This is a genomic window from Micromonospora sp. NPDC049274 (assembly GCF_040678875.1).
Lineage (GTDB): Bacteria > Actinomycetota > Actinomycetes > Mycobacteriales > Micromonosporaceae > Micromonospora.
In genome coordinates this window covers 1-113,930 of record NZ_JBFAQS010000020.1, presented here as the reverse complement: position 1 = coordinate 113,930, position 113,930 = coordinate 1, and the positions used below count along the sequence as shown (strand labels likewise).

Genomic DNA, 113,930 nt, shown 5'->3' with positions numbered 1-113,930 from the left:
ACCGCGTCCCGGAAGCGCTCGTGCTCCACCAGCAGCGGCTCGCGCTTCGGGATCGCGTAGCGGACCATGTCGCCCTCGGCGACGCCGCGGAACGCCCGCAGCGCCTCCCACTCGGTGTCGATGGCGGCGTTGGCGTAGAAGGTCAGGTCGGCGGTGAGGGTGTCTGCCACGAAGCAGCCCCGGTCACCGGTGATGACCGTCGACCGTTCCTTGAGCGGGCTCAGCCAGTTGACCAGGTGGTTGACCATCGTGCCGTCGGCGAGCTGACCGACCACGGCGACCATGTCCTCGTGCAGCCGGCCGCTGCGCGAGACCGTCCGGGCCGACACCGAGGTGTATTCCTGACCGGTGACCCAGCTGGTCAGATCGATGTCGTGGGTCGCGAGGTCCATGACCACGCCGACGTCGGCGATCCGGTGCGGGAACGGGCCCTGGCGGCGGGTGACGACCTGGAAGACCTCACCGAGCTCGCCGGCCTCCAGGCGGGTGCGCAGGTTCTGCAGGGCCGGGTTGTACCGCTCGATGTGGCCGACGCCAGCCACCAGGCCGGCGGACTCGAACGCCTCGACGAGACGGGTCGCGGCCTGCACCGACTGGGCGAGCGGCTTCTCGATCAGCGCGGATACGCCGTTGGCGGCCAGTTCCACACCGATCTGCTCGTGCAGCGCCGTCGGGCAGGCCACAACGGCGTAGTCGATGCCGAGCGCGAGCAGGTCGCTCAGCTCGGGCACCACCGGTGCGCGCAGGGTGCCTGTGGTGTCACCGGCCGGGTCGACGATGCCGACCAGCTCGACGCCGTCCAGGCCGGAGAGGACCCGGGCGTGGTTGCGCCCCATCGCGCCCAGGCCGATCAGGCCGGCGCGCAGCTTACGTCCCTGGGTGGCGCTCATCGGGCACCCCCGGCGAGGTTGGCGGCCTCGGCGATCCGGTCCAGATCGGCAGGCGACAGCGACGGGTGGATCGGCAGCGAGATGACCTCGGCGGCGGCCCGCTCGGTCTCCGGCAGCTCCCACGGACCGGGCTGGCCGTCCTCGTTGAGGTACGGCTTGAGCCGGTGGATCGGGGTCGGGTAGTAGACGGCGTTGCCGATGCCCAGCTCGGTGAGGCGCCGCTGGGCGGCGTCGCGGTTACCGCTCTGCACCCGCACGGTGTACTGGTGGTAGACGTGACGCGCGTTGTCGGCCACCGGCGGGGTGACCATCCCGGTGATCTTCGAGTCGAGGAACTTGGCGTTCGCCCGCCGCTGCTCGGTCCACTCGGGGAGCTGACGCAGCTGCACCCGGCCGATCGCCGCGGCCACGTCGGTCATCCGCATGTTGGCGCCGACGATCTCGTTGGCGTACCGCTGCTCCATGCCCTGGTTGCGCAGCAGCCGCAGGGTCCGGGCCAGCTCGGGGTCGGCGGTGGTGACCATGCCACCCTCGAGCGAGTGCATGTTCTTGGTCGGGTAGAAGCTGAAGCATCCGGCGGTGCCGATGGCGCCGACCGGCCGCCCGTTCACCGCGGCGTCGTGGGCCTGGGCGGCGTCCTCGACGACGGCGAGGGAGTGCTGCTCGGCGATGGCCATGATCCGGTCCATCGCGGCCGGGTGCCCGTAGAGGTGCACCGGCATGATGGCCACGGTGCGCGGCGTGATCGCCGCGGCGACCGCCTCCGGGTCGATGCAGAAGCTGCCCGGCTCGATGTCCACGAAGACCGGCACGGCGCCGACCAGCCGCACGGCGTTCGCGCTGGCCGCGAAGGAGAACGAGGGCACGATGATCTCGTCGCCGGGGCCGAAGCCGAGCGCCATCAGGGTCAGCTGAAGAGCCGACGTCCCGGAGTTCACCGCGACGCAGTGCCGCCCGGCGACGAGCTCTCCGAACTCCTCCTCGAACGCCTTGACCTCCGGACCCTGCACGACCAGGCCACTGCGCAGCACGCGCACAGCCGCCTCGATCTCGGCCTCGCCGATTACCGGACGGGCGGGGGGGATGAATTCCGCGTTCAGCCCAGACATGGGCTTCCTCCTCGGGACAGGGGGTTCGTTCGGGACGCGATGCTAGCCGGTCCGGTTGACACCGAAGCGGGCGGTACCGACGGGGTCATGGATGAATCGGATCGACGCCCGGGGTCATGGGGGTTGGTTGGAAGCCCGGCTCTGACCGGACAGTCGGTTGGCATGCTACCTCCAGAGCAGTGGCGACCATGGTTGCCAGTCGTGGCAGATCGTCCGCGGACAACGGCGCGCGGGAGACGGCGAGTCGCCAGTACAGAGGCCCGACGATCAGGTCGACCGCCAGGTCGAGATCGGTGTCCGGACCCAGCTGTCCGCGCTCGATGGCACGGCCGACCAGTTGGCCGGCGATGTCGCGCTGGTTGGTTCGCAGCACCTGTTCGAGCGTCTGCGCCATCTGTGGATTGCGGGCGGCCTCGGCCAGCAGGTCAGGAATGATTTGTGCGGCCAGCGGGTGCCGCAGCGCCCTGGCCATGATCATGAAGAGGATCTCCAGGTCACCTCGGAGGTCGCCGGTGTCCGGCAACGGCAGGCGCTGCCCCGCCGCGGCGGAGACGATCTCGAGGACCAACTGCGGCTTGGAACTCCACCGCCGATAGATCGCCGTCTTGCTGACACCGGCCCGCCGGGCGACCGCCTCGATGGAGAGCCGTCCGTAACCGACCGCCGCGAGCTCCTGCATCAGCGCACGGCGGATGGCCGTGGTGATCTCACCACGGAGCACCGCCGCGCCCGCCGGGGCGCGCCTCTTCTCGGTCGTCACGTGGGACAATGTACCGCAGCGACGGTACGGTTGCGTCCCGACGTGTGGTCCACTACCTTCCACGCAACGACGAAGCGACGCGCCGCGTGCGGGCCGCGCTCTGCCGTCGAGCACCCACAACAAGATCGGAGCGCCTTCACATGTCCAACACGGCGGTGGCCGACGCCGATTCGGGACTCACCGGGGCGCAACTCGCCGCCCGGCACGGCCTGAGCGTCGCCGGAGCGAGACCCGGACTGGGCCTCTACACGCGGCAACTGTGGTCCTATCGGCACTTCATCACGGCGTACGCCAACGCCAAACTCGTGTCGGCGTTCAGTCAGGCGCGACTGGGCCAGTTGTGGCAGGTGCTGACCCCGCTGACAAACGCGGCGGTCTACTACTTCATCTTCGGCGTGATCCTCAGCACCAAGGCCTCGGTGCCGAACTTCATCGCCTACCTCTGCGTGGGGTTGTTCGTCTTCAACTTCACCCAGTCCGTGGCGCTCGGCGGCACCCAGGCGATCACCGGCAACCTCGGGCTCATCCGGGCGCTGCACTTCCCGCGGGCCAGCCTGCCGATCGCGGTCACCATCACCCAGTTCCAGAACCTGGTCACCGCGATGATCGTCCTGGTGGGGATCGTGCTGGTCACCGGCGAGCCGATCACGCTGGAGTGGCTGCTGGTGGTGCCGGCGATGCTGCTCCAGGCGATCTTCAACATCGGCGTGGCACTGTTCCTCGCCCGGCTCGGCTCGAAGCTGAGCGACATGAAGCAGATCATGCCGTTCGTCATGCGGACCTGGATGTACGGCTCCGGGGTGCTCTACAGCGTGAAGGTGTTCGAGCAGAACCTGCCGGCGGCGCTGGCCACCCTCGTGCAGTTCAACCCACTGCTGATCTACATCGAGCTGGTCCGGCACGCGCTGCTGGAGAACGCGCCGCTGACCTCGTCGGCGCCGCGGCTCTGGTTGCTGGCGGTCGCCTGGGCGGCCGTGGTCAGTATTAGCGGATATGTTTACTTCTGGCGCGGAGAACAGGAGTACGGTCGTGGCTGAGCAGCTCAACGTACCGGCGGACGCGGCCACCACGGCCGTCGGCGAGCGGATCCCCACGGTGATCGTGGACGACGCCCACCTCATCTACCGGGTCTACGGTGCCGGGTCGGGCAACGCCGGCTCCCCCGTCGCCGCGCTGCGGCGCATCATCTCCCGGCAGCCGCAACGGCCGACGCTGCGTGAGGTGCACGCGGTCAAGGGCGTCAGCTTCACCGCGTACCGAGGCGAGGCGGTCGGGCTGATCGGCAGCAACGGCTCCGGCAAGTCGACCCTGCTGCGCGCCATCGCCGGCCTGATGCCGGTCAACCGCGGCCGGATCTTCACCCAGGGCCAGCCGTCCCTGCTGGGGGTGAACGCCGCCCTGCTCGGCGACCTTTCCGGCGAGCGCAACGTCGCCCTCGGCTGTCTGGCGATGGGGATGAGCCCCGAGCAGGTCCGCAAGATGACCCCGCAGATCCTCTCCTTCTCCGGGATCAACGAGCGCGACGACTTCGCCTCCCTACCGATGCGGACGTACTCCTCGGGCATGCAGGCCCGGCTGCGCTTCTCGATCTCGGCGGCCAAGAAGCACGACGTGCTGCTGATCGACGAGGCGCTGGCGACCGGCGACACCCGGTTCCGGCGTCGCAGCGAGCAGCGGATCCGGGAGCTGCGCGCGGACGCCGGTACGGTGTTCCTCGTCAGCCACTCGATCAGCTCGATCCGGGACACCTGCGAGCGGTCGATCTGGCTGGAGTCGGGGCAGATCCGGATGGACGGCACCACCGACGAGGTGACCAAGGCCTACGAGGACTACATGTCCACCAGGTGACGCGCCCCGGGCTCCCGCCGCGACGGTGGTGGGAGCCCGGGACCGGCGTTGGCAGCTCGCAGCACCAGCGGATCAGTGAGGATCGGCAATGACCCACCAGCAGGCCCCCGTCCCGGACGCCGCGGCGGCAGCTCCGCCGGCGTCCTGGCTACCCAGCCGGACGGTGGCGGTGGTGCTGGCCGGCGGTACCGGCGAACGACTCGGGCTCGGCATCCCCAAGCAGCTTTTGAAGATCGCCGGCAAGCCGATCATCGAGCACACCCTCGCCGTCTTCGAGGCCGCCCCCGAGATCGACGAGATCATCGTGATGATGGCCGCCAGCCACCTCGCCGACGCCCAGCGGATCGTGGCGCAGGCCGGGTTCCGCAAGGTGAAGAAGGTGATCGAGGGCGGTGACACCCGCAACGCGACCACCCGGCTCGCCCTGGACGCGATCGGTGACGGCGACGTCAACATCCTCTTCCACGACGCGGTACGCCCGCTGGTCAGCGCCCGGATCGTGCGGGAGTGCGTGAACGCCCTCTGGACGTACTCCGCGGTCGACGTGGCCATCCCGTCGGCGGACACGATCATCCAGGTCGACGAGAACGACTGCATCACCGACATTCCGGTCCGCTCCTCGCTGCGCCGCGGCCAGACCCCGCAGGCGTTCCGCTCCAGCACCATCCGCGAGGCGTACCGGATCGCCGAGGGCGACCCGCACTTCGCCGCCACCGACGACTGCGGTGTGGTGCTGCGCTACCTGCCCGGCACGCCGATCAAGGTGATCGACGGTTCGGACGAGAACATCAAGGTCACCCACCCGGTCGACGTGCACCTGGCGGACAAGCTCTTCCAGCTCGCCGCGGCGCAGGCCCCCCGGCTGACCGACCACCGCAGCTACAGCGAGGAGCTGACCGGCCGCACCATCGTCGTGTTCGGCGGCAGCTACGGCATCGGCCACGAGCTGACCGAGCTGGCCCGTCGCTACGGCGCCCAGGTCTTCCCGTTCAGCCGTTCCACCACCGGCACCCACGTGGAGCGGGCCGGGGACGTCGAGGCCGCGCTGAAGACCGCCTTCGAGGCCACCGGCCGGATCGACCACGTGGTGGTGACCGCCGGCATCCTGGAGAGGGGCGCCCTCGCCGAGATGGACGAGGAGACGATGGACCGGCTGCTCCAGGTCAACTTCGTCGGCCCGGTGACCATCGCCCGCCAGGCCCTTCCGTATCTCCAGCAGACCAAGGGCCAGCTGCTGCTGTACACGTCCAGCTCCTACACCCGGGGACGGGCCCGCTACGCTCTCTACTCGGCCACCAAGGCCGCCCTGGTCAACCTCACCCAGGCGCTCGCCGACGAATGGGCCGACGTCGGCGTACGCGTCAACTGCATCAACCCGGAGCGGACCGCCACCCCGATGCGGACGCGGGCCTTCGGCGAGGAGCCGGAGCACACCCTGCTCGCCGCGGAGGCCGTCGCCCAGTCGTCGCTGGACGTGCTGATCTCGGAACTCACCGGGCAGGTCATCGACGTACGCCGGGCGCCGGGCGAAGCGGCGCGGACCGTGCCGGCCCAGACACCGCGGCTGGCCGACGAGATCAATGCCGCCTCGGCGACCGTCGGCTGACGGCCGAACACTGCTGACCGGACGATGGTGAACGGAGCGACATGCGTGGTGACCTGGTCCGGAAACTGATCGCACGGTGCCTGAGCATCGGGCTGGCCGTGCTGGCCTTCCTGGTCGTGGCGCTGACCGGGGCGACCGGTTGGGGGCTGGCGCTGGCCGTGGCCGCCCTCGTCGCCACCGCCGCTGAGCGACGGATCCGCCAGGACGCGGACACCGCCGCCGAGACGACACTGATCGCCGCCGCCGTCCTGGTCGGCTACGCCCGACGGCTGGACGGCGGGTTCGACCCCGCGCTGGCAGCCGCCGCGCTGGTGCTGCTCGGGCTGGTGCTGCTGGTGGGCCCGCTGCGGGACGCCGGCAACCTGGAGATCCGGGCGGCCAACCTGCCGGTGCGGTCCTGGACGGCGCCGGTCGCCACGCACCTCGGCGACGCGCTGCTCGTGCTTCTCGCCGTGGTGGCGCTGGCCGCCGCGGCGACCATGCCGGCCCTGGTCGCCCTCGCGGCGGGCCTGCTGGTCGGCGCCGGCGCCGGCACGATCGCGCTGAGTCTCGCCCGGCGCCGGTTCCGGCCACCGGCCGGCGGCGGGGCGGTGGGCCGGGCGCTGCGCCGGCACCAGCCGGAGTTCCTGCTCTACTTCTCCGCGCCTCCCGGCTCGGAGTACCAGGTCACCATGTGGCTGCCGTACCTGAAGCGGATCGGCCGGCCGTTCATGGTCGTGCTGAGGGAGCCGGAGTTCCTGGCCCCGATCGCCGCAGCCACCGATGCGCCAGTGGTCTACTGCCCCACCCTGAGGGCGATGGACGAGGTGCTGGTGCCGAGCCTGCGGGCGGCGTTCTACGTCAACCACGGTGCGAAGAACAGCCACTGCATCCGCTTCACCCAGCTCACCCACGTCCAGCTGCACCACGGCGACAGCGACAAGGCGCCGAGCGCCAACCCGGTGTCGGGAATCTTCGACCGGATCTTCGTGGCCGGCCCGGCGGCAATCGAGCGGTACGCCCGGGCCGGGGTGCAGATCCCGGCGGAGAAGTTCGTGATAGTGGGCCGCCCGCAGGTCGAGTCAATCACCGTACGCCCGGAGCCCCTGGCTGCCGACGCACCCCGCACGGTGCTCTACACCCCGACCTGGACGGGACATCACGCGGACGCGGACTACTGCTCGCTGCCGGTGGCCGAACCGATGCTGCGCAAGCTGCTCGACCGGGGCGTGACGGTCATCCTGCGCGCCCACCCGTACACCACGCAGAACCCGGCATCGGCGCGGCAGCTGGGTCGGCTGACCGAGCTGCTCGCGGCGGACCGGGCGCGGACCGGCCGGCCGCACGTCTGGGGCGCCGCCGCCCGCGGCCTGAGCCTGGTGGATAGCGTGAACCGCTCCGACGCGCTGATCTCCGACGTCTCCGGCGTGATCTCGGACTACCTCTACTCCGGCAAGCCCTTCGCCGTGACCGACATGGGCGGCGAGGGTGACCGGTTCACCGAGCGGTTCCCACTGGCCGGCGCGGGCTACGTGCTGCACCGGGACATGACGAACCTGGACGATGTGCTGGGCCAGATGCTCGGCACCGATCCGATGGCGCCGGGGCGTTGGGCGACCCGGCGGCGCTACCTCGGTGACTTCCCGGCCGAGTCGTACGCCGACGCGTTCCTGGACGCCGCCAGGCGCGAGCTGGAGCCGGACTGGAGCCCGCCGCCCCCCGGGCGGCCGGTCGAGCCGGACCTGGAGCGGGTTTCCCCCACCACCTGAGCCCCCGGCCACCGCGTCCGCTTCATCCAACTCACCCACGTCGGTACGGGTCGAGCAGCGCCAGCACGGCCGCCGGGTCCTCGACGTGTGCGTTGTGGCCGAGACCGGGCAGCGTGGCGACCGGTACGCCGTACGCCTTGAGCTGCTCGTCGGTGACCATCGGGTCGTGTTCCCCGCGGGCCAGCACCACCGGCACGTCGGTCGCCGCCAGCAACGGGGCCAGGTCGGGCTCGCCGACGCCGAAGGCTGTCGGGTCCATGGCGAGGCGCCACCGGCCGGCGACCTGACGCAACCCGGCGTCCACCACCGGATGATCCGGCGGGACCAGGCCGACCAACCCGGAGACGCGCAGATAGCGGCGGGCCGCCTCGGTACGGCTGGCGAACCAGCTCACCGGGCGTGCGGCGAGCTCAGCGGCGCGGGCCAGCTCGGCGGGTGACCAGAGCGCCTTGATGCCGAGCCCGACCACCGCGTCCACAGGTGTCCCGGCGGCGCGGGCGGCCAGCGCCAGGCCCACCACCCCGCCCAGCGAGTGCCCGAGCACGACGAGCCGGTCGTCGGCGGCGAGGCCCTGAGCGATTCGGCCGGCGAAACCAGCAAAGGAGTACGACGGCAGCGGGGCCGACCAGCCGTGGCCGGCGAGATCCGGTGCGAGCCACCGCCCCGGCCAGTGCTGCTCCAGCAACGGCGCCCACGGCAGCCAGACGTCTCCGGTCGCCCCCATACCGTGCAGCAGCAGCAGGACCGGCAGGCGACCGGTGCGGTCACCCGATTCATCCACCACGGCCGCAGTCTGCCACGGTTCGCGGCCGGGTACGAGAGTCGCCGACGGCGGCGCGTACCGGAATGAGGCCGCGGGCGCCGGCCCCTCGTGGGGGACGACGCCCGCGGCGGTCTACGTGCCTGGATCAGGCGGAGTAGCCCCGGGTGGCAATCCAGTTGGCAAGGTCGATCGTGGTGATCCAGTAGGACGGGTCGGCCGGGTTCGCCGAGTCGGCGATCCGCACGGTCCGGCCGTTGTCCTTGTAGCCCACGACGGCGATGTAGTGCCCGCCGCCGTAGGAGTGCCAGCCGCCGTCGGTGTCGGTGGCGTCGCCGACGACGTTGGCCACCACGCCCCGGCCGTCGGTGATGGCCTTGACCACATCGGCCTGGAGCCGGTCCATCTGGGCCGGGCTGGGCGCGCCGGCAAACATCCGGGTCTGGTACGGGGAGCCCTTCACCTCGGCGTTGAGTGCTCGGGTGGTGTCCTCGGCCGAGTTGGTGCCCATCTCGGTGGTGCCCAGCTCGGCACCGAGTTCCTCCTGGGTGCGGTCGATGCCGGTGGCGCTGAGCGCGTTGCGGGTGGCTGCGGGGCCGCAGTTGTAGTACGTGTTCTGCGCCTCGTAGTCGTAGTCGAGCACCTTGGTCGCGGGCGGCTTCGGCGTCTGCCGCTTACGGGTCAGATCCGGGTTGGCGCTGGCCTTGGCGGCGGGCGACGCGGCGCTGGTGGCTGGGGCGGCGGTCGTCGGCGCGGCACTGGGGGACGCGTCGCGCGCGTCGCCGAGGGTAGCGGCGGTGTCACTGCGCATCTCGGCGACAGTGGTAGCGGTGCGGTGGCTGGCCGGCGCGTCGTCGGCGCCGGTGAGCAGGGCGCCGGTGGCCGTGGCGATCACGAGGGCCGCGGCGGAGGTGGCGACGATCTGGTACGGGCGCTCGGTCGCCAGGCGACGGAGCTGACGCTGCATGGTGTGCTTCACGGGGTCCTCCACGGATCGGGGGAGAGCGGCACACCACGGGCCGGACCGGTATCCGGGCAGGCGCCAGCGCGCGGACAGTGGTCCGCGGATGGTGAACCGCTCAGGGGAACACCCGGCGGGGCCGGGCGGGAGAGGCGATGACCCGGGGGGTCAGCTCACCGTCACTGGACGGATGAGCGGGGGCACCGCTGCGCCGTGGAGGCGTGGGAACAACCGAGGGGTGGAAAGGTGCTGCACGGGTTTGGAACTCCTTCCGACACCGCCTACCGGGTTAGCTGACGGATTCGGGCGGGAAGATCGCCCTACCGCAGGCCGTGGCTCGCGGATTCACCCCAGACTTACTGATGGGTCCCCGGTTCGTTAAGCACGATTGAGCGGGTCGGCGCGGCGTCGCCTGTTGCGATCGGTTACCGCACCGGACGGGACGACACTACTGGCCTGTTCGCGGCCTGCCAAGCCAGGTTCACCTGCGTAAACCCGATTCGGTGCGACAATTTCTGCGCGTACTGCCGATGATGTGACTCGATGGGACAACCGGTTACGGCGACGCCTACGGGCGACAACCGGACAGGCTGCCGATAATGCGGCCACAATCACGGGAAAGATCGAGCCGAACGCGTCGGACGCCCGATTTCCGAATGGCGTGACCGGGCTCACGTAACGGATCGGGCTCAACCCGCGCGAGCCGGGCGCCACCGTGCCACGAGGGCGGGACGGGACGCCCCACTCGCCGCGCGTCGGGCGGGTGCCGGGCTGGGCCGCAGCCGCGCCGTTGCCGCGTACGCCTCCTCGGCAAGGGTGCGCGCCGACTCGGCAGCCAGTTCCGCGTCCCGCCAGGCGGCCCGCTCCGCGGTGGCGGCGGCCCGGTAGTCGGCCAGTCTCGCGTCCCGGATCACCCGGCTGAGCAGCACCTCCTGCTCGACCGGGTGCCGCCGGGAATCCCAGCCGCGCCGGTGGGCGAGCACGTCACCGAGCTGCGCCATGGTCAGATCGCCCCGCCAGTACGCCGCCATCGCCGCACGGTGCAGGTAGCGCTCCCGGGAGGCGTACTCGGCGGGAGTCCGGGGGGTGTGCGGGGTGGGCAGCGCACCAGAACCCGCGAAGCGACGGGTGGCGGTGTCCGCCTCGTCGTACCCCACCCAGGCCCGCTCCACCAGTTCCTGAGCGGTGACCCAGGCATCGCGTCGCCGCCGGGCCGTCTTGGCGGCGCCGGTCGCGGCGACTGTCACCTCCTCGGCGTACCGGCGCAGGTCGTCGGCTTCGGCCGCGGCCACCTCGCGGGCGGTCGGCGCGGCCGGGACTGGGTCGTCCGCGCGGCGGTCCCGCTCGGGGCGGGCGACCAGCACGGCGAGTACGCCCAGCGCCAGCAGGAACAGGGTCGACCAGATGGCAGCGGCCTGCGGCACATCGGTCACGAACTGGTAGAAGACGGCAGTCTCCATGGTCGGCTCCTCGCGGAGAGAGCAAAGCGATGGGGAGCCCCGGCCGCGACCTGGCCACGGCGGGCCACGGATCGGCGGGGTGCGGAGCTGGTGGATCGACAGGGCGCGACGACGGGGCGCATGGCCCGGTGACTCAGCGCCGGGGCGGACCTCGGGGAGCCCAGCCGCGCGAAGCGTCGACGAGAGGCGGCCGGTCGGACCCGGCCGCGGACACCGGAAGCATGCCGGTCGCGATGGCGCCCTGGTCGCCGGACGGCGCCGGTTGCGCGTCGACCGACCCGGCCGGGATGAACTCCTCGGCGGCACCCGCACGAACCGCCGAGGCCGGGTGCACGGCAGCCTCTGGCACGGCGCTCAGGGGCGGCACGGCGCTCAGCGGTGGCACGGCGCTCAGCGGTGGCACGGGGGCCGAGGCGGGGCTCGCGCCCAGCGCCAGGGCCGCGACCGCTGCGAGGCTGGTCAGCACCCGCGTAGCCCAGCGCGCCACCCACCACAGCGGACAGGTGAGCGCGACCGGAAGCACGTAGCCAACGCTACTGCCGCGCCGGCCCTGACGCATCGGCCACGGGCGTGTCGGCGCACGCCGCGCCGACCCTGCTGACCAGGGTGGACGGTGTCAGCGCGAGTCGACGTACGGTGATCGGCTGTCGGGCTGGTCGGTCCCGCCGGGCTCGGCCTGAGTCCCGACAGCATCGGGGTCGTGGGCATCGTCCCCGGCGGCCCGAGGCCCGGCCGTGCGTGGTCTGGGCACGGGCGGGCGGGCCGTACGACGCGGCGCGAGTCGGCGCATCATCGGCGTCTCGACGAAGCGGTGCAGCAACCCGGCGAGGACCAGGTTCGCGAGCAGGAAACCGAGCACCGCGACGGGGCCACGCCAGCCCCGGAAGCCGGTCCCCCAGTCACCGCTGAAACGCAGCACGCTCGTCATCACCAGCACATGCACCAGGTAGAAGGCGAAGGAGACCTCGCCGAGCCAGACCAGCGGCCGAGACCGCCATGGCGAACGCCTACCCCGGACGTCCGCGTCCGCGGCGGCAGTGATCACCAGCAGGTACGCCACCGCGAGCAGCGTGGTCCACAGCTCGGCCCGAATCCACTCTGCCGCTGCAACCCAGGTGGCCAGGAAGATCACGCTGGCTGCGGTCAGCCCCGGGCCCCGCCAGAGGCCACGGCGCAGCAGCTCGGCCGCCACCGCGCCCAACCAGAACTCCAGCGACCGTACGGGTGGGAAGACCTGGGTGAACCACCACCGGCTCGCCTCCGGCACCAACTGCTGGGCCGGCCAGAGCGCGAGGATCAGCAGCGGCAGCACGACGATCAGCACCCAGAGCAGCTTCGGCCGGGCCCGGCGCAGCAGCGGCAACGCCAGCGGCAGACACAGGTAGAAGAAGAACTCGCAGGAGAGCGACCAGCTCACGGTGTTGATGCTGTAGAACCAGCCCGGCCGGGGGTCCCAGGCCTGCAACAGCAGCAGGTTCTCCAGCGCGGCCGCTGGCAGGACCGCGTCGGCGAACCACCAGGCGACCAGCAACGCCGCCCCCCACAGCACCAGATGGTTCGGGTAGATCTTGGCAACCCGTCGCCGCCAGAAGGTACGCCGGGACTCCCCCGCGCGGGCCGACCAGACCAGCACGAAACCGCTCAGGATGAAGAAGAACTGCACCCCGGACAGGCCGAGGGTGAACAGCACGTCGACCACGGCCTTGTAGTCCGGCTCGGCGATGATCCGCATCGTCCCGACGTGGAAGCCGAAGACCAGCAACGCGGCGATCCAACGCAGCCCGGTCAGCGAGGGCAGCCGGGCCGGCGCGGGGGCGGACCGGGCGGCCGTCGCGGCGGCGGCGCTCGTCATGCCGGGATCCCGAGGCTCGGCAGGGTCACCAGCACGTGCGTGTCCTCCTCGGTGCGACATCGGACGGCGACGCCCGCGACGGCCCAGCAGCGGCCGTACCCGGGTACCCTACCCGGGGCACTTCTGGGTGAACCGGACGCGTTCCACCCCTGCAACGCGGAACGGGTAGGCGCGGGCTGCCCTGATGGCGGACCGGACCTGCGGTGGACGTCGACCTTCCGCCGGGCGGGAGTTCAGAGATTCCACGAACGCCGGCCACATCAGGTTCCAGAGCTGGCCACCCGGGTCGTCGAACGTGGCGGCGTGCTCAAGGAGCCGACGCGCGCACTCGACGTCGACGTACGACGGAAGCAGCTGGAGGAGTCCTGACCACCCTCCGGATCGGGTTGCGCTGCGACGCCGGACCGCAGCGCGGCGTCGGCCATCTCGTCCGCTGCCTGGCGCTCGCTGAGGAGTTCCTCGCCCGGGGCGCCCACGTCGCCGTGTTCGGCGCCGTCGAACGGCTCCCCTGGGCCACCGCGGAGCTCACCGCGCGGGGCATCCCCCTGCACCCAGGCCCGGATTCGCCTGCCGAACTGGTCGAGGCAGCCCGCCGCCACGAGCTGGACGTGCTGGTTCTCGACTCCTACGAGCTGGACCCGGCCGGGGCGGGCGCCCTGCGCGCTGCCGGCGTGTTCACCCTCGCCGTGATCGACGGGGACAGCCGGGGCCAGATCGCCGACCTCTACCTCGACCAGAACTTCGGAGCGGAGTCGACCGAGCTGCCCGGACGGCTGCTCGCCGGCAGTGCGTACGCCCTGCTGCGCGACTCCCTGATCACCTCCCGACCACCGGTCCCCCGGCCCGCCACGACAGTCAGCCGACCCCGGGTGCTGGCCTTCTTCGGCGGCACCGACGCCGCCGGCGCGGCCCCGGTGCTCACCCGCGTGCTGCTGTCCACCGGTCACCCCATGGACCTCACGGTCGTCGTCGGCCGACCCGAGATCGAGACCGAGCTGGAGGAGATCACCCCCGGGCGAGGGCAGATCGTGCGTCCGGTCGCGCCCACCGGCTCGTTGCCGTCACTGATGATCGAGGCCGACCTGGTGGTCAGCGCCGCCGGCACCTCCACCTGGGAATTCTGCTGCCTCGGCGCACCCGCGGCGCTGGTCTGCGTGGTCGACAACCAACGCGAGTCGTACACCCGGGTGGTTCGGCACGGCGTGGCCGTCGGCCTCGGCGAGCTGCCGGAGCTGACCGTCGCCGGGGTGCCCGGACGGGCCGCCCGGGCGGCCGCGGCGCGGACCCTGCACGGGCTGCTCAGCTCGCCGCAGCGCCGCGCGGCGCTGGCCGCGCGGGCCTGGTCCACAGTCGACGGGCGGGGCCGGGCGCGCGTCGTGGACGCGGTGTTCGACGCCGTACGGCCCGCGCCCGTCGGCGACTGACGGGCACACTCTGGGGGCTCTCCCCCGCCTACCATGCGCTGACAGCGCAAACGTGTAACGGGGAGCGACACATGATCCGTGCGGTTGTCTTCGATGTCGGCGGAACCATCCTCGACGAGTCCCGCGAGTTCGCGGGCTGGGCGGACTGGTTCGGCGTTCCACGGCACACACTCTCGGCGGTCCTCGGTGCCGTGATCGCCCGCGGTCTGGACTGGCAGGAGACGTTCCGGGCCTTCCGGCCCGATTTCGACCTCGCGGTCGAGCTGGAACGCCGAGCCGCCGCCGGCAAACCGGAGTGGTTCGGCGAAGAGGACCTCTACCCCGATGCGCGTGGGTGCCTGGCCGCCCTCAAGGAGCAGGGCCTGTTCGTGGGGCTGGCCGGCAACCAACCAGCCCACGCCGAAGCGCTCCTGCACGCCCTCGACCTTCCCGTGGACATGATCGGCACATCGACCGGTTGGGGAGTGGCGAAACCGTCACCGGCCTTCTTCGAACGCGTCATCCACGCCGGCGGCGGCGACCCGTCGTCGATCCTGTACGTCGGCGACCGGCCAGACAACGACGTACGCCCGGCCGCCGAGGCGGGCATGACGACCTGCCTGATCCGACGCGGCCCCTGGGGGCACATCCTCGACCTGCCGGCAGAGGCCGAGCGGTGCCTGTTCCGCATCGACTCGCTGGACGACCTTCCGGCTCTGGTGGCGAAGCACAACGCGACAGCCGCGGGGACGGCGGCAAGCGGCTAGCACGGGTGTACTAAAGTGCTGCTAGGGTGGCCTCATGACGCCTGCCGCCTACCAGCCGTCGATGCTCGACCTGACGGACGCGGAGCCGACCCTGGGGCCACTGCCCGGCCAGATCCGGCGGCATCACCTGAGCCGGGGCGCCTGGGTCGACCACCTCCCCGGCTGGGTGCACGGTTCCGATGCGGTCCTCGACACCCTGCTCACCGGGGTGCCATGGCGGGCCGAGCGGCGCACCATGTACGACAGCGAGGTCGACGTGCCCCGCCTGCTCTGCTGGTACGGCGGTGATCGGGACCTGCCGCACCCCGTGCTCACCTCGGCACGAGCCGAGCTGACCCGGCACTTTGCCCCCGAGTTGGGTGAGCCGTTCGTCACCGCCGGGATGTGCCTCTACCGCTCCGGCCGGGACAGCGTCGCCTGGCACGGTGACACCATCGGCCGTTCCGCGCACAGCGACACAATTGTCGCGATCGTCTCGTTCGGGTCGCCCCGGCCGCTGCTGCTGCGCCCGCGCGGAGGTGGTGGCGACAGCCTGCGTTTCCCGGTGGGCCACGGCGACCTCATCGTGATGGGTGGCTCCTGCCAACGCACCTGGGAACACGCCATCCCCAAGACCACCCGCCCGGTAGGCCCAAGGGTGAGCGTCCAGTTCCGCCCCATCAACGTCGCCTAACCCCCCTCTCCCCGCCCCCGCCCCCGCCCCGCCCCGCCCCGCCCCGCCCAGATTGATCATGAAGTTATTGCCACCGGCATCGGCGTGTCGCGGCAATAACTTCATGATCGACGAGCGCAGGGGGTTGGGGTTTGGGTTTGGGGTCGGGTTGGTTAGTCGCGTTCGATCAGGTGGCCTACGACAGTTGGGCCGAGCATGACCGCGAAGCCGCTGCCGTCGCGGCGGGGGTCCGCTGCCGGTAGCTCCACCGGCTCGCCGGTGCCGGTCGCGCCGACCGGGCGCGGCCCGACCCAGGCGACCGCCACGTCCGTCTCGTCCTTGAGGAAGCGGTGCGCACGCACACCGCCGGTCGCCCGGCCCTTCGCCGGGTACGCCTTGAACGGTGTCACCTTGACCGTCGCCCCGGTGGACGTCACGACCATCGGCTCGCCGTGCCCCGGATCGTCGGTGCGCACCGCGCCGAAGAAGACCACCCGAGCCCCGGCCGGCAGGTTGATGCCGGCCATCCCGCCGCCCTTGAGCCCCTGCGGGCGCACCAACCCGGCGGCGAAGCGCAGCAGCGACGCCTCGGAGGTCACAAAGGTCAGCGTCTCGGCACCGTCGCTCAGCCAGGTCGCGCCGACGACCTCGTCACCGTCGCGCAAGCCGATCACGTCGAACTCGTCGGACCGCACCGGCCACTCCGGTGCGCAGATCTTCACCACGCCCTGGCGGGTGCCCAGCGCCAGCCCGGGTGACGTGTCCGCCGCACCGCCGAGCGGCGCCAGGCCGACCACGGTCTCCCCCGCCTCCAACGGCACCAGTTCGGCGGCGGACATGCCGCCGCGCAGCGACACCGTGCCGGCCTGCTCGGGCAGGACCGGCAGCGGCAGGACGTCGATCTTGAACGCGCGGCCCGCGCTGGTGATCAGCAGCACCCGACCACGGGCGGTGGAGTGCACGATCGCGCGTACGGTGTCGTGCTTGACCCGGCCGTTGCGCCGACGCCCCTCGGCGCTCTCCTCCGACTCCGCCGCGGTGCGGGCGACAAGCCCGGTCGCGGAGAGGATGACCTGGCACGGGTCGTCGGCGACCTCCAGCGGGCCGGCCGGCACGGACGCGGCGAGCACCTCCTTGAGGTCGCCGTCGACGAGCGTCGTCCGCCGTTCGCTGCCGAACTGCTTGACCACTGCGGCCAGCTCGTCGGAGACCAGCTTCTTGAGCACCCGCTCGTCGTCGAGGATCGTGGACAGCTCGGTGATCTCGGCGCGCAGCCGCTCCTGCTCGGCCTCCAGCTCGATCCGGTCGAACTTGGTCAACCGGCGCAGCGGAGTGTCCAGGATGTAGGTGGCCTGGATGTCGGAGAGGCCGAAATGGCTCATCAGCCCGTCCTTGGCCGCCTGCGCGTCGTCACTGCCCCGGATCAGGCGCACCACGCGGTCGATGTCCAGCAGTGCGATCAGCAGACCGTCGACCAGGTGCAGCCGCTCCTGACGCTTGCGTCGGCGGAACGAGCTGCGTCGGGTGATCACCTCGTACCGGTGCGCCAGGAAGACCTCCAGCAGCGCCTTCAACCCGAGGGTACGGGGCTGCCCGTCGACAAGCACCAGGTTGTTGACGCCGAAGGACTGCTCCAGCGGGGTCAACCGGTAGAGGTCGGCCAGCAGCGCCTGCGGGTTGACCCCCACCTTGCACTCGACGACCAGGCGGGTGCCGCTCTCCCGGTCGGTGAGGTCCTTGACGTCCGCGATGCCGGTCAGCCGCTTGGTCTTGGTGACCTCGTTGGTGATCGCCGCGATGACCTTCTCCGCGCCGACGCCGTAGGGCAACTCGACCACTGTGATCGCCTGGCGGCCCCGGCTGCCCTCGATCGGGCCGATCTCCACCTTGCCGCGCATCCGGACGACGCCGCGCCCCGTCTCGTACGCGCGGCGCACCTCGTCCAGGCCGAGCAGCACCCCGCCGGTGGGCAGGTCGGGGCCGGGGACGAACTCCATGAGCCGGTCCAGAGTGGCGTCCGGGTGGTTGATCAGCCAGCGGGCCGCGGAGACGACCTCGGCGAGGTTGTGCGGGATCATGTTCGTGGCCATCCCGACCGCGATCCCGGACGCGCCGTTGACCAGCAGGTTGGGGAAGGCCGCCGGCAGCACCGTCGGCTGGGTCAGCGACCCGTCGTAGTTGGGCTCGACGTCGACCGTGTCCTCGCCCAGCTCACCGACGAGCAGCATGGCCTCGCGCGACATCCGCGCCTCGGTGTAGCGGCTGGCCGCCGGGCCATCGTCCGGAGATCCGAAGTTGCCGTGCCCGTCGATGAGGGGCACGTTGAGCGAGAAGTCCTGCGCGAGGCGGACCATGGCGTCGTAGATCGCGGTGTCGCCGTGCGGATGGTACTTGCCCATCGTATCCCCGACAATTCGGGCAGACTTCACATGTCCACGATCGGGGCGGTAGCCCTGTTCGTACATGGACCAGAGGATGCGGCGGTGCACGGGCTTGAGGCCGTCGCGCGCGTCCGGCAGCGCACGGGAGTGGATGACCGAGAACGCGTACTCCAGGTAGGAGTCGGAGACCTCGGTGACCAGCGGGTTGTCGAAGACCCGCGCGCCGGCTTGGTCGAACGAGGAGAGGTCGACCTTGTTTTCCTTACGGCGTGCCATGACTCAGCTTTCCCCTCGAACGGCAGCGGTGCTCATGCGTCGATCGCATCGCGGTCGACGCGGTCGGCCGAGTCGATCAGCCAGTTGCGGCGCGGCTCGACCTTCTCGCCCATCAGCAGTTCGAGGATGCGCTCGGCGGCGTCCACGTCGTCGAGGGTGATCCGGCGAACGGCGCGGGTGGCGGGGTTCATCGTGGTGTCCCACAGCTCGTCGGCGTCCATCTCACCGAGACCCTTGAAACGCGGGATGGGCGTGACGATCTGCTTGCCGGCCTTCTCCAGCTTGCGGACCGTCGTCTCCATCTCGGCCTGGGTGTAGGTGTAGACCGTCTGCGGGCTACGCCCCCTGGTGGTGATCTTGTGCAGGGGCGGCATGGCGGCGTAGAGCCGACCGGCCTCGATCAGCGGCCGCATGTACCTGGCGAAGAGGGTGATCAGCAGCGTACGGATGTGCGCGCCGTCCACGTCGGCGTCGGCCATGATCAGCACTCGGCCGTAGCGCAGCGCGGCGAGGTCGAACGTCCGCCCCGAGCCGGCCCCGAGCACCTGGACGATGGCCGCGCACTCGGCATTGTCCAGAACCTGCTGGAGGTTGGCCTTCTGCACGTTGAGGATCTTGCCGCGGATCGGCAGCAGCGCCTGGTATTCCGAGGAGCGTGCCATTCTGCTCGTGCCGAGGGCGCTGTCGCCCTCCACGATGAACAGCTCGCTGCGGTCGATGCCCGTCGCCCGACAGTCGACAAGCTTCGGCGGCATGGACGCGCCCTCCAGGGCGGTCTTGCGCCGGGCGGCGTCCTTCTGTTGCTTCTGGGTGAGCCGCACCCGCGCCGCGTCGACGATCTTCTGCAGGACGACACGCGCCTCGGCCTTGGTGCGCCGGTCCTCCAGCCACGCCTTGACGTGCGCGTCGACAAGGGTCTGGAGCACCTTGGTGATGCCTGTGGTGGACAGCTCGTCCTTGGTCTGCGAGGTGAACTGCGGTTCGGGGATCCGCACGTGCACCACGGCAGTCATCCCCTCCAGGACGTCGTCCAGGGTGGGCGGCTCCTCCTTGGCCTTGAGCAGGCCGCGGGTGTTGCGGACGGCGTCGGCGAGGGTGCGGACGAGGGCCCGCTCGAAGCCCTTGCGGTGGGTGCCGCCGTGGGCGTTGCGGATGGTGTTGGTGAAACACTCGACGGTGCGGTCGTAGCCGGTGCCCCACCGGAACGCCACCTCGACCTCGGCGCGCCGCTGCACGTTGGACTGCATGACGCCGTTGGCGTCGGCGGCGTTCTCCCGGTATGTCCCCTCGCCGTTGACCAGCAGCATGCCGGAGACCGGCCGGTCGCCGGCCGGCGCGAGGAACTCGACCATGTCGCTGAGCCCGTTGGGGTAGTGGAACCGCTCCTCGGCGGGGGTCTCGCCGGTGAGGTCGCGCAGCAGGTACGTCACGCCGGGGACCAGGAACGCGGTGTTGCGCAGCTTCATCCGGACGGCGTCGACGTCGAGCGCCGCGCCGGTCTCGAAGTAGCGGGCGTCGTGCCACCAGCGGATCGAGGTGCCGGTGCGCTGGCCACGCTTCATCGCGCCGCTCACCTGGAGGCCGGGGCCGGCGGTGAACGGCGCGTCCGGCCCGTCGCCGTCGAAGATCCCCGGGACGCCGTGCCGGAACGACATCGCGTGGACCTTGCCGGCCCGGCGGACGGTCACGTCGAAGCGGCGGGACAGCGCGTTGACCGCCGAGGCGCCGACGCCGTGCAGGCCGCCGGAGGTCTTGTAGCCGGAGCCGCCGAACTTGCCGCCGGCGTGCAGGCGGGTCAGCACCAGCTCGACGCCGGAGATGCCGGACTTGGCGTGCACGTCGGTGGGGATGCCGCGGCCGTCGTCGTCGACCTGCACCGAGCCGTCGGCGTGCAGGATCACCTCGACGGTGGTGGCGTGACCGGCCACACCCTCGTCGGTGGAGTTGTCGAGGATCTCGTTGACGAGGTGACCCACGCCACGGCTGTCGGTGGAACCGATGTACATGCCGGGCCGCTTGCGGACAGCGTCCAGCCCCTCAAGGTGGGTGAGGTCATCGGCCCCGTACAGGGTGTCAGGCTCTGCGGTCAACTGGTCGTACTCCCCGGTCTCGGCGGTGTGCTGCCCGTCACCGGCGATGTCAGCCGGCGTGGCGCGCCGCAGCGAGCCTAGCCCGAGGCTGAGACAACTCCCGGAGGACCTACGCGAACCGCCGCGCGTCAGTCGCCGGACGTGAGCCACCAGACAGTCGGTCAGCGATCATGGGATCACGCAACGGAACCTCCGCCGGTACGCTGAGCGGTGATCGCGGCTGGTTGGCGCGGGGCGGCGCCGGGCTCGCACCGGTCCGGGTCCAGATCCAGGACCGCGAGGTCGGGGTACGCCGCTGGTGGTCCGCGCCGGACGATCCGCGGGCGGCCGAGCGGCGGGAGGCGACCGGGATGGACGAGACGACACGTGACGCCCCCGGGCGGGCCCTCGGCACGCGGGCACGGCGTTGGCTGCTGGTGGGCACCCTACTGGGAGGGCTGCTCACGGCGGTGGCGCTGGTCGCGGCGGCGGCTCCCGCCGAGCGGACGTTCACCGAGCTGTCGGGCGCGGTCCAGAGCCTGATGTCGGTCGTGACGCCGCTCTTCGGCGTCCTGCTGGTGCGCGATCTGCGTCGGGCGCCCGCCACGGTCGGCGTGCTCCCCACGGTGCTGGCGGTGGTGTTGCCGGCCGCCGTGATCGGCGTGGTCGGCGTGCTGGTCTGCGCCGCGACGCTGGCCCTCGCACCGACCACTGTCGCCGACGAGCCGTGGCGGCACGCCGGAACGGTCGCGGTGGGCAGCGTGTTGGTGCAGATCCTCGCCGGCCTGGTGGGCACCGGGCTGGGTCTGCTGTTGCGGTCGCCGACGAGCGCTTTCGCGGCCACGATCGTCCTGCCGCTGGGGCTGCTCGGGCTGCTGGAGGTCGTTCAGGCGGGCGCGGCCCAGCCGTGGCTCACTCCGTTGGGCAGTGCGCGCAATCTGCTCTCCGGGGAGATGAGCCTGCTGCGGTGGGTGCAGTGGTTCTGTGTCCTGCTGATCTGGGGTGTTGGCCTGAACGCGGTCGGCGCGGCCGTGTGGCGGCGCCGCCAGCGGCCCGGCCGACAGGTCGGCGCGGCAGCCGACGGGGTGGCGTGACCGGGGGCGTTTGACGCCGTCCACAGTGGCCCGTTGCACGGGCCTGCCGCGCGCGGCGATCCGCTCGGCCGGTTCGTGGCCGAGGTGCCGGCGGCGGTCGGAGCGTGGACACCGATGCGCAGGCCGGGGGGCCGAGAGCGAGGATCCGGTCGGCGGCGAGCGCGGGCAGTGGTCGCTGCCACGTGGACACCGAGTGGCGCGCCGACGCATTCGTGTCTTTCGCCGAACGAGTCTGTTACAGGCCATTGACGCCCGTTGCACAAGGGTGATCTGATCGCGCTCTCAGAGAATCTTTCATCTTTCGATGGTTGGGAGCCCCATGCCCAGGTTCCGCCGTACCGCGCTCGCCGCGGCACTCACGATCGTCACGGCAGCGCTGTCGACCGCCGTCGCGCTGCCCGCCCCCGCGACCGCCGCGCTGCCCACCGCCGCCGTGGCGCTCGGCGACAGCTTCATCAGTGGCGAGGGCGCCGGGGCGTACACCCCGGTGGTCGACGCCAACGGGGTCAGCCAGGGCTTCCCCGGCTGGAGCGCGCCGAACAACAACGCCTTCTTCTGCCACCGGTCGGCGAACGCCTCGCTCAACCAGGCGAACCTGCCGGGCATCCAGAACCGGTTCAACCTGGCCTGCTCCGGCGGCCAGCCGCGCGACATCGCCACCGCCTCGGCGGCACGGGAGAAGGGCCGTACGGTGGCCGCCCAGCTCGACCAGCTGCGCGCCGTCGCGCAGACCCAGGACATCGACCTGGTGCTGATCGGCCTGGGATCCAACAACAGCTCGTTCACCTTCGGCAGCGTGGCGGAGACGTGCGCCAACCGGTTCATCGCCGACGCCTGGACGGGCTGGTGGGAGTTCTGGGCGTACCTGAACGGGCCGGTGGAGCAGAAGCCGTGCAGCGACGCCGACCTGGCCACCGCCGCGCAGCTCAGCGCCGCGACCGCGGAGACCACCGCCGCCGTACGCCAGATCCTGACCACCCTGGACCAGGTGGACGCGGACGGCCAGCACCGGGTGGTGTTCCAGGACTACACCAACCCGCTGCCGCTGGACCTGAACCCGGCGTACTACGAGGAGGACGGCCGGGACGACACCCGGGACAAGTTCCGTGACCTCGGCGCCGAGCGGTACGCGGCCGGCTGCCCGATCCACCGGGCCAGCCTCGCCCCCGGGCACCGCTTCTCGCAGGGCCTGGGCGGCATCGTGAAGTCCACCCGGGACACCCTGGCCGCCGAGTTCCCCGCCGACGACCTGGTCTACCTCAACGTGCAGCGGGCCTTCGACGGCGCGCGGCTGTGCGAGTCGACGTCCAGCCCGACCGGCGCGCTGGCCACCCCCATCCGGCTGCAGGACGGCGCGACCGGCACCTTCGTGACCAGCCTCGCCGGCAAGGACAAGATCGCCATTCAGCGGATCGCCAACACCTGCGTCAGCTACTTCCAGACCTGCCAGGAGTCGTGGCACCCGAACGCCACCGGCCACCAGGTGCTCGGTCGGTGCCTCGCCGGCGCCGCCGTCACCGCCGCACGCGCGGTGTCGTGCGTCCGCGCCGGCGACGGGTCGATCTCCGTCTCCTGACCGGTCGCGCCACCGGAGGCCCCGCCACCCGGCGGGGCCTCCGTCGCGTCCGGGTCGCCGCCCCGCCCAGCCGCACCGGCTGCTCGGGGCGGCCCGTCCGGCTCACTCCTCCTGGTCCAGCGGAACCAGCTCGTCGTCGCGTTCCACCTGGATCTGTGCGTGATCCTTGCGCGGCGCGACCTCCGCGGTGTTCCGGTGCGGATCGTTGTCCGGGTGCATGAGCACCGCGTCGGTCTTGGGGGTCTTCTCGCGGACCTCGTCCGGCTGCGACATGCCGTTCCCCTCTCCGTCGACGTCGCAGGGGGTCTACCCGCCACCGCGCTGACGACTCCCCCGACGGCGATTGCGGGCCGCGACGCGCGGATGTCCCGGTCGTGGCGGTGCGGCGGGGATTCGGCCGGCAGGCGACGGGGTTAGCCGCTCGGGCGGCGGGTAAGCCGCATCGCCCGACACGGCGGAAGGGGATCACATGTCCGAACGACACACCGCACTGCGCTCGATGCACGATCTGGGTCTGGCGGCCTGGTTCGGCGGCTCCCTCATGGGTGCCTTCGGCGTCAACGGCGCAGCGGCGAAAATCAACGACTCGACCCAGCGGCTGCCGGTCGCCTCGGCCGGATGGTCGAGGTGGACCCCGGTCAACGCGGCCGCGATCGGCGCGCACCTGGCCGGGGCGGTCGGCGAACTGGTCACGGAGAGCCCACGGGTGGCGGCCCAGCGCGGAGTCGGCCGGGCCAGCGCCCTCAAGACGGCGCTGACGATCGGCGCGCTCGCGGTCACCGGCTACAGCCGGTTGGTCGGCATGCGGCTGGAGAAGGCGGGTGGCCCGCCGGTGAACGGCGCCACCGAGCCCAACCACCAGACGCCGGCCAGCGTCGCCTCGTCACAGCGGCAGATGAAGCTGCTCCAGTGGGCGATTCCGGCGCTGACCGGATCGCTTGTCGTGGTCACCGCGTACATGGGTGAGCAGCAGAAGCCCGGTCAGGTGTTGCGCGGGATCCTCAGCCGTACCGGCGGGATGCGCAACGCCCCGATGGGCATCGCGAAGATGGGCATGGGCGTCGGCAAGCGGCAGATGGCCATGGCCGGACGCTGAGCGTCGGGCCGGTCGGCGGCCCGCCGGACCGTCGACGACGGGACACGGCCGACCCTGCCCGCCCGCCACGCGACACGGCGTGCCGAGCGGGCAGGACCGGCCCGGGGACGTGGCAATCCGTCCGTCGGTAGCGGCGGACCGACGAGCGAGGTGGCCATGACGGCACACGAGGGACGCAGCAGTGGCGGCGGCGACCGGCCGGAACCGGAGGCGGTCAACCCGTGGGGCACCGCTGACGGTTTCGACGCCGACGCGCCCTGGGGCGCCGACGACGACTCGCCGATGGACGAGGGTAGCGAGGAGACGGCGGTACCCGAGGGGCGGCGCGGTGAACGGCGCGCGGGTGCCCCGGCCGGCCCGAGCGGTCCGGCCGGTAGGCACGGCTTCGGTTCTGTCGAGCCCACCCGGACCACGATGGCCGGACCCGGCGCGCCACCGGACCCGGCGCCCAGCGGTCGAAGCTTCCCCGACGACGCGGACGTGACCGAGCTGAGCCAGGACGCGCTGCGCACCCGGGGTCGCCGTTCCTGATCGACCGCGCTGCCCGCGTGCCCTGCCCGACGAGGGCACACGCGGGTAGCGGGCCGTCAGCCGCCCGAAGTGGCCCGCGCCGAGACGGCCTGATCGTCCGCCGCTCGGCGCGGCCCGGCCGGCACCCGCGGCTCGGCGAGCATCGTCTCGGCGAGCACCTGCGCCAACCGGGTGGCGTCGCGCTGGGCCTGCCCGGCGCAGCAGTTGTTGAACAGCACGTGCAGGTCGTCGACGTCCGCGGCCAGCGCCGCCAGGCGCGCGGCCCAGTCGCGCAGCTCCGACTCGTCGTACGCGTAGCGGAACTTGTCCTGCTTGTCGCCGTCGCGCCACGCGTCGCTGTGACCGTGGAAGCGGACGATCGCCGGCTCCGCCGTCCGGGTCAGGATCGGCGGCACCGATGACGGATGCCCCTGCGGCATGTCGACGCAGACCAGTGAGAGGTCGTGCGCGCCCAGCAGCTCCAGGGTCGTGGCCGCGGCGGCCCCGTCGAACCAGGACCCGTGCCGCAGCTCCACCGCGACCCGCCACGGCCGGCACCGCTGCGCCAGCTCGACGATCCGGCGTTCGGCGGCAGCCCCGCGCGCCAGCCAGGGCGGGAACTGCAACAGCACCGCGCCCAGCTTGCCGGCGGCCGCGATCGGGTCCAGCGCCGCCCGGAAACGGGCCCACAGCTCGTCGTACGCCTGCTCGGGCAGATCGCGACGGCGGACCCGGCTCGGGCCGGAGGCCGGTCGCAGGTCCCGGGGCAGCGCGGCCACCGGCGTCGGATGACCGGTGAAGAGGCTGAACGCCTTGACGTCGAAGGTGAAGTCGTCAGGCGTCGCGTCGACCCAGCCGTGCGTGGTCTCCGGCACCGGAACGGCGTAGTAGGACGTGTCCACCTCGACCAGCGGGAAGCGGCCGGCGTAGAAAGCCAACCTGCCGGCCGGCGTGTTGGCCGAGCGCGGATACCAGCCGGAGCGCAGCAACGTCTGGTCCGCCCAGGACGACGTGCCCACCTTGATCACACCCATGTCGTTCAGTGGACAGTCCCGCGCACCGATCGGCAACCGCTGGCGGCCGGCGCTCTCGTCGTGTCCGCCCCGAAGTGTCGGTGCCCGGTCCTAGGCTGACGCTCGACCGGACCTCGACGGAAGGGCACCACCATGACCAGCACCGCGCAGCTCACCGGGGAACGCGCCGACCTGCTGCAGACGCTGCGCCGGCACCGGGGCTTCCTCCTGCAGACCGTCGACGGGCTGACCGACGAGCAGGCCGCGGCGCGCAGCACGGTGAGCGAGCTCTGCCCCGGCGGGCTGATCAAGCACGTCGCCGGCACCGAGGAGCGGTGGATGCTCTTCGCCGTGGGCGGCGCGGAGGCGATGCAGCGCGAGGAGATCGACTGGGTCGGTCAGTTCCGGATGGCGCCGGGCGAGACCCTGGCCGGCCTCGTCGAGCGGTTCCGCGCGGTGGCCGACCACACCGACGAGCTGATCGCCACCCTCGATCTGGACGCGGCCCACCCGCTGCCGCAGGCGCCGTGGTTCGAGCCGGGTGCGAGCTGGACTGTCCGCCGGGTGCTGCTGCACCTCATCGCCGAGACGTCCCAGCACGCGGGGCACGCAGACATCCTGCGCGAGGCGATCGACGGGTCGAAGACCATGGGCTGAGCCCCGGCCGCCCTCTCCGGCGCTTCGCCTCGTGCTGTCACCGCCCCTTTCCACGCCGCGCGGATGTGACATCGCCCGAGGGGTCGGCGCTGAGGGACACGAGATGAACGCGGACCGGATGGACCAGGAAACCGCCGAACGGCTGCTCGGCGGTTTCCCCGTCGACCCGTCCACAGGCACGCGTCCGGTCGTGCTGCTCCTGACGGCGGTGCGCGCCGCGCCGCGCCCCGACGAACTGGCCGGCCTGGGGCCCGCGGTGCAGGGCTTCCGCCGCGCCCAGGCGCACCGCCGGCGCCCTCCCCCGGCCCACCGGTCCGCACCCCCCGATCAGGCCTCGGGCGGTACGACAAACCGGAGCGACGGCCACTGACTCACGATCGTCGTCGACCCGCCGGGCGGGTGGAGCGATCACCGGCGTACGCGTCGGTGTGCCCCCAACGACCGGGGATGTCGAGCAGCTCCACACCGCCGAAGCCGGGAGGCAGGGCGGGGTTCACCAGCAGGTCCTCGCCCGTGGGTCGCAGACCCAACAGGGTGCCCAGCAACATCAGCAGCGCGCCGGAGGACCACGACTGGGGCCGACCGGCCGAGGGCAACTGGACCGGATACTTCGTCAGGCTCCGCTCGTAGCCGGCGATCAGCTCCGGCACCGCCCCGCCCAGCGTCTGCGCCATGTCGAAGATGCCGGCCGCGATCCGGGCCGCGTGCGCGTCGAAACGGTAGTGCCGCAGACCGGCCGCGATCAGGGCGTTGTCCGACGGCCACACCGCACCCAGGTGCGAACCCACCGGGTTGTACGGGCGCTGCCCGGTGGCGAACGTCCGCACGCCCCAGCCGTTGAACAGCTGCGGACCGAGCAGGTGCTCGGCGACCGCCTCGGCGCGATCGTCCGTGACGATCCCGCTCCACAGCAGGTGCCCGATGTTGGACGCCAGCGCGTCGACCGGCTCGCCGTACGGGTCCAGCGCCAACGCGTAGTACTCGCGGTGCGGCAGCCAGAAGTCCCTGTTGAACCGCTCCTTGAGCGCCACCGCCTCCCGATCGAGCCGGTCGGCGTACTCGGGTTCACCCCAGAACTCGCGGGCCAGCCGGGCGCCGCGCCGCTTCGCGTCGTACGCGTAGCCCTGCAACTCGCAGGTGGCGCGGGGAAACGCGGGCAGCCGCCCGTGCGCGTCGACGATCGCGTCCGGGGAGTCCTTCCAGGACTGGTTCACCGCGCCGTGGCGCTCGTTGCGGCGCTGGTAGCGCAGGTAGCCGTCACCGGTCAGGTCGCCGTACTCGTCGATCCAGTCCAGCGCCAGCCGGGCCGGGTGGCGCAGCTCGCGAACCAGGTCCGCGTCGCCTGACCACCGCTCGTACTCGTCGAGCAGGACCACGAACAGCGGGGTGGTGTCGGCGGCGCCGTAGTACAGCGCGTTCGGCCGCTCGCCGAAGGCGGCCAACTCGCCGTAGCGCAGCTGGACCAGGATCTTGCCCGGCTCCTCGTCGTGGTCGTCGTCGAGCTGGCCACCCTGCAACAGCGCCAGCATCCGCAGCGTCGCGCGGGCCAGTTCGGGAGTGAACGCCAGGCTCTGCACACAGGCGACGATGGCGTCCCGCCCGCACATTCCCATCGCCCACGGCAGGCCGCCGACCGGCACCCGGTCGGTGTACGCGAGCGGTTGGTACCGCAGCGCCGCCAGGGCGGCCAGAGCGCCCTGGTACGTCTCCTCCAGGCCGTCCCGCTCGGCCACCAGCTGCGGGGCCCGGCTCAGCCAAGCGGTCAGGTCGTCGCCCATTCCGTCCCGCACGTTCTGCTGGTGCGACTCCAGGTCGGCACGCATGTCCCGGTCACCCTCGCCCTGCATCGTCATGCTGACGTGCAGGGTGGTCTCCCACGTCCCCTCGGCCGGAACCCGGATTCGGAACGTCAGCCCCCCCCCGTCGACCTCGGCGGGGGCGGTGCTGCGCACGGTGGTGACGCGGCCGAACCGCTCCCGCTCGTAGCGCAGCACGAGTGCCGCGCGGTGGGTGTCGGTCGTGACGTGGACGTTGCGCGGTCGGAGCTGCGCGACGTCGGCGATCTCCGCGATGTCGGTGAAGTCGGCGCCCACCTCCATCCGCACCGTGAAGTCGGCGGGCTTCGCCGAGTGGTTGAGCACTGTGATCTGCTCGTGCAGGCAGTCGTGCACCGAGCGGTGCCGGATGATCGACACGTCGGCGTCCACGTAGTGGCTGGCCGCGCCCGGCACCAGGAAGAACCGGGTCTCGAAGTACGTCATGTCGTCCCGGGAGAGGGCGTTGAGGCGTTCCCCGTCGACGCTGAGCACCCACCGGGACAGGAATCGGGTGTCGAACGAGAAGAGACCGACAGGCGCCTGTGGGTCGACCTCCATGTCGCCCTGGGCGTCGCTGATCGCGAAAACGTTACCGGCGATCACATGCACCTGCTCCTGCCTCATCGCGACCGCTCCTGTTCCGCCAGGGCCGCCCGGCCCAGCGCACGAGGATGCCGGGCGCCGGGCGGGCCGGGGAAGATCCGCCGCAGCAGCATCAGCAGCGCCATGTCGCCGCGCAGGGTCAGCTCGTTGCGCAGCAGCGCCTCGGCGAGGTGCAGCTGGCCGGTGGCGAGCTGGTCGAAGACCGCCCGGTCGGCGCGGACCAGCAGGTCGGCGTCGTCGGCCGACCGGGTCGCCCGCACCTGCTGATCGGCGATGGTCAGGTACCAGTGCTCGGTGCAGCCGTCGCCGCGCATGTCCAGGCGCAGCGTCCCGGCGGTCGTCGGGGGCAGGTCGGGGCGCCGGCCCGGGTCGAGGTCCTGCAGGAACCGCGCCGCCGTCGTGCCCATCAGGTCACCTCCCGCATCCCGACAGGATCACCCGGCTCGGGGTGAGCGGGACTCACCCGTTCCGGATGAGCCGGGGGACGCGGGTCAGTCGGCGTCGACGAGGCCGCGCACGTAGGCGGCCTGCCCGGCATGTTGCAGGTCGTCGTCGGCGATGCTGACCAGCCGCACGCCGAGGGTGACCGGCGGGTCCCACGACTCGTCGACGACGCGGTCCAGGTCCGCCTGTCGCAGCCCGGCCAGGAACGATCCGGTACGCGCCGCGACCGCCGCGTAGTAGTCGATCAGCGCCTGCGCGCTCTCCGGCCGCACCTGGGCGACCTGGGCGGGCGTGTGGCCATAGCCTGTGTTGTCCGGATCGGCGGTGAGCCCGAACCGCCCCGCCCAGTCCCCGCTCACCCAGACCTGCTCGGTGTCGAGCAGGTCGGCGACGTGATGGTCCTGGACGCGGGTCAGGTGCCAGACCAGCCACCCGACCGGGTTGGCGCCCTCGGCGGGCGCCCAGCGCAACTGCTCCGGGGTGAGGCCGTCGACCGCCGCGCGGACGAGGTCGGGCAGCCGGTCGTACGTCTCGGTCAGCAGGTCACTCACGTCCACGGGGCACGCCTCCTGGTCTGTTTCGGATCACGGTACCGCCGGACACGGACGGCCAAACCTCGGCCGCTACGGTGATCACGTGGTCGCGGCGCTGGAGCTGTATCTGGACCCGGATGCCACCCGACGGATCCGGGTGCTGTGGGACGCGCTGGAGGCCGAGGGCGTGCAGAGCATGCGCTCGCTGCTGGAACAGCGGCACCGTCCGCACGTCTCGCTCGCGGTGGCGCCCCGCTTCGATCCCGAGCAGGTCGCCGAGGCGCTGCGCGGAACCGTCGTGGCAGCCCCGCTGCGGCTCGACTTCCAGCACGTCGGTCAGTTCGTCGGACGGGTGCTCTGGCTCGGTCCGGCGCCCACACCGGAGCTGCTGGCCCACCACCGGCTGGTGCACGGCCGGCTCGCCGCCGGCGGCGTCACCCTGGCCGGGCACTACCAGCCGGGGCGCTGGGTGCCGCACTGCACGCTGTCCATGCGGGTGCCGAACACGCTGATGGCCGCGGCGGTGCGCCGCTGCCTGGAGGTGCTGCCGCTGTCGGCGACAGTGGTCGGCGCGGCGCTCACCGACCACGCCCGCGGCATCGCCCACCCGCTGTCCTAGCCACCGCCGGGCCCCCGGTCGCGGACGCGCCCCTGGCCGACGCGCCCCCTGGCCGACGCGCCCCTGGCCGACGCGCCCGCTAGCCGACGCGCCCCTGGCCGACGCGCCCGCTGGCCGATGCGCCCGCTAGCCGATGCGCCCCTAGCCGATACGCCCCTGGCCGACGCGCCTCCGGTCGCCGACGCGACGCCGGGCGGTGACGGTCGCCGCCAGCGCGGCGGCGAGCGTGACAGATGCCCCGGCGACAAGCAACAGGCGTGGACCGAGCGGGGCGAGCACCCCGGCCAGCCCGGTGCCGAGCGAGGCGGCGGCCACCTTCAGCGCCGCCGTGGATACGAACACCTGTGCCCGCACGTCGTCCGGCGCGTACGCCGACCGGGCGGCCAGGGTCGCCGCGAAGAGTGGCGCGGTCGCCGCCCCGGCCAGCGCGAACGCGGCGACCCCCAGCGGGAAGCCGGGCACTGCCGCGCAGAGCGCGACCGCCACCGCGCCGAGCGCCGCCCACCGGAACGTCAGCCGCTCCGGCTCGCCGGTCAGCGGGAACGCCGTGACCACGAGAGCGGCAACGAGGTTTCCGCCCCCGTAGGCGGCGGCGAGCAGCGCACCGGAGGCCGCCTCCCGGCCGAGGTCCGCCGCCAGCATGACGGCGAGCACCGAGATCGCTCCACCGGTGAGCGCGCCGACCATGGTGACCCCGGTGACCCGGCGCAGCGGCCCGGGCCCGAGCAGCACCCGCAGGCCGCCGCGCGCGGCGGGCACCGTCCGCGCCGGCCCGTGCCGTCCGGACACCTGCGCCGGCAGTGTGCCCACCAGGACCGCCGCGACCACTGTGGCGGCGGCCAACCCGAGCAGGGACATCCGGGGTCCGGCCACCGCGGCGAGCACTGCCACGAGGGCCGGGCCGGCGCTGCCGCCCACCCCGTACGTCACCGCGTCCCAGCCCTGACCCCGGCGCTGCGCCCGCTCGTCCGGGGCGAGGAGCGCGGCCAGCCGGCTGCTCAGCCCCCCGGTCAGCAGCGGCCCGCAGGCCCCGGCCACGATCAGCAGCGCGGCAGGCACACCGACCGGCAGCCGGCCGAGCAGCAGCGCGGCCAGCGCGACAGCTCCGGCGTACGTGGCGAACGCGGCGGCCAGCAGGCCCCGCCCGTCCCGTGCCCGGTCCAGCGGGCGGGCGAGCAACGGCCCCAGCAGATGCGGTGCGGTCAGGCAGGTGGCCAGCAACCCGCCCAGCAGCGCCGGACGACTGGCCCCGACCTCCGGCAGGGTGGCCAACAGGACCACCCCCACCGCGGCACCGGCGTCCGCACCCCTGGCGAGCGTCGCCGCGACGAGGTAGTGCGGCAACGCCAGGCGTCCGGGAACGGCGGGTGCGGCCGTGCCGAGAGCTTCACTCACGCGTGCCTCGCTACCCAGTCGACAGGCCCGAGGCACCATCGCGGCGAAATGTCCGGTTTGGCGGGCGACAGTCGGGAAACCGAAAACAGGGGGTGCGGATGCGGCCGGGCATGGGATGGTTCGACGTGGATGCCGTACCGGTGGCGACCCAACGCGAGCGGTCGCCCGGCCGGGGGCGCGGGCGCACACCGCGCTGCCCGCGGCGGCTTCGACGAGGAGAGGCAGGGCCCATGCAGGCTCAGCGCAGGCCACCGCGCACGGAGCGGAGCCAGACCAACCACGACCGGACCGGCGGCGGGATGACCGGAGCGGCCACCCCCCTGACCATCTGGGCCGCCGCCGTGCTGCTCGGCCGCATCGCCGCGGGCGACGACGACAGCGAGGACGAACGGCACATCCTGCGCGGCATCGAGTGACAGTCGCGCCGCGCTCTCAGAGCCAGCCGCGCCGCTTGAAGACCAGGTAGAGGGTGCCGCAGACCAGCAGCATCAACAGCAGCGCGAACAGGTAGCCGAAGCGCCAGTTCAGCTCCGGCATGTGGACGAAGTTCATCCCGTACACGGTGCCGATGAGCGTCGGGGCGAACAGGATCGCGGCCCACGAGGAGACCTTCTTCAGCTCCTCGTTCTGCGCGTAGCTGGCAGCGGTCAGGCTGCGCATCTCCTCGTTCTGCTGCTGCGAGACGAGGGTCGCGTTGACGGTGAGGATGTTCTGCAGCAGGTGCCGGAAGCCGTCCACGCGCTCCACCACCTGGGTGAGGTGGTCGGTCACGTCGCGCAGGTAGCGGCGCAGCTCCTCGTCGGTGCCGTAGCTGCCGGCACCGCTGGCCAAGGCGTCGAGGATGCCGAGCAGTGGGCGGGCGGCCCGCTGGAACTCGATGACCTCCCGGCTGAGCCCGTAGATGCGCCGGCTGGCGTTCGGGTCGCCGCCGAAGACCTGGGTCTCGATCTCGTCGATGTCGTTCTCCAGCCCGGCGACCACCGGCGCGTACCCGTCGACGACCTGGTCGAGGATCGCGTACAGGACCGCCTCGGGCCCCCGGGCGAGCATCGGCGCGTCGGCCTCCATCCGCCGCCGCACCGCGGCCAGGTCGGGGACCTCGCCGTGGCGGACCGTCACCACGAAGCCTGGCCCGATGAACAGGTGCAGTTCGGAGAACTCGACCTCCTCCCGCAGGTCGTCGTAGCGGGCGGCACGCAGCACCACGAAGAGCGTGTGCCCGTACCGCTCCAGCTTCGGTCGCTGGTGGGCGTTGATCGCGTCCTCCACCGCCAGGTCGTGCAGGCGGAACTCGCGCGCCAGCGAGGAGATCTGGTCGATGTCGGGTCGGTACAACCCGATCCAGGCCATCGCGTCGTCCTGCTCCTGGAGGCAGGAGTACGTCTCGGCGAGGCCGGCCGGCGAGGCGAACCGGTGTCCCCGGATGTAGACGGCACTGTCCACCATGCCCCCGGCGGGCGGTGGCGGCTCCGGCGGTGGCGGCACGCCGACGTGGGTCTCGTGCTCGTCGAGCTGGCGGCCGAAGCCACCACCCGGGCGGAAGCGACGGCCGCCGACCATGACCCGCTCCCTCCCGGTGACATCCCCCTCCGGCGGCCTCCCGGCCCTACCGGACGGTTCGGCGCGGGGGCGCCGGAGGCGCTGCATCCCCCCTGCCCGCGGGCCGAAACCCTCCGACAGGCCCGCCTCGCCCACCCGCGACGGGCGGGTTCGGCGTACCCGAGACGGGCGCGTGAGGCCGGGCGGATACTCGCGGTGACCATGGGCGGAGGACGGGGGAAGCGCCGGTGCAGGGCAACAGGCGCGCCGGGCGGCTGCGCGGTTGGCTGCTCGACGGCGGTACGGAGCAGGCCGCGCGGCATCCCGGCCCACACGGGCGCCCGCCGGCGGATCGGCACCACCCGTGGTGGAAGGTGATGTGCCTGACCGGCGTCGACTACTTCTCGACGTTGGGCTACCAGCCGGGCATCGCGGCGCTGGCCGCCGGGGCGCTGTCGCCGGTGGCGACGCTGGTGCTGGTGCTGGTGACACTGCTGGGCGCGCTGCCGGTGTACCGGCGGGTGGCGGTGGAGAGCCCGCACGGTGAGGGCTCGATCGCGATGCTCGTACGCCTGCTGAGTTACTGGCCGGGCAAGCTGTTCGTGCTGGTGCTGCTCGGCTTCGCGGCCACCGACTTCATCATCACCATCACCCTCTCGGCGGCGGACGCGACAGCCCACATCGACGAGAACCCGTTCTGGCCGAGCGGTCTCAAGGGGCACGAGGTGGCCCTCACACTGCTGCTGGTGGCGCTGCTGGGCGCGGTGTTCCTCAAGGGATTCGGCGAGGCCATCGGGATCGCGGTCGTCCTGGTCGCGGTCTACCTGGCGTTGAACGCGGTGGTGATCGCCGACGCGCTGTGGCGGGTGGTGACCCACCCGAGCGCGGTCGGGGACTGGACCACCGCGCTGCGCACCGGGCACGGCGATCCCCTGCTGGTGGTTGGGCTGTCCCTGCTGGTGTTCCCGAAGCTGGCGTTGGGCCTGTCCGGTTTCGAGACCGGGGTGGCGGTGATGCCGCACATCCGGGGGGATCGCCAGGACTCGGAGGACCGGCCGTTGGGCCGGATCCGGGGCGCGCGGCGGTTGCTCACCACCGCCGCCGCGACGATGAGCGTCTTCCTGATCACCAGCAGCGTGACCACCACCGTGCTGATCCCGCCCGAGGCGTTCGAGCCCGGCGGTCCGGCGAACGGCCGGGCGCTGGCCTACCTGGCGCACCAGCACCTCGGCGGTGTGTTCGGCACCGTCTACGACCTGTCCACGATCGCGATCCTGTGGTTCGCGGGGGCGTCGGCGATGGCCGGGTTGCTCAACCTCGTACCCCGGTATCTGCCGCGCTACGGCATGGCGCCTGCCTGGGCGCGGGCGGTCCGGCCGCTGGTGCTGGTCTTCACCGCGGTGGCATTCCTGATCACCGTGGTCTTCTCGGCGAGCGTGGACGCGCAGGGCGGCGCGTACGCCACAGGGGTTCTGGTGTTGATCACCTCGGCGGCGACGGCCGTGACCCTCGCGGCGCGGCGACGGCGGCAGCGGGGGCGGACGTGGGCGTTCGGCGCCATCGCGCTGATCTTCGTCTACACCACAGTGGCGAACGTCGTGGAACGCCCCGACGGCGTCAAGATCGCCGCCTGTTTCATCGGCGGGATGATCCTGGTGTCCGTGCTGTCCCGGATCATGCGGGCCTACGAGCTGCGGGTCGACCACGTCGAGCTGGATCCGGTCGCCGCCCGGATGATCGACGAACGCGCCACCCGTCGGATCCGCCTCATCGCACACGAGCCGCAGCGCCGCGATCCGGCCGAGTACCGCGCCAAGCTGGCCCAGACCATGGCGGACAACGACTTCCCCGACGACGGCGACGTCATCTTCGTCGAGGTTCACATCACCGACCCGTCGGACTTCGAGACCGACCTGCTGGTGCGCGGCAGTGTGGCGCACGACAGTTACCCGGTGCTCAGCCTGACCGGCTCCTCGGTGCCCACCGCGCTCGCCGCCCTGCTGCTGGAGATCCGCGAACGGAGCCGGCGACGCCCGCACATCTACTTCGAGTGGAGCGAGGGTGGCCCGGGTCGCAACATCCTTCGCTACCTGGCGTTCGGGCAGGGCGCGATCGCCTCGGTCACCCGGGAGATCCTGCGCCGGCAGGAACCGGACCCGCGCCGCCGACCGCACGTGCACGCCGGTTGACCTGCGGGTCGAACCGTCGCCCGACGGTGAGCGTGGTCATAACGGCTGGACGGTCCACCGGTCGGAGCTGCTAGCCTCGGCGCAGGTCATGAGTGCCAGCGCGAAGCCCCGGCTCGCTGGCCGGCAACCCTCCTCCGCGGTGGGGTGCCCCGGGTGAAGACCAGGCACCGGCACGTCGTCGGCGCAAGCGTGGCCTGGCACCCAGGTCAGCACCAGACCCGGGAGACCGTATGCGCATCCTCAGCCCCACCCCACCGGCCGGTCGGCTCACGCCGACCCTGACCCGGCGACGGCACGTGGACCTGATGCGAATGTGCAGCGCGGCGTGTACCGCCGCCTGACGCGCTAGCACCCTCCCCCTCCCTCCCCTCCCCGGGCGCACCGCGCCCACCCACCCCGCTGTCGATCATGAAGTTGTTGCCCGCCCGACCGGCGTGTCGGGGCAACAACTTCATGATCGACCGGGTCGACGCACCCTTTTGGAGACACCCGTGCGATTTTCTTCTGGCTTGAGCCGCTTCGTTGCCCTGGGCGCGGCCGCCGTCCTGGCCACCACCGCGCTGACCGCCTGCGGTGACGACGCCTCGACCGACACCGCCGGCAACCCGTACGGCCTGGCGCAGGCCGGTGTGCTGCGCGCCGGCACGCTCACCGACGCCCCGCCGAACGTGTACCTCAAGGATGGCAAGTTCACCGGCTTCGACAACGACCTGCTGACCGCGGTCGCCGGCAAGCTCGGCCTCACTGTCGAATTCGTCGGCACCGACTTCTCCGCGCTGCTCTCCCAGGTCAACAACCACAAGTTCGATGTGGGCAGCTCCTCGATCACCATCACCGAGGCGCGCAAGAAGACGGTCGACTTCGGCAACGGGTACGACTTCGGCTACTTCGGGCTGGACGTGCCGGCGGGTTCGCCGATCACCGGGTTCGACCAGCTCGCCGGCAAGCGCGTCGTGGTGGTGCAGGGCACCGTCCAGGACGACTACGCCACCGGCAAGCAGCTCGACCCGGTGCGGGTGCCGGACTACAACGGCGCGATCAACCAGCTCAAGGCGGGCACCGCCGACGCGTGGATCGCCCCGGCGGAGATCGGCGAGAAGTCGGCAGCCGACAGCAACGGCAAGATCACCGTGGCGGCCAAGCAGCTCAGCCCGGCGCCGACCGCGTACGCCGTGGCCAAGGGCAGCGACAAGCTGCGCGAGGCGCTGAACAAGGGCCTCGACGAGGTCATCGCCGACGGCACCTGGAGCCGGTTGCAGGCCCAGTACTACCCGGGCCGGCCGATCCCGGCGGACTTCAGGCCGGGCAGCGGCACGGTGTCGGCGCCGTCGGCGTCGGCTGTGCCGTCGGCGTCGGCTGCGCCGTCGGCGTCGGCCGCTTCCTGAACTGGTGACGAGCGAGCAGGGCGGTAGGAGAGGCCACCGATGGATCCGTTGAGCACCCTGTGGGAGACCTTCTTCGACGCCGACGCGATGCGCGAGGCGCTGCCCGAGATGCTTACCGTCGGGCTGCCCAACACGCTGATCCTGGCGGTCTCCGCCGCCCTGCTCGGCACGGTGTTCGGCCTGCTGCTGGCCGTGGCCGGCATCTCCCGCAGTCGGTGGCTGCGCTGGCCGGCCCGCGTCTACACCGACGTGTTCCGAGGGCTGCCGGCCGCGGCGACGATCCTGCTGATCGGCGTCGGGCTGGCACCCTTCGGCATGCGGGTCTGGGGGCCGGACCCGTACCCGCTGGGCATCCTCGCGCTGTCGCTGATCGCGGCGGCGTACATCGGGGAGATCTTCCGCTCCGGCATCCAGTCGGTGGAGGCCGCCCAGTTGGAGGGCGCGCGGGCCCTCGGCTTCTCCTGGGCCGAGGCGATGCGGCTGGTGATCATCCCGCAGGGCGTCCGGCGGGTGCTGCCCGCCTGGGTCAACCAGCTCATCGCGCTGATCAAGGACTCCAGCCTGGTCTACTTCCTCGGCCTGGTGGCCAGCCAGCGGGAGCTGTTCCGTATCGGGCAGGACTACGCGGCCACCACCGGCAACGAGTCCGCGTTGCTGCTGGCGGGACTGTTCTACCTGGCGTTGACCGTCCCGCTGACGCACGTCGTGAACGCAATCGACAGGCGGCTGCGCCATGGCCGGCCGGCCACCTCTGCCGACGACGACGAGGACGACGACGCTCCGGCGCTGGCCGGCGCACCGGAAGGAGATCGGGGATGACCACCCTCGCGACCACCACCTCGGTAAGCCTCCAGGCACGCGACGTCCACCTCGCCTTCGGGCCGAACCGCGTGCTGCGCGGCGTCGATCTCACCGTGGCGCGCGGCGCGACCGCCTGCGTCATCGGGCCGTCCGGGTCGGGCAAGTCCACTCTGCTGCGTACGCTCAACCGGCTCATCGAGCCCGACCGAGGCGACGTGCTGCTGGACGGACGCAGCGTCCTGCGCGACGACCCGGACGCGCTGCGCCAGCGGGTCGGCATGGTCTTCCAGCAGTTCAACCTCTTTCCGCACATGAGCGTGCTGCGCAACGTCACCCTGGCGCTGCGTCGGCTGCGCAAGCTCGGCGAGGACGAGGCGACGGCGATCGCCCGCGCCCAGTTGGAGCTGGTGGGGCTCGCCAACAAGGCCGACGCCCGGCCGGCGCAGCTCTCCGGTGGTCAGCAGCAGCGGGTGGCGATCGCCCGGGCGCTGGCGTTGCGGCCCGAGGTGATGCTCTTCGACGAGGCCACCTCGGCGCTCGACCCGGAGCTCGTCAAGGGGGTGCTCGGGGTGATGGCCGACCTGTCCACTGCCGGCATGACGATGGTGGTGGTCACCCACGAGATGGGCTTCGCCCGGCACGTCGCCGACACCGTCGCCTTCATGGACCGGGGTGTGGTGCTGGAGGCCGGCCCGCCGGACCGGATCTTCGAGGGGGCCGAGCATCCCCGGCTCCGCCGCTTCCTCGCCCAGGTGCTCTGAGACGGACGCTCAGCCCGCCTGGCGGCGCAGGTGCCCGGCGAACGCCTTCAGGTCGCCGAGCAGTTCCAGGATGGCGTTCCGGTACGCGACCGACGCCCACAGGTGCAGCTCCTCGTCGTCCAGCCCGCCGAACGCCAGCGACAGCGCCTTGCGCCGGCGCCTGTCGAGCACCTTGTGCGGGCGGGCGAGCAGGCCGCCCTCGCGGCGCAGCGCCTGGACGTAGGCGGCCACCGCCTCCTGGTAGTGCCGCCCGGCGACCCGTTCCAGCAGGGTGAACTCGAAGACGTTCAAGGCCGCCTCGGAATCCCAGTAGGCGCTGTCACGCACCGGCGCGCTCGCCACGTGCCGGCCCATGGCGTGCCGGGCCTCGTAGAGCAGCAGCACCCCCCGACCGGTGGTGCTCAGCGGCCGGCGGGGCGTCGGCAGGCGCAGCGTACGCACCGGCGCCGCGGCGGTCAGGTCCACCGCGCCGGCGTACGTCGGCATGCGGTGCGTTCCCGAGGCCGGCTCGGGCAGCAGGCAGGCCCGCTCCTGGTAGGGCAGCGGGCCAGCACCGTGGGGCGCGGCGCGGACCGCTGCGGCGTGCAGCTCGGCCAGGGGCCTGTCGTCCGGGGCCCGGCCCGGCGGCAGGGTGAGCACGAGACCGTTGACGCCGGGCACCGGCACGCCCAGCACGCACGACTTGCGCAGGAACGCCCAGGTCGCCGCCGCCTCGCGGATGCCGCTCGCCACCGCCTGCGCGTCGGCCCGCCAGTCCTGGGCGATCCGCAGCCGCTGCTGGAGGTCGGCGGTCGCGGCGCCGTCGTGCGGGTACAACTCACGGACGGCCCGGGGCAGCGCCCCGAGGCGCAGCTCCAGCGGGTCGCCGGTGGGCGGGGGCACAGCGTGGCGGGGACAGTCGGCGGCGGAGTGCGGGTCACCGTCGACCGCGTGACAGTCCCCCAGCCAGCTCGCGCCGGGCGGACCGGCCGGCCGCGCGAACGCCAGGTGGGGCAGCCGGCCGGTCCGCAGCACCGTCTCGTACTGCGGTCGGGCGCGCCCGGCGCGCAGCACGTCCAGCGGCAGCATCGGCGCCAACGCCAGCACCCCCGCGAGGACGACGCAGTGCGGGCAGGCGTCGCGCACCCGGTAGTGGCGGCGATGGTCCACGCCAGGCTGCTCCCACTGGACACCGACGACCGCGTCGTCGGATGCCATCAGGTAGAGGAACTCGGTGGCGGTGCGCTCCCTGGTGACCGCGACCAGCTCGTCGAGGAACTCGCCCTCGGTCACCACCCGGGGCTCGGCCTCGCTCGCTCCGGTGGCCATGGGCACCCCCTCGCGAACCGAACACATCGACAGACGCCGAACCGCCTCTCACCGTACCCGCCGATGACGTGGCCGAACGTCCCGTACGGCGTGCGGCGGTGTCACCAATCCGTCAGGCGCGACCGGGCCGGTCACGGGGGGCGGTCACTCGTTCGGTCCCCGCCCCAGCAGCCGGATCTCCTCGTTGTCCAGGGCGGCCTGGAGCTCCTGGAGCACCAGGTCGTCGATCTCCCGGTTGTCGCGCAGCCGGGTCAGCTCCCGCCGCTTGTGGGCGAGGACGCCGAGGCGCAGTCGGCGGTCCAGCCGGCGTTCCTCGGCGGTACGCCCACCGCTCTCGTTGAAGTCCTCCAGGTGCCGCTGGTACTCGGCCCGCAGCCGACGGACCGTCTCCCCCTCGACGCCGACCTCGGCGGCGACGCGGGGGAGCGCGTCCAGGCCGGCCTGGGTGGCGCGCAGCCGGGCCTGCCGGGCCTCGTCGACACGTTCCGGGTCACCGGTCAGCCCCGCCCAGCGCACCACCAGCGGCAGGGTGGTGCCCTGCACCAGCATGATCAGGACGATCACCAGGGCGGCGACAAAGATGATCAGATCGCGTTCGGTCACCGGCGTGCCGGCGGTCGTCATCGTCGGCACGGCCAGCGCGGCGGCGAGCGACACGGCACCCCGGAAACCGGACCAGCCGGCCACGGTCCCCACCCGCCAGTCGGACGCCGACGGGTCCTGGTCCAGCATCCGGCGACGCAGCAGCTTCGCCGACTCCGCCGTCAGGTAGACGAACAGCAGCCGGGTGGCGACGACGACCGGGGTGACCACCAGCACGATCGCCAGGGCCCGGCCCGGCGAGGTGCTGGCGATGCCCTTCACCGCCCGAGGGATCTGCGTGCCGAGCAGCACGAACAGCCCACCGTTGATCAGGAACGTGGACAGGTCCCAGAACGCGTACGCCAGCACCCGGGACCGGGCGCGGATCACCCGTGGACCGGCGTAGGCCAGCACCAGGCCGGCGACCACGACGGCCAGCACACCGCTGGCGTGCACCGAGTCGGCGAGCAGGAACGCGGCGAACGGCGTCAGCACGCTCAGCGCCCCCTCCCGCAGCGGGTCGTCGAGCCGCTTGCGGATGAGCACCACGACGGCGCCCACCAGTAGCCCGGCGACGATTCCACCGATGCTGGCGCCGACGAACTCCTCACCGATGCCCAGCAGCCCCGGCTTGTCGCTGTGGGTGAGCAGACCCACGGCCACCGCGAAGATCACCAGAGCGCTGCCGTCGTTGATCAGACTCTCCGCGTGCAGGGTGGTGAGCAGCTTCCGAGGCAGGCGCTTGGCCAGGCCGGTGACCGCGGCGGCGTCGGTCGGCGCGAGGACCGCGCCGAGCACCCAGGCGGCAGCCGGGTTCACGCCGAACGCCTGCGCGGTCAGCGACACCGTCACCATGGTGAGCACCACGAGCACCACGGCGAGGAGCCCGATCACCGGCAGGTTGGCCCGGATCTCGCGCAGGCTGATGGTGAGGCTCTCCCGGTAGAGGATCGCGGGCAGGAAGATCAGCAGCACCAGGTCCGGCTCCAGGGTCACCTCGGACAGCGGCGGCACCAGCCCGAGCAGCACCCCGAACCCGATGAGCAGCACCGGCGGCGCGACCCGGTACCGACCGCCGAGGGTGGTGCCGACCAGGACGGTGACGCCCAGCACCACGATCAGGACGAGCACCTCCACGGCGTACCCCCTCGATCCCCGGCCGACGACGGACGGCGGTGGTTCCATCTGACCGCACCCCGGTTGCCGGTTCCAGGGGAACCGGCAAGTCGCCCGGCACGGGAGGCCCCGAGTGGGCTCAGGTCGGGTCGTCGGCGCGGGCGCGCCCGGTAAGCAGGCGGGCGGTACGGCGGTGCGCGGCGGCTTCCTCGTGGCGGCCCAGGGCGGTGGCCAGGTCGGCGAGGTGCCCGGCCACCGGGCCGACGCTGAGCACCCCGCTGCCGGCGGCCAGTTCGGCGGCGGCCGGCCGGAGCGCGGCGGCAACGCGCTGCATGGTGGGCCTGTCGTCGACGGCGAGGGCGGTCCGCGCGGTGAGGCACAGTCGCACCTCCCGCAGCAGGTCGCGCGGCCCGTCCGGGAGGATCCGCAGCGCCGCTCGGGCGTCGTCGCGGTGGCCGTCCGCGGCGAGCAGCAGCGGTCGGACCCACGGCTCGTACGGCCCCCAGTCCAGGCTCGCCCAGTCCTCGTCGTCCGGCCCGGGGATCGGCCGGTCGTCATGGGCCGGCCGATCGTCGACCGCTTCGGCCAGGCGCAGGCCGAGCAGCGCGAGCGGCAGCAGTCCGTGAGCCAGACCCGGCATGGCGTCGGCGGGGAGGCGTTGCGCGGCTGCCCGGTACGCGCTCGCCGCCGCCTCCCGGTCGCCGTCCAACGCCCGGCGCAGCGCGGCGTACCAGCCGGTGAAGACCCCCACCAGCGGTAACTCGTACCGCTGTGCGAGGCGGTCGGCGGCGCGGGCGTGCCCGTCCGCGCCGGCCCGGTCGGCTCGCGCGCAGCACGACTGCACCAGGATGAGGTGGCCCAGCACCTCGAAGGTCACCAACTGGCGCGCGGCGGCCAGGTCGACAAGCTCCACGCCGATCCGGGCCCGCGCGGCGGCCAGCCCGACGCGGTGGAAGGCGTGCATGAAGCGCGCGTTCAGCGCGAAGGCCAGCAACCCGGGGTCGGCGACGGTCCGGGCGATCCGCTCGGCCTCGGCGGCGGCCCGGTGGCCACGGTCGTCGGAGGTGCCGCGCAGCTCCAGCGCGAGCGTGCTCAGCAGCCGGCTGCGCTGCGCCGAGCCGGTCGGGCCGAGGCCGGTCAGGGCGTGCTCGGCGGCGCGGACGATCCGCTCGGAGAGCCTGTCGTCGTCGTTGCGGGTCCAGATCGCGGGCACGTCGAAGCCGGCCAGCACCTCCGCTGTCAGCCGGGGGTCACCGACCGCCTCGGCGTCGGCGATGGCCTCGGCGCGGTACCCGCGCGCCTGCGCCAACCGGCCCGTCACCGCCAGAGCGCGCCCCAGACCGAGCACCGCACTCAACCGCTCACGCCGCTCGGTGCCCCCGGCCCGGTCGTACGCGTCGACGACCTGAGCCCACAGCCGGGCCGCCTCGTGCGGGTTGCCGTCGCGTTCGGCCTGTTCCGCGGCGGTACGGGCGTAGCCCGCGGCCCGGAGGGCGGCAGCCGACCCACCGGCGCGCAGCAGGTGGTGGGCCACCGTGGCGGGGTCGACGGGCTGACGCCGCTGCAACGCCTCGGCCACGGCGGCGTGCCAGGCCGCGCGCCGCGCCGCGGACAGATCCGCGTAGAGCGTGTCGCGGACGAGGATGTGAGTGAACCGCAGTCGCCCGTCGGCTTCCGCCTCGGTCAGGAACCCGGCCTGCAACGCACGGTCCACGGCGTCCAGCAGCGCCGCCGGGTCGCCGGTCAGCGCGCCGAGCACGTCTGGGTCGACGTCCCGGCCCAGCACCGCCGCCTGCCGCAGCACGGTACGGGTCGGCGCGGGCAGTTGCGCGAGTCGGTGCCGGATGACGTCGCGCACTCCGGGCGGCACCGCCGCCAGCGCCGCGTCGCCCGCGCCGGCGTACAGCTGGACCAGCTCCCGGACGAAGAACGGGTTGCCGCCGCTGCGATGGTGGATCAGCCCGACGGTGGGCGGGTCCAGCTCCGTTCCGGCGAGGGCCCGGGTCAGCTCACCTGTCGCCTCGGGAGACAGTCCGCCGAGATAGACGCGCACCGGTTCAAGCCCGGCCGCGCGGGCCAGCGCGGCGGTCAGCTCCGGGCTGATCTCGGTGGCCCGGTAGGTGCCCAGGACCAGCACCGGCCCGGTGGCCTGCTGCGGCCCGGTGAGCAGGGCGGTGAGCAGGTCCAGTGTGTCGCCGTCGGCGCGGTGCAGGTCGTCCAGCACCAGCAGGAGGGGCGTCCGGTCGGCGACGGCGGAGACCAACGACGCCACCGCGCGGTGCCGACGGAACCGGGCCACGGCGGGATCGGCCGCGCCGCCGGAACCGGCCGTCCCGCCACCGCCCACCGGCCCGCCGGACCCGGCAGGCGCACCCGACCCGGAAAGCTCACCAGACCCGGCAGGCTCACCGGACCCGGCAGGCTCAGCCGCCCCCGGACGCTCACTCGACCCGGCAAGCTGACCCGACGCTGCCAGCCAAAAGCCCGACGCTGCCGGGCCGCCCGACCCCGCTGGCTCGGTGAGCGTGTCGGTGATCTGGGTCCACGGCCAGGCGGGTGGGGCACCCTCGTACTCGGGACTGCGGCCCCAGGCCGTGGTCCAGCCCTCGGCGGCGAGCTGCCGGGTCAGCGCCTCGGCCAGGGCGGTCTTGCCGGCGCCCGGATCCCCACTGAGCAGGGCGAGCGTGGGCCGGCCGGAGCCGGTGACGGCCTGGCCGGCGTCCCGCAGCCTCTCCAGCTCCGCGTCCCGCCCGACGAACGGCCGCTGCGCGTCCCGCCCGACGAACGGCCGCTGCTGCTCCCGCTCGGCGTCCCGCCGGACGACCGGTCGTTGCGGCGAGGGTCCCGTCGCGCCGTCCCGAAGGGGTTCGCCACCGTCCGGGACGGCCACGGCGGGGGTGGGGGTCAGGTGTGGCGCCTGGGCCAGGATGTCGGCCTCCAGCCGACGCAGCTCGGGCCCCGGGTCCAGACCCAGCTCCGCCACCAGGACGTCGCGGGCCTCGCGCAACGCTGCCAGCGCCTCGCCCTGCCGGCCGGAGCGGTACCGGGCCAGCGCGAGCAGTCGCCAGGCGTCCTCCCGCAGCGGATGGCTGGCGAGGTGGGCGGGCAGATCGGCGGCGGCCTCGTCCGGACGGCCCAGCGCGAGCAGCGCCTCGGCACGCCGCTCGACGGCGAGCATCCGCGACTCGTCCAGGCGGTTGATCTCCGCGACGGCCCAGAGGGCGCCCGCGCAGTCCGCGTACGCGGGCCCGCGCCAGAGCCCGAGCGCCTCGTCCAGCACCGTCAGGGCCGACGCGGGCAGCTCCCCGGTCAGCAGCCGTCCCGCCTCGCCGACGGCGGCCTCGAAGCGGTAGGCGTCCACCGTGCCCGGGGCGGCGCGCAGCGCGTACCCCGAGGGCTCGGTGACCAGGAGACGCGGTGGCTGCCGGGGCGGCCGGTCGGGCTCCAACGCCCGGCGCAGGTCGGCGACGAAGGTGCGGATCGCGCCCACCGCGCCGTCCGGCGGGACCTCCCACAGGTCGTCGACGAGACGTTCCACAGGCACCACCCGGCCGTGGGCGATCAACAACCGGGCCAGCACCAGGCGCTGCCGGTGGCCCCGCAGCGGGACCGGACCGCCCGCGGCGGTGGCGGTCACCGGCCCGAGCACGCCGAACGTCACCCCCACCGGTGGCGACGGTTGCCTGGTCATGGCACCAATCTAGGCGGACGCACCGGCCCGTACTGATTCGGCGCTGACCGTCCGCTGATCACCCCCGGGCAGCCTCGATGAGACGACGGCGACGGGCGCTCCGCCCGCCGGCCCCGCTCACCAGGAAGGTCTCCCGTGCAGCCGAGGATCAACGGATTCGACTACCGGCGGTGACCTGGCGATCCGAGCTGGGGCTGCTGCGCGAGCAGGTCAACCAGTTGCAGTTCGTCGTCCGGGTGCTGACCCGCACGCTGGACAGGTGGCGTACCGCGGTGCACGCCCCCGACGCCACCCTGCGCAAGATCCGGGCGGTGGTCGCGGAGTCCGAGCGGCTGTCCGAGGACCGGTGACGGACCCCGCCAACGGCTCATCCGCCGTCCGGGGAGCGCAGCCGGCCGACGAGGTCACGGACGGCCGCCCGGAACGCGGGGTCGGACTCGCCCGGGTGGTGTCCGCGCACCGGTGGCGGTCGACGCTCCCCCGGTGACGGCAGCAGGGCCGCGGGATCGCGCAGCCGCCGGTCCACGCGGCCCGCCGGATCGGCCTCCTCCGGCGGCGGATCGCCGGGCCGGTGCGCCGCGAAGATCCAACCGCCGACCGGGTCGGTGTCCCGCCAGAGGTTGAGCCACCGCCATTCGACCCGCTCCCCCACCTCGCGCAGCACCGTCTCGTCGAGGTACGCCGGGAAGAGCCGGGCGTAGAGGCGGTCCAGCGGGGAGCCGTAGGTGAGCAGCGCGACCCGCCGACGCACCGTCGGCGGCAGCCGCAGCACCGCGAGGGCCAGCAACGCCGAGCCGTGACTGTGCCCGCACAGCAGCACCCCGGCGTGCCGCTCGGTCAGGTGGCCGATCCGGTCGGCCAGCTCCGGCACCGCCCGGTCGGCGTAGCTCGGGGGCGCGAACGGGTGGGCGGCCCGGGGCCAGAAGGTGCCCAGGTCCCAGAGGATCCCGACGTACCGGCGGAACCACGCCGTCCGGTAGGCGAACACACCGCCCAACACCAACGCGAGGAGCACCGCGGCGAGGAGGTAGGTGCCCCCCGCGAGCCCCATCCCGACCGCACCGCCCGGCAGCCCGAGATAGTGCCGCGCCAACTCGTCCGGCTCGCGCCCGAACTGCCCGAGCAGACTCGTGGCCAGCCCGACCACCGCCAGAGACGCGTACGTGGCCGCCAGCAGGCCCACCCACTCGGTGAACCGCGCCCGGGCCACCGCCTTGGTGACCCGCCGCAACCGTCCGGTCGCCTCCGGCGGCGGCGCGGGAAAGTCGCGGGCAACGATCGCCTCCGCCGCCCCGCGACGGCGACGCCGGGACAGGAGGGTCATCGCCCCGCACAGCAGCACCGCCACGGCCACGTGCAGGAAGAAGGCCAGCAGCGTCCAGCGGTACGGCAGCGGCGGCCCTCCGTCGCCGCGGTAGCCGCCGAGCAGCACCCCCGCCTGGTAGACCAGACCGGCGGAGAACGCGCCGGTCAGGCCAACCGCGATGGCCGCGATCAGCGCCGCGCCCAGCCCTCGGGGCAGCGCGGACCGGCCGCGGTGCCACAGCACCACGCCGCTGAGCACCACCAGCAGCACCATCTGGCCGAGCAGGGCGCCGCCGGCGATCCCGTCGTAGCCGGGGAGCCCGGCCGACGACGGCCAGCCGCGCTCGTCGCGCGCGACGGCCACCAGGGTCGCCACCGTCAGACCCGCCGCCACCACGCCCGTCGCGCGGGCAGCCACCGTGGCGGTGCGGGCGGTCGCTGCCCGGTCGATCAGCCCCGGGGCGGCGAGCAGACCGACACCTACCACCAGGACCGCCACGCTGAGCGTCAGCAGCAGCGTCGTCCCGGGCGTCGCGCCGCCGCCGCGACGGGCCGTGAGGAGCAGAACGTCGAGTACGGCGAGCGCCGCGGCGACGTGGATCGCCCGCAGCCGCACCACAAGCGGCTCCACCGCCCACACCGGGTTGCCGGCCGGGCGGGAGCGGCGGGTGCCGAGCAGCCGCAGGACCCCGACGGCGACGATCGGCAGCAGCGCCGACACGGCCAGCCGCTGCCCGACAGGTCTGTCGTCCAGCCCGGCCAGGGTGTCGAAGGGCGCTCGGCAGGCTGCCGCGCCGAGACACCGCCAGGCGAGCAGGTCGAGGGCGACCCCGGCCATGGACACCACGTACACCACCGTGAGGTTGAGCGCGAGGAGCCGGCACAGCACGGTGACCCCGGCGGCGCCGCTGCCGGTGGGCCGCATCCACACCGCCGCGTTGCTGAGCATGAACGGCAGCAGGAGGACCATGGCGAGCGTCCGGGCCACAGTGCCCGCGGGCAGGTCACCCCAGCGGTACGCCTCGAGCGTCACCCCGTCCGGATCGGTGCCGTCCGACCCGTCGCGGCGGTGGAAGCCTCCCCGGGCGTCGCCCGCGACCTGCCGTACCCGCTCCGCGCCCAGGATGACCGTGGGCCGCGCCCCCGACACGCCGTGCACCCGCAACTCCACCACGTCGTCGCAGCGCGGTTGGTCGCCGTGGCGCGACGCTGCCTGCGGCATCGGGGCAGCTACGAGAGGAGGTCCGACGCCACGGTCCAGAGCCGCTCGGCGTTGCCCGGATCGACCGCGTACGCCGCGACGCCGGTGTAGTCGGCGGGCCGCTCCGTCCTCACCGGCGCCTCGGCGCAGTCCTCGAAGTAGCGACCGCCCACGCCGTCCAGGAGGGGGGACGCGGCGAGCAGCACCGAGGTGGCAGCGCCCTGCTGCGGTGTCTTCTGCCGCTCCTTGGGGGTACGCAGCCCGCCGGTGTGCTTCTGCAGACCGGTCGCGATCGCGCCGGGGTTCAGCGCGTTGGTGTGGATGCCCTCGCCGGACCAGCGGCGGTTCGCCTCGACGGCCAGCAACGCCTCGGCGCTCTTGGACTGCCCGTACGCCAGCAGCGGATCGTACGGGCGGAACGCGAAGTGCAGGTCGTCGAAGACCACGGGCGAGAAGAGGTTGCCGCTGGAGCTCACCGACACCACCCGGGCGCCACCGGCCGCGGCGAGCGCGTCGTGCAGGCCGACGGTCAGCGCGAAGTGCCCCATGAAGTTGGTGGCGAACTGCATCTCCCAGCCCTCGGCGGTGCGCTCCAGCTCGGGCAGCGCCATGATCCCGGCGTTGTTGACCAGGATGTGCAGCGGCTGGTCCCAGCCGGCGACGAATCGGCGTACCGAATCCTGGTCGGCCAGGTCCAGCTCGCGGGCCGTGACCCGGTCCGCGCCGATGCTGGCCGCGATGTCGGCGGCGGCCTGCTCACCCGCGCTGACCCGGCGTACCCCGAGCACCACCTCGGCCCCGGCGGCGGCCAGCGAGCGGGCGGTCTCGACGCCGATGCCTGCGGCGCCTCCGGTGATGACGGCCCGCTTGCCGCTCAGGTCGACTCCGGCGAGGACCTCGTCGGCGGTCGAGGCGAAGCCGAATGGCGTCGTGATTCGCTCAGTCATCTCTGCCCCTTGTCTCGAACACGCTTCCTGCCAAACACTGTCACCCGGCCACCGCCGGTTATCCGGGTTCCTGGTTTTCCTGGTAGTGGCAGGACCAGGCTGGGCGGGCCGGGCGGGCTCCTACGATGGGCGGGTGAGCACGGCCGGCCCGCTGGGCGAATTCCTGCGCGCCCGGCGCGACCTGGTCGGTCCGTCCGACGTCGGGCTGCCGGCACACGGCCGACGGCGGGTGCCCGGCCTGCGGCGCGAGGAGCTGGCCCTGCTGGCCGGCATCAGCGCCGACTACTACCTGCGGCTGGAGCAGGGCCGTGACCGGCACCCGTCGGCGCAGGTGCTCGACGCGCTGGCCCGGGCGCTGCTGCTCGACGCGGAGGCCACGGCGCACCTGCGTCGCCTCGGCGGTCAGGCGCCCGCCGGCCGGCCGGTACGACGCCCGGAGCGGGTGCCGGTGGGCATCCGACAGTTGGTCGGTTCGTGGTCGCGGACACCCGCGTTCGTGCACGGGCGGCACCTGGACGTGCTCTTCGCCAACCCGATGGCGACCGCGCTGGCGCCGATCTACCGGCTCGGGGTGAACCTGCTGCGCGCGGTCTTCCTGGACCCGCGCGTGCCGGCGCTCTACCCGGCCTCCGAGGCGGTCGCGGCCACCGCGGTGGCCGGCCTGCGGGCCCAGGTCGGCGTCGAGGTGGACGATCCCCGGCTCACCGAACTGGTCGAGGAGTTGGCCGCCGGCAGCGAGCGGTTCCGGCGGTTGTGGGCCCGGCACGACGTCGCCGCCCGCGCGGGCGGTGGGCTACGGGTCTTCCGGCATCCGGTCGTGGGCGAGCTGGAGCTGCGCTACGAGAAGCTCACGATCAACGGGACGAGTCAGTCACTTGTCGTCTACCACGCCGAGCCGGACAGCCCGTCCGACCGCGCGCTCGCCCGGCTCGGTGCAGTCGTTTCAGCGCCCGACGCGAACAAAAACCACTAAATTCTCTTGTATAAGCCTATGGAGTGGCCGCCCGTTCGGCGACCACCACCGAGATGCCGTCGAGGACGCGTTGCAGGCCGAACTCGAAGGCGTACTCCGGGCCGTACGCTGCGCCGTGCTGCTGGCCCGCCGCCGTGCCGACGCGGGACGCGGTCGGGTAGCTGTCGGCCGTCAGGAACGTCTCCAGCCAGGGCGCGTGCGACTGCCACCACTGGCCGTCGGTCATGCCGGTCTCCTGCTCCAGGTCGACCACCTCGGACGCGGCGCGCGCGGAACTCTTCACGTGCCCGAGGACGAGCGTGAGCACCGCGTCCATCTCGACGTCGGTGAGCCCGATGTCGGCAACCGCGCCGAGTTCGTGGTCGTACTTGGCGACCAGGTGCGGGCCGAGCACCGGGCGGGTCGTCTCGGCCCGCAGCATCCAGCGGTGGCGCTGGTAGAGCGCCAGGTTGTCGCGGGCGATCCGCTCCAGCCGGGCCCGCCAGTCACCCTCGACGGCGGAACGCGGCATCTCGCCGTACGCGGTGTCGATCATGACGTCGACGAGTTCGGCCTTGCCCGGCACGTACGTGTAGACGGACATGGTGCCGACACCCAACGCCTCACCGACCCGGCGCATGGTCAACGCGTCGAGGCCCTCGGCGTCGGCGATGTCGATCGCGGCGCGGACGATCCGGTCGACGCTGAGCCCCTGCCCGGCGCTGCGGCTGGTCGGTTCCCGGGTGCGCCAGAGGATGGCCAGGCTGCGGGCCGGATCCGCTGTCGCCTTGCGCTCACTCGCCATGGTGCGGCCATCCTAGCAACGCGGTCGTACGTCGTACGTCGGCCGCCGGGCCGGCCTGGTCACACCTCCTCGCGGTCGTCGGACAGCGCCGGCCCGGCGGCGGCCGGCACCAGGTGGCGTACCTGCGTTTCGCCGTCGGTCAGCTCCCGCGCCCGCGCCTCGGCCTCCCGGTCCTCACCCGTCAGCCGGCCGCCGTGCTGGCGCAGGTGCTCGTCCCAGGACGGCACCAGGTACACCTCGACGAACCGGTCCGTCGTCTCGGCCGGCCGGAACAGCCCCCAGCGCATCGCGCCGGTGCGCTGCCGGGCGCCGCGCACCACGTCCATGGCCGCCAGGAACGGTCCCGTCCGCTCCGGCCGGACCGTGTACTGCACCGTCACCAGCACCGGTCCGACCCCCGGGTCCGGCTCGTGCGCCAGGTGCAGTTGCGGCCAGTAGGCCGACGGTTCCCGGTTCACGGTGCGCAGGTCCGGCAGCGGCCAGATCCGGCTCGTCACGGTCCCGACGAACATCAACGCCGCCGCCGCGAGGTAGGCGAGGACCAGCCCCCCCATGTCGGCCACCAGACCCCACCCGAAGGCGCCGACGGCCTGCCCGCCGGCGAAACACACCTGGTAGACGGCCAGCCCCCGGGCCCGTACCCAGCTCGGCAGGAAGAGCTGCATCTCGGCGTTGACGTTGGCCAGCACCGTCACCCAGGCCATCCCGGCCGGCAGCAGGGCGAGCAGCACCAGCGGCACCACCCGTACGGTGCCCAGCACCGCCAGCGCGACGGTGAACAGCGCACCGGCGATGAGCAGGAGTTGGTTGGCCGACAGCCGGGTCCGGATCACGGCCAGCAGCACGCCACCCACGATGGCGCCCACCCCGAGGGCGGCCAGTAGCAGCCCGTACCCGCCGGAGCCCAGCCCGAGCCGCCGGGCCGCCACCAGCGGCAGCAGCGCCCACAGCGCGCTGGCCGGGATCACGAAGACCAACGCGCGGCGCAGCAGCCGGCGCACGATCGGCGAGTGGCGTACGTAGCGGCTGCCGGCGCGCAGCGCGGCGGTGAACCGCTCGGGCACCTCGACGGCGCGAGCGGTGCTCGGCCGCCAGCGCCACAGCGCGAACGCGAAGATGGCGAACGCGACCGCGTTGAGGCCGAAGACCGGGGCGACGCCGGTCCGGGCGATCAGCACGCCGGCCACCGCGGGCCCCACCGCCCGCGCCACGTTCACGCTTATCGAGCCGAGCGCGGACGCCGACCGCAACTGCTCCTGCGGTACCAGCTCCGGGATCACCGCCGACCAGGCCGGCAGGGTGAGCGCCTGCCCGACCCCGAACGCGAAGGTGAGGGTGAGCAGCAGGGCCGGCGGCATCCGGTCGGTCAGGGTGAGCAGGGTCAACGCCACCGCCACGGCGACCAGGAACACCTGCACGGCGATCAGCAGATGCCGGCGGTCGAAGCTGTCGGCCAGCACCCCGGCGGGCAGCGCCAGCAGCAGGACGGGCAGCAGGCTGGCGGTCTGCACCAGCGCGACGAGCGTGGAGGCGTTGGAGTGGTGGATCAGCAGCCACTGCGCACCGACGGTCTGCATCCAGGTGCCGACGTTGGCAGCCAGGAGGGCCAGCCAGAGATTGCGGTAGACGGCGCCGCGCAGGGGTGCCCACGCGGAGGCCGGACGGTCCTCCGCTCCGGCTGCCGCCGTCACCACCGCCCGTCCGCGCGCAGCACGCGCTCACCGGAGACGTACAGGTCGTCGGGTTGCAGCAGCAGCAGCCGGACGACCTCGGTGGCGACCTGTTCGGGCAGGGCGTACACCTCGTCGAGGAACTCGGCGCCGACGCGTTCCTGCAGGCGGGTCGGCATCGGCCCCGGATGCAGCTGCATCACCTTGACCCGGTTGCTGTGCTGGGCCTGGGCCAGCGACTCGACGAGGCTGCTGCCGTAGCTCTTGGTCGCCCGGTAGATCGGGATGCCGGGTCGGGGGGCCGCCAGCGCCATGGCGCCGATGTACACCACGTTCCCGTAGCCCTGCCGGTGCAGCTGCTCCAGCGCCTCCCGCAGCAGGTACGTCGTACCCAGGACGTTGATCTCGACGGCCCGCCGAATGTGTTCCACGGACAGGTCGCCGAGGTCGCCGCCCGCCCACATCGACGCGCACGCCGCCACCCCGTCGACGGTGCCGTAGCGCCCCACCACCTCGGCGAACGCGTCCCGGACCTGCTCGTAGGAGGAGACGTCACAGACCGCGCCGCCGCACCCCAGTTCATCGGTCGTCGCGGCGACCTCGGCCGGCTCGTTGCCGAACACCACGACCTGGTGCTCGTCGACAAGCAGTCGGGCCACCGCGAGACCCAGCCCGCTGGTCCCGCCCACCACCACGAAGGTCCTGGCACCCATGTCACTCCAGCCGCCGCCACCAGGTCACACGGAACGCGTGACGGCGCGTTCTTCCCGTTTCCGGACCCCGCACACCCGCCCGGCCGGTAGTGCTGGGCATACCCCGGAAAGGGGATCTGGACGGCTGGGGCGGCCTCCGGCCGGCGATTAGCGTCTGCGGCATGACCTCGGAACACCCTTCCCACCTGGCCGCGTCGCTGCGCCGCCGCGACTGGCTGATCTCCGCCTGGCCGTGGCGCGCGCTGGCCTACCTGGTCAGCACCGTGCCGATCGCCAGCGTGCTCACCGTCGGGCTGCTCGTCATCGGCGCGCCCCTGCTGCCCGTCCTCAGCACGCTCCGCCGGGAGGGCCGACCGCCGAGCATCGCGCTGATGCTGTTCCTGATTACCGGCAGCGTCATCCTGGTGGGGTTGGCCCCGATCCTGAGCTTCGTGGTGGCCGCCGTCGAGCGGTGGCGGGTCCGGCTCGTCGACAACCGTCCGCTGCCCTCGTCGCCGTGGCCGGGCCTGGCCGCCCGCTACCGCAGCGCCGCTACCTGGCGGGAGGTCGCGTACCTGTTCTGGCTGGGCGGTTTCGTGCCCGTCGCGTACTGGGTGTTCCTGGTGCTGGTGCTGCTCGACGTCGGGATGGTCACCAGCCCCTGGCTCGCCGGGGACGCCGAACCGGTAGTGATCTGGCGCCCGATCGAGAGCACCGGCGAAGCCGTTCCGTACGCGATCGTGGGGGTGCTGCTCCTCCCGGTGCTCTGCTACGGGGTGGGGCTGCTCGCCGCCGGGCAGGCCGCCATCGCCCGGTGGGCGCTGACCTCACCTGTCGACGCGGCCGCGCTGCGCGAGGTCGCCCGCTCCCGCACTCGGCTCGTCGGGGCGTACGAGGCGGAACGGCGCCGCATCGAGCGGGACCTGCACGACGGCGCGCAGCCCCGGCTGACCAGCCTCACCCTCCAGCTCGGCCTGGCTCGGCTGGACGTACCCGAGGACTCCCCCGCCGCCCGGCCCCTCGCCGTGGCGCACGACCAGGCGCGCGGGCTGATGGTGATGTTGCGGCAGTTGGTGCACGGTATCCGGCCGCAGAGCCTCACCGACCTCGGTCTCGCCGGTGCGGTACGCGAGCTGGCCGACGCCGCTCCCGTCGCGGTCACCGTGCACGCCGACATCGACGGGGAGCTGCCGGAGATCGTCGAGACCACTGCGTACTTCGTGGTGTCCGAGGCGTTGAGCAACGTGGCCCGGCACGCCGCGGCGACACGCGCCGAGGTGCGCCTGTCCCGGGTCGGCGGCGACCTCGTGGTCGAGGTGTCCGACGACGGGCGCGGCGGCGCCGACCCGGCCCGGGGCACCGGCCTGACCGGTCTCGCCGACCGGGTCGCCGCCGCCGACGGACGGCTGCTGCTGTCCAGCCCGCCCGGCGGGCCTACCCTGGTCCGGGTGGAGCTGCCATGTCGCCGCTGACCCGGGTCGTGCTCGCCGAGGACGAGGTGTTGCTGCGTGAGGGCCTGGTCGCGCTGCTGACCCGCTTCGACTTCACTGTGTGCGCCGCCGTCGGCTCCGCGCCCGAGCTGCTGGAGGCGGCCCGCACGCACCAGCCCGATCTGGTGCTGACGGACATCCGGATGCCACCCCTTCGGCGGGACGACGGGCTGCGCGCGGCCGTCGCGCTGCGCGCCGAGCGGCCCGGCCTGCCGGTGGTGGTCCTCAGCCAGTTCGTGCAGACGGGGTACGCGGCGGCCCTGCTGGACAGCGGCGACGGCCAGCGGGTCGGCTACCTGCTCAAGGACCGGGTGGCCGAGGTGACCGAGTTCGTCGACACGCTGCGCCGGGTCACCGGCGGCGGCACCGCCATCGACCCGGACGTGGTGCGGCAGCTGCTGCACCGCCCCCGCGACCCGCTCGCCGCGCTCTCCGCCCGGGAACGCGAGGTGCTGGCGCTGCTGGCCGAGGGCCGCTCGAACGCCTCGATCGCCGCCCGGCTGCACGTCACCGAGGCCGCCGTCGGCAAGCACGTCGGCAACATCCTGCTGAAGCTCGACCTGCCACCCAGCGACGACACCAACCGACGGGTGCTCGCCGTTCTCACCTATCTGCGCGCCGACCCGGTGGGCTGACCAGCGCCGGCCCCGGACCGGGCCCGACCGCGCGCGGCGTAGATTCGAGCACCGGCACCGCCGCCGGTCCAGGGCGCGGGCCAGGAGAGGGGAGTACGGCATGGCGGAGGCGCTGCGGGTCGGTCTGCTGGGGTACGGGCTGGCGGGCCGGGTGTTCCACGCGCCGCTGATCGCCGCGACACCCGGGCTGCGGCTGGACGCCATCGTGACCCGCGATCCGCAGCGGCGCGAGCAGGCGCACCAGCACTTCCCGGACGCCCGCCTGGTCGACGACGCCGACGAGCTGTGGCGTACCCCGGAAGCTCTGGACCTGGTGGTGGTCGCGACGCCGAACCGGCAGCACGTGCCGATGGCGCGGGCGGCGCTCGCTGCCGGCCTGCCGGTCGTCGTCGACAAGCCCCTGGCCCCCACCGCCGCCGACGCCCGGGCGCTGGTCGAGGAGGCCGACCGCCTCCGAGTGCCGCTGACGGTGTTCCAGAACCGCCGCTGGGACGGCGACTTCCTGACCGCCCGCGGGCTCGTGCAGCGGGGCGAGCTGGGTCGGGTGCTGCGCTTCGAGTCCCGGTTCGAGCGGTTCCGCCCGGCGATCAAGCCGGGCTGGCGGGAGCTCGCCGGGCCGGAGGAGGCCGGTGGGGCCCTGTTCGACCTGGGCGCGCACCTCATCGACCAGGCCGTGCAGCTTTTCGGCACGGTCGAGCGGGTCTACGCCGAGGTGGACCGCCGCCGCGCGGGCGCCGAGGTCGACGACGACGCGTTCGTGGCGTTGACCCACGCCAACGGCGTGCACTCGCACCTGTGGATGGGGGCGGTGACCGCTCAGCTCGGACCGCGGCTGCGGGTGTTGGGCGACCGGGCCGGCTACACGACGTACGGGCTGGACGTGCAGGAGGCTGCGCTGCACGACGGCGGCCGACCGGACCAGCCCGGCTGGGGCGAGGTGCCGCCGGAGCGGTACGGCCTGCTCGGCGTCGACGGCGACCTGCGCCCGGTGCCGACCGTGCCCGGGTCGTACCAGAGCTTCTACGCCCAGGTGGCGGCGGCGCTGCGCGACGGCACTCCGCTGCCTGTGGACCCGCGCGACTCGGTAGCCACTGTCGAGCTGATCGAGCTGGCACACCGGTCGGCGGCCGAGGGCGTGGTCCTGCCGGTCCCGACCGCCTGACCTGTTGCGCGACACGCACCGTCGGCTCGCGCTCCGCGACTCGTCCCGGGCGTTGACGACGCGGAGGCGATGATCGATGCTCGTGACCGGCGGTCACGGGGAGGCTTCATGGCACTGCTGGAGATCGTTGTCACGACTGTTGGCGGCGCGCTCTCCGCGACCGTCGGGGTTGTCGTCGGCGGGGTGCTCACCCGCCAGGCACAGGACCGACACTGGTTACGCGACCGGCAACTCATGGCCTACCAGGACCTCCTGCGTGAGTACGCCACGTTCTCGATGATCATGCGGCGCGCTCACCTGGGACGCACGGGCTGGGACTATGACTGGGGGGCGTGGACCGCCGCGCTGATGTCGGCCAGCCTCGTCGCCCCGAACGCGGTCGCCACCGAGATCGACAGGTTCGGCGAAGCGGTGCAGCGATTCCTGGATGTTACGGCCGGGGTGGACACGACGACCGCGCCCCTGTCGCAGGACGAGTTCGAGGAAGCGATGGTGGCACCGGCCCGAGCGCAACTGGCATTGGTCAATGCCATGCGCCGATCCGTAGGACGGAATCAGGGGCCGCTGGCGACGTCGTTGGGCGGAGCACACGGCCGCCGGCCGCACCGCAAGCAGCAGGACTGACCTGCTCCAACCGTCTCGCCGTCGCTGGTGTCGTGATCGGCGGAACACGCCCTGGCCGCCGGGGTCCTCTGTGGTGCCCGAAAACCGGTGGAGCGGCGCCGCTCTGCGCCGTTACCGTGCTGCCCAGCTCCTGTCGTCTAGGCGAGGACGTTCCGTTGTACACCCTGTGAGACCTCCCGAGCGCTGATCCGCGCGTCGCGCCCCGTGCGCCGCGCTCCTTTTGCTGCGGACTTCTCACTGAAACCGGTGTACCTCTGTGCTCATCACCTGGGCCGTCGTGCCCACCCGCCTGCCCATAATCCGCCGCCGATGCCACGTGTGCGCGTCCGCACACTTCCGGCCGAGCGGCAGATTCCGCGTCAACGCCAACCACAAGCTCATCGACATCTGGCTCCTCGCGCTCTGTACCGGGTGCGGGGACACGGTGAAGCTCGAGGTCCTGGAGCGGACGACAGTGCGCTCCATCCCAGCCGAGCTGCTCGACCGGCTGCACGACAACGACAGTCGCCTGATCGCCGAGCTGCTCCAGGATCCGATCGTGCAGCGTCGCAATCGATTCGTCCTGGACTGGGACGACGCCTGGCGTCTCGACACCTTCGGATCCGATCACCTGGACCGCGACATCGTCGAGGTCGCGGTCCGCTTCGCGGCGCGCATCCCCGTCCGGCCCGCACGACTGATCGCAGCGGGTTTCGGCCTGTCCCGGGCCGAGGTCGACAGGATGACTGAGGAGGGGAAGCTCGTGTCGACAGTGCGCCTGAGCGGCAGGCTGTCCGGCGACTTCACCTTCACGCTCAAGCGCTGAGCCTCCTCGGAATCACGGGCCTGTCCGGCGTTGTCTCGCCGGGCAGGCCCAATGGCGCGTCCTGCCGATCTTGGTAGCCGAACGGCCCGGCCGTAAGGTGCTCGTCATGATCGAGGAGGCGGCATGCCGTTGACGAATCCGTGGCTGGCCGGGCCCACGCCGGCTGGACGCCTCGATCGCGAACGGCTCGAAGAGCGCATTCTCCACCTGCTGTCGTCGCAGAACATGTGCGTGCTCGCGACCACGGGTCCGGACGGGCCGATTGCCACCCCGGTGCGGTACTACTCGCTCGACTTCACAGTGCTGTTCACTGCCGCGCCCCGTTCGCCGAAGATGCGCAACATCGCTGCCGATCCACGGGTGTCCGTCGGGATCTTCGCGCCGCTGGTCGGGCTGGCCAGCAGCCGCGGGGCCCAGTTGTTCGGCGCGGCCCGGGTACTCGACCCGGGGCATCCCGACCGTGCGCACTACTGGGAGGCGTTCCGATGGGAGAACGAACACGCCGAGCGGGGGCGACCGCTGTCCGAGCCACCCGAGGACACCCTGGTCGTCGTTGAGGCCGAGCGGATCGTCTACACGGAGCACTGGCTGCGACGTGAGGGGTTGGCACCCCGCCAGTTCTGGCGTCGCTGAGGATGCCTGCAGCGGCCGGTCACGCAAGCCAACTGATGGCGGCGATCAGGCCTGGTGGAGGGGTGGGCACCCTAGTCGGTGTCCTGCTCCGAAGGGGCGTCGTCCGGCGTCCGGGCGTCGTCGTCGGTCAACGCGTCGTCCGACGGGGTGGCGAGGTCGGCGAGCCGGCGCTCGGCCTCCCGGATTTCCTCGGCGAGCCTGGGGTTCTCCTCGTCGGGAGCCTGCGACATGGGCGACCTCCATCGGGCGCGGACCACCCCCGCGTACCCAGCCTGCCGTGGGGAACACGGGGATGCGCGGACCAGCCCTTGATCAGGTGATGAGAAACAGGTCCAGGAGTCCTCTCCGACCTACTTTTCATCACATGATCAGGCCGGCCCGCCAGCCGGTCGTGCCGATCGACGAAGGCCCGTGTCCTTGGCGTTCGCGGCTGACGTCGCCTCGGTCATGCTGCAGAAGCGGTGACCTACGAGCGAGCTGTCGCCAGGCGTCGGGGGACGTGCCGCGTGGCGGAAGATGAACACCGGGCGGGCCGGGGCGCACTGGGCGGGGAGCCCAGGAGCGTTGCCGGCCCGGCCCGGTGCCGGATCAGCGCTGCTTCAGCTCGCGCCAGGATGGGTGGGTGCCGCGCCAGGCGTCGGCGAGGATGGCCGCCGAGGCCCGGCTTGGGCACTGCTGCACCCGCTCACGACCCGACGCCCCACCGATCTGGGCGCGGACCTCCCAACCCTGCCCGTCAGTACGGATGTACACGTCCCGGCGCCCGCGCGGGGTCGTGTCACCGTTCCACCAGTGTTCCTCCACCTTCATTCGCCGACCGTAACGCAATTTTCGTGCTGGGGGTACGGCGCAGGTGAGCATGAACCGCCGTGATAGCCACAATTCCGACACAGTTCCACCTGTGCGGGCGACGGGGAGGAACCGCATCGGCGATTCCTCCCCGTCCTGAGCGATGAATCAGGTGGGCATTACATACCGCTGAACACGCCCGCCAGGGTGTTGGCCAGCTTGTCCTGCCCGGAGGGGCTGGGATGCGGCGATCCTCCCTCCGCGGTGACCTGGATGTCACCCGGAGTGAACGGCGGCGGGAACGCCACCCGCACGGCCGGGTCGAACGGGACACCGAGCTGGATGGCCCAGTTGAGATCGTTGATCACACCCCGCACGGTGCCCACCCAGAGCGGGTCGATGAGCGGTTGCAGCGTCGACACCGGCGCCGCGGGCACGTAGGACTGCAGGCCGGTCGGCAGCAGCGACTTGAGCTTGACCCAGCCGTACTGGCCGACGTCGAGGTTCGCCGGGGTGATGTCGTAGTACAGCATCCACACGACCTTGTCCGCACCGGCGGCCAGCAACGAGTTGACGATCGCTGTGGCGTCAGCGGTGATGCCGGCGTACTGGGCGGGACCGGTGTAGCGCGGCACCCCGATGTTGATGTAGTAGTCCTCACCGACCGGCAGATCCAGCCAGAAGTTGCAACCGCCGCCGTTGGTGACGATGCCGGCCTTGCCGCCCACGGCGGCCCACTCGAAGCGGAACACGCCGTACGGGTCCAGGGCCTCCGCCGCGAACTCGAGACCGCGACACATGCTCAGCCGGGTCAGGACGGTGTTCCAGTTGGTGTTGTTCACCCCGCCGGTGGTGGCGTGGTACGCGTTGTGCCCGTCCGCCTTGGCCTTGGCGATGCGAGCGGTGGCGAGGCCGAGCGGGCTGGCCACCCGACCCCAGCCGTTGCCACACGCGTCGGGGCCGGCGCGACCGAAGATGATGTCGCTGGTGCCGTACCCGGTGCGCGCGTAGTTGTCGTAGTCGACGATGCTGCCGTCCATGTCGAAGTAGCGCCGGCCGTAGCTGTAGACGCCGTTGTTGCCCGGCATGCCACGGTTGTCGGACGAGGTCATCGGGCAACCGGGGCCCACGCCGAATCCGAACTGGTGGTGCGACGAGCTGATCGAGTCCCCGGTCAGGGTCAGGACCGTGTCGTCGGAGACGGTCTGCACCTCACGGCAGCGGATGCGGTCCTTGTTCGCGTCCACCAGGGTGGGGTTGCCGCTCACGTTCGGACAGCCGGTCGGGGGCGGGGGTGGCGGCGAACCTGGTCCGCCGGTGGGGTCGGTGGGTGGGTCGGTCGGGTTGGTCGGGTCATCGGTGGGCGACGACGAGCCGCTGGGCGAGGCACTGCCCGAGGGGGACGAGCTGCCCGACGGCGACGCGCTCCCCGACGGCGACGAGCTACCCGAGGGCGACGAGCTACCCGACGGCGAGGAACTGCCCGACGGGGACGCGCTGCCCGATGGTGAGGAACTGCCCGAGGGCGACGCACTGCCCGACGGGGACGCGCTCCCCGACGGCGACGAGCTACCCGACGGCGACGCGCTGCCCGAGGGGGACGAGCTGCCCGAGGGTGACGCACTGCCCGACGGGGACGCGCTCCCGGAGGGGGACGCGCTGCCCGAGGGGCAGGGCGAGCCGGTGGGCGACGCCGACGCGGAGGGCGAACCGCTGGCCGATATCGTCGAGGTGGGTGCGGTCGCGGTCGCGGCGGGGGCCCGCTGCGCGACCGGCTCAGCCGTCACCGGCGGCCGGGTCTGCCGCGTCGGTGTCGCCGACGTCGAGGCCGACGGCGAACCCGTCGGGCAGTCGGCGGCGGCCGCCGCGTTCCGGGTACGGATCTGGGCGAGCCGCGCCTCGACCTCCACCGGAAGTTTGCCGCCCGGCTTGACGCACGGATCGAGCAGCCAGGTCGTGCCCTCCAGCTCACGGGTGCAGGGCGGCGCGTCGTACGACACCGCGGCGGGTGTGGCGCTCACCGGGGTGGTCGAGGCGCCGCCGGCGGCCGGGGCGACAACCGCGGTGACCGTGGCCACCGCGACCGCCATCCCCGCGGCGAACAGAACATTGTGGACGTGGAACGACCTGGTGGGTCGCCGTCCTGGCGGTCCGCTTGGATCCAGTTGGCTCATGCCGTCCTCCAGGGACTGAGTGCACCGGTAGGTGTTACCGCACGGTAGGGAGGCGCGCGGTAACCCGGTAGATCAGTCGCCCTTACCTACTGTCGAGGCTGGATCGCTCGCGGTGACCTGTCCCCCGTACGTCCGGCCGGTCCTGGCCGAGCACCACGGCGAGTTCCCTGCGGTTGCGGACGCCCAGTTTGGTGAAGACGCGGGCCAGGTTGTTGTTGACGGTGTTGACCGACAACCCCAGCCGGTCGGCGATGCTGCGGCTGGACAGCGCCACCGCGAGCAGCGCGACGTCCCGCTCGCGGCGGGTGAGCGTCGCCTGCTCCGCGCCCTCAGCGGCCGCGGCCAGCAGTGGTGTGCGTACGCCCTGACAGGCCTGGGCCAGCGTCGCGGCCCGCTGCGCCACCGCCAGGCGGGGTCGACCACGGCGGGCGTACGCCCGGGCGGCGGCGCCCAGCGCCTCGGCGGCGAGCAGGGTGTGGCCGCGGGCGACGAGGTCGTCCACGACCGCCTCCAGGGTCGGCCCGTCGTCGCGGACCAGCCCGTCGGCCGCGTGGGCGAGGGTCGACGCCAACCCGCCGAGCAGGTCGGCGAGGGCGATCAGACGGTCCCGCACCGGCTCCGGGGCGCCCAGCCGCGCGCACTCGTAGAGCGCCACCGCCTCGATGGTCGGCTGCTCGCTGCCCCGGGCCAGGTCGGCGGCGTGGCGGGCGGTGCGGATCGCCGCGGTGAGGTCCCCCTCGGCCACCTGCACCCAGGCGCGGTTCAGCTCCACCCACGGGTGGAAGATCCGGTTCGCGGTCCGCTCCCGGGCGTCCGCCGCGGCGAGCCAGCGGCGGGCGCCGGGCACGTCACCGGCCAGGGCGCGGACGCCGGCCAGCTCGGCCCAGTACGTCCGCACCAGGTGGTACTGGTCGTTCTCCTCCACCAGGGCGACGGCCTCGCGCAGGTCGGCCTCGGCGCCGTCGAGCCGCCCCTGCGACTTGGCGATGATCCCCCGGAACCCGGCCCACACGGCGACCATCCCCCGCGCGTCGCTGGCCACCGCCGCGCGGTAACCCTCGTCGGCCAGCTCGACGGCCCCGGCCAGCTCGCCGGCCGCGTACCGGGCGTAGCAGAGCCCCAACCCGACCTGCGCCTCGTTCCACGGCAGGTGCTCCGGCTCGGCGGCGAGCACCGTCCGGCCCCGCTGGGCCAGCTCCGCGGCGAGGTCGAGCCGACCGAGCATCCCAGCGGCCGAGGCGGCGCCCATGGTCGCCCAACTGGCCGCGCGTACGCCGGTGTCGGCCCGGGCGAGCACGGCCTGGCCCACCGTCAGCGCCGCCTCACACCGGCCGTCGTAGAACAGCACCCACGACCGGGTGGCCTCGGCCAGGTCGTGACCGGGTGAGCCCGCCGGCACCATCCGCAGCGTCTCGTGCGCCTCGTCGATCCGGTCCAGGCCCCAGTAGAGCAGCCCGGCCCGGGTGATCGCCCACATGGCGAGGTGTTTGCTGCCCGGCGGTGGCGCCGGCGGCAGCATGTCGAACGCCTCCTGGCTGCGCGCCTGGAACTGCAGCACCCGGGCCAGCAGCCACTGCGCCTCCCAGCCCTGCCCGGCGTCGTACGCCGTGCGGGCCAACCGCTCGGCGAGGTCGATGTCGAACCGGTCGATGGCCTGCCGCGCGGCGGCCAGCGCGATGCCGGGATGCCGGATGCTGCCCGAGCGCAGCTGCCACACGCCGGCGACCAGCGCGTCGTCGCGACGGCGCAGCGGCATGCTCGCCAGTACGTCCGCAAGCTGCCCGAACACGGTCCGGGACCGGCTGGCGGGCATGCTGGCGCGCAGCGCCTCGCCGTAGAGCGGATGGGCCATGCGCAGCGCCATCCGCGCGCCGGAGCGCTCCGCGACCACCATGCCGCTGCGCTCGGCGGCCTCGATGGCGGCCGGGTCGACGAACCGTTCCAGCAGGGCGAGGGAGAGCGGCTCACCGCACGCGACCACCTCCAGGACCTGACGGGCGGCCGGTTCCAGGGCGCGCTGCCGGGCACTGACCAGCTCGGCCAGCCGAGGGCTGCCCGACGCGGTGCCGCGCCAGCGCCAGACACCCCGCGACTCCCGCAGCCCGCCGGTGTCCAGCGCGTCGGCGAGCAGTTCCCGCAGCAGCAGCGGATTGCCGTCGGCGAGCTGGCGCAGCCGACGACGGCTGAGTGCGTCGAGCGGGCCGGGCGCGGCCTCGTCGAGCAGGTGGTCCACGGCGGTGGTGGGCAGGGGACGCACCTCCAGTCGCCGGCCGGAGCCGGTCCACAGCGAGGTGAGCGCGTCGGAGAGTGGTTCGCCCGCGCGGACCGTCGCGACCGCCACCGCCAGGCCGTGCACGGCGAGTTGGTGCAGCAGCCCGGCCGACGGCTCGTCGAGCAGGTGCGCGTCGTCGATACCGATCATGACCGGGCGGCCCGCGCTGCGGCGGGCGAAGTCGCGCTCCACCGTGACGACCAACCCCATCGGGTCGGCGCGCGGTCGACTGGGCGCGGGGATGAGGTGGGAGACCGCGCCGAACGGGATGGAGCGGGCCGCGCCGGTGGCGGAGACCCAGTGGCACTCCACGCCGTTCTCGGCGGCACGCGCCATCGCCTCGCGCAGCAGCCGCGTCTTGCCCACCCCGGCGTCGCCGACCAGCACCAGGCCGGGCGCCCGCGCCGACACGACGTCCTCGATGGTCTTCAGCTCGTCGTCGCGGCCGACGAGTGTCCATTCGCCACGTCCCGACATGCCGACCCTCACCTCGCCCTCGGGGCAGCCCTGCCGTCCACCCTATGGGCTGTGCCGGCACTTCCGCTCGACAGCTGTCGATGGCCGGCGGGGCCTACCGGAGGCGGTCGTCCCTCACCCCTGGGCGGTGAGCAGGTAGTCGTCCGCCTCCGGGCTCCACCGCAGGTCGACAGCTCCGCTGGTGGCGGCGGCCTTGCAGAACTGCAGGAAGCTGCGGTAGCCGAGCTTCTTCTCGCTGAAGTCGGGGCGGGCCCGGCGCATCTGGTTCTTCAAACCGGAGAGCGCGACCGGGTTGCCGGCGCTGCCGAGGTCGCCCACCACACCCCGGAGCAGGCCGAAGGCGACCTCCCGGTCGCCGTGCTCGGGCAGGGACACCTCGGGGTCGCCCTTCGCGGGCCCCTCGGCCAGGTCGATCACGTGTTGCTCGGCGAGGTGGCGCAGCAGCTCGCCGAAGGTACGGAAGCCGTAGTCGGACTCGCTGAACGTGGGGTCCTTGCGCAGCAGGGTGCGCTTGAGGCGGGAGGCGGTCACCTCGCCGCTCGCGCTGCCCTGCAACCCGGCCACCGTCTGGGCCACCTGCACGGCGAGGGCGTCCACGTCCCGGCCGGGCTCCTCACCCACCGGCCGGCCCTCGGCCTCGGCCTCCTGCTCGTGCTCCCGCTGCTGCTCCGGCTCGGGCTGGCGCTGGTCCGGGCTGGTCTGCCGGGCCGGACGACCGCGGCGGCTGCGGGTGGGCGGGATGTCCACACCCTCCAGCCGGTCGTAGTAGAGGAACTCGTCGCACGCCGGGGGCAGCAGCGCCGACGTGGACCCCTCGACGCCGACACCGATGACCCGCTTGTTCAGCTCGCGGAGCTTGTGGACCAGGGGCGTGAAGTCGCTGTCGCCGCTGCAGATGACGAAGGTGGAGATGTAGTCGCGCTCGAACGCCAGCTCGATCGCGTCCACTGCCATCTTGATGTCGGCCGCGTTCTTGCGGGACGCTCCCATGCGCTGGGGGATCTCGATGAGCTCGACGTGCGACCGGGTGAGCATCCGGCGGTCCTCGTCGAAGTACGACCAGTCGGCGTACGCCCGGCGCACCACGACCCGCCCCCGCTCGGCGAGCGCGTCAGCGATCGGCCGGAAGTCGAAGGCCCCGCCGCCACGGTGGTCGCGGGCTCCCAACGCCAGGTTCTCGTAGTCGAGGAAAAGGGCGATCCGGTCTTCTTGATCCACGCGGCCCAGCGTACGCCGGGCGTGGGCCGTCGGGGCGCAGGCGACGCTCGACACCTCAACTCGCCATTCGTCCATTTCTTGCGATCTTACAGTCGTCTCTTTTCGGTGTTCGATTGTTGTCTTGCAACACACTGTCCAGTGCTGCATCATGCAGATCAATGTCGGGCGTCGGGGGCGCCGGGCGGACCTCCACCACCATCCACCCAGGAGGGTCACCGATGTTTCGCAGCATCCTGCCGCCACGGGGACGCCCGGGCCGGCCGGCCACCGCGGCGGTCGCGCTCGCGACCGGTCTCGCCGTGCTGGTCGCCGCGCCCGCCGTCGCCGTCGCCGGTCCGTCCGACACCGCGCGGCCGGTCGTCACCCGCGCCGCCCTCGACCCGGCGCTGGTCGCCGGGCGCGGCGCCGACGTCGACTTCCTCGAACAGGAGGCCGAGAACGCGCGGACCACCGGCGAGGTCATCGGCCCCGACCGGTCCGCCTACACGCTGCCCGGCGAGGCGTCCGGCCGTCGGGCCGTCCGGCTCACCCCCGGCGAGTACGTCGAGTTCGTCCTGCCCAGCGCGGCCAACGGGATCACCGTGCGGTACAGCATCCCGGACGCGCCCACCGGAGGCGGCATCACCGCGCCGCTGCGGGTGGCCGTCAACGGCACGCACCTTCGCACCATGACGCTCACCTCGCAGTACTCGTGGCTCTACAACCAGTACCCGTTCACCAACGACCCGCAGGCCGGGCTGCTGCACCCGGACTGGTGGATCACCGAGTGCCAGTGCGTGCCGTCGGCCACGACGCCGTCCCCGAGCATCGACAAGCCGTTCCGGCCCACCCACTTCTACGACGAGCAGCGGCTGCTGCTCGGGCGCACCTACCGGGCCGGTGACAGGATCCGGCTCACCGCGCCGGCCGGTAGCGCCGCCGCGTGGACGGTCATCGACCTGCTCGACTCCGAACTGGTCGCACCGCCGCACGTACGGCTGCTCGCGGCGAACGTGCTGGCGTTCGGAGCCGACCCCACCGGCCGGCGGGACTCCGCCGACGCCCTGGACCGGGCCATCGCCTTCGCCCGGCGTACCCATTTGAAGGTCTACGTTCCGCCGGGCATCTACCAGGTCAACCGGCACATCATCGTCGACGACGTGACCATCGAGGGCGCCGGCAACTGGTACACGATCTTCAAGGGCCGTGAGGTGGCCCTGCCGACGCCCGCGCCGGACGGCTCGGTGCACACAGGCGTCGGCTTCTACGGTCGGGACGCCGCGGACGGTGGCAGCCGTAACGTGCACCTCTCCGGCTTCGCCATCGAGGGCGACGTGCGCGAGCGCATCGACACCGACCAGGTCAACGCGATCGGCGGAGCGCTCAGCGACTCCACCATCGACGGGCTGCACCTGCGGCACACCAAGGCGGGCCTGTGGTTCGACGGGCCGATGCGCAACGTCCGCGTCACCAACACCATCGTCGTCGACCAGATCGCCGACGCGCTCAACTTCCACACCGGCGTGACCGACTCCCTCGTCGCGCACACCTTCGTCCGCAACACAGGTGACGACGGCCTGGCCATGTGGTCGGAGAAGACGGCGAACGCGCGCAACACGTTCGACCACAACACCGTGCAGTCACCGACCCTGGCGAACGGCATCGCCATCTACGGCGGCACCGACACCACCGTCTCGCACAACCTCGTCGCCGACCCGGTCCGCGAGGGCAGCGGCCTACATGCCGGCGCCCGCTTCGGCGCGGAGCCCTTCGCCGGGTACCTGCGGTTCACCGGCAACACCACCGCCCGCGCCGGCACGTACGACCTGAACTGGAACATCGGGCTCGGCGCCATCTGGATGTTCGCGCTGGACCGCAGCATCGACGCGAGCGTCGAGGTGACCGGCGACGCGTACCTGGACAGCACCTACAACGCGATCATGCTGGTCAGCGACTGGCCGGTGAAGGACCTCTACTCGATCACCAACGTGCGCTTCCGCGACGTCCGGGTCGACGGCACCGGCACCTCGGTGCTCAGCGCCCGCGCCGCCGGGTCGGCCTCGTTCGCCAACGTGGACGCCCGCAACGTGGGAGCGGTGGGCGTCAACAACTGCGGATCGTTCCACTTCACCCCGGCCGGTTCGGAGTTCACACTCACCGACCTGGGCGGCAACGACGGCGGCTGGCTCGCCCCGTGGCTGCTGCCCAACACCCTCACCTGCGACGACCGACCGCCGGTGGCACCGCCACCGCCTCCGGCCCAGTGGTGAACGCGGTGGGCGGCCCGACCGATCGGGCCGCCCACCGTCGTCACCGCCTCCGGACGTACGCCAGCGGCAGGGGCGTCGGCTGCCCGTCCCAGGCACCGCTCAGGGTGGCGCCGCGGGCCCCGACCTCCCCGGCGACCGGCCGGCGGACCACGACCAGCTCGACCGCGTCGGTGACGATGACCGTGTCGACCTCGTCGACGACCTGCCGGACGGCGTCGACCACCGGCACGGCCCCGCCGTCGCCGCTGACCTCGATCGTCACCGTCGGCGGTCGCACCTCGCGCCGGCCGTCGACCTCGAAGTACTGCTCCGCCTGACCGGGGCCGGCCAGGACGGCGTGGGTCAGGGCCGCCGCGTACACCGGGTCGGCGCAGGCGTCGTACACCCAGCGGCGGCCGAGCGCCGAGTGTTCGGTCGTGCCGACCAGCCACTCGTCGGCGTCGGCGAGGGGCGCGGCGCGGTAGGTCAGCGGAACCTGGTGGACCGGCCCGTCGGGGGCGGCGACCAGGATGGTCTCGATGCCGACCTCGCCGGCCGGGTCGTCGAAGCGGTACGCGCCCCGGCTCACCACCTCGACGCCGGCCGGCCCCTGCCACCACTGTCGGTCGGGCAGCCAGGTCGTCAGCAGTTCGAGCTTCGTGGGGCGCAGCGTCGCCCGGTGCAGCAGTGCCATACCGAGGAGCCTAGTCAGAGCCCCGCGCAGGGGTTGCCGCCCACCGTGCAGCCCTCCGGCTCCCGTGCCTTCGGCCGGCTGTCACGGACGTCGAACCGGATCGTCCGCGACCCGCCGGCCGGCACCGCCAGGCCGCTGAAGGTGATGGCTTGCCCGTCCCGGCGCCAGTCCGCTCCCTCGACGTCGTCGACGCTGCTGCCCTCGGCGAGAGTCACCACCACGACCCACTGCTCGGCGGGCGCGGGACCGGGGTTGTCGACCACCACCTCCCCCGTGTAGCCGAACAGTCGGCTGGAGTCGGTGTCGTAGCGCGCCACAAGCGGCGGCGGTGGTGGCGGCACCGCCGTGGTGGGCGTACGCGACGGCTTCGCCGACGGGGTGCGGCTCGGACGGGCGGTGGTCGGCGTGACACTGCGCGACGGCCGCGCCGATTGTGTCCCCTTCGGCTGCGCGGTCGGCGCGGCGCCCGCCATGGTCGGCACCGGGGTCGTCGGGGACGGGGACGGCGCGGCGGCGGGCTCCGACTCGCCGGGCAGCGTCAGCCACGCCACCACCGCTGCCACGAGCACGGCCCCGGCCAGCCCGGCGACCGCCGCACCGCGGCGACGCCGGTCCCGCGCCGGGCCGGACGCACCGATCACCGGCAGCTCGGTCGTCATCCCCGCCTCGCCGCGCCGCAGGTCGACCTGCTGGAACGCGAGCCAGTCGAGAATGGCCGGCAGGCGTACGGTAAGCGCCTGCCGGAGCTGCTGCTCACGGGGCTCGTGCTGCTCCTCCGACCAGGAGCCGTGCGTCGGCACCTCCCGCACGGTCAGCCGGCTGCCCTGCTTGGTGGCGATGACGGCACAGGTCAGCTCGGTGAGCCGACCGGCCTCGTCGCAGCGCAGCGACAGCAGCTCCGGCACCCGCCGCTCGGTCACCTCGACCTCGACGTCGGCATCGAAGCCGGGCAGGCCGGCCGTGTGCAGCAGCAGCCGGTCCGGCACTCCCTCCACCATGTCCGCCTCGGCGAACCAGCGGCCGAGCAGCTCCCGATCCGTCAGCGCGAGCCAGACCCGGTCGGGCGGGTGGGACAGGTCGACGTACGCGCCGATCTCGATCACGGCGAGACTCTAACGGGTACCGCATCCGGCTCGTTCCGCCCGCCCGGACCGACGACCGGTGGCCTGGTCAGCCCCAGCGGGTCGCCCGCCGCGCCGCCGCCGCCAGCGCGACCCGGGCGTCGGCGCTGACCTCGACGACCAGCTCGGCCGCCGGCAGCTCCCGGGCGAGGCTGTGCGCCTGCCCGGCCCACAGATTGGCTACCGAGGCGTCGCCGTCCCGACGGGCGGCGGCAAGCAGCGGGCGGGTCAGGTGCAGCACCTGCGGGTAGCCGGCCGGCGCCGCCGCATCATGGGCACGCAGAAAGTCGTTGACCACGCCACGTGCCCGCTTGCCGGTGAACGCCCGGGTCAACGCCGTCGGCGCGGCACTGGCCACCGCCGCCCGGTGCAGGGGTGAGCTGCCCGCTTCCGGGCAGCGCAGGAACATGGTGCCGAGTTGGGCGGCCTGCGCCCCGGCGGCCAGCACCGCCGCCAGGGCGGGGCCGTCGGCGATGCCGCCGGCGGCCACCAACGGCCTGTCACACCGCGCGGCGGCCAACCGGAGCAGCGGCAACACCGCGTAGTCGTCGTCGTCCGGGACCCCGCCCCGGTGCCCACCGGCCTCGGTGCCCTGCACCACGACGGCGTCCACACCCAGGTCGGCGGCGGCCGTGACGCCGGCCGGGCCGGTGACCGTGGCCCACACCTCGGTGCCGCGCCCGCGCAGGGCTGCCACCGCGGCCCGGTCGGGCAGCCCGAACGCGAAGGACACCACCGGGACCGGGTCCGCGAGAAGCGCGGCCAGCTTCTCCGGGTACGCGTCGTCGCCGCCCACCGGCTCGCCCAACCGCACGCCGAGGCGGTCGGCCTGCGGGGCGAGCCGCTGCGCGTACGCTCCGACGGCCGCCTCGTCGACAGTCCCGTCCCCGGGCAGGAAGACGTTGACGCCGAACGGCCGGTCGGTACGCGCGCGCACCTCGGCGATGTCGGCGACCAGCCGCGCGGTGTCGATCATGCCGGCGGCCAGGAACCCGAGCCCGCCGACGGCGGAGACGGCCGACACGAGGGCAGGGGTGGACGGGCCACCCGCCATCGGGGCGGCGATGATCGGATGGCGCAGCTCGGACAGCACGGACATGCACCCATCCTGCCGCACCGCGCCGATCCCCCGGCCCGTCGGCGGTCAGCGCCGGTCGGTGTGCCGCCGCCACAGCACTCCGGCCACGGCGACGAGAGCGAGCAGCGTCCCCGCGCCGGCGGCCAGCGGCCAGGCCCGACCGCCACCGATGCCGGCCGCCTGTGCCGCTGGGCGGGCCGCCGTGGTAGACGGCGGGGGCGCCGTGGTGGGCTCCGCCGGATGCGGGGAGGCGGCAGTCGTCGCCGCCGCGACGGGATACCGCAAGATCGTCGGCCGGCTGCCGGCCGGTTGGTCGGCGGACTCGGAGACGGTGAGCAGGGACCGCCCGTCGCGGCTGTAAGTGATCGACTCGCCCTGTGGCTCGTCGGGCAGCGGCGTGACCCGTGGGGTGCCGCCGGTCAGCGCGGCGACCACGTCGCCGCCGCTCACGTCGTACTCGAACGCGTCGGCGTAGCTGCGCAGCACCACCCGGTGGCCGTCCGGGTCGTTCGCCGCGCCGGTGACGACGCCCCGCCCGAGGAACGAGAACGGGTTGCTGGTGGTGGTGGAGGGAAGAACGACCTTGCCGACCGAGGCCAGCGGTGTCGTGGCCCCCTGCTTCAGCGCGGTGGCCGGCGCGTAGAGGACGACGGTGCCGCTGCCGCCCTTCGTGACGATCAACGGTTGGCCGGCCGCGTCGAGCAACAGCGCCTCGGCGTCGTGCGGATTGTCCGGGTACGTCATCCGGTACAGCACCGGCCGGTCCGCCCCGGGCGCGAGCCGCCACAGCGCGATGGTCTCCCGGTTGCGGTCGTTGTCACCGGTGTCGGCCACCCAGATGGTGCCGTCCCGGCCGAGGGCCAGATCCTCGGTGTCGCGCGGCCGGGAGGGGTAGCTGACCGTCCGCGTCACCGCGCAGTGCCGGTCCAGGAAGAAGATCCGCAGGCGGGCCTCGTCGTCGGCGCCGTCGTTGACCACGACGTACCCGTCGTCGGTGGCGACCATCCCGGAGATCTCGGTGAGCCGGCCGTCGCGGACCTGACACACGGGCGCCCCCGCCGACGCCGCAGCGCCCGCCGCGCGGGCCGGTGACGGCAACGCGGCGAGCGGCACCGCACCGGCGACGAGAGCGGCGAGCGTCGCTGCCGCGCGTGCGCGCCGCTCCCCGGTCACCCAGCCGCGTACCCGCATCGTCCGCCTCCTCGCCGCGACCGTGGCCCGGCCGTCCCGCCCATCCTGGCCGATCGCGACCGGCGGCGACGACCATCCACGCGGACCGGCCGTCATCCGCGCCGCCGCCGGATCTGTCGTACCCGTGGTCCATGATCGTGTCGTCGTAGCGGCGCCGGCACCGGCCGACGCGCGCACCACCCTGAATTCTTGTCGATGTGGGAGGCCGTGACGTGACGAACGCCGACGGAGCCGGCTGGCGGCGGCGCAGCGTGGTGGCGGTGGTGCCGCCCGCCCGCCCGCGCAAGCTGGCCAAGGTGCCCTTCGTCGAGCTGGCCGACGGGCGGTTGCAGGGCGTGGTCTCCAGCGGATCGGACGTGGAGCGGGTCTACGTCTCGTCGGTCACCGCCGGCACACACGGCTACCAGTGCAGCACCAACAACAACCGTCCCTGCGGCGGCCTGCGCGGCATGCCGTGCAAGCACCTGCACGCGCTCGCCGACGAGGCAGTCCTCCAGTACGGGGTCGACCGGGTGGCCCGCTACCTGCGGGTCGACATCGGCGACGGGCTGGCCGACGGCAGCGAGCTGCTGGCCCGACTCGACGGCCAGCCCGAGCCGGCCTCGGCGGCTGTGGTGTTCAGTCGCTTCCTGCGCCACCTCTCCTACCTGGAGCTGCCCGTCAGCACCGTCGTGCTCCCCGAGCTGCACTGGTTCCCGGCCACCGGGGCAGGTCGCTGATGCGCGGCGCACAGGTCGCGCGCCTGCGTGCGGTCCCGGCCGGCCTGAGCGACGCTCTCGACGTGGTCGCCGGCTTCGACGATGCCCTCACCGACGGCTTCGGCCGGATCGGCGACCGCGGCGCCGCGGCTCTCGCCGGGCTCGCCGACGCGCTGGCCGGCACCCCACTGGCTGGCCCGGTGACCGCCGCCGTCGACGCGGTCACCGCCGGGTCGATCGCCCCGGAGCACCTCGCCGCGCTCGCCGGGGCGCGCTCGGCGCTGCTCGGCGCGGCACACGACGCCCTGCTCGGGCAGCTCGACGAGGCGTTGGGTCGCACCCGGTCGCCGTGGACGACGCCGACCACCGGGTCCGGCGAGGCGCCGCTAGCGCTCGCCGGGGCACGGGCGTGGTGGCACGAGGTGGCGGTCACCGGTTGGCGTGGCGTCGACCACGAGGTGCTCTCCGCCGCCGCCGGGGTGGTCGAGGCCAGCCTGGCCGTGCCGGAGCTGCGCCGGATCGCGGTGCTGCTCGACGGGCTCGCCGCGGAGCTGCGGGCCTGCGTGCCTGTCGCCACCATGGCCGAGGTGCCGGCCCGCCGCTGGGCCGACCTGTGGGCCCGTGGCGTCCTGCTCACCCAGGGCGCACCGTCGACGGGCGAGGCCTCGACCGTCTCCGGGCGACTGTTGCCGCTCGGTGTGGACGTGCACAGTCACGACACCGCCGTGCAGGTCCAGGTGCACGCGGTCCTGGAGCCGGCGGACGGCGGTCCGGCGCTGCTGGTCCGCACGGCGGTCGCCGCCGCGAAGGTCGACACGATCGTCGGTCCGGCGATCTGGCGGCTGCTGTCGGGACACCCGCTGCTGCTCACCGCGCTGGCCGAGCGGCGGGCGCTGGCCGTGACCGATCTGCCGCTGCGCGGTGGCGACCTGGGCTGGGTCGACGACCGGGTCCAGCTCGACGAGCCGGCCGACCCGTTCGCCACCGCCCGGGTGTTGTTGCCGGCCGCGAGCGCCGCCGCGACCGACCCGCTCGACCGCCACCCGACGGGCATCGCCGAGCCGGTGCTCGTCGAGGGCGCCGCGATCCGCGACGAGGACGGCACGCTCGCCGTCGAGGTGGACGGCGAACGGGTCGCGCTGGCCGTCGACCGGCTGCCGGCCGCCGGCCCGCTGACCGCCGACCTGGTCGCCGCCGCGTCGGCCTGCCTGGGCCTCATGCGCTGGGACGACGACCGCTGGCTGCTCCAGCCGTTGGCGGTGCGGGCGGGCGTGAAGCGGCGGACGGTGCAGGCGCACAACGGCGACTGGGCCTGCGGCGTCACCGACCCGAAGGTCGCCAAGGAGGAGGCCCGGGCGGGCGACGCCGTGGCCGTGCTGCGCGAGCGCGCGGGACGGTTGCTGCGCCGATGACCGCGCCGATCCCCACCGGCGGGTACGCCGATGCCAACCGCCGTCAGGTCCTCTACTGGCGGCTGCTGTCCCGCCTCTTCGACCGCGACGAGCAGCCCGGCCTGGAGTCGGCGAGCGTGGCGGTGGTCGACGACCTCGGGCTGCCCGCCGCCCTGTTGGACCCGTCGGTCTCGGTGGACACCGTCGTGCAGCGCTTCCCGGCACTCGCGGCGGAGCTACGCGGCCTGCTCACCTCCGCCGAAACCCAGCCGCCCGACGCCGGGCCGGAGGGCGACGAATCGCACGAGGCCGGGCCGAGCGTCGCCGCACGGGATGGCGATGGGCCGGAGGGCGACCCGGCGTGCGACGGCTCGGCCTATCGGCCGGGTGCGGCCGAGGTGCGCCGGGCGGCGCTGGTGTCGAAGGTGCTGCTGAACGTGTTCGCCACCGGCTCCGGTCCGGTCAGCGCCACCCAGCTGGCCCGCTGGCAGTCCGACGCCGGCTGGTTCGAGCAGGCCCTCGGCTGCGAGCCCGGTGAGCTCCGCCGCCAGCGCGGCGAGCTGGGCGGCGCCCTCGCCGGGCTGGAAGGTGACCTGGTCCGGCGGATGCACCTGCGGGAGGTGCTCGCCGACCCCGCGCTGGCCAGCCAGTTGACGCCGAGCATGTCGCTGATCGAGCAGCTGCTGCGCGACAAGGCCAACCTGTCCGGGGTGGCGCTAGCCAACGCGAAGGCACTGATCCGGCGCTTCGTCGACGAGGTCGCCGAGGTGCTCCGGACGCAGGTGCAACAGACAAGCGTCGGCGCGCTGGACCGGTCGGTGCCGCCCAAGCGGGTGTTCCGCAACCTGGACCTCGACCGGACCATCTGGCAGAACCTGACCAACTGGAGCCCGGACGACGAGCGGCTCTACGTCGACCGGCTCTACTACCGGCACACCGCACGGCGTACGACGCCGTCAAGGCTCATCGTCGTGGTCGACCAGTCCGGCTCGATGGTCGACGCGATGGTCAACTGCACGATCCTCGCCTCGATCTTCGCCGGGCTGCCGAAGGTCGACGTGCACCTCGTCGCGTACGACACCCGGGCACTGGATCTCACCCCGTGGGTGCACGACCCGTTCGAGGTGCTGCTGCGGACCCAGTTGGGCGGCGGCACCGACGGCACGGCGGCGCTGACGCTGGCCCGGCCCAAGATCGCCGAGCCGAAGAACACGGTGCTGGTGTGGATCTCCGACTTCTACGAGGTCAACCACCAGGCGGTCTTCGACGGGCTCCAGGCCGTGCACCGTTCCGGCGTCAAGGTGATCCCGGTCGGCTCGGTCAGCAGCTCCGGGCAGCAGAGCGTCAACCCCTGGTTCCGGCAGCGTTTGAAGGACCAGGGCACCCCGGTCATCTCCGGTCACATCCGCAAGCTCGTCGTCGAGCTGAAGAACTTCCTCACCTAGGAGAGCAATCCCTCATGTCCGAGATGCTGCGCGCCCCCGCCGAGGTCACGTACGCCGACGAGCTGGATTTCCTGGAGTCGGTCGACACCGGCCCGAAGCCGTTCTCGTGGCGACTGAGCCCGCGCATGGTCCGGCTGTTCGTCCTCGGCTCCGAGCGGGCCGACGGCCTGTCCCGGGAGATCCCGCAGAAGTGGTTCGGCGACCGCAGCTTCGTCGAACGGGCCATCGTCACCCTCGCCTCGGACCGGGGCCTGTTGCTGATCGGCGATCCCGGCACCGGCAAGAGCTGGCTGGCCGAGCTGCTGGCCGCCGCGATCTGCCGCAACTCGACACTTGTCGTGCAGGGCACCGCGGGCACGACTGAGGATCACATCAAGTACTCGTGGAACGTCTCCATGGTGATCGCCAAGGGTCAGTCCCGCGAGTCGATGATCCCGTCGCCGATCATGACGGCGATGGAGCGTGGCGTCGTCGGGCGTTTCGAGGAGCTGACCCGCTCCACAAGCGATGTGCAGGACGCCCTGATCTCGATCCTGTCCGAGAAGTACGTCGCCATCCCCGAGCTGGACCAGGACAACATCGTCTTCGCCCAACCCGGTTTCTCGATCATCGCGACCGCCAACAGCCGGGACCGGGGCGTCAACGACCTGTCCTCGGCTCTCAAGCGGCGGTTCAACTTCGTGCGGATTCCGGTGGTGACAAACAAGCGCAGCGAGGCGGAGATCGTCCGGTTCCGCACCGAGGAGCTGCTGCGTCGGCACCAGATCGAGCTGGACGTGCCGCCCACCCTCCTGGACATCCTGTTGCAGAGCTTCGCCGACCTGCGCGCCGGCGCCGCCGCCGCGACCAGCGACGACGAGAAGTTGGAGTCGGCGCTGTCCACCGCCGAACAGATCGGTGTGCTGGAGGACGCGATCCTGCACAGCCAGTTCTTCGGCGACCAAACGCTGCGCGCGGCGACGCTCGCCGGCTCGCTTGTCGGGTCGCTGGCCCGGCGCAGCCCGGAGGACCTGGCGATTCTCAACAAGTACCTGCACGGCGTGGTGGAGCCTCGGGCCCGCAAGGACGACGACGGGTGGGCGGGCTTCCTCGACGGCGGTCGTCAGGCGATCGCGTCCCTGTCGTGACCGTGTCCACCGTCGCCGGCCCGTTCGGCGCGCTCCGCGGGCAGCTGACCGACGCGGCGGCCGCGTTCGCGGGCTCCGCCGACGCGCTCGGCGCGATCCTCGCCGGCATCGTCGACGACGTCGACCGGGCGCTCGGCGAGCGACTGGAGATCTTCCCGGTCTGCCACCACTCACCGGCGTCCGCGCTGGCCATGGTGCGCCGGCTGCGGGCCAAGCAGCCCCGGGTGATCTACCTGGAGCTGTGCGAAGATCTCCAGCCGCTGCTCGGGGAGCTGCGCAACTGCCGTCTGCCCGTCGCGGTGCAGGCGTTCGCGTCGGAGCTGTCCGGCTTTCCGGCCGACTGGGGGCCGCTCAGCGTCGTCGCGCCGGTCACCGAGGCGTCGGCGGAGTACCAGGCCATCGCGTACGCGCTGGAGACCCCCGGTGTGGAGCTGGTGCTGGTGGACCGCTCCACCGATCACGTCTTCCAGTGGTCACCGCGTCACCAGCAGACCGACGGGAGCGGCGCGGCCGGGCCGGCCGACGGAAGCGGCGCGGCCGGGCCGGCTGCCGGCGGCGAGGAGTCCGGGCTGCACGGCGACGCCATTGGCGTGGAGATCGGCGACCTGCGTCCCGGGTTCGCCGAGTTGGAGGCGTACCTGCTGCACCACGGCAAGGTGCGGCACTGGTCGGAGTGGTGGGACCAGTACGTGGAACGGCCGCTGGCCGACGCCGACCACGACACCTACCGGCAGGTGATGGTGCTGATCGGCAGCCTGTTCCGGCGGCTGCGCCCGACCGGTGAGGATCGGCTGGACCGCGACGAGGACCGCGAGCGGTACATGTGGACGCGGATGCGTCAGCACCTCGCCACCTCCGGCGTCGATCCGGCCGACTGCCTCTACGTCTGCGGCGCGTTCCACGCAGCCAGCCGGGTCGAGCAGTTCGGTCTGGACTCCACAGCGGCCGACTTCGAGATCACGCCGCGTACCGACACCCGCTGGCGGTACGGGCTGATCCCGTCCAGCCACTCCGCGATCGAGGCCCAGTTCGGGCTGGCGCCGGGCTCGGTGTCGATCGCGGCGGCGACCTGGACGAAGGCGGTGAGCAGACACGGGCTGTCCCCGTACCGGCTGGACGGCCAGCGCGCCGCGACCAGCCGGGGGCGGCGGGGCCGGACCACCACGGCGCCCTCCCCCGCCGGGCCGGTCAGCGACCGGCTCACCGGCTTCCTCGCCGCGGCGCCCGCGTTGGACGGCTTGGACGAGGCGGAGCTGCGCGGCTGGTGCGTGGACATCGTCCGGCTGGCCCGGCGCAACGGATATCTGGCCAGCACCGCCGACGCGATCGCCGTCTTCGAGACCTCGGTCCTGCTGGCCGGCCTGCGCAACCGTGCCCGACCCACCCCGTACGACTTCGCCGACGCGGCGGTCACCTGCATCGAGAAGGACGTGGTGCCCGGCCGGCGCGACGTCCGGCGGCTCTGCGAGATCCTGCTGGGCGGCGACCGGATCGGTCAGGTCGGCTACGACGCGCTGCCGCCGCTGGCCCGTGACGTGCTCGATCGGCTCCAGCCCCTCGGCCTGGCCCTGGAGAAACGGACGGTGCAGCGGGCGCTGCTGGATCTGGCCGCCCAGCCGGAGCTGGGCCGCTGCTCGGACCTGCTGTGGATCCTGCGGCACCTGCTGCCACCGGCCGCGGTCCGTCCGATCATGGGCGAGCGGCGGCTCGGGCACCGCTCGGTCCAGGAGAGCTGGGACCTGGCGCTCGGCCGCCACCAGCGGGCGCTGATCGAGCTGGGCTACGAGGGCGTGACAGTCGAGCAGGTCCTGGAGCAGCGACTGCGGCGGGCGGTACGCGGCCCCGACGCCACCGCCTCGGGCGCGCTGGCCGCGGTCGAGGACGCCATCCGGCTGCTCGACAGTCCCCGCCTGGTCGACGAGTTGGGGGCGCGTGCGGTGGACCTGCTCGCCGCCGAGCGCACCGTCGACGACGCCCCGGACGTGCTGCGTCGCATCCGGCGCCTGCTGGCCCACTACCGGGCCACCGCGCCGACCCTCCCGCCCTGGTGCGCGGCGTTCGTGACCACCGGGTACGCGCACTACTGCACCCTGCTGCCGACCGCCATCGCCGCCGAGGAGACGGGGGTCCGGCAGGTCGGGGCGATGCTCGGCTTCCTGTTCTCCATGGAGGGTCTGGCGCTGTCGCTGGGCTGCGACCGGTCCCAGTTGGAGTTGGCCGTCGGGCAGTCGCACCCGACGGCGCCGGCGAAGGTCGCCCTGCTCTGGGCCGGCCAACACCAGCTCGGCCTGCTGCCGCTGGCCGACCTGCGGGCCCGGTGTGCCGAGCTGCTGGCCAACCCGCTGGTGGTCCCGGCCTTCCCGCAGTATCTGGCCGGGTTCGTGCACGCGCTGGAACCGGTGCCCACGCTGGCGCCGTTCGTCGTCGAGACGATGTCCACGGCCTTCGCCCGGCTACCGGACCCGGTGCTGCTGCCGTGGCTGCCGACCCTGATCACGACACTGCGGGACCAGGGGCCGGAGCTCGTTCCGCTGCTGATCCGCGAGGCGGGGCGCACCTTCCCGGAGGCGCTTTCGGAGCTGGATTCCTGGGTGCCGCCGTGGGTCGCGTCCCCGCCTCAGCCGGGGGCGGGCGACAAGCGCGTCGTCGCCGCGCCACGACGGCGGGTGGGCGTCCTCCTCGCCGCGCATCCGGAGGCGGTCGACGCGATCGCCGCACTGCTCGGACACGACGGCGGGTGGCTTCCGGTCACCGACGCCCCGGCCGACCCGGGCGGCGCCGCCGACCCGGGCGGCATGGCCGCGCTGTTGGCGACGCATCCCGACACGCTCGAGGCGATCGCCGCGCGGGTGGTGGGCCAGGCGTGAGCGCGACGACCGCGGGTAGGCAGCGGCCCGGCGGCATGTCGACACCCGCCGGGCAGGAGGCCTTCGATGAGCACATACCAGGATGATCAGGGCGACCCGTTCCCTCCTCCGGAGGCGGACGCCGCCGAGCAGCGGCAGGACGCGTTCGACGTCGGTCCGCCGGACCGGATGTCGGGCGACGTCGACCCGGAGGCGTCCGAGGCCGACCTGGCCGAGCAGGGTGCCCTACCGGCGGGCACGCTCGAGGAGGTCACGTCGCTGCCGGCCGACGCCAACCCGGCGGACGCCCTCGAGCAGCGTCAGGAGATCCCCGCACGCGACGAGGGCCGCCGCACCTGAGCGCGCCGGTCGCGGCCCGACCGGGCCGCGACCGGCGGGTGGATCGCGTCCGGGCCGACCGGCTCAGCCGGCAGCGCCGACCAGCCCGCTCAGCCGGCAGCGCCGACCAGCCCGCTCAGCCGGCAGCGCCGACCAACCGGCTCAGCCGGTGACGACCTGCCACAGCAGGAACGCGTTGAGCGCGACGACGAGGACGGCCACCAGGGCCGCTGCGGCGGTGGTGAGCGGGTGGTTGACGAGGTTGCCCATGAGGTCGCGGCGGCGGGTGAAGGCGACCACCGGGATCAGCGCGAACGGGATGCCGAAGCTGAGGATGACCTGCGACAGCACCAGTGCTCGGGTGGGGTCGAGGCCGATGGCGAGCACGGCCAGCGCGGGCGCGAGGGTGACCAGCCGACGTAGCAGCAGCGGGACCCGACGGCGCAGGAAACCCTGCATGATCACCTCGCCGGCGTAGGTGCCGACGCTTGTCGAGGCGAGCCCGGAGACCAGCAGGGCGACCGCGAACCCGAACGCGGCGGCGGTGCCGATGCTCTGACCGAGGCCGGCGTGCACCCCCTCCAGGCTGTCGGCGCCCACCGGGCCGCCGCCCCGGAAGCTGGCCGCGGCGATCAGCAGCATGGCGAGGTTGACCGCGCCGGCCGCCGTCAGGGCCAGCAGCACGTCGGTGCGCAGGCCGCGGAAGAGGGTACGGCGCTCGGCGTCGTCGGTCGCGCGGATGCGGTCACGGGTCAGCGCGGAGTGTACGTAGATGACGTGCGGCATGACCGTGGCGCCGAGGATCCCTGCGGCCAGCAGCACGCTGTCGGTGCCCTGGAGCCGGGGTACCAGGCCGGCCATCGCGGAGCCCGGATCGGAGCCTGCGGCGAGCAGGTTGGCCGCGAAGGCCAGGACGATGACGCCGAGCAGCACCGCGATGGCGATCTCGAACGCGCGGAACCCGCGCGAGCGCAGGGCGAGCACGACGAACGCGGCGCCGCCGATGATCAGCCCGCCGGGCAGCAGTGGAATGCCGAAGAGGAGATACAGGGCCACCGCGCCACCGATCACCTCGGCCAGGTCGGTGGCCATCGCGACGAGTTCGGCCTGCACCCACATCAGCCGGTTCACCGGGGGAGGCAGGCGCTCGCGGCACAGCTCGGGCAGGCTGCGGCCGGTGGCCAGGCCCAGCTTGGCGGTGAGGGTCTGCACCAGCATGGCCATCAGGTTGGCCACGACCACTACCCAGACGAGCAGGTAGCCGTAGCGGGCGCCGGCGGCCGAGTTGGTGGCGAAGTTGCCCGGGTCGACGTACGCGACGGCCGCGACGAACGCCGGGCCGAGCAGGATCAGCCGCCCGCGTACGCGGCCCCGGGCGCGGGCGACCTGCAGCGGCGTCGCCGTCGGCGTCGTGAGTTCGTTGGTGACCATCGAGCACCTTCCCCTCGCAGGGATCGCGTGCCTGCGTCCTTCCCGGGCGGTTGACCCGTCGGTGCCAATCCCTGGCCCGGGGGTGCCAGAGCGGGCAGCCGCTTGACAGCGGGCGCGCTCCGCACCAAGCTGTCTATTAGTCCTACTGTCGTAGGACAACAGGAAGGATCATCACGAGTGATCGAGTTCGTGCTGGACAGCCGGTCGAAGGTGAACACCTACATGCAGCTCGTGCAGCAGGTGAAGCAGGCGCTGCGGGTCGGCCTGCTCGCACCCGGCGACCAGCTGCCGAAGGTCCGGGACGTCGCCCAGTCACTGGCGATCAACCCGAACACGGTGCTCAAGGCGTACCGGGAGCTGGAGATCGAGGGTCTGGTCGGCGGCCGACCGGGGGTGGGCACGTTCGTGCAGCGCACCCTGGCCGGCGCGTCCCTGCCCAACCAGGCCGAGCTGCGCGACGACCTCGTGGCGTGGCTGCACCGGGCGCAGGCCGCCGGCCTCACGGCCGAGGACGTCGTCGCCCTGGTGGAGACCACGCTGCGTGCCACCCTCACCGACGACACCCCACAGAAGGAACCCGCGTGAGCGGGCGAGCGCAGCGAGCACGCGGCGCGACGAGAGGACAGAGGATGGACATGGTCTTGGAGGCCGACCGGCTGGGCAAGCGGTACGGCAGGACGTGGGCGCTACGGGACTGTTCGCTGCACCTGCCTGCGGGCCGCATCGCCGCGCTGGTCGGGCCCAACGGCGCCGGCAAGAGCACACTGCTGCACCTGGCCGTCGGGCTGCTCAAGCCCGACGAGGGCGCGGTGCGGGTGTTCGGCAGGTCGCCGTACGGCGACACGGAAGGGCTGGCCGACATCGGGTTCGTCGCCCAGGACACCCCGCTCTACCGGGACTTCACCGCCGCCGAGCTGGTCGTCGCCGGCGGCAAGCTGAACAGGCGGTGGGACGCCACGCTGGCCCGGACCCGGCTGGCGCAGCTCGGCATACCGCCCGACAAGCCCGTCGGCAAGCTGTCCGGCGGGCAACGAGCCCAGGTGGCGCTCGCTCTGGCACTGGCCAAGCAACCCCGACTGCTGCTGCTCGACGAGCCGGTGGCCAGCCTCGATCCGCTGGCCCGACGGGAGTTCCTCCAGTCGCTGATGGGCAGCGTCGCGGACTCCGGGACCACAGTCCTGCTCTCCTCGCACCTGCTGGCCGACCTGGAGCGCGTCTGCGACTACCTGATCGTGCTCAACGCCGCCCAGGTGCAGCTCACCGGCTCGGTCGACGACCTGGTGGCGGCCCACCGGCAGCTCGTCGGTCCACGGCACGACGGCGCTCCGATCGGCGGCGTCGCGCACGTCGTCCGGGCCAGCCACACCGACCGGCAGTCCACGCTGCTGGTCCGCACCGACGGGCCGGTCTCCGACCCCGCCTGGGCGGTACGCGACGTCAGCCTGGAGGACATCGTCCTGGCCTACCTGGCCGACGGCGTCACGCAGACCAGTCACAGCGAGTGGGGAGTGGCGGCATGATCTGGCTGACCTGGCGGCAACACCGCAAGCTGGCGTTCTACACCCTCCTGGGGTTGGCGGTGCTCGCCGCCGTGCTGGTGCCGATCGGCCTGTCGATGCGGCACACCTTCGCCGACCTCGGGCTGGCGGAGTGCTTACGCCCGTCCGCCCTCGACGAGGCCGCCGCGCGGACCTGCGACATGAGCCTCAGCCGTTTCAGCGACAGGTACGACAGCCTGAACCTGGTGGCGGTGCTGCTGATCACGCTGCCGGTGCTGGTCGGCCTGTTCTGGGGCGCACCGCTCGTCGCTCGCGAGGTGGAGCAGGGCACGCACCGGTTCGTCTGGACCCAGGGCGTCGGCCGCACCCACTGGGCCCTGGTGAAGTTCGGGCTGGTCGGCGGGGCCGTCGTCCTCCTCGCGGCAGGCTACGGACTGGGTGTGTCGTGGTGGGTCGACCCACTCACCAAGGCCGCGCACGAGGGCCGACTCGGCGTGATCGTCTTCGATCTGCAGGGCATCGTGCCGATCGGCTACACCCTCTTCGCCGTGGCGCTCGGCATCTTCGCCGGCACCATCTTCAAGCGGATGCTGCCCGCCATGGGCATCACCCTGGCCGGGTTCATCGGCGTACGGGCAGCGGTGGAGATGCTGGCCCGACCGCACTACCAGCCCGCCCGCACCCAGACCTTCCCGATCGAGGGACCCGGGATACCGGAGGGAGACCGGGGCAACTGGGTTCTCGCCGTGGGAATCCGCAACCCCGACGGAACGATGGCGGCGGAGAACACCAGGATCCAGTGTGCGCCGGGTGGCAAGGGGCCGGAAGGTCGGGTCTGCGGCGCCGAGCTGGGTCTCAAGCCGGGCGCGTACAACTGGGAGCTGTACCAGCCGGCGGACCGGTTCTGGCTGTTCCAGTGGATCGAGACGGGCATCTTCGTCGCCCTGGCCGTGCTCCTGCTCTACCTCGCCATCCGCCGGGTGCGTCGGATCGCGTAGCCGACGACTGGTGATCGCCGGAGCCACGGGGGCCCCGGCGATCACCAGTCAGCGCACGCCCTCGGCGGCCTCAGCGGCCCAGTCGTCGGTACCGGGTGACCGAGAGCGGCAGGAAGATCCCCACCAGCACGATCGGCCAGACCACCGCCAGCCACGGGTAGTGCTGCGCCGCCCACGACTCACCGGTCCAGCCGGGGTTGCCGAACAGTTCCCGGGCGGCACCGACGGTCGCCGACAACGGGTTCCACGCAGCCACCGCACCGAGCCAGGCGGGCATGGTGGACGGTGCGACGAACGCGTTGGACAGGAAGCCCAGCGGAAACTCCAGGGTCTGTACGGCGACCACGGCCGTCTGACCCCGGGTGACCAGGCCGAGGAAGATGCCGACCCAGACCAGTGCGAACCGCAACAGCAGGATCAGGCCCACGGCGCCCAGGGTGGCACCGGCGCCGCCGTGTGGCCGCCAACCGATCGCGAGACCGGTGAGCAGCAGCACCGCGAGGGTGACCAGGGCGAACAGCATGTCGGCCACCGCACGGGCGACAAGCGGGGCCAGCGGCGAGACGGGCATCGACCGGAGCCGGTCGGTCACCCCACGGTCCAGGTCCTCGGCGACGGCGGTCGTGGTCAGGCTGATGCCGAACACCATCGTCATCACGAAGATGCCGGGCATCAGGAACTCGCGGTAGCTGCCGCCGCCGGGCACCTGCAACGCGCCGCCGAACAGGTACGCGAACATCAGCACGATCAGGATGTTGAAGCCGAGCGAGGCGATCAGCGGCCCGGGATCGCGGCGCCAACGCGCGAGGCCGCGCCAGGTCAGCGTGCTGCTGTCGGCCAGAAGGGTGGGACGCCCGGGCGTCAGGTCCACCGGCGGGAGCGCCGCGACGGTCGGGGCGCTCATGCGGCGGCCCCCTCGGCGACCGGCGCCCCGTGGCCGGTCAGGTGCAGGAACACCTCGTCCAGCGTGGGACGGCGAAGCGCGACGTCGGCGATCGGGATCCGCGCGGCGTCGAGCGCCCGCAGCACCTCGACGAGCGCGCCGGGCTGGTGCCCGACCTGGACGCTCACCGACCGTCGGTCCGGGTCGACCGTCGGGTCCGCACCGGCCACCTGACGCACCTGGGCGACGGCGGCGGCGATGTCGGCGGGATCCGCGACGACCATGTCGATGCGGTCACCGCCGAGCCGGTCCTTGAGGTCGTCCGGAGTGCCCTCGGCGATCACCCGGCCGGCGTCGACGACCGAGATCCGGTCGGCCAACTGGTCGGCCTCGTCCAGGTGCTGAGTGGTGAGCAGGACTGTGGTGCCGGCGCGCGCCAACTCCCGGACGGACTCCCACACCTCGTTGCGGCCGCGCGGGTCCAGCCCCGTCGTCGGCTCGTCGAGGAAGAGCACCGCGGGAGCCAGGATCATCCCGGCGGCCAGGTCGAGCCGCCTGCGCATGCCCCCGGAGTACGACGTGACCGGCTGCCCGCCCGCCTCGACGAGGCCGAACCGCTCCATCAGCTCGTCCGCCCGTCGTCGGGCCCGGTGGCGGCCCAGGTGGAACAGTCCACCGAAGAGGACCAGGTTCTGCCGGCCGCTGAGCGCCTCGTCCAACGCGGGGTGCTGCCCCACCAGCCCGATGCGGTAGCGCACCTGGTCGGGCTGGCGGGTCACGTCGAACCCGGCGACCTCGGCCCGACCCCCGTCCGGACGGAGCAGGGTGGACAGGATCCGCACCGAGGTGGTCTTGCCCGCACCGTTCGGGCCGAGCAGGCCACACACCTCGCCCGGGCGCACCCGCAGATCGAAGCCGTTGAGCGCGTCCCGGTCCCGGTAGCGCTTGCGCAGCCCTTCCGCCACTATCGCGTCACCACTCGTCATGCCGCTCTCCCTCTCCGCCATCAGCCCACTGCTGTCGTACATTGTACGGCAGCATGTACGGCAATGGCCGTCCTCGATCGGGCGGGCCGAACCGACGGATTCAGGGGGCGGTGCTATCGGGGCGAGGCGTGCAGACCGGCAACCCCGAGCAGGGGGACCAACGCGACGAAGAAGACCAGACCGCGCGGAGGCCGGAGTTGAGCCGGGGACCACCCCACGGCTACGCCGGCTCGGCAGCCCCCGGCTGGCCCACGACGCCGACGTTGAGCGGATCGGCCAGGAGTTTGTCGAACGCCAGCTCGGCGGCGCCGATCAGGACGGCGTCGCGGCCGAGCGCCGCCGCGCGCAGCCGGAGGTGCTCGCGGGAGGCGGGCAGCGGCATGGCGTCCAGCCGCCGCCGTACCGTGTCCACGCCGGCGATGAAGATGTCGCGCAGCGAGCCACCGAACACCACGGCGTCGGGATTGACCACGTTTACCAGGTTGGCGACGCCGAAGCCGAGCCAGTCGGCGACCTGCTCGACGGCCCGCAGGGCGGTCGGATCGCCGTCCGCCGCCGCGCGCAGCACCTCGGTCACGGCGGCGCGGTCGTCGGGGTCGCGGCCGGCGTGCCGCAGGAGCGCGGCCTCACCGATCTCGGTCTCCCAGCAGCCACGTGAGCCGCAGCCGCACGGCAGCCCGTTCGGGTTGACGACCATGTGGCCGACCTTGCCGCTGTGGCCCCGGTGCCCGATCATCAATCGGCCGCCGACGACGATGCCGGCGCTGATGCCCAGGTCGCCGTGCAGGTAGATGAGGTCGTCGATGCCCGGGGCGACGCCCCGGATGTGCTCGGCCAGGCCCGCGATGTCGGCGAGGTCGCCGGCCACGAAACCCGGCCCGGCGGTCAGTTCGGCATCGAGTGCCACGCTGAGGCCCTCGTCGACGCCGACGATCCGGAGCGTGCCGTCCGCGTCGCGGGTGGTGTCGGTGACGGCCACCGCTCCCCCGACCAGCAGCGCGTCGGAGGCGACGCCGCGCTCCATGTCGCGGACCAGGTCGGCAAGCGGGCCGACGGCGTCGACCGCCGACATGCCTCCGGGCCGGGCGGCCTCGCGCCTGTCGAGGATGCGACCGCCGAGGCCGACCCGGGCCGCCCGCAGCCGGTCCGCGTCGATGCTGAGCGCGTGTGCGTAGACCCGGTCGGAGCGGGGGCTGACCACGAGGGAGGGGCGGCCGGCCCGCCGAGCGGTGGTCGGCGCCTCCTCGGTGACGAGGCCGCTGGCGGTCAGGTCGGCGGCGAGGGCGCCGATGGTGCTGCGGTTGAGGCCGAGGCGGCTGGTCAGCTCGGCCCGTGACGTCGGCCCGTGCAGGTGCACGTAGCGCAGCACGGCGCCGAGGTTCTGCCGTCGGATCTCCTCCTGGCTCGCGCCGGGGACCGGGGGCAGCGGGGAGTCGGGGTTACGGCCGGCGCCGGCTGGCCTGGACCGTACGGGTGTCTCCACGGTCAGACCTCCTTCCGGATCGGTGCCGGGTGGGCGAGGCGGCGCGGACGACGATGGGTCCCGGAAGAGGAGATCCGGGACCCATCGGCGTTGCTGCCTACCGCGCGGTGATTACTTGGTGAGCGGCGCGAGCTTCGGGTCGTTCGCGTACGCCTCGGCCGCGTTCGCCTTGGTGACGGCGACCGGCGGGAGCAGGAACGTGTCCACGACCTTGCTGCCGTTGTTGTAGGACTTGGTGTCGTTCACCTGCGGGGCGTTACCGGCCTGGAGAGCCTTGACCATGTTGATGGTCTCCTTCACCAGGTTGCGGGTGTCCTTGTTGATCGTCATGTACTGCTCGCCCTTGACGATCGACTTGACCGACTCCACCTCGGAGTCCTGGCCGGTGACGACCGGGATCTGCTTGCCAGCGCCCTTGACCGAGGTCAGGATGGCGCGGGCCAGGGTGTCGTTCGGGGAGAGGACGCCGTCGAGCGGCTTGGTGCCGTAGGTCGAGGTCAGCAGCTGGTCCATGCGGGCCTGCGCACCCTCGGCCTTCCAGCCCTGGATGGCGGTCTGCTTGACGTCCTTCTGACCCGAGGCGACGACGACGTTGCCCTTGTCGATCTCCGGCTTGAGCACGCTCATCGCGCCGTCGAAGAAGACACCGGCGTTGTTGTCGTCCGGCGAGCCGGAGAAGAGCTCGATGTTGTACGGGCCGTTCGGCTTCTTGGCCTTCATGCCGTCCAGCAGGGCCTGGCCCTGGAGCTGGCCGACCTTGAAGTTGTCGAACGCGACGTAGTAGTCGAGGTCCGGCGTGTTCTTGATGAGCCGGTCGTACGCGATGACCTTCACGCCGGCCTGGTGGGCCGCCGCGACCTGGGTCGACAGCTGCGCGGCGTCGGTCGCGCCGATGACGATGACCTTGGCGCCCTTGGTCACCATGGCGGTGATCTGGGCCTGCTGGTCGGCGACAGTGGTCGACGCGCCGGCGTACTGCACGTCACCCTGGAAGCCGGCCTCCTTGAGGCCGTTGGTGAACAGGTCACCGGCGAGGACCCAGTTCTCGGAGGTCTTGGCCGGCAGGGCCACGCCGATCAGCGAGTTGGCCGCGAAGCCCTTGGCGTCGCCGCCCTTGGCGTCGGAGTCACCGTCACGGCCGGAGCCGCAACCGGCGAGGGCCAGCATGGCGGCGGCGCCGACAGCGACCACCGACGTGCCGAAGAATTTACGCATGGTGAGGACTTGCCTTTCTGGATGTGTAACGGGGTGGTGAGGGTCGGTGACCGTCAGCTGGACACCGCTGCCTTGGCGGGCTCGCGCTCCGCGTCCGGCGGGGAGGCGGGTGGAACGGAGTCCTCGCGGCGGAACGGCCGCATCAGGCTCCCGATGATGGAGAAGCGCCCCTGGCTCTTGTTGTAGACGTCGACCGCGACGGCCAGCAGCAGGACCAGGCCCTTGATGATCTGGACCTTGTCGGTGCCCACGCCCTCGAGCTGGAGGCCGTTGTTGAGCACGGCCATGACGAGACCACCGACGATCGACCCGCTGATGGTGCCGATACCGCCGGCGACTGCCGCGCCACCGATGAAGACCGCGGCGATGGCGTCCAACTCCCAGCCGTTGCCGTCCTGCGGGCCGGAGGCCGCCGAACGGGCCACGAAGATCATGCCGGCCAGCGCGGCCAGGACGGACATGTTCATCATGACGAAGAAGTTGACCCGCTTGAGCTTCACGCCGGACAGCTCGGCCGCCCGGGAGTTGCCACCCACCGCGTAGATGTGTCGGCCACCGGCCGTGTTGCGGGTGTAGAAGGAGTACGCGATCACCAGGACCAGCAGGATGATGCCGGAGATCGGGAAGCTGGTGCCGACGCGACCGCTGGCGAAGCGCAGGGTGGCGAAGGCGATGACCCCGACCATGATGGCCATCCGCAGGATCGAGACCCACATGGGCGCCGGGTCGGCGTCCATGGCCCGACGGGTCTTACGGGCCTGGAGCTCGCGCCACACCACCGCCACCGCGGCGGCCAGGCCGAGCAGCAGCGTCGCGTTGTTGTAGCCGGTGTCCGGGCCGAACTCGGGCAGGAACCCGGAGCCGATGTCCCGGAAGCCCTCCGGCACCGGGATGCTCTGCGCGTTGCCGATGAACTGGTTGCCACCGCGGAACAGCAGCATGCCGGCCAGGGTGACGATGAACGCCGGCACCCCGATGTAGGCCACCCAGAACCCCTGCCAGGCGCCGATCACCGCGCCGATGGCGAGACCGAACACGATGGCGGCGGGCCACGGCAGGTCCCACTCGGTCATCGACTTGGCGACCAGGATGCCGGTGAAGGCCGCGACCGAGCCGACCGACAGGTCGATGTGCCCGGCGACGATCACCATGAGCATGCCGATGGCCAGGATCAGGATGTACGAGTTCTGCTGGAACAGCGCGATCAGGTTGTCCGAGCGCAGCGTCAGCCCGTTGGTCCAGATCTGGAAGATCAGGACGATCGCCACCAGGGTGAAGATCATCCCGAACTGGCGCGCGTTGGAGGTCGTACCTCCAAACAGATTCTTCTGAAGGTCCTTGATACGGCTCATCGGGAGGCCAACTTCTTCGTCGAGGTCATCTGCTTCATGAGGTTTTCCGGGGTGGCGTCGGCCCGGGCGATCTCGCCCGTGATGGCGCCTTCGAACACGGTGTAGATGCGGTCGCAGAGCCCGATCAGCTCAGGCAGCTCCGAGGAGATGACGACGACGCCCTTCCCCTGGTCGGCGAGCCGCTGGATGATGCCGTAGATCTCGTACTTGGCACCCACGTCGATGCCGCGCGTCGGCTCGTCGAGGATCAGCAGGTCCGGGTCGGTGAACATCCACTTCGCCAGCACGACCTTCTGCTGGTTGCCGCCGGAGAGCTTGGAGACGCCCTCGTCGACAGTCGGGGCCTTGGTCCGCAACTCCTTGCGGTACGCCTCGGCCGCCTGGTACTCCTCGACCTCGTTCAGGACGCCACGGTGCCGGATCTTGGACAGCTTGGCGGCCACCGTCGACGTCTTGATGTCGTCGAGCAGGTTGAGGCCGATCGCCTTGCGGTCCTCGCTGACGTACGCGAGCCCGTTGTCGATCGCATCCGCGACCGACTTCAGGACGATCTCCTTGCCGTCCTTGATGATCGTGCCCGACTCGTACACCCCGTAGGAGCGGCCGAAGACGCTCATCGCGAGTTCCGTGCGGCCCGCGCCCATCAGACCGGCGAAGCCGACGATCTCGCCGCGGCGCACCACGAAGCTCTCGTTCTTGCAGACCTGGCGGTCGGCCGAGATCGGGTGCCGGACGTTCCAGTTGCGGACCTCGAAGAAGACGTCACCGATCTTCGGGGTGTGGTCCGGGAACCGACTGCTCAGTTCACGGCCGACCATCCCCCGCACGATCCGGTCCTCGTCGACCCCGTCCGCCTTGACGTCGAGGGTCTCCACCGTCCGGCCGTCGCGCAGGATGGTGATCTGGTCGGCGATCGCCTCGATCTCGTTCAGCTTGTGCGAGATCATGATCGAGGTGATGCCGCGGGAGCGGAAGCCGCGCAGCAGGTCCAGCAGGTGCTTGGAGTCCGCCTCGTTCAGCGCGGCCGTCGGCTCGTCCAGGATCAGCAGCTTCACGTCCTTGGCGAACGCCTTGGCGATCTCCACGAGCTGCTGCTTGCCGACACCGATGTCCTTGATCAGGGTGTCCGGGTCCTCCTGGAGACCGACCCGGGCCATCAGGTCGAGCGCCATCCGGTTCGCGGCCTTCCAGTCGATCGCGCCCCGCTTGCGCGGCTCGTTGCCGAGGAAGATGTTCTCGGCGATCGACATGCCCGGGATGAGCGCCAACTCCTGGTGGATGATCACGATTCCGGCGTTCTCACTGGCCCGGATGTCGGAGAACTTGCTCTCCGACCCCTGGTAGATGATCTGGCCGTCGTAGCTTCCGTACGGGTAGACCCCGCTGAGGACCTTCATCAGCGTGGACTTGCCCGCACCGTTCTCGCCGCAGATGGCATGGATCTCGCCGGCGCGAACCACCAGGTTGACGTCGGAGAGGGCCTTGACTCCGGGGAACTCCTTGGTGATGGAGCGCATCTCAAGGAGGGTGGGCACGTCGTTCATCGCTCGTTCCACCTCGCCAACGTCATCGTTGCCTCCGGAAGGTTGAACCTTCACTTGGTTTTGTTGTTGACGGCAACGTATTGCGGTGAGCAGGCCATCCGCAAGGCGAGGGACTGTTGAAAATGTAACAATCCGGCAATATAGACGAAGCAGAGTATTCGCCCGTCACGGCCGCCCCCGCAGCCCCTCCTGGCACCATGGCCTGTCGGTGGCAACGTTGTCAAATGCGCTGCCGCACCATGATCAGCTTTGGTCGCTGCCATCAGGCCCACCACCAGGGATGATCCGGCGCGGCCCGACGACGGCAAGCCTACCCGCGAGTACGAAACTATCGGCAAGTCTTGATCAAGCGACACCGCCGGCACCCCGCCGAGGACACGACGACCACCCTCGGCTACGGGTGTGACCCACGCCTCTTTCCGACGGAAGGATCGACGGCGGTCGTCGGATCACGCCCGCCACCAGCGAACGGCTCGACGACTGAACGCCCCTTAAGTGTGGATCAGGCCCCAAAGAGCACGGTGCGCCGGCCTCTCAGCTCGGGCGCAGCACCGCCTTGATCACCCCGTTCTCCCGGCGGTCGAAACTGCGATACAACTCCGGCGCGTCGGCGAGGGTGCCGTGGTGGGTCACGATCACGCTGGGCCGGGCGCGACCGGCCACGACCAGGTCCCGCAGCAGCACGGTGTAGCGGCGGTCGTGCGTACGGCCGAACCGGACCGCGACGCCCTTGCCGAACAACGTCCCCCACGGCGCGACCAGATCCTCGCGGGCGCTCGCGCCGGGCCGGGGGTGCAGGTCCTTGTCCGGGTAGACGCCGGCGACCCCGATCGAGCCGGCCGGGTTGACCAGTCGGGCCGCGTCGGCGATGACCTGGTCCGGGCGCTCCTGGTCGGGGCGCTCGCGGTCGCGCGCCTGGAACCCGACCGCGTCGATGACCCGGTCGATCCCGCCCAGCTTCTCCTCGCCGAGAGGCAGGCCGGCACGCGCGCGGTCGGCACGGATCTGCTCGACCGGATCGCCGAGGCGGAAGTCGACAGGAACCGCCCCGATCTCGCCGGCCTTGTCGAGCCGGGCGTCGACGCCGTCGACGCAGTAGACGACCCGCGCGCCCCGCAGCAGCGCCGCGTACGCCCCGAGCAGGCCGATGGTCCCGGCCCCGAACACCGCCACGGTGTCGCCGGCCTCCACTGCGGCGAGGGTGGCCGCGGCGTGCCAACCGGTGACGAACGCGTCGGCGAGCAGCACGAAGTCGTCTTCGTACGCGTCACCCGGCTCCCCCGGCACGGGCACGCAGTTCGCGTCGGCCCACGGCACGCGCAGCAGGTCGGCCTGGGCACCCCGGTACGGGCCCATCCCGGCGTAGCCGTACGCGGCGCCCGGCCCCTCGGCCCGCGCCCGCAGGCAGGCGGCCGAGAGACCGCGGGCGCACATCACGCAGGTGCCGCAGAACAGGTGCGTGGGGATCACCACGCGGGTGCCCGGACGCACGGTCTGCACCGCCGAGCCGACCTCCTGCACCACGCCCAGCGGTTCGTGACCGAGCACCAGCCCGGGGTCGGCGCCGGTGCGCCCGTCGTACATGTGCAGGTCGGTGCCGCACAGCGCGGTGGAGGTGACCCGCACGAGCGCGTCGGTCGGGGCCTCCAGCGTCGCGTCGGGCACCTCCCGCACCGCGACGGTCCGGACGTCCGCGTAGACGACGGCTCTCAATCCGACTCCCCTTCCGGTGGTGGAGTGTCGGCTTCCCCCCGCCGGGTGGTTCATGCCGGTGTCGGCCGCCCGACGGTCCGGTCAGCCCATCGAGCGGACCCGGTCGGCCTCGATGACGAGGACGATCCGCACCTGGTCGCGACCGCCGAACCACGGGTACGGCCCACCGAGGTAGCGCTGCGCCAGCCGCTCGATGTGCGCGGCGGCGCCCTCGGTGCGCCTGTCGACCACCCGACCCCGCACCTCGTGGTAGCGGCCCGGCTTGTCCGGATCGGCGATCGCCACGGCGACCCGGGGATCCCGGCGGACGTTGCGCGTCTTCTGGTGGGTCTCCACCGTGTTGATCAGTACGTGCGTGCCGTCGGTGTCCACCCACGTCTGGGTGAGCTGCGGCGAGCCGTCCGGCATCAACGTCGTCACGTAGCAGGTGCTCGGCGCCCGCAGCAGCGCGAGCAGGTCATCGGGCAGGTTCACGTGCCAGTCCTTCTTCGATGGCGTCCAACCCCGCGCTGGTCGCCCGGCAACGGTCGCACGTCGTGATCGGGGGGCCGGGCGGCGCCCCCGCTCCGACGTAGCATCGGCGAGGCACGATGTCAGGCGCACCAATGTCACCGACCGGATCGGGCACCTTGGACATGACGACCGAGCAGACCGCCGCACCATCGCGTACCGGCGTCGCCATCGTGGCCGACGGCGTGGGCCAGAGTGTCCGAGGTGGACGCCGCATCCTGGACGACATCTCGCTGACCGTCGCGCCGGGCGAGCTGGTCGCGATCATCGGGGTCAGCGGCGCCGGCAAGACCACCCTGCTGGAGACGCTGGCCGGGGTCCGCCGACCGGCGGCGGGCACCGTGGCGTACGACGGCAGCGCCGCGCCCCACGCGGTCGGCTTCGTCCCGCAGGACGACATCATCCACCACGAGCTACCGCTGGCCCGCACCCTGCGCTACGCGGCCCGGCTGCGGCTGCCCTCCGGAACCGGCGCGGTCGAGGCGTCGCGTCGGGTGGCCCAGGTCCTCGCCGACCTGCGGCTCAGCGAGCGGGCCGACGTGCCCGTGGGCCGCCTCAGCGGCGGCGAGCGCAAACGCGCCAGCATCGCCGTCGAGCTACTGACCCGACCCGGCGTGTTCTTCCTCGACGAGCCCACCTCCGGGCTGGACCCGGCGATCGCCGTGGACCTGCTCCGGGTGCTGCGCACCCTCGCCGACGCCGGGACCACAGTCGTGCTCACCACCCACCAGGTCATCGACGTCGACCGTTGCGACCGCGTCGTCGTGCTGACCCGCCAGGGCCGGTTGGCGTACGTCGGCACGCCCGCCGCCGCCCGGGAGTTCTTCGGCCTGCGCTCCCTCGCCGAGGTGCACCTGCGACTCGACGAGGAGTCCGACCCGGCCGGGTGGCCCGAGCGCTTCGCCGCGTACCGCGATGCGGAACCGGCCGTCGCCGACGTCGACCCCGCCCCGCCCGGCCCGTCCTCCGCCGCTCGCCCCCGCCCGGACGGGAATGCTCCGGGCCCGACCGACGGTCTGGGCGGGACTGCGCGGCGGGTCGGTCGGTTGCGTCAGTGGCTGGTGCTCGCCGGACGCAACGCCGAGATCGTCGCCCGCAACCGGCTCACGCTGGCGATCCTGCTCGGCTCGCCGCTCATGGTGCTCGGCATGTTCGCGCTGCTGTTCCGCCCCGGCGCCTTCGACCCGGCCGACCCCCGCCCGACCGTCACCGTCATGATCCTTTTCTGGATCGCGTTCGGCGGCTTCTTCTTCGGTTTGACCTACGGGCTGCTCCAGATCTGCACGGAGTTGCCGATCCTGCGTCGGGAGCGGCTGGCGGGTGTCCGGCTGCTCCCGTACCTGCTGGCGAAGGTCGCGGTGCTGCTGCCGCTGCTCGCGCTGGTGGACCTGGCCCTGCTCGGGGTGCTGCGCGGCATGGACCGGCTGCCACCGGTCGGCGGCGGCGACTTCGCCGCCCTGTACGCGACCCTGCTGCTCTCCTCGGCGGCCGCGCTCGCGCTCGGCCTGCTCTGCTCGGCGGCCGTCTCCGACGCCGCCCAGGCGACGCTCATGCTGCCAATGCTGTGCTTCCCGCAGGTGCTGTTCGTCGGGGCGATCCTGCCGGTGCCGGCCATGGCGGCCGGTGGCCGGTGGCTCAGCTACGCGATGTCGAACAGGTGGGCGTTCGAGGGGTTGGGGCACACCGCCGGCGTGGAGCGGCTGTGGCGCGACGGTGGCTCGCCGCTCGGCCCGCCGCTGCTGCAGACGTACGACGACAGCTTCTCCCGGCCGGTCTGGGTCGACTGGCTGGTGCTCGGCGGGTTCGTGCTGCTCTTCCTCGCCGTGACCTGGGTGGTGCTGCTGGGTCGGGAGGCCCGCCGTGCGTCCTGAGCAGACCCCGGCGGCCCTGCCCGGGTACGCCGACACCGTCCGGATCGACGAGCTGCGGGCCACCGAGTACCGGCACCTCGACCGGCACGGCCAGGTCTACCTCGACTACGCAGGCAGCGGCGTGACCGCGCAGGCTCAGGTGCGGGCGCACCACGACCGACTGCTGGCGAGCCTCTACGGCAACCCGCACTCGGAGAGCCCCACAAGCGCGGCGGCCGGGTCGCTGGTGGAGTCGACCCGGCGGGCGGTGCTCGACTTCTTCCACGCCGACCCGGCCGAGTACGCGGTGGTCTTCACCCCTAACGCCAGCGGCGCCTGTCGACTGGTCGGCGAGGCGTACGACTTCGGCCAGGACCTGTCGTTCGCGCTGACCTGGGACAACCACAACTCGGTGAACGGCATCCGGGAGTACGCCCGGGCGGCCGGCGCCCCGGTGCGGTACGTGCCGCTGAGCGGGCCGGAGCTGCGGGTCGCCGAGTCCGACCTGGTCACGGTGCTCGACGCCGGGCGGCGGGGGCCCTCCGGTCGCCGTGGCCTGTTCGCGTACCCGGCGCAGAGCAACTTCTCCGGCGTGCAGCACCCGCTGGACTGGGTCGAGCTGGCCCACCGGCACGGCTACGACGTGCTGCTGGACGCCGCCGCGTTCGCCGCGACGAATCGGCTGGATCTGCGCTTTGTCCGACCCGACTTCGTCTGCCTGAGCTGGTACAAGCTCTTCGGCTACCCGACCGGGATCGGCGCGCTGCTGGCCCGCCGCGACGCGCTGGCCCGGCTGCGGCGGCCGTGGTTCGCCGGCGGCACCATCCGCGCGGTGAGCGTGCAGGGCGACTGGTACCGCTCGATGGACGACGAGTCGGCCTTCGAGGACGGCACGCTCAACTTCCTGAGCATCCCGGACGTGGAGTTCGGGCTGCGGTGGCTCGACTCGATAGGCGTGGACCTCGTGCACACCCGGGTCGGTCTGCTCACCGAGTGGCTGTTGGGCCGTCTGACCGCGCTGCGGCACCGCACCGGCGAACCGTTGGTGCGGGTGTACGGGCCGACGACGGGCGTGGGTAGGGGCGGCACCGTGACGTTCAACCTCCTGCGCCCGGACGGCTCCCCGGTCGACGAGCGGTTGGTCGCGCGGGAGTCCGCGGCGGCAGGCTTCTCACTGCGGACCGGCTGCTTCTGCAATCCGGGCGCCGGTGAGGGCGCGTTCGAGATCAGCGGGACCTCGTTGCGGCGCGGGCTGCTCGCCCGGGTCGACACGATCGACGACTATCTCGGCGCGCTGCGGTTGCCGACCGGCGGCGCGGTCCGGGTCTCGTTCGGCCTGGCCTCCAACGCCTCCGACGCGGAACGCTTCCTCGCCTTCGTCGAGGCGTCCTACCTCGACCGGGAGGCCAGCGCCGAACTACCGCTGCCGCCTCGGCTGCGGTGCTGACACGCCCTCTTGGGCAGACGGCCTGCGCCGCGCCCGCCAACCAGGCTGCCTGCCCTGGTGGCGTGCCCGTGGGCTAGACGGTCTGCGCCACCGACGCGGGGCGTTGCTTGATCTCCTCCATGAACGCGAAGCGGGCGGTCAGCTCGGCGAGCGTCAGCCCGGCCCGCCAGGCCGCGGCCACCTGGGCGACCTGGACGAGGTCCATGCAGTCGCCACGCGCCAGAACCTCCCCCGCGGACCGCAGGTCGAGCATGAAGTACCGGGCCTGCGAGCCCAGCCCGACGCAGACGACACCCTGGTCGGAGTGCAGCTCGGCGCAGGTGAACCGACTGCGCCCCTGCTCGGGGGCGGTCACCCGCCCGATGTCGAGCTGGTGGTGGGCAGCGGTCTCGATGAGCGCGGGGGCCAGGCCACCCCGCTCGACCAGATCCGGGTAGAGGCGCACACCCAGCGCCGTCGACGCGTCGCTCATGACTGACTCCCACTTCCTTGTGACAGAGACCAGCGGCACGCAGGTTACGGGGAGGTTTCCTGCGAACCTCGTCATCCTGTCCCGCGTGGACGCTCCACGGCAATAGGAAGGGTCGATTCGACAGCTATCGAGGGATGTGTTCTGGCGGTAACGGACCGTCGCGGCATTGGAAACACTCTTGACAGAAAGCCGTTAAATCGACATGCTTCGTTATAGAGAGCGCTCTCTTGCTCTCCGGCGCCGCCACCTCCGCCACCTGCTCGCTGAGGAGCCTCCCGTGTTCACAACCCGTCCCGCACCACGCCTGCGGCCCTTCGCCCTCGCCGCGGTCGCCCTCGTCACCACCCTCGCCTCCCTCACCCTTCCGGGCCAGTCCGACCGGGCCGAGGCCGCCATCGGCCCGATCACCTGGCAGGACGAGTTCAACGCCCCGGCCGGCACACCTGTCGACCAGGGCAGATGGCGCTTCGACACCGGCGGTGGCGGCTGGGGCAACAACGAGCGGCAGTACTACACCAACAGCACCAGCAACGCGGTGCACGACGGCCAGGGCAACCTCGTCATCACCGCCCGCAGGGAGAACCCGGCCAACTACCAGTGCCACTACGGTCGCTGCGAGTACACCTCGGCACGGCTGCTGACGGCGGCGACCTTCACCCAGGCGTACGGCCGCTTCGAGGCCCGCATCAAGATCCCCCGCGGCCAGGGCATCTGGCCGGCGTTCTGGATGCTCGGCACCGGCGGCGGGTGGCCCGACGCCGGCGAGATCGACGTCATGGAGAACATCGGCCGGGAGCCGAACACCGTCTACGGCACGGTGCACGGGCCCGGCTACTCGGGCAGCGGCGGCATCACCGGCAGCCGGAGCATCGGCGGTCCGCTCGCCGACGGCTTCCACGACTATCGCGTGGACTGGGAGCCGAACGCGATCACCTGGTACCTGGACGGGGTGCAGTACCACCGGGTCGACCCCGCCCGGCTCGGCGGCAACCGGTGGGTGTTCGACCACCCGTTCTTCATGATCCTCAACGTGGCGGTCGGCGGTAACTGGCCCGGCTATCCGGACGGGTCCACCCAGTTCCCCCAGCAGATGCTTGTCGACTACGTCCGGGTGTCGAGCTACACCTCCGGCGGCGGCGACCCGACGCCCGGCACCACCCGGATCAGGGGGGTGCAGAGCGGGCGCTGCGTCGACATCCCGAGCGCCAACCCGGTCGAGGGCGCCAAGCTGCAGATCTGGGACTGCAACACGACCGCGGCGCAGGCGTGGACGTTCGCCTCCGACGGCACCGTCCGCGCGATGGGCAAGTGCATGGACCCGGCCTGGGCCGGCACCGCCAACGGCACCGAGGTCAACCTGGTGAGCTGCAACGGCAATCCGGCCCAGCGCTTCACCCTCAACAGCGCGGGCGACCTGGTCAATCTCAGCGCCAACAGGTGCGTGGACGTGCGGGACGCCAACCCCAACAACGGCGGCAAGCTGCACCTGTGGGACTGCCTCGGCGCGGCCAACCAGAAGTGGTCCCGCTTCTGAGGAGGCCACCGCGAGCGAACGGGCCGTCCGAGACCAGCCTCGGACGGCCCGCCGTCGCGTGCGACGACCGCGCACCCCGGGGAGCCAGATTCGGCCGATGAAGTGGGCGACCGCTTTACGCCCGCTATGTTCGGTTTAATCCGGATACAGCCGTTACGGGAGTGAGCCCATGTCGCACCATCTCGACACCCCCCTCGCCGCCCAGGGCGGTCAGCTCTACATCGACGACCTGTACGTCTTCAACGGCGACCGCGCCACGGTGTTCGTCATGGACGTCAACAGCTCGGTGACCAAGGCCGACATCAAGCGCGGCTTCCACGCCGAGGCCCGCTACGAGTTCAAGATTCACTTCAACGGCTCGGACCAGGAGGAGTTGACCTACCGATTCGCCTTCGGTGAGCAGGACGGCAACGCCACGCAGACCCTGGAGCTGTACGAACTCACCGGCGCGGACGCCCGTGACGACGCCGCCATGGGCACTCCCATCGCCCAGGGCAGGACCGGCGAGATGACGACGGGGCAGCGCGTCCGGATCTGGGCCGGCCGGATCACCGACCCGTTCTACATCGACCTCGACGAGCTCGCCACGATCAACGGAGCGGTCAAGAACGGCGCGAAGGTGGACCGCTCGGCGTGGCGGGCCGACCAGGCCAAGAACAGCTTCGCCGGCACCACAGTCGAGTCGATCGTGCTGGAGGTTTCCCACGACGAGCCGCTGCTGCGCGAGGGCACCGAGATCGGCGTCTGGTGTCGGACCCTGCTGGCCACCGACGCGGGCGGGTGGCGGCAGATCAACCGCGCGGGCCACCCCATGATGTGGCCCATCTTCTGGCCACACGACACCGACTTCTCGGACCCGGCGAACTTCCGGCACCCCCGCCAGGACCTCCCCGAGGACGGGGAGGAGATCGCCAGTGCGGTCGCCGGAGTCGTCGCGGCGAACGGCACCGCACCGGACCCGCAGGCGTACGGCTGGAGCGTCGCCCGGACGCTCTACCCCGACGTGCTGTCGTACACGGTCGGCACGGCCGCCAACTACGGCTTCGCGGTGCACAACGGCCGCACCATGGCCGACAACGCACCCGAGGTGATGTTCTCCCTGATCCTCAACACCGGGACCACCTCGGGCCTCACGCCCGACGTCACAAAGGCCGCCCGCGCCGCCGCCTTCCCGTACGTGGTGCCGGCCTGACCGCTACGGGGAATTTTGAGGCTTTTGCCGGTTTCATAGGTTTATGCGCAGATACGCTTTGAACCGCATCTCATGGGCGATTCAGGACGAAGGAGACTCGATGCGCAGAAAACTTCTCGCGGGCGCGGTCGGCATTGCCGCCGCCCTCGCTCTCGCCGGGCCGGCCGTCGCGGACACCACCGGCGACACGATCGTGACCCTCACCGTCGACGCCGCAGGTGGTCTCTCGATCACGGTGCCGGCAACGGCGAACATCGGGCACGGTGTGGAGGGCTCGAGCATCTCCGGACAGCTCGGCCCGGTCACCGTGCTGGACCAGCGCGGATCGCTCACCCCCAACTGGACCGCCACCGTCGTCTCCACCGACTTCACCACCGGCGGCGGCACCTCCGGGGAGACGATCCCGAGCATCAACGTCCTGTACTGGTCGGGCCCCGCGACGGCCACCGCCGGCGGCGGCACCTTCACGCCGGGTCAACCCACTTCGGCCCAACAGGTGATCATCAACGTCCCCCGGACGGCAATGAGCCACAGCGGCGGAACGGGCAACAACTTCGCCACCTGGAACCCCACGCTGGTGGTGAACGTGCCGATCGGCACCGTGCAGGGTGTCTACACCGGGACGGTGACACATTCGGTGTTCTGAGCCGCTCGGCCGGCTGGCGCTGCTGGCCTCCGTCGCCCTCGTGGCGCTCGGGGTGTCGGCGGCGCCAGTCGTTGCCGCGCGGGGGCAGCAACACGAGCCCGCCGACGACGCCTCCATCAGCATCCGCATGCTGGACATCCCCGCGAGCCGGGTGCAGGACCCGCGCGCCCAGGTCTACATCGTGGACCACCTGACGCCGGGGATGACGATCAAGCGGCGGGTCGAGGTGCGGAACACCTCCGACGAGTCGCAGAAGATCGAGTTCTACTCCGGCGGCGCGTCGATCGAGAACAACGCCTTCACCGTGCCCGACGGGCGTACGGGCAACGAGCTCAGTGGTTGGATTCGACTGGAGACCGCTCGGATCGAGCTGGACCCGGGCGAACGGCAGCCGGTCGTGGTCGAGATCGCCGTACCGCGCAAGGCCTCCGAGGGCGAACGGTACGCGGCGATCTGGGCGCAGGTCACCAGCGCGAAGAAGGGCACCGGCAACGTCACCCAGATTCACCGGGTGGGCATCCGGGTCTACCTCGACATCGGCCCCGGCGGCGAGCCGCCGACGGACTTTCGCATCGACGGGCTCGCCGCCGAGCCCGGTCCCCGCGAGTTTCCCGTGGTCACCGCGCGGGTCACCAACACCGGTCGACGCGCGGTGGACATGACCGGGACCGTGACGTTGAGTAAGGCGGCGGTGCGGGCCGGTCCGTTCAAGGTGACCAACGGCGTGACGATCCTGCCCGGTGACACCGGTCAGGTCCGGGTCGAAGTCGACCAGGCCCTTCCCGCGGGGACCTGGGACGTGCGGGCTCAGCTCGCCAGCGGCACAGTGGAACGCACCGCGACCGGAACGATCGTCCTGCCCGTCGCGGCGCCGATGGCCGTCTCGACATCCGCCGGACCCGGCTGGCTGCCCTACGCGGGCGGCGGGATCGCCCTGCTGGCGCTGATCACCGCCGGCGGCTGGTACCTCGTGCGGCGACAGCGGACGCGACTGGCCTGAGAGCCCGCCCTGAAGGCGACTGCCCGGCCCTTCCTCCCGGAAGCGGCCGGGCAGTGGCGTTCCCCGGACCGTGGCTCGTGGCTGCGGCGTTTTCCGGGCCGTGGGGATTCCGGGCCGCGGCTCCTGGCTCCCGGCGACGGGTAGAACCTAGATGACCGAGTGCGTCACGACCGCCGTGTAGTCGCCGACCACCAGCCCGGGCGGGAGCGTCACCAGCAGCGTCGGGTTCCAGGTGGCGGAGTTCGGATCACCGGTCTGGCCGGACCACCCGGCGGCCGTGCGCGGCGTGTCCAGCACCGCGCCGGGCTGCGGGAGGAAGACTCCGTCGCCGGTCGTGGCGAGGGCCGCCCCGGAGGCGTACGTGACGTTGCTGTTCGGGATGGTCTCGCCACCCGAACCGGAGCCCGTGGTGAAGTTCGTGGTCGAGACGACGCTGACCCACCGTCCGGAGAAGGGACCGCGGTCGTCGGTCACGGTCACCGGGCCGAGCTGACCCGAGACGCCTGTCGCGTCCGAGGTGACGGTGCCGAGTGAGGTGATCGCCGGGACGCTGATGGAGAGCCCGCCGAGCGGGCTGATGACCAAATCGACCGGTTGGGTGGCCGACTCGTCGTACGAGTCGGTCACCCGCACGGTGAACGAGAACGTCCCGGACGCGGTGGGTGTGCCGGACAGCAGGCCGCTGACCGGGTCGAGGGTCAGCCCGGCGGGCAGGCTCCCGGCGCTTACCGACCAGGAGAAGGGGCTCGTTCCGCCGGCCTCCGTGAGCTGGTACTGGTACGGGACGTACGCCTTGCCCGGCGGGGGCGGCGCGAAGGTGAGCGTCGGTGGCGGGTTGACAGTCACCGACGCGGAGGGGGCCGACTGCCCGCCGGTGCCCGCGGCGTTGCTGGCGGCCACCCGGAAGGTGTACGTGGCGCCGCCGGTCAGCCCGGTGACGATCCGGGTCGTGGCGGTCCCGACGAAGGTCTGCGGCGTCTGCGCCACGCCGCCGAGGTACGGCGTCACTGTGTAGCCGGTGATCGGTGAACTTCCGTTGGCCGGGGCCGTCCAGCTCAGCGTGGCCGCGGTGGTCCCCGCGGTGGCCGAGGTGATCGTCGGAATGCCCGGCAACGTGTACGGGACGACCGCCGCCGAGGCCGGGCTGGCCGCGCCGGTGCCGTACGCGTTCACCGCCGCCACCCGGAAGGCGTACGAGGAGCCGGCGGTCAGCCCGGTCAGCGTGCGGCTGGTCGTGGAGGCGTCGAAGGAGAGGGTCGCCTGGGTGACGCCGTCCCGGATCGGGGTGATCAGGTACGTCGTGATCGGGCTTCCGTTGCTCGCCGGCGCGGTCCAGCTCACGGTGGCGCTGGTGCTGCCCGCGACCGCCGTGGGGGTGGCCGGCGTGCCGGGCGCGGACGCGTAGACGTAGCTGGCTGATCCCGCGGCGCCGCGGGTGACGACGCTGACCGTGACGGTGGCGGCGCTGGACCGGGCGGGCATGGAGGAGATGCCGAGGGTGCCGTCGGAATTCACTGTGAAGCAGCCGGCGGCCGGGCCGGACGTGCACGGCAGCAGCAGCACCGACGTACCGGCCTGCTGTTCGGCGGTCGTACCGATGGTGATCGCGGTCGCCGCGGCGAGGTCGCTTCCGCCGACGGTGACCGCGATGCCCCCGGCGATCGAGCTCTGCGCGGGGGCGACGGTCACGCCGCTGGGCGCGGTGGCCGGCGCGACGGGCGTGGTGACGGAGGAGTAGCCCGGGTTGGCGTCGATCGACGACGAGGTCGCCACCGTGGCCGTCTGGATCAGTGCGGGCGTCACGCCGGTACCGGTCACTGTCGCCACGACGGTGATCGGCGGCAGCGACGTTCCGCCGGGGAACGGGCCGTTGCTGTTGGTGCAGCTGATGGTCCGCCCGGCCGGCGCGGCGCAGACCCAGCCGGAGCCGAACGCGCCGCGCGGCACGACACCGGCGGGCACGGTCTGGGTGACCGAGATGGAGGCCGTCTCGGTGGCTCCGGCGTCGACCCCCGCGGTGATCGAGTAGGTGACGGGATCCCCGGGCTGCGGGGTGGGCCCGACCGAGCTGGTCTGCGACACGTTCAGGTCCGGCACCGGGTTGAAGGTGACCGCGCGGGCGTTGTCGACCTCGTGGAAGTCGGTGACCGAGCCGGTCGAGCCCACCCAGCCGAAGGCGAGTTGCCGGGGGAAGCCGCTGGCGTTCAGCCAGGTCGGTGACGGGTACAGGCCCGGCGAGACGACCGGGAGGCTGCCGGCCAGGGTCCGCGCCGATCCCCCGACCGGGGTGAACCGGACCCGGTACTCGCCTGCCGGCACGGTGATCCCGGTGTCTGTCGTGTACGGGGACGAGGTGGTGTTGACGACCACCTCGACAGGCACCACCGAGGCGGCGCGGGTGGTGGCGCGCAGCGTCAGCGCGGGCGACGAGGTGGTGGTCGCGGTGCTGTTGATGGCGCAGTACCCGACGCCGTTGCGTCCCGGTCCACGGATCACGACCTGGCCCGGCACCCGGGTGTTGGTGGTGGAGATGTACGGCGGATTCGTGCAGCCGGAACCCTGGTAGAGGCTGTTGCTGAAGTTGCCGAAGACGTCCAGCCCGACGCCCAGGTAGCCGTTGGACAGACCCACGGAGCCGCCGTTGAACGCCGCCGAGTAGCCGAGGGACCCGCCCGGTTGTCCGATGACCGCCGGGGACAGGGGGTTCGCCGGATCGACGGCTGCCAGCGCGAACGCCAGGCCGTCAGCTCCCGTGCTGATGCCGCCGTACTGGTAGGTGTTGAAGGAGACGTGCAGGCCCTGCGAAGTGGGCACGCTCACCGCGCCGAACACGCCGCCCTGCCGGGTGGCGGTGGCCGGGGTGAGGCGCAGCTTGCCCGCCCCCTGCGGGTCGGTGGACGTGGTGCAACTCAGCAGCGGGCCGCTTGTCGAGTTGCCGGCCGCGCTCAGGCAGGCGGCGTTGGTGGCAGTGGGGGTGGGAACGCCTGGCACCGTCACGGGGCCGATGCCGTTCGCGGTGTTGTTGTGAAACGGCTGGTCGAACAGAACCGAGCCGGCCGCCGAGGCGGACGGCGGTGCGAGCACGAGGGCTCCCGCGGTCACCACGACCACCAGAGCCGCGGCGGTGACCGGACGACGCCGCCCCCGAAACGTCATGTCCACTCCCAGCGTTCACTCCAGTCTCGAAATGGACTATATCCCTCTAAAACACCCATATGTCACTGCAACCAATAAACGAAAAAAGAGGGACCGACCTCCTCGGTCACCCCGAAGAGGTCGGTCCGCAGGTGGTGCGACGGTCAGCCCGCAATGTCCCGTGGGTCGCGGCTGCGCGGGTACGTGTTCTTCTCACCGATCGTGCCGTCCTGCTTCTTGATCACGTGCTCGACGCCCCGGTCGGCCGCCATCTCGCGACCCTGCGCCTGCGCGTCGGCCTTGGAGTCATGGGTGCTGCTGGCCCGGTCGTTGCCCTCCGGACGGTTCTTCCACTGCCCGTCTTCCTGGTACGTGTCGACGTCACCCTTGGCCATCGCCCGCTCCTCCCCTGCGTCTGGACTGTCACCAGTGCAGTGCCCCGAGTCGTGGTGGGCAAAACCGCGGTCCTCAGGAGACGGCCGGGCAGTTGTCGCTCACCCGTCGCAGGATCTGTTCGCGTTCGTCGGAGGTGATGCCCGACGGCGTACCGCCGAAATAGGTTTCCACCTTCTCCCAGCCGCGTCGCTGCTCGTAGTGCAGGTGCGGAGCCCCCGAGTCGCCGGTGCTGCCGAGCCGACCGATCTGCTCGCCCTGGGCGACCCTCTGACCGACCTCGACCAGCGGCGGTTCGAGCATGTGCAGGTACTGCGTCTCCCACTTGCCACCGTGATCGATCTTCACCCAGTAGCCGCCGCCGCGTCCGCGCGGGCCCTCCGGATTCTCCGGCGTACGACCACCCAGCGAACCGTTGATGCCCGCCACGGTGACCGTGCCGCCGAAGGACGCGAGCACGGGACGCCCCCACGCCTCGCCCTCGATGGGGAACAGGTCGACGTCGAAGTCGTCGTGACCGGGGTAGGTGCTGAGCTGCCACGTCTCCCCACAGGCGACAGGCATCTGGAAGAGCGGACGGGGACCCGCGGGCCGCAGCAACGGCACGACGACCACGGCGACGCCGACAACGGCCATCGCCGCGACGAGCGCGAGAAGGACGAGGAGTGCCGGGCGGCGGCGGATGCGGCGGTGGCTGCGGGCTCGGGAGGGGCTGCCGGTCGTCACCCGCCCGAGCATGGCAGACGCCGACAACGCCACGAGCACCTGCCGCCCACACGGGTGACATTGCAGTCGCATCGGAAAGGCGGTAGCGTGGGACGCAATGCAGTTGCATTGCAAAAGAGATCGAGGCGACGACGATGACCGACACGAGGCCGTCGACCAGAGCGACGGTGGGGCCGCTGGTGCGCCGGGCGGCCGTGGCCGAGGCCGCGATGTGGCGCAGCCTCTACCTGTGGGCGCGGCGCCGCCCCCTACCGCTGGCGCCCGGCGACGAGGCGTTCGGCTACCTCGGCGTGGTCAAGCCGATCCTCGGCATCTTCATCGGCCTGTCGGTCGTCGAGATCCCGATCTTCGACCTGATCGTCACCCACGTGGTGCCGTGGCGACCGGCCCGCTGGATCGTGCTCGGCCTCGGCATCTGGGGTCTGCTCTGGATGGTCGGCCTCTTCGCCAGCATGACCATCCATCCCCACGTCGTGGGTGACAGCGGTCTGCGGGTGCGGGTCAACTCGGGCATCGACATCTGGATCCCGTGGACCGACGTCGAGGCGCTACGCAAGCGCCACCGCTCACTGCCCTCCAGCAGGTCCGTCCAGGTGGAGCGGGAGGGTGACCGTACGGTCCTGCACCTCTCGGTCGGCAGTCAGACGAGCGTCGACGTCCTGCTGCGCCGCCCGACGACCTTCGACCTGCCGTCGGGCCGGTCCGCGCCGATGGACGAGCTGCGGCTGTACGCCGACGACCCCGACGGCCTACTGCGCAGCGCCCGGGGCGACACCGCCCGCAGCGAGGGCCGCACGTCGGCGGGGTCTGCCGACCGCGCACTGTGAAACGATCGAGGTCATGCCCAAGAAGGTCGATCACCAGCAGCGACGCACCCTCATCGCGGACGCGTTGATGCGGGTCGCCGCGGACCAGGGCCTGGAGGCGGTCAGCCTCCGCCACGTGGCAGGCGCGGCGGGCGTGTCCGCCGGGATGGTCCAGCACTACTTCCGCACCAAGGACGAGATGATGGCGTTCGCGCTGAGCGTGGTCCGCGAGCGCAGCCAGATCCGGGTCACCGACGCGGTGACGGGACTGGGCGAGAACCCCTCCCCCCGGCTGCTGCTGCGCACGATGATCATCGCGCTCCTGCCTCTTGACGAGCACACCCGCGACGACGGTCGGGTCGCGCTCGCCTTCCTCGCCTACACGGCGGTACGACCATCGGCCGCGCCCAGCCTGCGCGAGGACACCACGCAGCTCACCGGGTTCATCGCCAGCCTGCTGCCGGACGACCGGGGCGACGCCGCCGCCACGGGACTACTCGCGCTGATGGAGGGACTGGGCGTCTACCTGCTCGGTGGCCAGTACACCGCCGAGCAGGCGTTGGCAGCCCTGGACGCCCACCTCGACCTGCTCTTCGGCTGACGCCACACGGCTTACGGGCCGCGCCTCGACGTTCAGACGCGGCCCGTGCACCCTCTCCTCGGTTCAGCGCGCCGGTACGGTGGCCGCCCGTTCCTTGCGCCGGCGCAGTTCGTCGGCGGTCATCAGCCAGGTGGAGTTCGTCGCCCCGAGGCCGAGGAGCACCTGGTCGAAGAGGTTGCCGTCGCTGTCGTCGGTGTAGCAGAGGCTCACCTCGCCCCACGGGGACGCCGCGACGGCGAGCTGTTCCTGCCGACCGGTGGTGGTCTGGCTCAGCGCCTGGGCCGGAAGCCGACCGCTGGAGGTGCCGTCCGGGTTGAGGCCGCGTGCCCAGACGTCCGGGTTGGCGCCGGACACCGTCCAGCCCACCACCACGTTGTCCTCGTCGTCGATGCCGACCCCGGGCGCGACGGCCCCGGTCCCGCTGGACACCTGGACCTCGCCGTGCCGAGCGACGCCGTCGGCGGTGAACGAGCGCGCCCACACGCCCCGGGTGCCGGTGTGGTCCGACTCCCAACCGACGGTGAAGTCACCGGCGAAGGTCGTCGCGACCGACGCCCGCTGCTGCTGCCCGCCGCTCTGCGCGTTGGCCGTACGCCGGGACAGCACCACAGCGCCGGTGGACCGGGCCAGCCGGGTCAGACCGATGTTGTACGAGCCGTTGGCATCGGCGTCCTCGTCCCAGACCACCAGCGCCTCGCCGGAGGCGGACACCGCCACGTCGGGCCGGTGGTGCGAGCCGGTCGTCTGCGAGGCCGTCACCTCGTACCCCTTGGTGGTGGGGGCGGTGAAGCCGGCGGCCTTGACGGTGGCCGGAGCGGCCCCCTGCACGTCCTCCCAGACGGCGGTGAAGCCGACGGCGGCGGTGGTGGGCGCGCCGTCGGGGTCGACCGCCACCTTCGGCCAGATCTGCTGCCCTGCGTCGCTGGTGTTGGCCTGCCCCGAGCCGAGGATCGCGCCGGTCGGCGACACCACGCGGTACTGGATGTTGTAGACGCCGTTGCCGTCGCCGTCGGCGGCCCAGACGACCACGGCGTTGCCCCGGTCGTCGAGCCCCACGTCGGGGCTGATGTGCCGCCAGGCGGCTCCGCTGGTACCGCCGGTCGAGAGCTTCAGCTCGTAGCCGGGTGTGCCGTCGCGGAACAGGCGCAGGTAGATCTCGCTGTGGGTGTCGTCCTCGGGCACGGTGCTGTCCCGGTCGTCCTCCCAGGCCACCGCGACCTGACCGTTGCGGTTCATGGCGATGGCGGGCAGGTCCTGGTCGCCGGCCGCCACGCTGTTGGCGGCCATCCAGGTGACCGCCTCGGCGGTCATGGCGGTCGGTGCCGGCGCCACGACTGTCGGAGCCAGCAGGGACGCGGCGAGCAGTGTCGTGAGTGCGGTCATGGGGGTGCTCCTTCTACCCGGCCTGCAGGCCGGGCTGGCCGTCGAGGATGACGAACGAGCGCACCGTCGATGCGGGCGCGTCGTGCTCGGTCACCGTGTTGACCGCGCGGAAGTCCGCGCGGACCTGGCTGCGACCGATCGTGGTACGGACGTAGCCGCGCCGGTCGGAGTAGAACTTCAGATGCGGGTTGGTGGCCGCGTTCGGGATGGTGGTGCTGCCGGTGCCGTTGCCGGTCGAGGTGATCGAGGTGCAGACCAGCTCGGTGCCGATCGTGGCGGACGACGGGTTGGCGTAGTCGGCCTTCAGCTCGTTGGCCCACGACCTGTGCACGTCCCCGGTGAGCACGAGCGGGTTGCGTACCCCACGCTGCTGCCAGCCGTTCTGGACGCGGCTGCGCGACGCCCGGTAGCCGTCCCAGGCGTCCATGCTCGCCGCCCCGCTCGCCTCGTACTGGCGGGCGAAGAACACCTGCTGACCGAGGATGTCCCAGGTGCCGTAGTGCTGGGCCAGACCGTCCAGCAGCCACGCCTCCTGGGTCGCGCCGGTCAGCGACCGGGAGGCCAGGTCCGCGTCCGCGCAGACCTTCCAGCCGTCACCGCACGCCTGGTCGTCGCGGAACTGCCGGGTGTCGAGCATGTGGAACGTGGCGAGCTGCCCCCACCGGACGCGGCGGTACAGCGGGATGCTGTTGCCGTTCGGCGCGGAGGCCGGCCGCAGCGGCATGTTCTCGTAGTAGGCCCGGTACGCGGCGGTGCGTCGGGCGGTCCACTGGGCCGCGGTCAGCGTCGGGCTGCTGTCGGCGCGGACCATGTTGGCGTAGTTGTTCTCCACCTCGTGGTCGTCCGGCACGACCAACCAGGGTGCGGCCGCGTGCGCCGCCTGCAGGTCCGGATCGGACTTGTAGAGGGCGTACCGGCGGCGGTAGTCGGCCAGGGACACGATCTCGTTACCCACGTGCTGGCGCACGGCGGAGGTGTTGACGCCGCCCTCGTAGATGTAGTCGCCGAGGTGCAGGATCAGCCCGGGGTTCTCCTCGGCCATCCGCCGGTACGCCGTGTAGTAGCCGGCCTCGTAGTTGGCGCAGGACGCGAAGGCCATGACCAGGTCGCGGCCGAAGGTGCCCGGGGCCGGAGTGGTCCGGGTGCGTCCCACCGGAGAGATCTGTCCCTGCGCCCGGAACCGGTAGTAGTAGTCGGAGTCGGCGGCGAGGCCGCCCGCGACGACGTGCACCGAGTGGGCGTCGGCGTAGCGGGCGGCCACCGAGCCGGACGCGACAAGCGACGAGAAGCGGTCGGTCGTGGACACCTGCCACTCGACAGTCACGTCGGCGTTGGCCATGCCGCCCTGCCCGTCGGCGTTCAGCGGCGAGGGTGCCAGCCGCGTCCACAGGACCACGCTGTCGGACGCCGGATCACCGGACGCCACGCCGAGTTTGAAGGGGTACGGCACGGCGGCGCGGGCACCCTGCCAGGGTGCCATCGCGGCACCGGCGGCAGTGAGTCCACTGAGGACGAAAATGCGGCGGCTCAGCCTTGTCATGGTCCGTACCTTCGGGGCCGTCGATGAACGGCAGACGCTGCGGCGCGGAAGCCGACATGACGGGACGTTGACCGCCGCAAGGCGGTCAGGTGTACCGGTCGCCGGGGCGGCGGACCCGTCAGGTCAGCGGCGACGGCGACTCGGCGCCAGGGATCAGCAGTTTCGGCGTACCGGACCCGTCGGCGGGGACGCTGAAGACGTCGGGCCGACCGTCGCTCTGGCGCAGCGTGTAGGCCAGCGTGGCGTCGTCGAGCCAGGCGGCCTGGTCGTCGACGCTCGTGGTCTCCGCCGTCGCGGTGACCCGCCCGGATGCCAGGTCGAGGACCGACAGTCGCCAGCCCCTCGTCGGGTCGGCGTCGATCGCCTCCTTGAAGGCGATCCGGGTGCCGTCGGGTGACAGCGACGGGCATTCCACGTTCGTCCGCATCGTCTCGACGGTCCGGGCGGCCACGTCGCCGCGCACGAGGTAACGCCGGCCGCCGGTGGCCATGGTCGCGTAGAAGGCGTTGTCGTCGGCGGTGAAGGTGACGCCCCAGTAGTTGACGTCGGGGCTGCGGTAGCCGCGCCCGTCGCGCGTGATGGCGAACTCCTCCAGCGACGAGACGGTGGCGCCGGTGACGGTGTCGAGGATCCCGGTGCGGGTGGAGAAGCCGCTCGCCGTGTAGGAGTCGCCGCCGACGAACGTCGTCCAGGAGACCATCCGGCCGGAGGCCGACACCCGGGCCCGGTTGGGCAGCCCGGGCACGCTGAGGGACCGCTTCTGGCGCAGGGCCGCGTCGAGCACCACGACCCGGTACGACCACGCGGTCTCCGGCTTCAGGCAGACACCGGTGCCGCCGGCGGCGTACACCCGCAGGCATTCCAGACCCGAGACGGTACGCGGCCCGGCGGGATCGGCGGTCGCGACGCTGGAGACGTACCGGTCGGTGATGGCCAGCAGGCGCGGGCCCGGCGCGAGTGTGACCGCCTGGTCCCCCGCGGCGGCGGCCGGCGGCGGCGTCCGGGTCGGCTCGGCGGCGATGGCCGCGTAGCCGGCCGCCACGCTTGCCAACAGCACCGCGCTGGCGGCCACCACGCCGAGCTTCGCCCGGGTCGACAACGCGGTCATGGGGACACCTTCCGGGGAAGCGGGCGGGACGGGACGGCGAGCAGGAGCACTGTCACGACGAGGACGCCGACGACGGCCACGGCCGCCGCCCGGACCGCCGTCTGCGGCCCCCACGCCTGCCAGGCCAGACCGAACAGGATCGACGAGACGAGGTACGCCAGCGCCTGCCCGGTCTGGACCAGCGCGATCCCGGTGGTCCGCAACCGTGGTGGCAGCACCGGTCCGGCGAGCGCGATGAGCACACCGTCGGTGGCCGCGTAGAACGCGCCGTACAGCACCAGCGTCAGCGCGAGCGCCGGCCAGCCGTGCACCGGGCCGGACAGCAGCAGGTAGGTCACGCCGAGGGCCACGTAGCCGCCGACCACCACAGGTAGCCGCCCGATCCGGTCGGCGAGCACACCGAGGGGCGCGGCGAGCACCAGGTAGGCCAGGCTGGTGCCCACCGCCAGCAGGGGGAACCACCGCAGACCGAGGTCCTCCCGGCGTTGCAGCACCAGATAGACGAACCCGTCGCCGATGGTGGCCAGTCCGAGCATCGTCGCGGCCGCCAGCAGCCGACGGACGGGCCGGCTGCGCAACAGGCCGAACGCCTCGCGGACGGAGACCCGGGGATCGTCCGGCCCTGCGGTCGGGTCGGTGGCCGGCCCGGTGGTCCGTGCGGCGGCCGGGTCGACTGTCGGGTCGGTGGCCGGCCCGGCGGTCGATTCGGCGGCCGGGTCGACTGTCGGGTCGGTGGCCGGCCCGGCGGTCGGCTGCTCGCGGACGAACAGCACGAGCACGACGACGGCCAGGACGGCGACGCAGAAGCTGGTGACGAACACCGCGTCGTACGACTGCCCGACGACGAGCAGGACGGCGAACGCGGCGAGCGGGCCGAGGAACGCGCCGACGCTGTCCATGGCCCGGTGCACCCCGAACGCCCGCCCCAGGGCTTCCGGCGGGCTGGAGAGCGTGATGAGCGCGTCGCGGGGCGCGCTGCGGACACCCTTGCCGAGCCGGTCGACGGCGATGACCGCGCCGATCGCGGGCACCGACCGGCCGGCCAGCAGCAGGCCGAGCTTGGCGACGGCCGAGAGCGCGTAACCGACGCCGGCGACCAGTTTGCGCCGCCGGAACCGGTCGGCGACGAAGCCCCCGACGACCCGCAGCAGCGCGGTGGCGCCGGTGTGCACCCCGTCGAGCACGCCGAAGGCCACCGGGCTGAGTTGCAGGCCCAGCACCAGGTAGAGCGGCAGGACGGCGGCCACCATCTCGGCCGAGATGTCGGTGATCAGGCTGACCGTGCCGAGCGCGAGCACGTTGCCGCTGACCAGCGCCAGCCGTCGGCGTCGCGGCCCGGCGTCGGGTGGGTCGGCGGTCGGCCGGGAGACGGTCGACAGGTACACGCGCATCTCCTCTGCGTCGGTGGCGACGGTCAGCCATCGTGACGAGCCGATCGGGAGGCCACAAGGGACCTCGGGGGACGTCAAGGCATGCGGTGGGTGAACATCGGACAAATATCGAACTGTTTCGCTGCCTGAGCGTACTGTTCACCTGGCGGCATTCCGCCGGTTCATCGACCTTCCGACATTCCTTGCGCTTTCCACCCGCAACGAAGGGGTCCTGGATGGACATTCGAATCGCCCGCCCACCGGTCACGATCGGGACGGTCGCGGTGCTCGTCGCCGCCACCGCCGCCGTCGTCCTGACCGGCTCGGGCGCGGCCTCCGCGGCGAGCGTGACGTTCACGCCTGTCGCCGACACCTACGTCCAGAGCGACACGGCGTCCACCAACTACGGCACGTCCACGCAGGTCGTGGTCGACAACTCACCAGCGCGGCGGATGTTCCTGCGTTTCACGGTGAGCGGCGTCAGCGGCACTGTGACAAGCGCCAAGCTTCGGCTGCGCACGATCAGCGGCAACAACGGCAGCGACGCCGGTGGCACATTCCGGAAGATGTCCAACACGACCTGGTCGGAGACCGCCACCACCTGGAACAACCAGCCGACGATCGACGGCACCACCCTCGGGTCGCTGGGCGCGGTCGCCGGCAACACCTGGTACGAGGTCGACGTCACCTCCGCCGTCACCGGCAACGGGACGTACAGCTTCGGCGCGACCTCCACCAGCGGCGACGGCGCCTACTACGACACGCGGGAGAGCGGAGGCGACGCCCCGCAGCTGGTGGTCACGACCGGCACCACGACACCGCCGTCGGGCGATCCGGTCCTCGTCGGCGCCGGTGACATCGCCACCTCCGGCTCCGGTGACACCGCCACCGCCGCGCTGCTCGACGGCATCTCCGGCACCGTCTTCACCACCGGCGACAACGTGTACGACAGCGGCACCGCTTCGCAGTTCGCCAGCTACTACGAGCCCACCTGGGGCCGACACAAGGCGCGTACCCGACCGTCACCGGGCAACCACGACTACAACACGTCCGGCGCCACCGGCTACTACACCTACTTCGGCACGTCCGCCGGCCCGAGCGGTCGCGGGTACTACTCCTACGACCTCGGCAACTGGCACATCGTGTCGCTGAACTCCAACGTCAGCATGTCGGCCGGGTCGACGCAGGAGCAGTGGCTGCGGGCGGACCTGGCGGCCAGCGGTAGACCCTGCACGCTTGCGTACTGGCACCACCCGCTGTTCACGTCCAGCTCCGACCACGCGCCGTCGACGTCGACGCGCCCGCTGTATCAGGCGCTCTACGACTACAACGCCGACGTCGTGGTCTGGGGCCACAACCACGTGTACGAGCGGTTCGGCCCGATGAACCCCGCCGGCGGGTACGACGCCAGCCGGGGGATGCGCAGCTTCGTGGCCGGCATGGGTGGCGCCGACCACTACGGCTTCGGCACCATCCAGCCCAACAGCGAGGCCCGCAACAGCTCGGCTTTCGGGGTCCTGAAGTTCACCCTGCACTCCGGCAGCTACGACTGGCAGTTCGTGCCGGTCGCCGGGCAGACCTACAACGACAGCGGCACCGTCGCCTGCCACTGACCGCGTGATCCCGCCGCACCGATAGCGGTGCGGCGGGATCATCCTCGCAGCGGCGCGCGCAACACCCCAGCACCCGCGCAACACGGGTGCTGACCAACCAGATCTTGGACAGTCTCCGTTCTCTCGGCGGGCTCAACTGGTGGTTGCAACACTCAGGAGCTGGGTCATCTTCTCACCTGGGGTGGCCCAGCCCAGGGTCATACGGGGGCGGTCGTTGAGT

99 protein-coding genes and 2 riboswitches (1 of these 101 running past the window's edge) are annotated in these 113,930 nt (G+C 72.3%); of the genes, 48 read left to right on the top strand and 51 right to left on the bottom strand.

The genetic code is table 11. The features are described from left to right. The 3 genes from AB0K10_RS28785 to AB0K10_RS28775 form a co-directional block, all read right to left on the bottom strand. Positions 1–890: the 5' portion of a Gfo/Idh/MocA family oxidoreductase gene (locus AB0K10_RS28785; RefSeq protein WP_363688608.1), read on the bottom strand. The gene continues 154 nt to the left of window position 1, outside the view; 890 of the gene's 1,044 nt are visible here — the first part of the coding sequence; the start codon lies at positions 888–890; the stop codon falls past the left edge of the window. Beyond that, positions 887–1,999: a DegT/DnrJ/EryC1/StrS family aminotransferase gene (locus AB0K10_RS28780; RefSeq protein ID WP_363688606.1), complete on the bottom strand. Its 1,113-nt coding sequence runs from the start codon at positions 1,997–1,999 to the stop codon at positions 887–889. Before AB0K10_RS28780 ends, AB0K10_RS28785 begins: the two co-directional genes overlap by 4 nt. Before the next feature lie 85 nt (positions 2,000–2,084). Further along, positions 2,085–2,720 carry a TetR/AcrR family transcriptional regulator gene (locus AB0K10_RS28775; protein WP_363688662.1) on the bottom strand — a complete coding sequence of 212 codons (636 nt, stop codon included), beginning with the start codon at positions 2,718–2,720 and terminating at the stop codon, positions 2,085–2,087. A 179-nt stretch (positions 2,721–2,899) separates the two neighbouring features. Here AB0K10_RS28775 and AB0K10_RS28770 point away from each other — a divergent pair, with 179 nt between their 5' ends. The 4 genes from AB0K10_RS28770 (at position 2,900) to AB0K10_RS28755 (ending at position 7,961) form a co-directional block, all read left to right on the top strand. Next, positions 2,900–3,796 carry an ABC transporter permease gene (locus AB0K10_RS28770; RefSeq protein ID WP_363688604.1) on the top strand — a complete coding sequence of 299 codons (897 nt, stop codon included), beginning with the start codon at positions 2,900–2,902 and terminating at the stop codon, positions 3,794–3,796. After that, positions 3,789–4,607 (top strand): ABC transporter ATP-binding protein, encoded by an 819-nt coding sequence (locus AB0K10_RS28765; RefSeq protein ID WP_363688602.1) that lies wholly within the window; start codon positions 3,789–3,791, stop codon positions 4,605–4,607. Before AB0K10_RS28770 ends, AB0K10_RS28765 begins: the two co-directional genes overlap by 8 nt. 88 nt (positions 4,608–4,695) lie before the next feature. Continuing rightward, the gene (locus tag AB0K10_RS28760) at positions 4,696–6,213 is read left to right on the top strand and encodes a bifunctional cytidylyltransferase/SDR family oxidoreductase (RefSeq protein WP_363688600.1); all 1,518 of its coding nucleotides are present in this window, start codon (positions 4,696–4,698) and stop codon (positions 6,211–6,213) included. Between the two features lie 41 nt (positions 6,214–6,254). Beyond that, entirely contained in the window at positions 6,255–7,961 is a 1,707-nt protein-coding gene (locus AB0K10_RS28755; protein WP_363688598.1) for a CDP-glycerol glycerophosphotransferase family protein, read from the top strand. Positions 7,962–7,992: 31 nt separating this feature from the next. On the opposite strand, the gene AB0K10_RS28750 is transcribed toward AB0K10_RS28755, so the two are convergent. The 5 genes from AB0K10_RS28750 to AB0K10_RS28730 all read right to left on the bottom strand — a co-directional run bounded on the left by AB0K10_RS28750 (position 7,993) and on the right by AB0K10_RS28730 (position 12,994). After that, positions 7,993–8,745: an alpha/beta hydrolase gene (locus AB0K10_RS28750; protein WP_363688596.1), complete on the bottom strand. Its 753-nt coding sequence runs from the start codon at positions 8,743–8,745 to the stop codon at positions 7,993–7,995. A 124-nt stretch (positions 8,746–8,869) separates the two neighbouring features. Beyond that, on the bottom strand, positions 8,870–9,712 hold the full coding sequence (locus AB0K10_RS28745) for a C39 family peptidase (protein ID WP_363688594.1): 843 nt from the start codon (positions 9,710–9,712) through the stop codon (positions 8,870–8,872). Between the two features lie 233 nt (positions 9,713–9,945). Further along, positions 9,946–10,087: riboswitch (cyclic di-AMP (ydaO/yuaA leader) on the bottom strand. Positions 10,088–10,371: 284 nt separating this feature from the next. Next, on the bottom strand, positions 10,372–11,142 hold the full coding sequence (locus AB0K10_RS28740) for a hypothetical protein (RefSeq protein WP_363688592.1): 771 nt from the start codon (positions 11,140–11,142) through the stop codon (positions 10,372–10,374). 133 nt (positions 11,143–11,275) lie between these two features. Beyond that, a complete protein-coding gene (locus tag AB0K10_RS28735; RefSeq protein WP_363688590.1) occupies positions 11,276–11,665 on the bottom strand; it encodes a hypothetical protein in 390 nt (129 codons plus the stop codon). Between the two features lie 93 nt (positions 11,666–11,758). Continuing rightward, on the bottom strand, positions 11,759–12,994 hold the full coding sequence (locus tag AB0K10_RS28730) for an acyltransferase (RefSeq protein ID WP_363688588.1): 1,236 nt from the start codon (positions 12,992–12,994) through the stop codon (positions 11,759–11,761). Positions 12,995–13,359: 365 nt separating this feature from the next. Here AB0K10_RS28730 and AB0K10_RS28725 point away from each other — a divergent pair, with 365 nt between their 5' ends. From AB0K10_RS28725 to AB0K10_RS28715, 3 genes are all read left to right on the top strand, one after another. Beyond that, the gene (locus AB0K10_RS28725; RefSeq protein WP_363688660.1) at positions 13,360–14,418 is read left to right on the top strand and encodes a spore coat protein; all 1,059 of its coding nucleotides are present in this window, start codon (positions 13,360–13,362) and stop codon (positions 14,416–14,418) included. A gap of 71 nt (positions 14,419–14,489) precedes the next feature. Then, positions 14,490–15,164: an HAD family hydrolase gene (locus tag AB0K10_RS28720; RefSeq protein WP_363688586.1), complete on the top strand. Its 675-nt coding sequence runs from the start codon at positions 14,490–14,492 to the stop codon at positions 15,162–15,164. A gap of 34 nt (positions 15,165–15,198) precedes the next feature. Beyond that, a complete protein-coding gene (locus AB0K10_RS28715) occupies positions 15,199–15,837 on the top strand; it encodes an alpha-ketoglutarate-dependent dioxygenase AlkB (protein WP_363688584.1) in 639 nt (212 codons plus the stop codon). Between the two features lie 152 nt (positions 15,838–15,989). Here the strand turns inward: AB0K10_RS28715 and AB0K10_RS28710 are convergent, their stop codons facing one another. Both AB0K10_RS28710 and AB0K10_RS28705 read right to left on the bottom strand, forming a co-directional pair. Next, on the bottom strand, positions 15,990–18,473 hold the full coding sequence (locus tag AB0K10_RS28710) for a DNA topoisomerase IV subunit A (RefSeq protein WP_363688582.1): 2,484 nt from the start codon (positions 18,471–18,473) through the stop codon (positions 15,990–15,992). Between the two features lie 32 nt (positions 18,474–18,505). Beyond that, positions 18,506–20,563, bottom strand: coding sequence for a DNA topoisomerase IV subunit B (locus AB0K10_RS28705; protein ID WP_363688580.1), 2,058 nt, complete (start codon positions 20,561–20,563; stop codon positions 18,506–18,508). A 170-nt stretch (positions 20,564–20,733) separates the two neighbouring features. Here AB0K10_RS28705 and AB0K10_RS28700 point away from each other — a divergent pair, with 170 nt between their 5' ends. Beyond that, on the top strand, positions 20,734–21,636 hold the full coding sequence (locus tag AB0K10_RS28700; RefSeq protein ID WP_363688578.1) for a hypothetical protein: 903 nt from the start codon (positions 20,734–20,736) through the stop codon (positions 21,634–21,636). Positions 21,637–21,955: 319 nt separating this feature from the next. Next, positions 21,956–23,212, top strand: coding sequence for a hypothetical protein (locus tag AB0K10_RS28695; RefSeq protein ID WP_363688576.1), 1,257 nt, complete (start codon positions 21,956–21,958; stop codon positions 23,210–23,212). A gap of 102 nt (positions 23,213–23,314) precedes the next feature. Here AB0K10_RS28695 and AB0K10_RS28690 read toward each other — a convergent pair whose 3' ends face one another. Next, complete coding sequence (locus AB0K10_RS28690; RefSeq protein ID WP_007457769.1) at positions 23,315–23,485, bottom strand: hypothetical protein; 171 nt, start codon at positions 23,483–23,485, stop codon at positions 23,315–23,317. 196 nt (positions 23,486–23,681) lie between these two features. Between AB0K10_RS28690 and AB0K10_RS28685 the strand changes: the two genes are divergently transcribed. Further along, entirely contained in the window at positions 23,682–24,308 is a 627-nt protein-coding gene (locus AB0K10_RS28685; protein ID WP_266250233.1) for a hypothetical protein, read from the top strand. Positions 24,309–24,464: 156 nt separating this feature from the next. Beyond that, positions 24,465–24,839 (top strand): hypothetical protein, encoded by a 375-nt coding sequence (locus AB0K10_RS28680; RefSeq protein ID WP_363688574.1) that lies wholly within the window; start codon positions 24,465–24,467, stop codon positions 24,837–24,839. A gap of 56 nt (positions 24,840–24,895) precedes the next feature. On the opposite strand, the gene AB0K10_RS28675 is transcribed toward AB0K10_RS28680, so the two are convergent. After that, positions 24,896–25,852: a DUF72 domain-containing protein gene (locus tag AB0K10_RS28675; RefSeq protein ID WP_363688572.1), complete on the bottom strand. Its 957-nt coding sequence runs from the start codon at positions 25,850–25,852 to the stop codon at positions 24,896–24,898. 132 nt (positions 25,853–25,984) lie between these two features. Here AB0K10_RS28675 and AB0K10_RS28670 point away from each other — a divergent pair, with 132 nt between their 5' ends. Together AB0K10_RS28670 and AB0K10_RS28665 are read left to right on the top strand one after the other, a co-directional pair. Continuing rightward, positions 25,985–26,488 carry a DinB family protein gene (locus AB0K10_RS28670; protein WP_266250239.1) on the top strand — a complete coding sequence of 168 codons (504 nt, stop codon included), beginning with the start codon at positions 25,985–25,987 and terminating at the stop codon, positions 26,486–26,488. A 103-nt stretch (positions 26,489–26,591) separates the two neighbouring features. Next, positions 26,592–26,858 carry a hypothetical protein gene (locus AB0K10_RS28665; RefSeq protein WP_363688570.1) on the top strand — a complete coding sequence of 89 codons (267 nt, stop codon included), beginning with the start codon at positions 26,592–26,594 and terminating at the stop codon, positions 26,856–26,858. 1 nt (position 26,859) lies between these two features. Here AB0K10_RS28665 and AB0K10_RS28660 read toward each other — a convergent pair whose 3' ends face one another. The 3 genes from AB0K10_RS28660 to AB0K10_RS28650 form a co-directional block, all read right to left on the bottom strand. Further along, positions 26,860–28,929, bottom strand: coding sequence for a glycogen debranching N-terminal domain-containing protein (locus tag AB0K10_RS28660; RefSeq protein ID WP_363688568.1), 2,070 nt, complete (start codon positions 28,927–28,929; stop codon positions 26,860–26,862). After that, positions 28,926–29,315: an SCP2 sterol-binding domain-containing protein gene (locus AB0K10_RS28655; RefSeq protein WP_363688566.1), complete on the bottom strand. Its 390-nt coding sequence runs from the start codon at positions 29,313–29,315 to the stop codon at positions 28,926–28,928. Before AB0K10_RS28655 ends, AB0K10_RS28660 begins: the two co-directional genes overlap by 4 nt. Positions 29,316–29,399: 84 nt before the next feature. Continuing rightward, positions 29,400–29,909, bottom strand: a complete 510-nt coding sequence (locus AB0K10_RS28650) for a DinB family protein (RefSeq protein ID WP_363688564.1) — start codon at positions 29,907–29,909, stop codon at positions 29,400–29,402. Positions 29,910–29,988: 79 nt separating this feature from the next. Between AB0K10_RS28650 and AB0K10_RS28645 the strand changes: the two genes are divergently transcribed. Further along, positions 29,989–30,504, top strand: a complete 516-nt coding sequence (locus tag AB0K10_RS28645; RefSeq protein WP_363688562.1) for a 2'-5' RNA ligase family protein — start codon at positions 29,989–29,991, stop codon at positions 30,502–30,504. A gap of 141 nt (positions 30,505–30,645) precedes the next feature. Here AB0K10_RS28645 and AB0K10_RS28640 read toward each other — a convergent pair whose 3' ends face one another. Further along, positions 30,646–31,899 (bottom strand): MFS transporter, encoded by a 1,254-nt coding sequence (locus tag AB0K10_RS28640; RefSeq protein WP_363688560.1) that lies wholly within the window; start codon positions 31,897–31,899, stop codon positions 30,646–30,648. A 230-nt stretch (positions 31,900–32,129) separates the two neighbouring features. On the opposite strand from AB0K10_RS28640, the gene AB0K10_RS28635 reads away from it, so the two are divergent. Further along, on the top strand, positions 32,130–32,315 hold the full coding sequence (locus AB0K10_RS28635) for a hypothetical protein (RefSeq protein ID WP_363688558.1): 186 nt from the start codon (positions 32,130–32,132) through the stop codon (positions 32,313–32,315). A 16-nt stretch (positions 32,316–32,331) separates the two neighbouring features. Here AB0K10_RS28635 and corA read toward each other — a convergent pair whose 3' ends face one another. Next, entirely contained in the window at positions 32,332–33,459 is a 1,128-nt protein-coding gene (gene corA / locus AB0K10_RS28630; protein ID WP_363688556.1) for a magnesium/cobalt transporter CorA, read from the bottom strand. 227 nt (positions 33,460–33,686) lie between these two features. Here corA and AB0K10_RS28625 point away from each other — a divergent pair, with 227 nt between their 5' ends. The 5 genes from AB0K10_RS28625 to AB0K10_RS28605 all read left to right on the top strand — a co-directional run bounded on the left by AB0K10_RS28625 (position 33,687) and on the right by AB0K10_RS28605 (position 38,574). Then, entirely contained in the window at positions 33,687–35,627 is a 1,941-nt protein-coding gene (locus AB0K10_RS28625; protein WP_363688554.1) for an amino acid transporter, read from the top strand. Positions 35,628–35,711: 84 nt separating this feature from the next. Next, positions 35,712–35,823, top strand: a riboswitch (SAM riboswitch). Between the two features lie 34 nt (positions 35,824–35,857). Continuing rightward, the gene (locus AB0K10_RS28620; RefSeq protein WP_363688552.1) at positions 35,858–35,968 is read left to right on the top strand and encodes a putative leader peptide; all 111 of its coding nucleotides are present in this window, start codon (positions 35,858–35,860) and stop codon (positions 35,966–35,968) included. Positions 35,969–36,136: 168 nt separating this feature from the next. Continuing rightward, positions 36,137–37,012 (top strand): ABC transporter substrate-binding protein, encoded by an 876-nt coding sequence (locus AB0K10_RS28615; protein WP_363688550.1) that lies wholly within the window; start codon positions 36,137–36,139, stop codon positions 37,010–37,012. A gap of 39 nt (positions 37,013–37,051) precedes the next feature. Then, complete coding sequence (locus AB0K10_RS28610) at positions 37,052–37,831, top strand: amino acid ABC transporter permease (protein WP_363688548.1); 780 nt, start codon at positions 37,052–37,054, stop codon at positions 37,829–37,831. Further along, entirely contained in the window at positions 37,828–38,574 is a 747-nt protein-coding gene (locus AB0K10_RS28605; RefSeq protein ID WP_363688546.1) for an amino acid ABC transporter ATP-binding protein, read from the top strand. Before AB0K10_RS28610 ends, AB0K10_RS28605 begins: the two co-directional genes overlap by 4 nt. Positions 38,575–38,583: 9 nt before the next feature. Here AB0K10_RS28605 and AB0K10_RS28600 read toward each other — a convergent pair whose 3' ends face one another. The 3 genes from AB0K10_RS28600 to AB0K10_RS28590 form a co-directional block, all read right to left on the bottom strand. Continuing rightward, on the bottom strand, positions 38,584–39,882 hold the full coding sequence (locus AB0K10_RS28600) for a hypothetical protein (protein WP_363688544.1): 1,299 nt from the start codon (positions 39,880–39,882) through the stop codon (positions 38,584–38,586). Positions 39,883–40,026: 144 nt separating this feature from the next. Beyond that, complete coding sequence (locus tag AB0K10_RS28595; RefSeq protein WP_363688542.1) at positions 40,027–41,649, bottom strand: Na+/H+ antiporter; 1,623 nt, start codon at positions 41,647–41,649, stop codon at positions 40,027–40,029. A 70-nt stretch (positions 41,650–41,719) separates the two neighbouring features. Further along, positions 41,720–45,271, bottom strand: a complete 3,552-nt coding sequence (locus AB0K10_RS28590; RefSeq protein ID WP_363688540.1) for a BTAD domain-containing putative transcriptional regulator — start codon at positions 45,269–45,271, stop codon at positions 41,720–41,722. Positions 45,272–45,441: 170 nt separating this feature from the next. Here AB0K10_RS28590 and AB0K10_RS28585 point away from each other — a divergent pair, with 170 nt between their 5' ends. Continuing rightward, positions 45,442–45,621 (top strand): hypothetical protein, encoded by a 180-nt coding sequence (locus AB0K10_RS28585; RefSeq protein WP_363688538.1) that lies wholly within the window; start codon positions 45,442–45,444, stop codon positions 45,619–45,621. 17 nt (positions 45,622–45,638) lie between these two features. Here AB0K10_RS28585 and AB0K10_RS28580 read toward each other — a convergent pair whose 3' ends face one another. Beyond that, the gene (locus AB0K10_RS28580; RefSeq protein ID WP_363688537.1) at positions 45,639–47,798 is read right to left on the bottom strand and encodes a hypothetical protein; all 2,160 of its coding nucleotides are present in this window, start codon (positions 47,796–47,798) and stop codon (positions 45,639–45,641) included. A gap of 8 nt (positions 47,799–47,806) precedes the next feature. After that, positions 47,807–48,724, bottom strand: coding sequence for an SDR family NAD(P)-dependent oxidoreductase (locus AB0K10_RS28575; protein WP_363688535.1), 918 nt, complete (start codon positions 48,722–48,724; stop codon positions 47,807–47,809). Positions 48,725–48,857: 133 nt separating this feature from the next. Here AB0K10_RS28575 and AB0K10_RS28570 point away from each other — a divergent pair, with 133 nt between their 5' ends. Further along, positions 48,858–49,697 carry a helix-turn-helix transcriptional regulator gene (locus AB0K10_RS28570; protein ID WP_363688533.1) on the top strand — a complete coding sequence of 280 codons (840 nt, stop codon included), beginning with the start codon at positions 48,858–48,860 and terminating at the stop codon, positions 49,695–49,697. 16 nt (positions 49,698–49,713) lie between these two features. Here the strand turns inward: AB0K10_RS28570 and AB0K10_RS28565 are convergent, their stop codons facing one another. From AB0K10_RS28565 to AB0K10_RS28555, 3 genes are read right to left on the bottom strand one after another with little or no spacing between them, the layout of a single operon-like run. Continuing rightward, positions 49,714–50,481, bottom strand: coding sequence for a TetR/AcrR family transcriptional regulator (locus tag AB0K10_RS28565; protein WP_363688531.1), 768 nt, complete (start codon positions 50,479–50,481; stop codon positions 49,714–49,716). Positions 50,482–50,540: 59 nt separating this feature from the next. Beyond that, positions 50,541–52,175 (bottom strand): MFS transporter, encoded by a 1,635-nt coding sequence (locus AB0K10_RS28560; protein WP_363688529.1) that lies wholly within the window; start codon positions 52,173–52,175, stop codon positions 50,541–50,543. Further along, entirely contained in the window at positions 52,169–52,864 is a 696-nt protein-coding gene (locus AB0K10_RS28555) for an SDR family oxidoreductase (protein WP_363688527.1), read from the bottom strand. The genes AB0K10_RS28560 and AB0K10_RS28555 overlap by 7 nt, the downstream gene beginning before the upstream one ends. A gap of 161 nt (positions 52,865–53,025) precedes the next feature. Here AB0K10_RS28555 and AB0K10_RS28550 point away from each other — a divergent pair, with 161 nt between their 5' ends. The 6 genes from AB0K10_RS28550 (at position 53,026) to AB0K10_RS28525 (ending at position 58,192) form a co-directional block, all read left to right on the top strand. Further along, on the top strand, positions 53,026–54,315 hold the full coding sequence (locus tag AB0K10_RS28550; protein ID WP_363688525.1) for a sensor histidine kinase: 1,290 nt from the start codon (positions 53,026–53,028) through the stop codon (positions 54,313–54,315). Then, positions 54,303–54,968 carry a response regulator transcription factor gene (locus tag AB0K10_RS28545; protein WP_363688523.1) on the top strand — a complete coding sequence of 222 codons (666 nt, stop codon included), beginning with the start codon at positions 54,303–54,305 and terminating at the stop codon, positions 54,966–54,968. The genes AB0K10_RS28550 and AB0K10_RS28545 overlap by 13 nt, the downstream gene beginning before the upstream one ends. Positions 54,969–55,068: 100 nt before the next feature. Continuing rightward, a complete protein-coding gene (locus tag AB0K10_RS28540; RefSeq protein ID WP_363688521.1) occupies positions 55,069–56,130 on the top strand; it encodes a Gfo/Idh/MocA family oxidoreductase in 1,062 nt (353 codons plus the stop codon). A 108-nt stretch (positions 56,131–56,238) separates the two neighbouring features. Then, positions 56,239–56,754, top strand: a complete 516-nt coding sequence (locus tag AB0K10_RS28535; RefSeq protein ID WP_363688519.1) for a hypothetical protein — start codon at positions 56,239–56,241, stop codon at positions 56,752–56,754. 256 nt (positions 56,755–57,010) lie between these two features. Next, the gene (locus tag AB0K10_RS28530; protein WP_363688517.1) at positions 57,011–57,559 is read left to right on the top strand and encodes a DUF1062 domain-containing protein; all 549 of its coding nucleotides are present in this window, start codon (positions 57,011–57,013) and stop codon (positions 57,557–57,559) included. Positions 57,560–57,682: 123 nt separating this feature from the next. Then, entirely contained in the window at positions 57,683–58,192 is a 510-nt protein-coding gene (locus AB0K10_RS28525; RefSeq protein WP_363688515.1) for a pyridoxamine 5'-phosphate oxidase family protein, read from the top strand. Between the two features lie 71 nt (positions 58,193–58,263). Here AB0K10_RS28525 and AB0K10_RS28520 read toward each other — a convergent pair whose 3' ends face one another. The 3 genes from AB0K10_RS28520 to AB0K10_RS28510 form a co-directional block, all read right to left on the bottom strand. Next, positions 58,264–58,422: a hypothetical protein gene (locus tag AB0K10_RS28520; RefSeq protein ID WP_363688513.1), complete on the bottom strand. Its 159-nt coding sequence runs from the start codon at positions 58,420–58,422 to the stop codon at positions 58,264–58,266. A 358-nt stretch (positions 58,423–58,780) separates the two neighbouring features. Further along, a complete protein-coding gene (locus AB0K10_RS28515; RefSeq protein WP_030335934.1) occupies positions 58,781–59,002 on the bottom strand; it encodes a hypothetical protein in 222 nt (73 codons plus the stop codon). A gap of 158 nt (positions 59,003–59,160) precedes the next feature. Next, positions 59,161–60,249, bottom strand: coding sequence for a hypothetical protein (locus tag AB0K10_RS28510; RefSeq protein WP_363688511.1), 1,089 nt, complete (start codon positions 60,247–60,249; stop codon positions 59,161–59,163). Between the two features lie 58 nt (positions 60,250–60,307). Between AB0K10_RS28510 and AB0K10_RS28505 the strand changes: the two genes are divergently transcribed. Further along, complete coding sequence (locus AB0K10_RS28505; RefSeq protein ID WP_363688509.1) at positions 60,308–61,174, top strand: hypothetical protein; 867 nt, start codon at positions 60,308–60,310, stop codon at positions 61,172–61,174. 63 nt (positions 61,175–61,237) lie between these two features. On the opposite strand, the gene AB0K10_RS28500 is transcribed toward AB0K10_RS28505, so the two are convergent. Then, a complete protein-coding gene (locus AB0K10_RS28500; RefSeq protein ID WP_363688507.1) occupies positions 61,238–63,904 on the bottom strand; it encodes an AAA family ATPase in 2,667 nt (888 codons plus the stop codon). 114 nt (positions 63,905–64,018) lie between these two features. After that, positions 64,019–65,122 (bottom strand): NYN domain-containing protein, encoded by a 1,104-nt coding sequence (locus AB0K10_RS28495; RefSeq protein WP_363688505.1) that lies wholly within the window; start codon positions 65,120–65,122, stop codon positions 64,019–64,021. 218 nt (positions 65,123–65,340) lie between these two features. Between AB0K10_RS28495 and AB0K10_RS28490 the strand changes: the two genes are divergently transcribed. Then, positions 65,341–67,371 (top strand): glycosyl hydrolase family 28-related protein, encoded by a 2,031-nt coding sequence (locus tag AB0K10_RS28490; protein ID WP_363688503.1) that lies wholly within the window; start codon positions 65,341–65,343, stop codon positions 67,369–67,371. A gap of 40 nt (positions 67,372–67,411) precedes the next feature. Here AB0K10_RS28490 and AB0K10_RS28485 read toward each other — a convergent pair whose 3' ends face one another. The 4 genes from AB0K10_RS28485 to AB0K10_RS28470 all read right to left on the bottom strand — a co-directional run bounded on the left by AB0K10_RS28485 (position 67,412) and on the right by AB0K10_RS28470 (position 71,434). Further along, positions 67,412–68,044, bottom strand: a complete 633-nt coding sequence (locus tag AB0K10_RS28485; protein ID WP_363688501.1) for a hypothetical protein — start codon at positions 68,042–68,044, stop codon at positions 67,412–67,414. A 14-nt stretch (positions 68,045–68,058) separates the two neighbouring features. Beyond that, positions 68,059–69,147: an SRPBCC domain-containing protein gene (locus tag AB0K10_RS28480; RefSeq protein ID WP_363688499.1), complete on the bottom strand. Its 1,089-nt coding sequence runs from the start codon at positions 69,145–69,147 to the stop codon at positions 68,059–68,061. Between the two features lie 67 nt (positions 69,148–69,214). After that, the gene (locus tag AB0K10_RS28475) at positions 69,215–70,264 is read right to left on the bottom strand and encodes a nitronate monooxygenase (RefSeq protein WP_363688497.1); all 1,050 of its coding nucleotides are present in this window, start codon (positions 70,262–70,264) and stop codon (positions 69,215–69,217) included. Positions 70,265–70,309: 45 nt separating this feature from the next. Beyond that, positions 70,310–71,434, bottom strand: coding sequence for a hypothetical protein (locus AB0K10_RS28470; RefSeq protein WP_363688495.1), 1,125 nt, complete (start codon positions 71,432–71,434; stop codon positions 70,310–70,312). A 251-nt stretch (positions 71,435–71,685) separates the two neighbouring features. Between AB0K10_RS28470 and AB0K10_RS28465 the strand changes: the two genes are divergently transcribed. The 6 genes from AB0K10_RS28465 (at position 71,686) to AB0K10_RS28440 (ending at position 79,301) form a co-directional block, all read left to right on the top strand. Further along, entirely contained in the window at positions 71,686–72,153 is a 468-nt protein-coding gene (locus AB0K10_RS28465) for a hypothetical protein (protein ID WP_363688658.1), read from the top strand. Continuing rightward, the gene (locus AB0K10_RS28460; RefSeq protein ID WP_363688493.1) at positions 72,153–73,544 is read left to right on the top strand and encodes a hypothetical protein; all 1,392 of its coding nucleotides are present in this window, start codon (positions 72,153–72,155) and stop codon (positions 73,542–73,544) included. Before AB0K10_RS28465 ends, AB0K10_RS28460 begins: the two co-directional genes overlap by 1 nt. After that, positions 73,541–74,968, top strand: coding sequence for a VWA domain-containing protein (locus AB0K10_RS28455; protein WP_363688491.1), 1,428 nt, complete (start codon positions 73,541–73,543; stop codon positions 74,966–74,968). The genes AB0K10_RS28460 and AB0K10_RS28455 overlap by 4 nt, the downstream gene beginning before the upstream one ends. 14 nt (positions 74,969–74,982) lie before the next feature. Beyond that, positions 74,983–76,095 carry an AAA family ATPase gene (locus tag AB0K10_RS28450; protein ID WP_363688489.1) on the top strand — a complete coding sequence of 371 codons (1,113 nt, stop codon included), beginning with the start codon at positions 74,983–74,985 and terminating at the stop codon, positions 76,093–76,095. Next, on the top strand, positions 76,092–78,962 hold the full coding sequence (locus AB0K10_RS28445; RefSeq protein ID WP_363688487.1) for a hypothetical protein: 2,871 nt from the start codon (positions 76,092–76,094) through the stop codon (positions 78,960–78,962). The genes AB0K10_RS28450 and AB0K10_RS28445 overlap by 4 nt, the downstream gene beginning before the upstream one ends. 66 nt (positions 78,963–79,028) lie before the next feature. Continuing rightward, positions 79,029–79,301 carry a hypothetical protein gene (locus AB0K10_RS28440; protein ID WP_363688485.1) on the top strand — a complete coding sequence of 91 codons (273 nt, stop codon included), beginning with the start codon at positions 79,029–79,031 and terminating at the stop codon, positions 79,299–79,301. A gap of 141 nt (positions 79,302–79,442) precedes the next feature. Here AB0K10_RS28440 and AB0K10_RS28435 read toward each other — a convergent pair whose 3' ends face one another. Continuing rightward, a complete protein-coding gene (locus AB0K10_RS28435) occupies positions 79,443–80,711 on the bottom strand; it encodes an Nramp family divalent metal transporter (RefSeq protein WP_363688483.1) in 1,269 nt (422 codons plus the stop codon). 177 nt (positions 80,712–80,888) lie between these two features. Here AB0K10_RS28435 and AB0K10_RS28430 point away from each other — a divergent pair, with 177 nt between their 5' ends. From AB0K10_RS28430 to AB0K10_RS28420, 3 genes are read left to right on the top strand one after another with little or no spacing between them, the layout of a single operon-like run. Further along, the gene (locus AB0K10_RS28430) at positions 80,889–81,296 is read left to right on the top strand and encodes a GntR family transcriptional regulator (RefSeq protein ID WP_007457663.1); all 408 of its coding nucleotides are present in this window, start codon (positions 80,889–80,891) and stop codon (positions 81,294–81,296) included. Between the two features lie 44 nt (positions 81,297–81,340). Then, positions 81,341–82,231: an ABC transporter ATP-binding protein gene (locus AB0K10_RS28425; protein ID WP_363688480.1), complete on the top strand. Its 891-nt coding sequence runs from the start codon at positions 81,341–81,343 to the stop codon at positions 82,229–82,231. Further along, complete coding sequence (locus AB0K10_RS28420) at positions 82,228–83,208, top strand: transporter (protein WP_363688478.1); 981 nt, start codon at positions 82,228–82,230, stop codon at positions 83,206–83,208. Before AB0K10_RS28425 ends, AB0K10_RS28420 begins: the two co-directional genes overlap by 4 nt. Before the next feature lie 70 nt (positions 83,209–83,278). Here AB0K10_RS28420 and AB0K10_RS28415 read toward each other — a convergent pair whose 3' ends face one another. The 8 genes from AB0K10_RS28415 to AB0K10_RS28380 form a co-directional block, all read right to left on the bottom strand. Beyond that, the gene (locus AB0K10_RS28415) at positions 83,279–84,112 is read right to left on the bottom strand and encodes an ABC transporter permease (RefSeq protein ID WP_363688476.1); all 834 of its coding nucleotides are present in this window, start codon (positions 84,110–84,112) and stop codon (positions 83,279–83,281) included. Then, positions 84,109–85,077, bottom strand: coding sequence for an ATP-binding cassette domain-containing protein (locus AB0K10_RS28410; RefSeq protein WP_363688474.1), 969 nt, complete (start codon positions 85,075–85,077; stop codon positions 84,109–84,111). The genes AB0K10_RS28415 and AB0K10_RS28410 overlap by 4 nt, the downstream gene beginning before the upstream one ends. A 220-nt stretch (positions 85,078–85,297) precedes the next feature. Next, positions 85,298–86,503, bottom strand: coding sequence for an ROK family transcriptional regulator (locus AB0K10_RS28405; RefSeq protein ID WP_363688656.1), 1,206 nt, complete (start codon positions 86,501–86,503; stop codon positions 85,298–85,300). 168 nt (positions 86,504–86,671) lie between these two features. Further along, positions 86,672–87,775, bottom strand: coding sequence for a sugar-binding protein (locus AB0K10_RS28400; protein ID WP_363688472.1), 1,104 nt, complete (start codon positions 87,773–87,775; stop codon positions 86,672–86,674). 53 nt (positions 87,776–87,828) lie between these two features. Continuing rightward, a complete protein-coding gene (gene mmsB / locus AB0K10_RS28395; RefSeq protein WP_363688470.1) occupies positions 87,829–89,127 on the bottom strand; it encodes a multiple monosaccharide ABC transporter permease in 1,299 nt (432 codons plus the stop codon). Further along, entirely contained in the window at positions 89,124–90,671 is a 1,548-nt protein-coding gene (gene mmsA, locus AB0K10_RS28390) for a multiple monosaccharide ABC transporter ATP-binding protein (RefSeq protein ID WP_363688468.1), read from the bottom strand. Before mmsA ends, mmsB begins: the two co-directional genes overlap by 4 nt. 534 nt (positions 90,672–91,205) lie before the next feature. Next, the gene (locus AB0K10_RS28385) at positions 91,206–92,384 is read right to left on the bottom strand and encodes an alcohol dehydrogenase catalytic domain-containing protein (RefSeq protein WP_363688466.1); all 1,179 of its coding nucleotides are present in this window, start codon (positions 92,382–92,384) and stop codon (positions 91,206–91,208) included. An 81-nt stretch (positions 92,385–92,465) separates the two neighbouring features. Continuing rightward, on the bottom strand, positions 92,466–92,858 hold the full coding sequence (locus AB0K10_RS28380; protein ID WP_363688464.1) for a PPOX class F420-dependent oxidoreductase: 393 nt from the start codon (positions 92,856–92,858) through the stop codon (positions 92,466–92,468). 161 nt (positions 92,859–93,019) lie between these two features. On the opposite strand from AB0K10_RS28380, the gene AB0K10_RS28375 reads away from it, so the two are divergent. Next, positions 93,020–94,765, top strand: a complete 1,746-nt coding sequence (locus AB0K10_RS28375; protein WP_363688462.1) for an ATP-binding cassette domain-containing protein — start codon at positions 93,020–93,022, stop codon at positions 94,763–94,765. Next, the gene (locus AB0K10_RS28370) at positions 94,755–96,191 is read left to right on the top strand and encodes an aminotransferase class V-fold PLP-dependent enzyme (protein WP_363688460.1); all 1,437 of its coding nucleotides are present in this window, start codon (positions 94,755–94,757) and stop codon (positions 96,189–96,191) included. The genes AB0K10_RS28375 and AB0K10_RS28370 overlap by 11 nt, the downstream gene beginning before the upstream one ends. Before the next feature lie 73 nt (positions 96,192–96,264). Here the strand turns inward: AB0K10_RS28370 and AB0K10_RS28365 are convergent, their stop codons facing one another. Then, positions 96,265–96,663 carry a hypothetical protein gene (locus AB0K10_RS28365; RefSeq protein ID WP_363688458.1) on the bottom strand — a complete coding sequence of 133 codons (399 nt, stop codon included), beginning with the start codon at positions 96,661–96,663 and terminating at the stop codon, positions 96,265–96,267. 277 nt (positions 96,664–96,940) lie between these two features. On the opposite strand from AB0K10_RS28365, the gene AB0K10_RS28360 reads away from it, so the two are divergent. From AB0K10_RS28360 to AB0K10_RS28345, 4 genes are all read left to right on the top strand, one after another. Then, complete coding sequence (locus AB0K10_RS28360) at positions 96,941–98,197, top strand: family 16 glycosylhydrolase (RefSeq protein ID WP_363688456.1); 1,257 nt, start codon at positions 96,941–96,943, stop codon at positions 98,195–98,197. 169 nt (positions 98,198–98,366) lie between these two features. Beyond that, positions 98,367–99,389 (top strand): DUF4331 family protein, encoded by a 1,023-nt coding sequence (locus AB0K10_RS28355; protein ID WP_363688454.1) that lies wholly within the window; start codon positions 98,367–98,369, stop codon positions 99,387–99,389. Between the two features lie 100 nt (positions 99,390–99,489). Further along, positions 99,490–100,035, top strand: coding sequence for a hypothetical protein (locus AB0K10_RS28350; RefSeq protein WP_363688452.1), 546 nt, complete (start codon positions 99,490–99,492; stop codon positions 100,033–100,035). A 40-nt stretch (positions 100,036–100,075) separates the two neighbouring features. After that, a complete protein-coding gene (locus AB0K10_RS28345) occupies positions 100,076–101,035 on the top strand; it encodes a hypothetical protein (protein WP_363688450.1) in 960 nt (319 codons plus the stop codon). Positions 101,036–101,182: 147 nt separating this feature from the next. Here the strand turns inward: AB0K10_RS28345 and AB0K10_RS28340 are convergent, their stop codons facing one another. The 3 genes from AB0K10_RS28340 to AB0K10_RS28330 form a co-directional block, all read right to left on the bottom strand. After that, the gene (locus AB0K10_RS28340; RefSeq protein WP_363688448.1) at positions 101,183–104,191 is read right to left on the bottom strand and encodes a fibronectin type III domain-containing protein; all 3,009 of its coding nucleotides are present in this window, start codon (positions 104,189–104,191) and stop codon (positions 101,183–101,185) included. A 143-nt stretch (positions 104,192–104,334) separates the two neighbouring features. Continuing rightward, positions 104,335–104,565 carry a DUF2188 domain-containing protein gene (locus AB0K10_RS28335; protein WP_358111871.1) on the bottom strand — a complete coding sequence of 77 codons (231 nt, stop codon included), beginning with the start codon at positions 104,563–104,565 and terminating at the stop codon, positions 104,335–104,337. Positions 104,566–104,638: 73 nt separating this feature from the next. After that, on the bottom strand, positions 104,639–105,301 hold the full coding sequence (locus tag AB0K10_RS28330) for a M23 family metallopeptidase (protein WP_363688654.1): 663 nt from the start codon (positions 105,299–105,301) through the stop codon (positions 104,639–104,641). Between the two features lie 122 nt (positions 105,302–105,423). On the opposite strand from AB0K10_RS28330, the gene AB0K10_RS28325 reads away from it, so the two are divergent. Next, complete coding sequence (locus AB0K10_RS28325; protein ID WP_363688446.1) at positions 105,424–106,116, top strand: hypothetical protein; 693 nt, start codon at positions 105,424–105,426, stop codon at positions 106,114–106,116. Between the two features lie 13 nt (positions 106,117–106,129). After that, positions 106,130–106,696, top strand: coding sequence for a TetR/AcrR family transcriptional regulator (locus tag AB0K10_RS28320; RefSeq protein ID WP_363688444.1), 567 nt, complete (start codon positions 106,130–106,132; stop codon positions 106,694–106,696). Between the two features lie 63 nt (positions 106,697–106,759). Here AB0K10_RS28320 and AB0K10_RS28315 read toward each other — a convergent pair whose 3' ends face one another. The 4 genes from AB0K10_RS28315 to AB0K10_RS28300 form a co-directional block, all read right to left on the bottom strand. After that, positions 106,760–108,079, bottom strand: coding sequence for a hypothetical protein (locus AB0K10_RS28315; protein ID WP_363688442.1), 1,320 nt, complete (start codon positions 108,077–108,079; stop codon positions 106,760–106,762). A gap of 13 nt (positions 108,080–108,092) precedes the next feature. Further along, on the bottom strand, positions 108,093–109,619 hold the full coding sequence (locus AB0K10_RS28310) for an alkaline phosphatase D family protein (protein WP_363688440.1): 1,527 nt from the start codon (positions 109,617–109,619) through the stop codon (positions 108,093–108,095). A 118-nt stretch (positions 109,620–109,737) separates the two neighbouring features. Continuing rightward, positions 109,738–110,727, bottom strand: a complete 990-nt coding sequence (locus AB0K10_RS28305) for a hypothetical protein (RefSeq protein ID WP_363688438.1) — start codon at positions 110,725–110,727, stop codon at positions 109,738–109,740. Beyond that, positions 110,724–112,112 carry an MFS transporter gene (locus AB0K10_RS28300; RefSeq protein ID WP_363688436.1) on the bottom strand — a complete coding sequence of 463 codons (1,389 nt, stop codon included), beginning with the start codon at positions 112,110–112,112 and terminating at the stop codon, positions 110,724–110,726. Before AB0K10_RS28300 ends, AB0K10_RS28305 begins: the two co-directional genes overlap by 4 nt. A gap of 221 nt (positions 112,113–112,333) precedes the next feature. Between AB0K10_RS28300 and AB0K10_RS28295 the strand changes: the two genes are divergently transcribed. After that, positions 112,334–113,710 (top strand): DNRLRE domain-containing protein, encoded by a 1,377-nt coding sequence (locus tag AB0K10_RS28295; RefSeq protein WP_363688434.1) that lies wholly within the window; start codon positions 112,334–112,336, stop codon positions 113,708–113,710. Positions 113,711–113,930 lie beyond the last annotated feature (220 nt).

Bases quoted from the DNA above. Each gene is read 5' to 3' on its own strand.
- AB0K10_RS28780 (WP_363688606.1), bottom strand. From the start codon at position 1,999: ATGTCTGGGCTGAACGCGGAATTCATCCCCCCCGCCCGTCCGGTAATC.
- AB0K10_RS28770 (WP_363688604.1), top strand. From the start codon at position 2,900: ATGTCCAACACGGCGGTGGCCGACGCCGATTCGGGACTCACCGGGGCG.
- AB0K10_RS28760 (WP_363688600.1), top strand. From the start codon at position 4,696: ATGACCCACCAGCAGGCCCCCGTCCCGGACGCCGCGGCGGCAGCTCCG.
- AB0K10_RS28755 (WP_363688598.1), top strand. From the start codon at position 6,255: ATGCGTGGTGACCTGGTCCGGAAACTGATCGCACGGTGCCTGAGCATC.
- AB0K10_RS28740 (WP_363688592.1), bottom strand. From the start codon at position 11,142: ATGGAGACTGCCGTCTTCTACCAGTTCGTGACCGATGTGCCGCAGGCC.
- AB0K10_RS28730 (WP_363688588.1), bottom strand. From the start codon at position 12,994: ATGACGAGCGCCGCCGCCGCGACGGCCGCCCGGTCCGCCCCCGCGCCG.
- AB0K10_RS28720 (WP_363688586.1), top strand. From the start codon at position 14,490: ATGATCCGTGCGGTTGTCTTCGATGTCGGCGGAACCATCCTCGACGAG.
- AB0K10_RS28715 (WP_363688584.1), top strand. From the start codon at position 15,199: ATGACGCCTGCCGCCTACCAGCCGTCGATGCTCGACCTGACGGACGCG.
- AB0K10_RS28710 (WP_363688582.1), bottom strand. From the start codon at position 18,473: ATGGCACGCCGTAAGGAAAACAAGGTCGACCTCTCCTCGTTCGACCAA.
- AB0K10_RS28700 (WP_363688578.1), top strand. From the start codon at position 20,734: ATGGGATCACGCAACGGAACCTCCGCCGGTACGCTGAGCGGTGATCGC.
- AB0K10_RS28695 (WP_363688576.1), top strand. From the start codon at position 21,956: ATGCCCAGGTTCCGCCGTACCGCGCTCGCCGCGGCACTCACGATCGTC.
- AB0K10_RS28690 (WP_007457769.1), bottom strand. From the start codon at position 23,485: ATGTCGCAGCCGGACGAGGTCCGCGAGAAGACCCCCAAGACCGACGCG.
- AB0K10_RS28685 (WP_266250233.1), top strand. From the start codon at position 23,682: ATGTCCGAACGACACACCGCACTGCGCTCGATGCACGATCTGGGTCTG.
- AB0K10_RS28680 (WP_363688574.1), top strand. From the start codon at position 24,465: ATGACGGCACACGAGGGACGCAGCAGTGGCGGCGGCGACCGGCCGGAA.
- AB0K10_RS28675 (WP_363688572.1), bottom strand. From the start codon at position 25,852: ATGGGTGTGATCAAGGTGGGCACGTCGTCCTGGGCGGACCAGACGTTG.
- AB0K10_RS28670 (WP_266250239.1), top strand. From the start codon at position 25,985: ATGACCAGCACCGCGCAGCTCACCGGGGAACGCGCCGACCTGCTGCAG.
- AB0K10_RS28665 (WP_363688570.1), top strand. From the start codon at position 26,592: ATGAACGCGGACCGGATGGACCAGGAAACCGCCGAACGGCTGCTCGGC.
- AB0K10_RS28660 (WP_363688568.1), bottom strand. From the start codon at position 28,929: ATGAGGCAGGAGCAGGTGCATGTGATCGCCGGTAACGTTTTCGCGATC.
- AB0K10_RS28655 (WP_363688566.1), bottom strand. From the start codon at position 29,315: ATGGGCACGACGGCGGCGCGGTTCCTGCAGGACCTCGACCCGGGCCGG.
- AB0K10_RS28635 (WP_363688558.1), top strand. From the start codon at position 32,130: ATGCAGGCTCAGCGCAGGCCACCGCGCACGGAGCGGAGCCAGACCAAC.
- corA (WP_363688556.1), bottom strand. From the start codon at position 33,459: ATGGTCGGCGGCCGTCGCTTCCGCCCGGGTGGTGGCTTCGGCCGCCAG.
- AB0K10_RS28620 (WP_363688552.1), top strand. From the start codon at position 35,858: ATGCGCATCCTCAGCCCCACCCCACCGGCCGGTCGGCTCACGCCGACC.
- AB0K10_RS28610 (WP_363688548.1), top strand. From the start codon at position 37,052: ATGGATCCGTTGAGCACCCTGTGGGAGACCTTCTTCGACGCCGACGCG.
- AB0K10_RS28605 (WP_363688546.1), top strand. From the start codon at position 37,828: ATGACCACCCTCGCGACCACCACCTCGGTAAGCCTCCAGGCACGCGAC.
- AB0K10_RS28600 (WP_363688544.1), bottom strand. From the start codon at position 39,882: ATGGCCACCGGAGCGAGCGAGGCCGAGCCCCGGGTGGTGACCGAGGGC.
- AB0K10_RS28595 (WP_363688542.1), bottom strand. From the start codon at position 41,649: ATGGAACCACCGCCGTCCGTCGTCGGCCGGGGATCGAGGGGGTACGCC.
- AB0K10_RS28590 (WP_363688540.1), bottom strand. From the start codon at position 45,271: ATGACCAGGCAACCGTCGCCACCGGTGGGGGTGACGTTCGGCGTGCTC.
- AB0K10_RS28580 (WP_363688537.1), bottom strand. From the start codon at position 47,798: ATGCCGCAGGCAGCGTCGCGCCACGGCGACCAACCGCGCTGCGACGAC.
- AB0K10_RS28575 (WP_363688535.1), bottom strand. From the start codon at position 48,724: ATGACTGAGCGAATCACGACGCCATTCGGCTTCGCCTCGACCGCCGAC.
- AB0K10_RS28565 (WP_363688531.1), bottom strand. From the start codon at position 50,481: ATGGCGAGTGAGCGCAAGGCGACAGCGGATCCGGCCCGCAGCCTGGCC.
- AB0K10_RS28555 (WP_363688527.1), bottom strand. From the start codon at position 52,864: ATGGGTGCCAGGACCTTCGTGGTGGTGGGCGGGACCAGCGGGCTGGGT.
- AB0K10_RS28550 (WP_363688525.1), top strand. From the start codon at position 53,026: ATGACCTCGGAACACCCTTCCCACCTGGCCGCGTCGCTGCGCCGCCGC.
- AB0K10_RS28545 (WP_363688523.1), top strand. From the start codon at position 54,303: ATGTCGCCGCTGACCCGGGTCGTGCTCGCCGAGGACGAGGTGTTGCTG.
- AB0K10_RS28540 (WP_363688521.1), top strand. From the start codon at position 55,069: ATGGCGGAGGCGCTGCGGGTCGGTCTGCTGGGGTACGGGCTGGCGGGC.
- AB0K10_RS28535 (WP_363688519.1), top strand. From the start codon at position 56,239: ATGGCACTGCTGGAGATCGTTGTCACGACTGTTGGCGGCGCGCTCTCC.
- AB0K10_RS28525 (WP_363688515.1), top strand. From the start codon at position 57,683: ATGCCGTTGACGAATCCGTGGCTGGCCGGGCCCACGCCGGCTGGACGC.
- AB0K10_RS28520 (WP_363688513.1), bottom strand. From the start codon at position 58,422: ATGTCGCAGGCTCCCGACGAGGAGAACCCCAGGCTCGCCGAGGAAATC.
- AB0K10_RS28515 (WP_030335934.1), bottom strand. From the start codon at position 59,002: ATGAAGGTGGAGGAACACTGGTGGAACGGTGACACGACCCCGCGCGGG.
- AB0K10_RS28500 (WP_363688507.1), bottom strand. From the start codon at position 63,904: ATGTCGGGACGTGGCGAATGGACACTCGTCGGCCGCGACGACGAGCTG.
- AB0K10_RS28490 (WP_363688503.1), top strand. From the start codon at position 65,341: ATGTTTCGCAGCATCCTGCCGCCACGGGGACGCCCGGGCCGGCCGGCC.
- AB0K10_RS28485 (WP_363688501.1), bottom strand. From the start codon at position 68,044: ATGGCACTGCTGCACCGGGCGACGCTGCGCCCCACGAAGCTCGAACTG.
- AB0K10_RS28475 (WP_363688497.1), bottom strand. From the start codon at position 70,264: ATGTCCGTGCTGTCCGAGCTGCGCCATCCGATCATCGCCGCCCCGATG.
- AB0K10_RS28470 (WP_363688495.1), bottom strand. From the start codon at position 71,434: ATGCGGGTACGCGGCTGGGTGACCGGGGAGCGGCGCGCACGCGCGGCA.
- AB0K10_RS28460 (WP_363688493.1), top strand. From the start codon at position 72,153: ATGCGCGGCGCACAGGTCGCGCGCCTGCGTGCGGTCCCGGCCGGCCTG.
- AB0K10_RS28455 (WP_363688491.1), top strand. From the start codon at position 73,541: ATGACCGCGCCGATCCCCACCGGCGGGTACGCCGATGCCAACCGCCGT.
- AB0K10_RS28450 (WP_363688489.1), top strand. From the start codon at position 74,983: ATGTCCGAGATGCTGCGCGCCCCCGCCGAGGTCACGTACGCCGACGAG.
- AB0K10_RS28440 (WP_363688485.1), top strand. From the start codon at position 79,029: ATGAGCACATACCAGGATGATCAGGGCGACCCGTTCCCTCCTCCGGAG.
- AB0K10_RS28435 (WP_363688483.1), bottom strand. From the start codon at position 80,711: ATGGTCACCAACGAACTCACGACGCCGACGGCGACGCCGCTGCAGGTC.
- AB0K10_RS28425 (WP_363688480.1), top strand. From the start codon at position 81,341: ATGGACATGGTCTTGGAGGCCGACCGGCTGGGCAAGCGGTACGGCAGG.
- AB0K10_RS28420 (WP_363688478.1), top strand. From the start codon at position 82,228: ATGATCTGGCTGACCTGGCGGCAACACCGCAAGCTGGCGTTCTACACC.
- AB0K10_RS28415 (WP_363688476.1), bottom strand. From the start codon at position 84,112: ATGAGCGCCCCGACCGTCGCGGCGCTCCCGCCGGTGGACCTGACGCCC.
- AB0K10_RS28410 (WP_363688474.1), bottom strand. From the start codon at position 85,077: ATGACGAGTGGTGACGCGATAGTGGCGGAAGGGCTGCGCAAGCGCTAC.
- AB0K10_RS28400 (WP_363688472.1), bottom strand. From the start codon at position 87,775: ATGCGTAAATTCTTCGGCACGTCGGTGGTCGCTGTCGGCGCCGCCGCC.
- mmsB (WP_363688470.1), bottom strand. From the start codon at position 89,127: ATGAGCCGTATCAAGGACCTTCAGAAGAATCTGTTTGGAGGTACGACC.
- mmsA (WP_363688468.1), bottom strand. From the start codon at position 90,671: ATGAACGACGTGCCCACCCTCCTTGAGATGCGCTCCATCACCAAGGAG.
- AB0K10_RS28375 (WP_363688462.1), top strand. From the start codon at position 93,020: ATGACGACCGAGCAGACCGCCGCACCATCGCGTACCGGCGTCGCCATC.
- AB0K10_RS28365 (WP_363688458.1), bottom strand. From the start codon at position 96,663: ATGAGCGACGCGTCGACGGCGCTGGGTGTGCGCCTCTACCCGGATCTG.
- AB0K10_RS28355 (WP_363688454.1), top strand. From the start codon at position 98,367: ATGTCGCACCATCTCGACACCCCCCTCGCCGCCCAGGGCGGTCAGCTC.
- AB0K10_RS28350 (WP_363688452.1), top strand. From the start codon at position 99,490: ATGCGCAGAAAACTTCTCGCGGGCGCGGTCGGCATTGCCGCCGCCCTC.
- AB0K10_RS28340 (WP_363688448.1), bottom strand. From the start codon at position 104,191: ATGACGTTTCGGGGGCGGCGTCGTCCGGTCACCGCCGCGGCTCTGGTG.
- AB0K10_RS28335 (WP_358111871.1), bottom strand. From the start codon at position 104,565: ATGGCCAAGGGTGACGTCGACACGTACCAGGAAGACGGGCAGTGGAAG.
- AB0K10_RS28330 (WP_363688654.1), bottom strand. From the start codon at position 105,301: ATGCTCGGGCGGGTGACGACCGGCAGCCCCTCCCGAGCCCGCAGCCAC.
- AB0K10_RS28325 (WP_363688446.1), top strand. From the start codon at position 105,424: ATGACCGACACGAGGCCGTCGACCAGAGCGACGGTGGGGCCGCTGGTG.
- AB0K10_RS28320 (WP_363688444.1), top strand. From the start codon at position 106,130: ATGCCCAAGAAGGTCGATCACCAGCAGCGACGCACCCTCATCGCGGAC.
- AB0K10_RS28315 (WP_363688442.1), bottom strand. From the start codon at position 108,079: ATGACCGCACTCACGACACTGCTCGCCGCGTCCCTGCTGGCTCCGACA.
- AB0K10_RS28310 (WP_363688440.1), bottom strand. From the start codon at position 109,619: ATGACAAGGCTGAGCCGCCGCATTTTCGTCCTCAGTGGACTCACTGCC.
- AB0K10_RS28305 (WP_363688438.1), bottom strand. From the start codon at position 110,727: ATGACCGCGTTGTCGACCCGGGCGAAGCTCGGCGTGGTGGCCGCCAGC.
- AB0K10_RS28295 (WP_363688434.1), top strand. From the start codon at position 112,334: ATGGACATTCGAATCGCCCGCCCACCGGTCACGATCGGGACGGTCGCG.